Here is a 107,933-nt window from a genome sequence, read left to right as displayed (position 1 = left end):
AGTACACGGACCCCAGCCGAACTGCACCGACGGCACCATGGAAGCCAGCCACGCCAGGTTCGCCCCTGACAGTTCCGTGAAAGCGGCGGCGTCCTGGCAGTTGAGGCCGAAGGAGTACACACCCACCTGGACGAGGCGTCCATCGCCCTGGGCGACCATCATCGGCCCACCTTCGTCCCCGTCGCACATGGAACGCGCGGTCCCTCCCGCGCCGATCAGCAACCGCGGGATCCAGACGTCATCCGCCCACGGCCACGGCCACGGCGTGACGCGGAAGAAAATCTCGTCCATCGCGTCGTCGCTGCGGATCGGCGTGTCGATCGCGCGCAGGGTGCCGAAGTCCGAGGCGTTGTGGGCGGACGCGCCGAACCCCACCAAGGTCGACTGCACGCCCGGCTGATAGTTCTCCGTCCGCCACGGCGAACCCACCTGCGGCATGACCGGAACGCCCGCCGTCGCCGACGCCGGAACGCTCAGAACCGCCAGATCGTAGCTCACCGCGTCCGTCGCGTAGCCCGGCATCGTCGAGTACACCGTGGCGGCCACCGTGACGCCGTTGCTGAACGTCGCCATCCTGGGGCCAGGCGATCGGAGGGCGCAGTACTGCGAGGTGAGCACCGCGGTCCGCGTGATGAGTGTGCCCGAGCAGCCGTCGAGCCGCACCATGTAGGGGTAGGCGGACCACTCGGAGAGGGTGCCCCCTCGGACCGCCTGCGCCGGATTCGGCGCCATCAGGACCACCGCGCCGGCGGCCGCACCCGCGACCGCCAGCCGGATCCATCGTCGTAAGAGAGATTTCACACAATTTCGGCGTTCCGTAATGTTCCGTTACGTTCCGTGAAAGTTCCAGCCAGTTCCATCACAACCTGCGCGAAGCACCACAGGCTCCTGGTCGCACCTCGTCGGCCAGATTCGGCGCACCCCAGCGTTGAGCTAGCCGAGGACGACCACCCGTGCCCATTCGGGCGGTGCGGCCGGCACGTAATCAGGATCGTTCTCCGACCACGATCTGGACGCCCTCCTCCGAGGGAACAGCCCCACCACCGTCCGGCACGGTGGCCGCGCATCCGGCCAGCGGGTTTGACCGTCGGTGAGGATCACGATGACGTCAGGCCGCGGCGTCGCACGCAGCGCCTTGGCGAACCCCCTGCGGAGATCCGTACCGCCACCGCCCACCAGCGGGATACCCTCCGCGCTGCACAGCGGGCGCAGGACCTGGGCCGCCGCATCGCACGACAGTACGCTGACCAGGTCGCGCCGACCGCCCACGACGCGGACGATCGCGGCGACCTCGAGAAGTGCGCTACCCAGTTCGGAGTCGCTGACCGACCCGGACGTGTCGATGACCACGGAGACCCGAGGCGGCCTGCGCCGCAGGCTCGGCAGGATGACGCCGGGCAGGCCGACGGACCGCCGCGACGGCCGGCCGTAGGTGTAGTCCTCACCCGCGCCGGGGCCGGAGGCCGCCGAGCGAACCGCCGCGCCGAGTAGTTCCCGCCACGGCTGCGGCGGGTGAAACGCCTCCTCCGCCCACCGCCGCCACCCCTTCGGGAGCTTCCCGGGGCGGCCGATGATGCCTTCCGCCACCCGGAACCGAACCGCGTCCTGTTCCTGTGGGCTGAGCCCGTTCGCACCGTCCGGTCCGAGGTCCCACTCCCGTTCCATTCCGTCCGCGCCACTGCCACAGTCCAGCCAGACCAGATTCTGCGTGTACGGCCCGAGCCGGAACTGGCGCAAATAGTCCTCCATGAGTTCCCCCTCAGCCAAGCCGAGAGCCTTCGGGTCGACGGCGCCCTCGGGCCGGACCAACCCGTGCCCGAACACGTCGTCGTTGATCTCGCAGTCCGCGGCGATGTTCATCCGCAGTCTCTCCCCCGGTCCCGTCAGTCCCCGCTCCAACGCGACCCGATCGCTACGCCCGTGATGGTCGCGCAGCAGGTGGGAGACCTCGTGTACCCACACCCCTGCCAACTCCTCCACCGGGGTTCGATCAACGAACGCCGGCGAGACGTAGCATCGCCAGTTCCGGTCCACGGCCATCGTCGGCACGAGCCGGGACTCCACCGTGTGCAGAGCGAACAGCGCCGTCGCCAGGTAGGGCCGAGCCCGGACGGCGAGCAGCCGGGCGGCGAAGAGCTTCTCGAGGTCCAGGGTCCCCGCTACGCCGGGCGTCATCGGCTCGGCCCCGCGGCGGCGGCGACCCGCGCCGCGGCCTTGTCCGCCTTCCTGCTCAAGGACACCACGCCGGCGAGCTTCTCCATGGACGCCGGAACGTCCCAGTCCGGGCGGCGCAGCGCGGCGAGCGTGGTCGCGGGGACGACCACCAGGTCCGGGGCTCCGGTCTCCAGCGCTCTGGCCAGCAGTACCCACGCCGCGTCCCAGCGTGTCTTGTCCGGCCGCTTCCTGACAGCCCGTACCACGCCATCGAGTACGGCCTGGCGCAGGTCACCCCGTTCTGGCAGGTCGGCCGCCGCCGGGTCAGCCAGCAGCGCCTCCGGGTCCGGGAGGTCCATCCGGTCCATACTGGCCAGCAGTTCGAGCCCCGGACCGTCCCCCACCGCGCCCCTGACCAGGATGGACAGCGCGTCCCTGGACGTATTCGCCGCGGTGGCGAAGGCGATCAGACACAGGGCCATCTCCCAGCTGCGGGGCGAAGGCCACGGCCCGCCCCGGCGGGCTTCGTTACTCGGCAACTGATGCACGAGGGCAGGGCGGGCGGCGAGGAGCCCGCACACCGCACGTCGGGCGAACGTCACCGCTTCTGACAGCCGATCCGGGTCGAGCCGTGGCAGCGACGCATGCGGCCAGGTGCCGCCAAGGCCGCGTACCACGACCTCGTGGTCATGAAGCCACTGCAGATGAACGAACCGGTTGGCCAGGGGCGCACTCAACTCCCAGCCGTCGGCCGCGGAGGACCGCGGATTGGCGGCCGCCACGATCCGGACGCCGGGGGGAAGTCGCAAGGCGCCGACTCGCCGCTCCAGCACGAGGCGGAGGAGAGCGGCCTGGACGGCCGGCGGTGCGGTGGACAGCTCGTCCAGGAAGAGCAGCCCCCGGCCCGCCTGGACCAGGCGTACGGCCCAGTCCGGCGGGGCCATCGGGATGCCCTGGACTGCGGGGTCGTCACCGACCACGGGCAGGCCGGAGAAGTCAGACGGTTCGTGCACGCTGGCGATCACCGTGGTCAGCGGTAGGTCAAGGGCCGCGGCGAGCTGCTTCAAAGCCGCGGTCTTGCCGATCCCCGGCTCTCCCCACAGCAGCACCGGCAGGTCGGCTGCCACGGCCAGGGTCAGCGCCTCCAACTGCGTGTCGATGCGCGGCTCTGTGGCCGTGTCCTGGAGCAGGGCGAGCAGATCGGCGGCGACGTCCAGCCGGGAGGGATGAGCCGTACCAGAGAGTGCGGTGGCGGTGAACGGAGATTCGGGCAGTACGGATGTGGGCATTAGATCACCTTTGAGGTCGGGGCGAGCCGGGACAGGAACGCGGTGAGATAGTGCGAGGCGGAGCGAGGACCGCGAATCAGCGGGACATCGCGTGGCGCGGATGTGCGCGGTTGCCTTTGGACCTGCGGTCCCGACGGGTGACCGGGCCCTGTCCGAGCTCGGCCAGGCCGGCCCGGAACAGTCCATGGGCGATTCGCCGCAGCGCCGCCGTCTCCAGCTCGTCCCGAAGGGCGCCCCTGGGCAGCGGTGTGCTCGGCCCGAGGAGACCTTCGACGACGGCCAGAGCACCGGCGGCGTCGCCGTGGTCCAGGCGTGCGCGAATGTCCATGAGACGCTCCGGGTCGCGGCGCTCCCCGTTGATAATCTGCAGGCACGGCAGTGGAGTGCCGGTCAGCGCGGCCAGCAGCTTCTCGCGGCGGATCTCGGCCGGGTCGTGGTCCAGCGCGACGAGCACACCGTTCACGACACCGATCCGGTGCTGGGCGCCACGGCACTCGACCAAGCGTTGACGGGCTTCGCCTTCAGGGATCCGCGGAGCGCCGACCGGGCGATGACCTGGAACCAGCGCCGACGCGACGAGCGGGTGCAACTGGTCGGCCTCGATCAGCCCGGCGCGAAGCAACGCCAGGTCAGGTAGCACCCAGGTTGCCACGTCGGGCAGCACCGGCAGCACGGACCCGCCACCCCTCGCGGAGTCCGCCGTAATCCGCAGTGCCGGGAGTCCGGAGGTAGCCCCATCCACTACCAGTTGACGCCGCCCCCCGAGCCGTACGGCGACCGCGCCACCGGCCCGCCCTTCCTCGCGGAGCAGCATCCACGCCTCGGCCGCCCACCGATCCACGGCCCAGTCGCGCTCCAGCGGCACATCCGAATTCGGAGCGGGACGGCCATCGTCGGGCGGCTGGTCCGCCCCGGAGCGAACCCGCAGCTCACCGATCCTGCGGGCGTCCCACAGGTGGCGGTGCAGGTCGAGGCGGAAGCGCCGGTGCGGACGGGGATGCGGATGCAGATTGTTCCCGGACCTGTGCCCGTCCCACAGAGCCAGGCTGATCCGCTGACCGGCGTCTGCCCAAGCCGGCGGAGTCCGGGCCACGAGGTGCACCGTACTGCCGCCCCCATGGTCCGCCGGGCCGTACCGGACCAGAGAGATGGTCAGGCCCGGACGCAACAGTCCGTTTGGTGCGATCCTCGGCATGTGCCAGCGCAGCAGGTCAGGAGCCAGATGGCGAAGATCAGCCCGGACGCTGGCCGCGAACTCCTTACCGTGGGCGTGAGCCGCGGATCGCAGATTCAGATCGACGTCGACATGCGCCGCAACACATGCTCCTGCCCAGTCCCCGACGGCGCGGCGGGCAGTTGCAGACTCGATCATGGAGGGCGGCACGGCGAACTCGCGCACGCGCAGCCAGAAGAGAAGGCGGGAATCCTCGTTCACAGTCCGGGAGCGCATCAGCACTCACCTTGCTGGAACGGGACCCCCAATCTGCTGAAGTAAGCATTCATCTTGATCAGCATATAACTTCCCGCACCAGATCCGCCAGGGCCGATCCAGACGTAGCCCTCCATCCCACGTGACGTGGTAGCCGAAAGCGCGGCGCCTGGCGACTAGTACGCGGAAATCGGACGCTGCAAGACAGCGAGCTGCTCGATGAACTCATCAACAGTGCCGATGGAGTCACTTATCGCTTCATACGAGATGATCCGCCTTCGATATTCGCTGATAATGTTCTCCCACTCGGCCCTATGATCCCCCGGCGCGGATGCCAGCAATGAGTCATGCATCCCCAGGTCAACACCGATCGCAATGTCGACAAATGAATCACCTGGGTTCAGGACATTCTTCATGCCGGGAGCCTCGTCACTTCGAAGCGACTCGACCAGTCGATCCTTCGTTGCGTCGCCACCGATTGCGAATAGATTTATGTTACAGAAGGCATCGCCAAGTGTGACCGTTGCCAGTGCCACCAGATCCCGCAGTTCGGGGACGGCGAACAGAGCCGCCTCACGCCTGTGGGCGCGCTGCCAGTCCGTGGGCGGAATCGGCAGAGAATTACGAGGAACGGAGAATCCCGCATCACGCTGCCCCCATTCGGCCTGCTCGACATCGATAGAATATTCCCAGTTCAGCAGATCAAAGTCATTCCGACCCAATCTTTCAATGACGAAGTCCCGCCCCCACGCCGGGATCGCGTAACGCTTCCGCCGGGCGGTCAACTCCCATGCGATGCCGAGATATACTGCCACCTCTTCACGGTTGTTGTTATTTACCCCGTACAGGAAGAATGGATTACGGTCCCGTGGAACCGAGTGACCCGACTCAAGGCCGGGCCAGTGTCGATTCACCACATTTTCCCCGAACTGTGATACAAGTTTGGCGGTGGTGACTCCCGCCTCGTAATCGATCTCAAAGTCCAGCAGGGTCGATGATGGCATCTATCGTCCGTTCTTGTACCAAGATGCACCTGGCACCCCTCCCGCGAGAAAGTGGCGCCGGCGGGGACGCGCGGAGTGCCCAAGGCGTCTACCCCAGATCGCGCCTGTCCTCAAGCCACTCCGCATCGTTCCACCTCGCGTATTCGGCTCCCAGCGGGCCGAACGCGATGCGGGGATTATCGGATTGCACCAGGCAGAGTATGCGGTGTCCCACCAACAGCGCCGTCGTCGCGTTCGAGGCGATGATGTCCAAGACCGCCTCAGCGACAAGGGGAAAGCGCTCCGCGAAGGTGTCATACCCGGTCATCACCAGAACCAGACCGGTCGCCTCCGGCCGAGCCCCGTAGTCACAGAACGCGACATCGCTCAGGCAGTCATTCAGCGCGGCCAGGACACCTGCGTAGTATTCGGGGAAATCCAAGGCCGCGGCGAATGCCTGATGCATGTCCGTCTCGACCAGCCAGTCCGAGGCCGCCAGACGGACCACCTGGTAGTCGTGAGCAAGCAGCCAATCGGTCGTCTCGTCCAGGATCGAGTGACGCCAGAACAGCGTTACCGGCGAGTCCGCCATCAGACGGTAGTCCAAGGGGTGGGTGTACCGGGCGTCCCGGCCGAAAGGGGCCATGGGACGCAAGGCTGTCACCGCCACCGCCGTATGACCAAGCCTCCGGCGAGGGGCGCTCCGAGCCGGGGTGATCCGTCATCCCCGGCCGTAGATGGCTGAGGTGGTCCTGATCGCAAGCTCATTAGCGCAATTAGCCGACTACTTGCCGATCTGCGGCCGTTCGTGCTCGGGATCATCCACTCCGCTCCCGCACCGACGCCACCCTCAGCCGTCGGCAATCCCTGATCGGGCGGGATTGTTGCGCACGGCCGTTTCACCTGACAGTTCTGAGATCCAGGCGGAGAACATCCCGTATGAGACGTCGACCGCATGCCCACGCGCCTGGCAGCCGATCCTGAGATCGGCTGGGTCGCAGCTTTACCGCGAGGCCAGCGCCCGACGCAGAGCCGTCCCCGCAGTCCCCGGTGAGGACCTCCGGATGGAGTCGCGGACGGCTCACGCCACGCCGGAGGTCCTGACCGTTGTCGCCCGGTGGCTACGTCAGACTGGCGCAGTTCTGGGCGTCCACGTCCTTGGCCGCGTTCGGCACCCAGCGGATGTTCGCGAACGACGCGGAGAACGCCCCTTCGGCGTACACGACGAACGGCATGTTGATGTTCTCCATGTCGAGGCCGACCCCGGCCGTGAAGCAGGCGATCGGGATCTTGACGGTCGTCTTGGTCCCGACCGGCAGGGTCCGGAACAGCGAGGTCGCGGTCACCTCGGAGAAGCACGGGAAGAGGCAGTGCACGCCGAGCATGGTCCGCGCCGCCGGGGGCTGGTGGACGATCGTGTCGAAGACCAGGGCGGCGTCCGCGTTCAGGTAGGCGCGCAGGTCGCTGCCGCCCGCCGGATTCTGCAGGAAGATCTGCCCGGGGCCGGTGCCCGTCCAGGTCACGTTGAGGCCGTCCTGCTGCGCGTTCACGTCGGACGGCACCACGTTGATCTCCGAATGCGCCGCCCGGCGATCGGCGCCGATCTCGGTGTCGGTGTCGGCGGAGCCGATGAAGCTCTTGTACGGCGCGACGTCCATGCCGTTGTAGATTCCGAGATTCTCCGTGGCGGTGCCGCCGCCCGTATTGGCGCAGCCGGACTGCGGGGTGGTCTCGTCGAGGGTTCCGACCGAACCGGTCTGCCCGTGGCGCAGGCCGTACCCGAGGGGGAAGAGCGGGTCGTAACCGGTGTCACCCGGGTTGAGCGGGGGCTGGCACGCGGCCTTCGGCCAGGAGTACGGGAGTTTGCCGGTGTAGCCGGGGCCTCGGTGCGAGACGAGCAGGTCGGCCACGCCGCCGCCCTCCGTGCCCGGGAGCCACGCGACGACGAACGCGTCGGAACGGTTGAGTTCCTTGTTGACCCACAGCGGGCGGCCGGTGACGTACACGGTCACGACCGGCGTGCCCTTTCCGCTGACCTTGTCCAGGACGGCGAGGTCGCCGGGATAGAGCTCGGACGCCGCCAGCGTGCGCCGGCCCAGGTCGCCGAGGAACTCCGCGTACGGAGTCTCGCCGATCACCGCGACGACCGCGTCGTACGCCGAGGGGTCGACGCCGTCGGCTGTCTCGCTGAACGTGACATTGGCGGCGCCCAGCGCCTCCCTGAGGCCGCCGAGGATCGTCGTGCCGTTCGGAAAGTCAGCGTTGCTGTTCTCGGTGCCCTGCCAGGTGAGGGTCCAGCCGCCGGTCTGGTTCTGCATGCTGTCCGCGCTCTTGCCCACGACGAGGACCTGGGAGCCGGGGGCGAGCGGCACGACCCTGTTGTTGTTCTTGAGCAGAACCTGCGACTGCCGTACGGCCTTGCGGGCGAGTTCCCGCGCCTGGAGCGCGCGGGCGGACCCGGCCATGGCGCGCGCCGAGGGCTTGCGCGCGTCGAACACACCGGCGCGCAGTTTCACCCGCAGGATGCGCGTCACCGCGTCGTCGATGCGCGACATCGGGATCTCGCCGTTCTTGACCTGCGCGATGGTGTTGGCGATCAGCGCCTTCCAGGCGTACGGGACCATCACGACGTCGATGCCGGCGTTGATGGCCCTGGCGCAACTGGAGCTGGTGCATCCGGCGACCTGGCCGATGGCGTTCCAGTCGGAGATCACGACGCCGTCGAAGCCCATCTTCTGTTTGAGGATGTCGGTGATGACGCGCTTGCTGCCGTGTATCTTGCCCTCGTTGATCCCGAGGTCCGCGCTGGTCCAGCTGTTGAAGGACGCGATCACGGTCTGCGCGCCCGCCGCGAGTGCGCCGTAGTACCCCTGGCCGTGGATGTTGATCATCTGCGCCTCGGAGGACGGGTTGACTCCCTGGTCCTGCCCCTTGGCGGTGCCGCCGTCCCCGAGGAAGTGCTTCGCGGCCGCGATGATGCCGCCACCGTGCCCGAGCTTGCCCTGCAGACCCTTGACCGCCTCGTACGCGTACGCGCGGGTGATCCGCGGATCCTCGGAATAGCCCTCGTACGTGCGTCCCCACCGGTCGTCCCTGACCACGGCCACCGAGGGCGCGAATGCCCAGTCCTGCCCGGTCGCGCGGACCTGCGCGGCGGTCGCCGCCCCGATGTCACGGATGAGGCAGGGGTCCTGCGCGGCTCCCAGGCCGATGTTGTGCGGGAAGATCGTCGCGCCGTAGACGTTGTTGTTGCCGTGGACGGCGTCGATGCCCCAGATGATCGGGATCTTCGTCCTCGTGTTGACGGACGCCGCCCAGTAGGCGTCGGCGAGGTCGAGCCAGGCCTTGGGCGAGGCGTGCTTGTCGCCGCCGGGCCATGATCCGCCGCCGTTGAGCACCGAGCCGATGTGGTACTGCTTGACCTCCTCCGGAGTGATGGCGCCGATCTCGGGCTGTGTCATCTGCCCGACCTTCTCGGCGAGCGTCATGCCGGCGAGGATCTTCGCCACTCGCTTCTCGTCTGCTCGGTCCCGCTCGACCTGGCTCTTGACCTTCGGCCAGTCGGCGAGCGTGGGCAGGCTCCGCTCGATGCGAGCGCAGCCGTCGTGGTCCAGGGCGGGCTTTCCGATCACCGGCTGGTGGGCGCTTTTGGCGGTCTCGGCGCCGGCGCTGGGGAGTCCGGCGGCACCACTAGTCAGTAACGCGAGCCCGGCCAGCACCGCGACGGTGCGTCGGCGAGCCGGTGGCCGGGCGAGAGATCTGATCATGAAGGGTCCGTTTCTCGATGCGGCGGCGACGGTCGGGACGGTCTGCTGTGGCCGCGCTACGCAGATCGTGAACTGCGGCGGCAGACCGGCTCAACTTCGAAAACGCTCTCTCGCTCACGTTTTGAACCAAGTCGTAAAAAAGCAAGGACTACCCGACCATCGCGCACTGCCTATCGCGCGGCACCGGCAAGTTGGGCGCGCGAAAACGCTCTCTCGACGGCGGAGATGCGTTGCGTGTCTCGCCCGCTGGTGCGCCGACGGCAAGGCCGGAGGGCCGTGGTCGGGACTCGCTGACCAGCGACCCACCGGACTGCGACGACCGGCCAGGTGTGGCATAGGAACGACCCGCACGGGCACAGGACTTGTTCATCGGGGACGTGTCTCCCCAACGCACCGATGCGCGCACGAAACCGAGGTTCTTCGGTTGATCGCCCGGCGATGGCGGAACATGACGCGGTCGTGATCGACGGGCGGCCGGGAACCGCGGCCCTGTCGCAGTGGCGCGCGCCGCCCCGGTCTTCCAAATTCGCTGGCGGCCACATCGACGTCTTTGCGGCACCTCCCCCACCTGCATATTGAGGAGTGGACGCCAAGTGTTCACCGTGTACGTCACCGTCACCGTCGCCACGATTCTGGCCAATTTCGCGATCGTCGTCGCCGACCTCGCGAGAGCCGAATTCGTCCTCGCCAACATGGCCGAAGTGGGGGTCCCATCATCGGCCCTGCCGGTACTGGCTGCGCTCAAAGCCGCTGGTGCGGCCGGGCTTCTCCTCGGCCTGCTCGGTCTCGATGCCATCGGGGTCGCCGCGGCGGCCGGACTCGTGCTCTTCTTCGTCGGCTCCGTCGTCGTTCACGTACGGGCCGGCGTCTTTCACAACATCGCGTACCCAGGCACCTTCCTCATCCTGGCTCTCGCATCCTTAACCCTGGGGATTGCGCGTTAAGCGACGAGCAAGGAGGTAGACCTGCGGGAACCCCCGCTGCGGATCCTCCCCAGGAGCGCCGACCAACCGGGCCACCTCGGCGAGCCCGACCTTGAGCAGCAACTCGGCCACGCGGTCGGGCGAATACCGGTAGGCGAGGAACACCTTGTGGTCGTACGCCTCCGCGAACTCGGCGGGGTCGTCGTACCCCGGGAAGCTGAGCAGCAGGTGCCCGCCGGGCACGAGCACGCGGTGAAACTCGGCGAGCGTCTCGGGAAGCCGCTCAGGCGGAGTGTGAATGATCGAGTAGTTGGCGAGAACCCCGGCGAGGGAGGCGTCCTCGGCATCGAGGGCGCCCATCAGCCCCACCTCGAAGCGGAGTTCTGGATGGCTTCCGCGGGCGAGCGCGATCATCTCCGGCGACAGGTCAATGCCGAAGGCGGTGACGCCAAGGGAGCGGAGATACGCGGTGATATGGCCGGGGCCACACCCCACATCCGCCACCAGGCCGTCACCGGAGGCCCGGACCAACTCGGCGAAGAAGGGGATCATCACGCGGTTGATCGGGTTGGCATGGAAGTGCTCGCCGATGAACTCGGCGTAACGGACAGCGGAGGTGTCGTAGGCAGTACGGGTGGCGGTGAGAAAGTCCGGCTCGGTCACGGGGGGCCATGCTAGGGCCTCAACTGTGATCATGATCGCCGCCAACTGGCATTCGGCCGCGTCAGAAGGGTTGGAAAAGGTGGTCCAGGAAGCCGACGTAGGAGTGCAGGTGCTCTGCGGAACGACCTGAGATCGATCTTTTGATCCGCCGAATGGTCATCGCGTGCAGTTCAGATCTTGATGACTACGACGCGTCCGCCGCACAGGGCGGCGAGGTCCTCAGGGTCGGAGGTGAGAACCGTGACGGGGCCGGGGGCGGCGAGGGCGGTGGCGCTGAGCATGGCATCGATGGCGTGCTTGTGCCCGTGCACGCCGGCATCGGACAGAAGTGTGGCGGCGTGCCGGGCGATCGGTTCTGTGACCGGCTCGACGACCAGGCGGGACAAAGTCCACTCCAGGGCCGGCCGGTTGATGCGGGGATGGACCACTTCGACGAGGGTGGCGGCGGAGGTGATGACGCGGAGGTCGTCGGCGCGGGCGAGGGCGAGCCATGTGGTGACCGTGCGGTCGCGAAGGACGGCTTTAGCCAGTCCTTCGCTGTCGAGGACCAGGGTGCCGCCGGGGGTGGCGGGGGAACGGGTCACGCGGCGTCCGCCCCACCGCGGGCCTGTCCCTGCCGGGCCTGATGGAGTTGGTCGCGCAGTGCCTGGACCTCGTCGTCGGTGACCGGGCCGTGCTCGGCCTCGGCGACCTGGATGAGCTCGCTGAGGTTGTCGCGCTCGATCTGGCGGGCGACAGCGGCGGCGACGTAGGCGGACAGCCCAGAAGGGCCGCTCCGGGACCGGGCGGCCTCCGCGATGTCGCGCGGCATAGTGATCGAGTACTTACCGGTAGCCTCGCTCATACTCTGCATCCTACCTCTTATCCTCCCGCGTCGGATCAGCCGGCGGGGCCGAGCGCGTCGGGTCGGTGTCCGTCGGTGCGGTGGCCGAGTCTGTCTGAGAGGGTGTGGGCGCCGCGGGCGACCAGTTCGCCCCATTCCTCGCGGCGGGCGGAGTCCCAGCGCAGGATCGGCACCGAGACGCTCATGGCCGCGACCATGGTGCCGGTCTGGTCGTACACGGGGGCCGCGACGCAGCACACGGATTCGTTGGATTCGCAGTTGTCGTAGGACAGGCCTCGCGCGCGGATCTCCGTCAGATGGGACCACAGCCGGGCCGGGGAGGTGATGCTGTCGGGGGTCATCGCGGACAGGGTGCGGTCCGCGGGGAAGCGTGCCTCGAAGGCCTCGGGGGTCAGGCCGGCGAGCAGCATTTTGCCCACGCCCGTGCAGTGGGCGGGGAGTCGTCGGCCTACGGCGGAGACCATCCGTACCGGGTGGGTGCTGTCGACCTTGGTGATGTAGACCACGTCGGTGCCGTCGAGGACGGCCACGTGCACGGTCTCGTCGCAGGCGGCGGCGACCTCGCGGGCCACCAGCAGGGCCTCCTGGGAGAGGTCGAGCTGGTCGGCGAAGACGTTGCCGAGCTGGAACAGCCGCATCCCCAGGCGGTAGCGGGTGGGCTGGCCGGGGACGCCGATCAGGTACGACCGTTCGGTGAGGGTGGTCACGAGCTCGTGGACGGTGGTCCTGGGCAGGCCCAGCCGTTCGGCGATCTGCGGCGCCGAGAGCGTCTCCCCACCGAGGAACAGCTCAAGAATGTCCAGCGCCCGGCTGACCGCCGGAACCGTTCTCCCCATCGCCCACCCTCACGCACTGTCCGGAAGCCCTGTTGTTCGAAATATCGAACACAGCCCAAGATTTCGAAACCAGGCCATAAGAATCTATTGACCTGTCCGTTTTGTCGGTTTACTTTGCAGTCATATTTCGGGACGTCGTACGAAATATCGAACAAGGAGGGTTCTGTGCGCAACCCATTGGAACGGCTCGGCGACCCCGCCGTTCCGCACGCCGTCAACGATTCCCCGGTGACTTTTCCCGACGGCGGCACGTGGCGCACCGAACTCCCTTCCTGCGAAGGCCCGGCCGTGCTGGACGCCGTACTCGAGGAAAGCCGCCGCCTGGAGGTTCCGCTGCACCGGATCAGCCAGGGCAGCGGGGTGTGGATGCTCACCGACGGTGAGATCTCCCAGATGGTGGCCGTATGCGAGGAAGCGCGGATCGAGCTGTGCCTGTTTCTGGGACCGCGCGGCACTTGGGCGCCCGGCCCCATCCCGCTAGCCGGACCCCGCGCACGAGGGAGGGACCAGGTCGCCCAGTGCCTGGCCGACGCCGAACGAGCCGCCGCCCTCGGGGTGAGGTGCCTGCTGGTCGCCGACGAGGGCGTGCTGTGGTCGCTGCACCGGATGCGTACCGCCGGGCACCTCCCCGAGGACACCACCCTGAAGGTGTCCTCGCTGGTCGGCCCGGTCAATCCGGTGACCTTCGCCATCTGGGAACGGCTCGGCGCCGACTCGATCAACGTGCCCAGCGACCTGACCCTCGCCGAGATCGCCGAACTGCGGTCGTACGGCTCCGCCCCGATCGACTTCTACGTGGAGGCCCCCGACACCATCGGCGGGCACGTACGGATCCACGACGCCGCCGGGTTGATCCGCGTCGGCGCCCCCATCTATCTGAAGTTCGGCCTGCGCAACGCGCCCGACATCTACCCGGCCGGCCGTCACCTGCTGCCGGTCGCCATCGAGAGCGCCCGCGAGCGCGTACGGCGCGGCCGCCTCGTTCTCGACACCCTCGCCCGGCTGGGAGTCACCGAGGGCATGTCCCCTCTGGGCTCCCGAGAGCCGGGCAAACTCTCCCGTTTCACAACCCCCTGACGGTTGGAGGAGCCGGTGAACCATGACCTGAAACCCCCGCGCCCGAGCCGCCGGGCCGTACTGGGAGCCCTGGGGGCGCTGGGAGCGGTCGCTCTGACCGGCTGCGGCGCCACAGGGCACACCAGAATCCGCTACTGGAACCTGTTCGGCGGCGGTGACGGCGTCCTGATGGTCAAGATGCAGGACGAGTTCAGAGCGGCGCATCCGGACATCGACCTGGAGGCTGTCACGCTCGCCTGGGGCGCGCCGTACTACACCAAGCTCGCCATGGCCTCCGCCGGCGGGCGCGGCCCCGAGGTCGCGATCATGCATCTGGCCCGCCTGCCCGGCTTCGCCCCCGAGAACCTGCTCGACCCCTTCGACGAGAAGCTGATGGCTGAGGTGGGGCTGGCCACGTCGCAGTTCCCGCCGCAGCTCATCGAACGCGCCTCCGTCGGCGGGCGGCTCTACGCGCTGCCGCTCGACACCCACCCCCTGGTCATGTACTACAACACGGACATCGCCGGCAAAGCCGGACTGCTCGGCGCCGACGGCAGGCTCACCCCGATCACCGGCGAAGACCAGTTCATCGACGCCCTCAAGAAGCTCAAGGACGTCACCGGCGTGTACGGCCTGGCCGTGGACAACGCCGACGTCCAGCCCTGGCGCATCTTCTGGAGCCTGTACCGCCAGCAGGACGGCCCGATGGAATTACCCATCGGCGGAACCGTACGCATGGACGACGCCAAAGCGCTGAAGGCCCTGACGTTCATGCGCAGGCTGACCGCCGAGGGCCTGGCGACGGTCGGGGTCGACTACGCGGGCGCGGTCGCGACGTTCAGCGAGCAGCGGGCCGGGATCCACTGGAACGGCGACTGGGAGGTCGCCACCTTCACCACGGCCAAACTGCCCTTCAGCATGACGGGCTTCCCCGCCCTGTACGGCAACGGCCGCGCCGAGGCCGACTCCCACTCCTTCGTGCTGCCCCGCCAGCGCGACCGGGACCCGGCGGCCACCCGGGCGACGTACACCTTCCTGGCGTACCTGCTCAAGAACAGCGTCACCTGGGGCCAGGCCGGCCACATCCCGGCGTACCAGCCGGTCGCCACCAGCCCGGAGTATCTCGCGCTGAAACCCCAGTCGGAGTACCGCGACGTGGTCAACGACGTGCAGCTCGACCCGCCCGCCTGGTTCAGCGGCTCCGGCTCGGAGTTGGAGAACCAGGCCGGCGTCGCCTTCCAGGCGGTGCTCACCGGCGCCCTCACCCCGGAGCAGGGCCTGGCCCAGTTCAAGGGCGCCCTCAACAGGCTGCTGACCACCCCGAGCCCCGCATAGGGAGGAGACGTCTCATGGCCACCATCACGGCCCCGGCACGCCGGGCCGCTCCCGTCACCGAGGTGGTGCCACTCTGGCGGCGCGTCCCGGCGGGCCTGCTGTTCGTCCTGCCGTTCCTGTTCTTCTACGTCGCGTTCCTGCTGTTCCCCACGGTCTGGGCGCTGGTGCTGAGCTTCTTCAACGAGAGCCTCACCGGCACCCGCGGCGAGTTCGTCGGCCTGTCCAACTGGACGGAGATGTTCGGCGACGCGCTCATGTGGAAGGCGATGGGCGCCACGCTCTACTTCACCCTGCTGAGCACGCCGCCGCTGGTGCTCGTCGGGCTGGTCATGGCACTGCTCACCAACCGCGTGATGCCGCTGCGGTGGCTGTGGCGGCCGTCGTACTTCGCGCCTTTCCTGCTGCCGGTCAGCGTCGTCGCGCTCATCTGGGTCTGGCTGTTCCAGCCGGGGTTCGGCCTGGTCAACGCGGCGCTGACCGCCCTCGGCCTGCCCGAGCTGGGCTGGCTGAGCGATCCGGGCGTCGCGATGTGGTCGGTCGTCCTCACCACCCTGTGGTGGACCGCCGGCTTCAACTTCCTGCTCTACCTGGCCGCGCTGCAGGCGATCCCGCAGGACTACCACGACGCGGCGTCGATCGACGGCGCCGGCTGGTGGCAGCGGCTGTGGTCGATCACCCTGCCCATGCTCCGGCGGACCACCGGGCTGGTCATCGTGCTCCAGCTGCTCGCCTCGCTGCGCATCTTCGACCAGGTCTACCTGCTCTGGACGGGCAGCGGCGGGCCGGGCTTCGCGGTCCGGCCGGTGCTGGAGTACGTCTACGACACCAGCTTCACCAACTTCCGCTTCGGCTACGCGTCGGCCATCTCGACCTTCTTCTTCGTCCTGATCGTCACGATCTCCGCCGCACAGTTCAGGATCTTCCAGTCCCGTGAGGAGCGGCCATGACCACGATCCCGCTTCCGCGTCAGGCCCCCCGCCGGGTTCACCGGGCCACCCGTGCCTGGAACACCGTCGGCCTGGTGGCCGCCGCGCTGATCGCCCTGCTCTGGCTGATGCCGCTGCTGTGGGCCGTGGACACCGCCGTCAAGCCGGAGGACGAGACGGCGACGATCCCGATCTCGTGGATCCCGTCCCACTTCACCCTGGAGGCGTTCGAGAAGGTCTTCGCCCAGAGCGACCTGATCGTCTGGTTCGTCAACAGCACGGTGGTCACCGTGTCGGTCACCCTCCTGGTGCTCGTCACGGCCAGCATGGCGGGGTACGGCCTGTCCCGGACCGACTTCCGCGGCAAACGGCTGCTCTACGGCGTGATCATCGCCGGGATCATGGTGCCGCCGCAGATCGTCGTCGTGCCGCTGTTCCGCGAGATGCTGGCGCTCGGCCTCGTTGACACGTACTGGGCGATGATCCTGCCCCAGGTGGCCGTGCCCGCCATGGTGTTCATCCTGAAGAAGTTCTTCGACGGGCTGCCGCGCGAACTGGAGGAGGCCGCCCGCGTCGACGGCGCCTCCCTGTGGCGGATCTACTGGCAGATCGCGGTGCCGCTGTCGCGCCCCGCCCTCGCCGCCGTCGGCATCTTCACCTTCATCATCACCTGGAACAACTTCTTCTGGCCGTTCCTGGCCGTGTCCAACCCCGACCTGATGACCATTCCGGTCGGCCTCGCGACCATCCAGAGCTCGTACGGCCTGCGCTACGCCCAGATCATGGCCTCGGCCGTCCTGGGCGGGTTGCCGCTGCTGGTCGCGTACGTGTTCTTCCAGCGCAACATCATCAGAAGTGTCGCCCACACAGGATTGAGCGGTACATGACCGACGCGTCCCTGACCATCGACCCCGCGTTCTCGATCGGAACCGTCGACCCCCGGCTGTTCGGCTCGTTCGTCGAACACCTCGGCCGCTGCGTCTACACCGGCATCTACGAGCCCGGCCATCCGGCCGCGGACGAGAGCGGGCTGCGGCGGGACGTGCTCGACCTGGTACGCGAACTCGGCGTCACCGTGGTCCGCTATCCCGGCGGCAACTTCGTCTCCGGGTACCGCTGGGAGGACGGCGTCGGCCCCGACCGTCCGGTACGCCTGGACCCGGCCTGGAAGTCGATCGAGACCAACGAGTTCGGCCTCGGCGAGTTCATGACCTGGGCCCGGGCGGCCGGCGTCGCCCCGATGATGGCCGTCAACCTGGGCACCCGGGGCGTACAGGAAGCGTGTGACCTGCTGGAATACGCCAACCATCCGTCGGGTACGACGCTGTCGGACCTGCGCGTGAAGCATGGCGCGGCCGAGCCGTACGACATCAGGATGTGGTGCCTGGGCAACGAGATGGACGGCCCGTGGCAGACCGGCCACAAGACCGCCCGGGAGTACGGCAGGCTGGCCGCCGAGACCGCACGGGCGATGCGGATGATCGATCCCGGCCTGGAGCTGGTGGCCTGCGGCAGCTCCAACGCCGAGATGCCCACCTTCGGCACCTGGGAGGCCACGGTCCTGGAGGAGGCGTACGACCAGGTCGACTACGTCTCGCTGCACTCCTACTACGAGCCGAAGGACGGCGACGTCACCGCGTTCCTGGCGTCGGGGGCGGCGATGGAGGCCTACATCGAGGACACCATCGCCACCTGCGACCATGTCCGCGCCAAGCTCAGGCGGAGCAAGCGCGTCAATCTGTCGTTCGACGAGTGGAACGTCTGGTACCTGTCGAGATTCCAGAACGATCCGCCCACCGAGTGGGCGCACGCCCCGCGGCTGCTCGAAGACCATTACAACGTGATGGACGCGGTCGTCGTCGGCAGCCTGCTGATCGCGCTGCTCCGGCACGCGGACCGGGTGCGGATGGCCTGCCAGGCCCAGCTCGTCAACGTGATCGCGCCGATCGTCGCCCAGCCGGGCGGGCCGGCGTGGCGGCAGACCATCTTCCACCCGTTCTCCCAGGCCGCCCGGTACGGCAGGGGCGAGGTCCTGCGCGTCGAGCCCGTCTCCCCGGCGGCCGGGGAGGTTCCGGCGTTGCACGCGACCGCCGTACGGGGAGAGGACGGCACGGTCACCCTCTTCGCGGTCAACCGATCGCGGAGTGACGCCCTGGACCTGGCCGCCGACGCGCGCGCCCTCGGTGACGTACGGGTGCTGGAGTCGTGGGTCCTCACCGACTCCGACCTCGACGCCCGCAACAGCGCCACCGACCCCGACCGGGTACGCCCTCGTACCGCCGCGAGCACCCTGGAGGACGGCGTTCTCCGCGCGGTGCTCCCGCCGGTGTCCTGGAGCGTCATCCGGCTGGGTTGAGCGCGCTTTCCTGTCAGTGCGGAAACGCCCGCGGCGGGCGTGGGGTGGCCTCCGCCCGGAAGCTCTCGATGATCGAGCTGATCTGACGCATCAGGATGGTGCCTTCGAGCCGGCTCAGATAAAGCGAGCGACGAGCGAGTGCGTCCATGTCCACAGCGAAGTAGACAGCCATAAGGGGGTTGATGAACAGCTCGCTGCCGCTGGTACGGGTAGTGAAGTGGGCGTCGCCGAACTGCCCGTCCAGCGCGGCCGCGATCGAGCCGTTGACGATGCTCGGATGATCCGGTGTGTCGGCGTGCGCGTAAGCGACGGCGTCCAGATAGAGCTCGGACGCCCGGCTGGCACGCGGAATGGAAAAGGCACCCAGATACGCCCCGTCACGATCCAGCGCCGCCAGATTCTCCAGCACCTGAACATGATTGACCCCGTGGTACGCGTCGACACCGAACCCGAGGCAGACGACGACCTTCTCCCCCACATCAAGCCCGTGCACGGCGGCCAGACTGGCCATGTCCTCCTCCGGAGTCCCCAGCCCCGCCTCGTCACCGCGCATCAGAATGTCGGTCCCGCCATCGACCAGAACAATGGCATCGATATCCAGCCGCTCCACCAGCACCCGATAGGCCGCCCGTAGCGGAGCTACTCCAACCCTGGGAAACGCGTACACGGTGGAAGGCAGATCATGGGCCTCAAGCCATCGAGCAAGCGACCGTTCAGGAAAATACGAGTCCCGGCTCTCCGTCTCCGGACCGATCGCGGCCACATCCTGATCCACCCAGACCTCAAGATCCAGCCCATGCAACCGGCTGAACGACAAATTGGCCAGGTGAACCCGCTTACCCGCCTCCCACAACTCCACAGCAATCGGAAGCCCGGCAAACACATCGAACCCCCCGCCAGCACCGGCCACCAGAATCCGACGCGCCTGCTTGAGCCGGGTGAACAGCGGGGGCTCCTGTAACGAGAACATCCCCGGGAACCTACCAGCACCCATTCAAAAGAACGCCGGCCCGCCCTCGTATCTGGCACTCGATCACGTGCCAGAACGGACAGCAGTCAAGTCCCCGTTTCCCGGGTCGCAGAGGGAAAACCATGAGCTGGCAGTGCGGGTTCGAATGCTGCCTTGCCGGAGATGCTGACTCGCCTAGCCGCGCAAGGCCGCAACCGCTTCAACGAGCCCGGCGCGTTCCAAAGCGTCGAGAACGTCATAGACGGTCTGTGGCGGGTTGGTGCGCGAGTCCGCGATCTGCTGCACACAAGCCCAGACAACACGGTCGTCGAGGTCGATTTGATCGAGAACGAAATCGTCGGGACTTCTGACTTCTACGCCCCATGTGGCCAGCGTTTCGGCGGGGAAATCCCGCAGGTTCGACGTCACGATCACCTGGGCGTTCGCCTTGATGGCGGCAGCAAGCACATGCCTGTCGTCAAGGTCCGGCAGTTTGAGACCCTCGATGATCGGCTCGTACCCTTCGACGATGCAGTCGGGGACGGCGTCGATCAACAGCGCGCGCAGCCGTTCCAGCTTGGCGGGAGCGACGTCTGGCAGGTTCGCAGCGAGGTTCCGCTGCATCTCGTCCAGGATCGCGTGCGTCCACTTGGCCTGGACCAAGCCCGACTGCGCCAGCCGGATCAACAGGTCCCTTTGCGTGTTGCCGTACAGAGCATTGGCGTCGTAGATCACGACAAATGGCATGACTACAGTCCCAACTCCTGGCCCAGGTCGCTCAGTTCGTCGGCCGCCGCTCTACGTTTGACCGAGTCTTGGCGCACGTACTCCATGAGGTCGTCATGCCGGATTCGCCGATGTCTGCCGACCAGCCGGAACGGGATGGCGCCCGCCTCCAAAAGACCGATGAGATACGGCCGCGAGACATTCAGCGTGGCCGCTGCCTGCTGCGTCGTCAGCTCCGCGTGCGACGGCATCACCTGCACGCCTCGTCCCTCGGCGATCTGGGCAAGGATGTAGGCCAGCATCGACACGGCTTCGCGCGGCAGAACCAAGGCCTCGTCACCGGCCCGCTCTGCCGCAACCTTGATCGCCTTCTCTTCCGGATGCCGCATCAGGTACTCCTTGATGCGGCGGAGCGCCCGCTCTGATTGCTCTTGGTCAAGGCTGCCCGGTTTGATCGAGCTCGCCAGTTGCGTTCTTGCCATGCCTCTGTCCTTCCCCGCTATAGACGCATTATCCGCAGCCAACGCAACAAACGCAATTGACCAGTCAGCGACTCTGACCTGCATCGATGGCATACTCGACGATCTCGCCACCCGCGCCGACGCGAACGACCTGGTAGGCAAGCACTCATCCCGTAGTGTGCGAGCCATGGACATGGTGCGTCAGGTGATCGTGTTCGACGCGGCCGACCTACACGCCGAGAGCGCGTTCTGGGCCAACATTCTCCGCGGGCACGTCTTCGAAGACGACGCCTGGCACAGCGTCATCGACGCCGCCGGAGAGTGGCGCATCGGCGTGCAACTGGCGCCCAACCACGTACCACCCGACTGGCCGCACGGCACTCCCCAGCAAGTCCACCTCGACCTCCATGTCGACGACCCGCGAGCCGCCCACGAAGAGGCGATCGCCCTCGGCGCCCGGCTACTCCAACCAGCTCCCGACCTCGATGCCGCCGAAGGCCACCAGGTATACGCCGACCCCGCCGGACATCCGTTCTGCATCGGCTGGGGACACCCGTCCCGGGAGACGATCGCAGCATTCGTCGCCAATCGTTTGGAGCGGAAAGAGTCATAGGACCGGGAATCGCTCCTTCACCACCGGCGGCCACGAGGATCCGTTCGGACTTGTCCGCGTTTGAATGGCCGTAGACGCTCACGCGCGGCGGTATGGGCCGGTCCTGTCCTAGTCGGGGCGGCCGAGTCTGCGCATTACGGCGGGGTAGCTCACCTGCCAGTACGCCACGGCCAGCAACCCCACCACGATCCACCAGGCCGCCAGCCCATCCCCGAAGACCGCCAGCAGTACAGGAACGAGGACGGCGGGCAGGGACCAGCCGAGGAGCCAGCGGAGGGGGGCGCGGGCGGCGGCGCCCAGGACGGCGGAGGTTAGGAAGTAGGCGGTCATTCCGCCGCAGATGGTCCAGCGGACTGCGGTCGCGAGGTGGCCGTCGGCGTGTTCGGCGAGGGTGCCCAGGCCGGCGGCGGTGGCGGCGACTCCGGCGGTCATCGCGAAGTGGGCGGGCAGGGTGATCCGGGCCTGGAGGCCGCCGAAGCTGGGGACGGCGGCGGCGCCGTACTCCAGGGTGAGCCACCACAGGCAGACCAGCAGGCCGAAACCGGCGAGGGCGGCGACGCTGAAAGCGGGTGTCCAGCGGGTTTCGCCCGCCGCCACGACGACCTGCATGACGGTTTCGCCGAGGACGATGATCACGAAAAGGCCGAGCCGTTCACCCAGGTAGGGGATGTTGAGCCGCGCTCCAGCCGGGAGCACGAACCGCTGGGGCGCCAGGCCGCGCCGGTAGGAGCGCAGCGCCTGCCGCTGGGCCTCGCCGCGCAGCGCGGCCAGCTTCTGCTCGGGGTGACGGCTCTGCAGGTACGAGATGACGATGTCGGCCGCCACACCGAAGCCCCACAGCCAATACCGGCCGGGCGCCGGCACCCAGATCGAGATCACCCAGGGTGTGAGGCCCGCGCCGTACTGGGCGGCGGGCCAGGCGCCGATGAAGGTGCCGGTCCTGCTCCAGGTGCGGGTGGCGAGGACCCGGCAGGCCACGTACGCGATGGCGAACGCTCGCGCCCGATCCCCGCCGGCCTCCGGGATGGCGGCGGCCATCACCGCGATGCCGAACATGGCGATCAGCATGGACCGGCGGCGGGTACGCTCCCCGGCCACGTTGGCGTAGAGGGTGAAACTGGTCCAGACGCTCCACACCGCGTAGTACAGGACGATGAACAATCCCGCGTCGGCGAGCCCGATCGGGTGGCCGGGGCTGGGGTGGAGCACGTGCGCCAGCTGGGCGACCGCCGCCACGATGATCAGATCGAAGAACAGCTCAAGCCAGCTGGCGTGCCGCTCCGGAACTTCCTGCTCAGCCATGAGCTGCAAGGTAGCGGCATGGGCGGTTCACGCCAATTCGTACTTTCATGGCACGCGTTCCGGGCGGTGTAGCCGATCCACTCGCCCGGAACGCGCTCGATCACGATCTACGGAACGCCCACGATTCCTTCGCAGGTGGCGTCGGCCGTGTCCGCGACCACTTCAGTACCGCCCTCGCAGCGGTCGCGCCCGTTGCCTCCGGACAGCTTGTCGTCGCCCTTGCCGCCCATGACGACGTCGTTGCCCTCACCGCCGCAGATGTAGTCGTCGCCGTCGAGGCCGACGATGTCGTCGTGGCCCGGCCCGCCGTCGATCACGTCCGGACCGTTGGTGCCGATGATGGACTCGTGGGCGGCCGTACCCTGGATGGTGATGACCTGTCCTTGGCAGGTCGCCGCCGCCGCGTACACCGGAGCGGCCGGCACAGCGAGGGCGGCGAGCATGAGGAGCAGCCCGGCCGGTGCCGCGAGGCGGTGGATCCGCCGCCGCGGTGATCTCGTAGGTCGGGGCTGAATTACTGGTGATTGTTCGTGCATCGTGGTCCCCTTCTTTGACAGGAGCGTCCCGAGCCGTTTCCCCCGCTCGGTGACGGTTCCGCGTAGCGCCAAGGTGGCGCTCGTATGCCAATCAGGGTGTCGTTCCACGGCCTTGAGATACATACGGAACAGTGCGTATGCAGGCGCGCTACGGATGTCGAAGCCTGATACTTCTTGGCATGAGCCTGTCCCCTCAGGACTACCGGCGCATGCTGGACCTCTCCGTCGCGCTGATGGACGGAACCGCGCCCGAACTCGACTGGAACGCGCTGAGCACCGAGCTCAATGACGCGCTCCACGGATGTCTGTGCCTGTTCGTCGACCAGTTGTGGCCGAGCGGCGGCGCCGGCCGATGCCGGGCGTGGGCGCCCGAACAGATCGGCGGAATCCTCCTGGACACGCTGGTACGCGAAACCATCAGCGAACATCCGCTGGCTCGCCACTACGTGTCCAACGACCACGACCGTGTTCCGGTCGCCCTGGCGGACGTGATCAGCACAACTGATTGGCGCCGGACGAGGACGTACGGAATTCTCCGGTCCGAATTGGAGATCGACCAGCAGATGGCGGTGCCCATGGGCCTCGCTCGCGCGTTTGTGGTCTGTTTCCCGCCGGGAGAGCGCATCAGCGAGCGCGACCGCGAATATGCCCGCCAGGTCCAGCCTTTGCTGATCGCCGCCGAACGGCACCAGCTGCAACTAAAGGAATCCTTCGGCGCGCCGTCCGACATCGCCCGGGCGACGAGACAAGCGGCCGATCTGGGGATCACGGCCCGCCAGCTGACCGTGCTGACGCTGCTGGCCGAAGGGTTGACCGCGGTCGCCATCGGGCGGCGGATGGGCATCTCCCGGCGTACCGTCACCAAACATCAGGAGCATCTCTACCGCAAATTGGAGGCGAACGATCGCCTCAGCGCCGTCCTGCGCGCCCAGGAGGCGGGCTTGGTTCCTATTCCCATAGCGGGTTCGGCCGGGCCGCCATTCGACCCGGCCGAACGTTCGAAAGCACCAGGCTAGAAGTCGGTCCCGCACAACACCGGGTATTGCGCTGTCGACTTCATGTTCAGCGCGTTGTTCAATTCCACGGTGATGGTGAACCGCTTGCCCGCCGAACAGGTGGTGGAGACATGCTCCTGGTCATTCCAGGAGCTCTTCTGCACCGTGCCGTTCTGGTCCTTCACCCACCAGCGGATGGTGGTGTAGGGGCCGTTTCCGACGTTCTCCACGTCGCAGCTGTAACTGTTCGGATGTGAGTCACAGCTGAGCGACGCGATCGGATGGGGCGGCATGGGATACACGTTGGGTTCGCCATGCTCGTTGAGCCCGCCACCCGCCGTCGGCCGGCAGTCGATACTGACCGGACTTCCATTGTTGTACGCCTGCCGCAAGCAGTTGCGCATGGCCAGCTGCCCCCAGTAATTGGCGTGCCCGCCCTCCTGCAACTCGTAGTCGTCGTAGTCGGGGTTGTCCCAGGGGGCGTCGGGGAACGAGATCAGCTCGCGCAACAGCGGACTGACCCGCATCTGCGTGAACCATTCGGAGGCGTCCGCGGCGCCCGATGCGGTCCAGTGAGCCAGGTTCCTCTCCTCCATCGTGCCCACGTTCAGCTGGCACAGCGCGTGCCGTTCACCGATGCCGTGCATCTCGACGAGCTTGACGTTGGGATGATTCAGCTCCTGTACCGCCTTGCTGACCGCGCGGTTGAGGGCCGGCGCCGCGGTGGAAACGGCCCAGTTCGCGTCCTGGTTCCAGGTGGCGCAGCCGCTTCTGCCGCGGTCCCAGTCCGTCTCGGCGTACCGGAATTGGTTGCCGGTGGGAACAGGCACCCAGTAGGTGTGCACGAAGAGGGTGTATTGCTGGTTGCTGTACCCGGCGAGTTGCATCGCCAGCCGGGTGTTGTTGATGGCCGTCTTGATGTCGGCCTTCAACTGGGCCAATGCCGTCTGCGAGAACCGGCTGGTGATGGACGCATCGTCGTGGCAGTAGTTCGGGGAGAAGTCGGCTGACGAATACCAGTTCTCGATGCACTTCGTGAGGATGGCGGCATAGCCGAGGTTGTTCGCTCCGATCAGCAGCGACACCGCCTTGACGTTGTGCGTCATGGCGAACTCCTGCAAGAGCAGCGCCTGCCCCTTGTGGTTGGACGGCAGGTCCTCCGGAGTGGGGGCGAAGTCGATACCCGGCTTGTAGTTGCCGCCGGGATTCTCGGCCGTCGCGGTCTTCGCGCCCGAGCAGGCGAAGTTCACTCCCCTGATCCCGCCTCCGATGTAGACCGGGGCGCTCCGGGACCGGTGGCATCCCCGGATCTGTTCGTACGAGTTGGGCAGACCGAAGCCCTGCTCGGTGCTGATCGGCCAGTTGTACTCGCACGTCTCGATGCGCAGATGGAAGTCGCCGCCGACCGTGGGGTTGACGCCGAGGCACTTCCCCGACTGCGGGTTGAAGATATGCCTGCCGTCCGGGAATTCCCGCCAGACCTGCGCTCCGGTCCCGTTGCATTCCCACAGCCGAACCCTCGTGAACTGCACCGATGAGCCGTTGGCGACGTCCAGGCACTTCCCGAGGGCTCGAATCGTGCCGTCGACGCCCAAATTCTCACTGGTCGGCCTCGTGCGGACGGTCCAGTTCTGAGCGGCGGAACCATTGCACGCGGCCAACTGCACAGCGGTCCCGTTGGCCGAGGACCCCTGATTGACCTCGACACACCTGTTACCGAACCCCGTGATCGGCCCCGGAAACCCCCCGTCGTGGTAGGCCTTCTCCCCGAGCGCATCACTCTTACTAGACGACTCGTTCGCGTTCCCCGCCCAGCGACCCCCTTCACCGGATATCGCCGAGTCCCCCAGACTCACGATGTACGGCGTCCCGTTCCCCGGCCCATCCGCCACGGCATGTTCGGCGGCCGGCTCCGAGGCCACCATCGCCATAGCCGCTATCAGGCCCCCCGCGAGAGTTATGCCTAACATGCGTCTTCTCATTCGTCCTTCTTCCTGGCTCGTGTTTGCACGGCCGTGATCCCCCGCTTCTTGCGATATCAGGAATCGGTGGAGCAGCACGTGGCTCCGGAATGCCGACCAGCGGCATGACGACCGTGTAAAGGCCCCGCTGACGGCAAGATCCAGGATGTCGGCCAGGCTCGGGCACGCGGTATAAGCACAAGTGCGTACGGGGATCTCTAGAATCCGGCCGAACCAGAGCATCGTCACCGGCGCGGCAACGCCACACGCCGTGAAGTTCTGGCCGTGATCACCGGTGTCGCTTCTAGGGCACAGATCGCAAGACGGGCTTGTGCATGGACGATGATCTCCGCGTGCGACTGTTTTAGGAGCACAGTCCTTAGAAGTGTGCTCCTAAAACAGGTGTATCTGCGGCGGGCCCGGGCCTGTCACTCCTCGCCGGAGAAGCGCTCCCATGCTGCCTGGCGGGTGACTCCGAGAGCTTCGCCGATCTTGGCCCAGGTGACGCCGCGTCGGCGCAGTTCCTGCACCCACGCGCGCAGGTCAGCCTCGGCTTGCTCGATGTGGGCGGCGACGCGCGGAATGTGGTTCAGCATTTCCTCGTCTGTCAGGGACTCCCACACGGGTACGCGCGGTCGTGCAGGGCTTGTGGGGCTTCCTTCGATGATCGATGCGGCCAAGGCCACGCACTCGTTGCAGATGTGTACGCCGGCGCCGGCGACCAGTTTGTCGACCTCGGTGTCCGGCTTGCCGCAGAAGGAACACCGAGCGAGTTCGGTCAGGGTGTCAGGGGATGTCACGGCTCACTCCTAAGGCTCAGGACGTCTACGCGTCAAGATGTCCTTGACACCGTATTTCGTCAAGAGATCCCTGACAACAGTGATCGAGTACATGCTTCGACAGCCCGGTCGTGCTCGCACGGTCGGCGATTCTCGGGAATTGCGCGGCCTCACGGCCTCTCGACTGGCATATGCACAGGTCAGCGGTTTTGCAGGTCAGACCGCATGCCGTGAAGGCTCCCACGCTGATGGCGGTGGGGTCGATCTCCGTGGCCCGCTTCACGTTCCGGGAATCGAATCACAGGAGAGGGGACAACCAAGGTCTTTAGGGCTCGTTCGTCTTCTCTATGGCGTGGCGGGTGTAGCGAGGGTCGGGAGGGTCGAACTCAATCCCGTTCGCGTCCAGGGCGTTGTAGACGGTGATTCGACCGCCTGGGAACACGAAGCTGGGCGCCACCATGCCGTTGGCTATGTCGTCGCCCACATAGTCGAGAAGTTCTACAGCCGTCAGGGCCTGGCCTTCCAGCGAGGCCAAATCCGGGAAGGCATTGTCACGCCATGCGAGTCGGAAGCCCTGCCCTGCCCAATCCATGGGCTGAGCCGGATCGACTGTGTTCCAGGTGATTGACAGATCGTGAAGCTTTCGATGAACGATCTCGATCTGTTCGCCAGCGAAGTCCAGCAAGACGATGCTGTCAGTGAACCATTCGTCTTCGTCCAGGTCCCAGACGACCAGCATGCGCGCGAGTCGCCGGCCCGCAAGCCCAGCCAGTCTGCTTCTCTGAGCAGTCATGATCGCCGATAGGCCGGTCGTCCACTCTGGCCGATAGCCGGACACCCCATAGTTGAACACCTGACGATTCTCCTGCTCGGCATGCCAGGACCCGCTGGTCAGGCTGTGAGGTTTATTCGGTAGCGGAGTTTGGGGGCGGGGAGGCCGCCGTTGCGGTCGACGGTGGTTGTGCCGTCGTGGTGCCAGCCGTTTCGTTCGTAGAAGGAGCGGGCCCGGGTGTTGCCTTCCAGGACCCAGAGGGAGGACTGGGTGTAGCCGGCTGAGGTCATGGCGGTCAGGGAGGCGGTGATCAGGGTTTTGCCGGTGCCGGTGCCCCAGACGTCGGGGAGGGTGTACAGGGAGCCGATCATGCCTACCTGGGTGGGGTCGTCGTCCTCGTCGTCTGTGGGGTAGAAGCGTGAGTAGCCGACGATGAGGTTTGTCTGCTCGGCGATCAGGGTGCCGGCTAGTGGTTCCCGGAAGCGGGTCAGTAGGTCTTCCCAGGTCTTGGTCAGCGCCCCGGGGTCGAGGCTGTCCAGATACTCGTTTGTCAGCAGGCCGCGGAAGGCCGCTTGCTGGGACGCTTTCTGCACTCTGGCCAGGGCCGGAGCGTCTTGCTGCGTCGCGAGTCTGATGCGCTGGGTCAAATGATCTTCTTCCGGGGTGTTGTGTCTCGGCGTGCTTGCGGACGCTAGCCGTTACCGGATGGCGGGCGCAAAGCGATTATGTGAAGCACCGCAGGGTTCCCTGCCGAGTTGGTGGAAATCGGTGGGCGATAGCGTCGCGGGCGTGGCGGATTGGGAGTTTCGGCCGGCTTCGGTGGCGGATGTCGAGGGGGTGGCCGAGTTGCGGGCTGTGGTGCTGAGGTCGGATCTTGAGCGGCTCGGGCGCTACGACGAGCAGCGCGTACGGCAGCGGTTGCGGGACGGGTTCGCGCCGGAGCACACCTGGATGATCGAGGTGGGGGGTGCGTCGGCGGGCTGTGTGGCGTTGCGGCCGGCGAAGGGCGCGTACTGGCTGGAGCACTTCTACCTGGAGCCGGGTTTGCAGGGGAAGGGCATCGGGTCTGCCGTGTTGGGTCGGCTGCTGGAGCGGTGTGACCGTGAAGAGGCCGCGGTTCGGTTGAACGTGCTGCAGGGCAGTTCGGCCCGGCGGCTGTACGAGCGGCACGGGTTCATCGTGGAGGCTGAGGACGAAGTGGACGTGTTCATGGTGCGTGACCCCGCCGCTTCGGAGGAGAACCAACGCCAGACTCGGTGAGCGTCACGTTCGATCACGATGAGCGGGTCGAGTGGCCGCAGGGCCACATGCTTTCGAGTTGGCCGCGCGAATTCGGTTCCCGCCGTCCGTTTTCTATGCGCGAAGGCGTCGCGTTCGGATGCGCCCCCACCTGGGCCTTGGCTCGGTTGACATACTTCTCCGGTGGGGACATCCAAAGCTTCCTGGCGTAATACGACGCACGACTGGGCGAAGGGCGTGGATGTCGATCATCTCGCGCTTATTCGTGAGGATCCGGCTGTGTTCGCGCCCGGTGGTGTTCGGCAGTTGGTTCTTGAAGTCGTCGCGTACGCGGCCGATGAGGCGGAGTGCAACAGCGGTGGGCGTTGTACCGTCACGCTGCATCTGGACGGTTCAGTGTCGGTGGCGGATGACGGGAGGGGCACGGACACCCGCGTCGATGATCGTGATCAGGTGGTGAAGAAGCCGGTCATGGCGTCGAAGGATCTCAGGTTCTTCGATCATCCGGAGGCGCAGGTGCTTCCCGATGGGCATCCGCGCCGGGGCATGTCCGTCGTCGCGGCGCTCAGCGAGTGGCTTGTCCACACCAACCGCCGCCGCAACGGCGCCTGGAGTCAGCGGTACGAGCACGGCGTTCCTGTGACTGGGCTGGAACCGATCGCCGACGACGGCACCACGGGGACGATTGTCCATTTCCTGCCTGGTGAGTCCCTGGCGGCCGGCGTGGTGACGGCCGACGAGGTAGTACGCCTTGCCATGTTGTGGCCACACCTCGCGGTCGAAGTCGACGATCGGCGCAGCGCCTGACCTCAGTTACGCCCGAGTTCTCGCATCATCGCTGGAAACGCGTAGTTCCTTAGCCCGTCCAGGAGGTCGGACACGACCGCTCGATCCAGGGTCGTACCGACATCCCACCAGTGGTCGCTGCCTCCCGGGATCAGCTGCCCGATCCGGCGCTGCCACACCCACTGTCCGTAGAAGGTCGATGGAGCAGGGCGTTCCGGCAGCCATCTTCCAGGTCTCTGCTGTTCCCACAACTCCTTGGACACGACGCTGAGGTTGATCGTGAAGCTGAGCAGTGCCGCCGTGCTGTACGCCGACTTCTGGAACGCCAACTGGGCCCAGTGCTGATCGTCCGGGATTCTGTAGACCTGGCCGGATCCGCCAAGCCGAGCTCTCGAAGGACTGGCGCGATCTCGTCACGGAGCATCGCCCGGAAGGTTTCCTGCGCAGTCGGCACGCGAACATTCAACACCCGGACACGCATCCGGTGGGGCGCTTTGGCCTCGAATGATCCTACTGCCGTGGATGGACCACTGCGGGGCATTTACCTTCTAGATCAACCAGTGGATTCGTTTACCCGAGCCGTCCAATGCTCACCCCATGAATTTAATCGGGAGAGGGTAACGACGTGGGGGAAGATTCAGGGATTGCGTGATTCTTATAACCTGGCCGGTTCTGGGTGGTCGCTTGACCTGATCGAAAGCCTGTACGAGTGGGAAGGCGTCGATGAGGCTCGCGGTGAACAAGACCAGCCAGGATGGCGAGGAACGCGCAGAAAATGATGAGACGAATTCACAAGGACACGCGTCCAGAATTCAAAAAACGGGTCGAGTGAACGCCGCCGAAGCCCGGGACTACTACGAAACAATAGTGGTAGATTTCCGGATTTCCGCAGTGGGGAACCCACAGCCGCCGGTCAGGCCGGGAACGATTTCTGAGTTGGACGGGATTTAGTGCCGTCCCGGATTACGCGCCTTATGGGGCGCATGGCGCCGGAACGGCGTTCACGTTGGGTGCTGGCGCTTTTCAGCGTCGGCTGCGTCGCCGCCACCTGCTTCCACTTCCTCATGACATTCCTGTACGTAGCCCCGTGGAACCACGTCTACGACAGCACTTCATCACTGGTCAACGGATACATGAACCCCTATTTCCGCCAGACCTGGGACCTGTTCGCGCCCGATCCGGTCGACTACAACCCGCACGTGCTGGTCCGGGCGAAGGTGGGTGACCGGGAAACGGCCTGGGTGGATGTCAGCGAAAGGGAGCTGGCGCTTATTCGCGGACATCTGCTGCCCGGCCGGGCCTCACGGCTGGCCGCCGGGGCGAAGCAGATGTTGAACAGGGCGAATGTCGTACCCGTTGAGGGGGCGGCCGAGGAGGGGAAGGGGCAGGACCCTGTGTTGCAGGCGAAGGCGGTCCGGCATATGCGGGCTGTGGCCACGCTGGCTGCGCTGGCTGAGTGGGGGCCGGGGGTCGAGGCCGTACAGGTGAAGACGGAGGATCGGATTTATCCGCGGTTCGCTGATCGGGCGGATGAGGGTGCGGGTGAGGTCGTCCGCAAGGTCTATGCGTGGTGGCCGCCGGCGAATGTGTCGGCGGGGGCGGTCGAGAGATGGAAGGACGCCGTCCGGTGAGCGGGCCGGTCTCGGTGGTGCGGTCCCTGGAGGCGGAGCTTCGAGGGAGGGCGCGGGACGCGCTGGAATGGCTGAGTGGCGAGCGGCACGGTTGTTATGGGCTCGCCCTCGTCCGTATCGGCTACGGGGTCATTCTGCTCGCGATGCTGCTGGTGAACTATGCCGATCGGCGGTTGCTGTGGGGGCCGGAGTCGCCGTGGACGCCGGATCTGTTTCGGGAAACGCTCGCGGTGGACGGGACGTTCTCGGTTTTCGCGTTCTCGGATTCGCCGATCGTGTTCGAGATGCTTTATCACGGGTTCATCGTGGTGGTGATCCTTTTCATTCTCGGCTGGCGAGGACGGTGGATCACTCCTGTTCTCACCGTGATGGTGTGGTCGTGGCATCAACGGGAGCCGTGGGTTCTCGACGGCGGCGACAACCTGATGATGCTGATGATGATCTATTTCGTCCTCACTGACATGTCGGCGCGGTGGTCGCTCGATGCTCGCCGCAGGGACGGGTGGCTCGCCGAGCCGAGTGTCGGGCGGAGCATGGCGACCGTCCTGCACAACTGCGGGCTGATCGCCGCGATGATTCAGGTCTGCGTCGTGTACATGAATGCCGGGCTGCTCAAAGTCCAGGGCGAGGTGTGGCAGCAGGGCATCGCGCTTTACTACACGTTGCGCATCGAGGAGTCCCAGCTTTTCCCGGCTCTCAACGAGTTGCTCTGGCGGAATCCGTGGTTCGTGACCGTGGGGACGTACACGGCGGTCTTCGTGCAGTTGTTGTTTCCGTTTCTCATGCTGAACAAGGTCACTCGGCGTCTCGGCCTGGTCGTGGTGATGAGCATGCACATGGGAATCGCCGTCGTGATGGCCCTGCCGTTCTTCTCCCTCACAATGATCGCCAGTGACCTGCTGTTCATCCGGACGGCCACCTACGTGCGTCTTTCTGGTGTGGTACGCACATGGTGGCAACGGGCCGTCAACTAAGGGCTGTCAATCCGGCTCGTACGGCTTCGGCTTCCTCGTCGAGGAGGGTTCGATCTCTGGTGGCCCAGTCGGCCTCTATTCGGAAGGGGTCGCCCTTGAAGCGGGGGAACACGTGCAGGTGGAAGTGGAAGACCTCCTGGAAGGCGGCTTCGCCGTCGGCCAGGAGAATGGTGATGCCGTCGCAGCGAAGGCCGGAGCGGCGCAGCGCTCGGCCCATACGGTGACCGGTCTTCCACACGTGGGTGCTTGTGGCCTCGTCCAGGTCTTCCAGGCCGACGGCGTGAATGCGGGGAATCACCAGGAGATGGCCGGGCGTGACGGGTGCGATATCCATGAGGACGATCACGTGCTCGTCTTCGTAGGGGATGCTCGCGTCAGCCTCGCCCCTGAGAATGGCGCAGAAGACGCAGTTCGGGCTCATAGGCGGCGGGTGAGGCCGAAGAAGTCGAGAGCGTAACGTTCGATGCCGTCCTCGCTGAATGCGATGCCGTGTGCTCCGTTCGCGACGCTGTACGCCTCGATCACCACGCCGGAGCGGTCGGAGTACCGGGTACGGGTCCAGGTCGGGCGGGGCTGGTCCGTACGCTGCCGGCGGGGGTGGAGAACGTTGGTCCACTGTTTGATTTCTTCGCCGAAGTTGGCGTAGGCGAGGATTTCGTCGGCTGTGCCATGCCACAGCTGTACGCGTGGGCGGGGGCCGGTGTATCCGGGATAAGCCGCGCGGACGAAGTCACCCCATTGGCGGGGAGTGCGGATCGTGCCGCCGTTCTCGCAGTTGGGGTTCCAGCCGCCGTTGTCTGCGGTGTAGCAGCCGACGGGCGTACCGGCCATGACGGAGCCGGCGGCGAAGACGTCGGGGTAGGCGGCGAGCAGGACGTTGACCAGTTCGGCGCCGGAGGAGAAGCCGACGGCGTAGACGCGGTGGCGGTCGGCGTGCAGGTGGCGCTGGACGTGGCGGACCATCGAGATGACGCCGACGGGGTCGCTTCCGCCGTCGCGGCGCAGGGCTTCGGGTGAGGTGACGTCGAAGCAGCCGTCCGCGCGTCCCGCGGTGGGGTAGACGACCACGAAGCCGAGGCGGTCGGCGAGGGTGGCGTACTCGGTGGCGTCGAACATGATCGGGCCGGTGCCGGTGCAGTAGTGGAGTACGACGAGGACTGGGGGGCGGTGGCCGAGCCGCGGTGGGACGTAGAGGTGCATGCGGAGGCCGGTGGGGTTGGGGCCGAAGTCGGTTATTTCCTGTAATTGGGCGGCTGGGGATGTAGCGGGCGGGGTGTCAGCGTGGGAAGGGCCGGACATCAGGACCGCCATGGCGATCGCGGCGAGCACCGCTGTGCTCCTCGCAGCGAGTGAGAAGGCGGCACGAGATGGGGCTCGGCGAATCCAGGCGGGACAGAGTCTGGCCGTTCGAAGGCGGGCGCCTCGGTGCGTGGTTCCGAAGGCTTCGGTCAGCCAGGCCGACATTCTCATGAACATGGCACTCCTCACCCGGTCGCAGCCAGCCAGGAAAGTACCGTGAAGCGCCTATCAGAAGGACCGGACAACGGCTGGTCGTTTGTCAGGGCACTCTCAGCGTGTCACTTCGCGCCAGCGACGCAAGATCTGACCGTAGGTCGCCGCGTGTCCACCAAACGACCGTGAGCACCATCACGACCACCGATTCGCCGCGAACGGCGTGCTCACGCCTCTGGACCCACGCCGGAACACCCCATCGCGTTGTTCAGGCAGGCAACCCCTGAGCTACCGGTAGTTTCTGAATGATGGACTGCGGTCCGGCTATCCGATGTACGGCTGCGCCGCCCCGGCAAGGTAATGCCCGATCCGGAACCGAGTCGCCCGATCCATCGAATAGCCGTCCACGTGGTCGCGCGGCACCCATCGGAACCCGTCCGAACCCTCGGTCAGCCGACCACCCAGCGCGTGCGCGGCGAGCACGATCGAGAACTCCTGGCGGGTCTCTCCGTCGGCGGGGAACAGGGTCACGTGACGTGGGTCGGTGTACGTCCCCACCAGCCTGGTGATCGCGCATTCGATGCCGGTCTCCTCGCGGGTCCGGCGTACGGCGGCCTGCCAGAGGGACTCGCCGAGATCGATGGTTCCACCGGGAAGGACCCAGTTGTGACCGTCCGAGCCGCGGATCATCAGGATGTCGCCCGCGTCGTTGGCGACCACCACGTTCACGGAGGGAACGAGACTGTTGGCCGCGGGTGCGTCCGGTACGTCGTAGTAGTCAATACTCTGCGCCACCCCGCCAACGTAGCGAAATGCCGTTACAGCCTGAAATCGTTTATTGGGGCGAAAAACACGTTGCACGGGAGGCCCGGGGCGCGGAAGGCTCGCCTGCGTGAAGATGCACGCCGACCAGCTGACGGTCTCGCCGCAGACGGTACGCACGTTGGTGGACGAACAGTTCCCAGCGTGGCGAAACCTGTCCATCGCAGGCATCTCCGCACAGGGAACGGTCAACACCATCTTCCGCATCGGCGACCGGTTCACCGCCCGGTTTCCGCTCGTGCCGGGACAGGTCGACACAACGCGGCAGTGGCTGGAGTCCGAGGCGGAGGCGGCCCGCGAACTGGCCGGTCGCACGAGGTTCGCCACGCCTGAACCGGTGGCGCTCGGGGAACCCGGCGCGGGATACCCGCTCCCGTGGTCGGTGCAGACGTGGCTGCCCGGCGATGTGGCCACCGACGAGGATCCGGCCGAATCGGTGGCATTCGCCCACGACTTGGGCGATCTCATCCGTGACCTGCGCGCGATCGACACTCGTGGCCGCACCTTCGGCGGCAAAGGCCGAGGTGGCGACCTCCAGGCCCACGACGAATGGATGGAGACCTGTTTCGAGCACAGCGAGCGACTCCTGGACGTTCCCCGGCTTCGCCGGATGTGGCAACGCTTCCGGGAGCTTCCCCATGAAAGCGCCGACGTGATGACCCACGGGGATCTCATCCCCGGCAACGTGCTCGTCTCCGCCGGTCGGCTGGCCGGAATCCTGGACGTCGGCGGCTTCGGACCGGCCGATCCGGCGCTGGATCTCGTCGGCGCCTGGCACCTGCTTGAGTCCGGCCCGCGGCAGGAACTCCGCCTGGCCCTGGGGTGCGACGACCTCGAATGGGAGCGAGGCAAGGCGTGGGCCTTCATCCAGGCGATGGGCCTGGTCTGGTACTACCAGGCAAGCAATCCCACAATGTGCAGGACTGGCCGTTGCACCCTGACACGGCTCCTGGCGAGCGCCTAACGAAACGACCCAAGGCACCGGCTTCTCGCCGTTATCCGGCGGCATTAACGCAGGTGACGCTTCTCGCCGTACCGGCGCCAAGAGCGACCCGGCTCATTCTGCAAGGACCTAAAGCAGACGATGCAGACGGACCGCCGTCCCGTGCCAGATCCATGCCGCCGCCGTCGAAGAGTGCCCCGCACGAGACCGTGCGGGGCGCTCCGGACAGGTCAGATCGGCTGGCCGCCGTTGGCGACGATCAGGGCGTTGGCGTCGCGGATGAACGTCGCCTTCGCTGCCGAGTCTGAGACGATCTTCGGGTCGTTGACCGCCTCGATGAAGCGGTCAAGCTTCTTGACGATCTTCTTCTTGTCGCGTTCGCGTTCCTTGTCCTCCGACACCATCACCTTGGAGATCTTGTCCTGAAGCTTCGCGGCCCCCGTCGGCGACAACTGACTCGACGCCTGGAACCGCTCGATCAGTGCCGAGATCTCGTCGGTCGAGGTGACCGTCGCGAACGTCACCGACTGCTCGTACGTGCCACCCGACTGGGTCTCGATGGCGACCGTCAGCGTGTGCTCGCCCAACGCCAGCCGGTGCAACGGCTGAACGGTCCCCGACGTGAACGGCTGGCCGTCCAGCGTCCCGGTCACGGTCTTGATGCCGGTGCCCGCGACCTCCCAGGCGATGGTCAGGTCCTGGCTGTCGCCGTATTCCGTGCCCTCCGTGACGCCGGAGATGAGGATGGTCGTCGCCGTGTCAGGGAGCGCGCCGTACACCCGCATTTCGTAGATCGAGTAGCCCCACTGGCCGGACCGCTCGGTGCCCTGCATGCGGATGTAGCGCGTGTCGGTGCCGAGGTCGATGAGGTCCGTTCCTCCGTTCCCGGCGGTTTCGGTGAACTTGTCGGTCCACGTCTGCCCGTCGGGTGAGGTCTGGAGCTTGTACCCCTTCGCGTATGAATCCTCCCAGTCGATGGCGACCTGGTAGACGGTGTAGGTGTCACCCAGGTCGACCTGGAGCCAGTTGTCCGCCGCCTGGCTGGCGCTCCAGCGGGTCGTGCCGTCGCCGTCGAAGGCGGCGACGGCCGTCTGCTGGGCGTTGGACGCGGAGGACGCGGTGGCCGTCTTGCCGAGGGCGATGTTCGGCGCGGCCTGGCCGTACACCTCCATCTCGTAGAGGGAATAGCCCCACGGGCCGGACTTTTCGATGCCCTGCATGCGCACGTGGCGGCCGAGCGCGTTGACGGGAATCTTCTCGGTGCCGCCGCGGGAGGCGGACTGGGTGTGGATGTCCTTCCAGCTGGTGCCGTCCATGGACACCTGCAGTTTGTAGCGTTTCGCGTAGGACGCCTCCCACTGCAGGTCGATCTCGTTGAGGGCGTAGATGCCGCCCAGGTCCACCTGGAGCCAGTTGTCGGCGTTCTCGCCGGCGCTCCAGCGGCTGGCCGGGTCGCCGTCGAACGCCTTGGCGGCGGTCTGGTCGGCGTTGGACTGCGAGGAGGCGCCGGCGGTCTTGCCCAGGGCCAGGTTGACCCGGGTGGTGTCCTTCAGCGTCAGCTCGACCGTGACCTTCTGGTCCTTCTTCAGCGGGAGGACGCGGGCGATGGAGCCGAGCGGCGAGTTCTGGATCTGGAGGTCGCCGCTGGTGATCTCTTCGATGCCGGCGCGCTGGATCAGGGTGAGGTTCTGGTCGATGTCCGACGTCAGGGTCACCTTCACCTTGCGGGTGTCGGTGTTCCAGTCGAGGTCGTCGATGGTGAACCGGCTCTTGCCCAGCATGCCGGAGATGGAGCCCTGCTTCAGGCCCTTCGGCAGCGCGGGAAGCAGCTCCAGCGTGCCGGGGTCGCTCGTGGCCAGCATCTCCATCATGATCGTCGGCACGGAGTTGACGACGTCCGTGGCGAACACGCCGTGGTTGTTGTAGTGCGAGGTGGACAGGCCGCTGTAGTAGTAGTCGTCCTTCGCGAACCGCATCAGCTTGGCGTTGACGGATTCGGCGTTGTTCAGGTTGGCGGCGATCAGCGCTCCGTGCAGCAGGCCGTGGCCAGCGTTCTCGTAGTTGCCGCCGTCCTTCTTCTGCAGGAACACCTTGGCCGCGTCGTACAGGGTCTTGTTCTTCTCGGGGGTGACCTCGCGGTAGGGCCAGACGGGCATCAGGCCGCTGGAGTGCCGGTGCTGGTAGGCGTTCTTGTTCGCCAGGTCGGGCCAGGCCCACTCGGCCAGCGCGCCGTCGTCGTTGACCAGGTACGGCGGCAGGTTGTCCAGCTTCTCCTGCCAGAGCGCGAGCTTGTCCTGGTCCCTGCCGAGCGTCCTGCTGGTCTCGATCAGGGTGGACAGCGCGAACCTGGCGCCGGAGATGTCGTACACCGAGTTGACGGAGAGCGGCACGCCGCCGGCGGGCCGGTTCTCCGGGGAGATGGACCCGGCGAAAATGTACTTGCCGTTGGCGTCCTTCTGGACGAGGAAGTCCTCGTAGAAGTCGCCCATGTCCCTGATCAGCGGGTAGTACTGCTGCTCCAGGAACGTCCTGTCACCGGTGACCTGGTAGTACTCCCAGAACGGGTAGAGCAGCCACGACTCGCCGCCCGTGACGTACTGGTACGGATAGTCGAAGTTGATGTTGGAGATCAGGCCTTCGCCGTTGGGCGTGTTGCCGCCCGTCAGCATGCCCCTGGTGCCGAGCAGCTTCCGCGCGTTGGTACGGAAGTCCTGCTGCCACTGCTTGTTGATCCACCAGTACCCCCGCATCACCTCGGGCAGGTTGCCGAGGGTGCCGCCGGAGATCTGCAGGTTGAGGTTGGCGTCCAGGTGGTAGTAGCCGTCCCAGCCGACGTTGCTGTCACCGGTCCAGTTGCCGAGCAGGTCGGGCGGGGCCGTCTCGCTGCTCGAACCGATCAGGTGGTAGCGGCCGGAGTTGAACATGCGCTCGAACAGCGCCAGGTTGGGCGCCGTCGCGGTCTTCTGCGCCGCGAGCAGTTCCTCGTTGGACTTCGAGCGGTCCTCCGGGCTCGCGCCGAAGTCGACGGAGACGCGGGTGAACATCTCGCTGTGCCTGGCGGTGTGGCGGGCGAGCAGCGTCGGGTAGTCGCCGGTGAGCGCCGCCAGCCTGGCCTGCAGGAGCTGCTTGTCCCAGTCCTGCTCGGCCGGCACGCCGCCTTCGTAGGTGCCGTCGTAGCGCTGGGTCAGCGACAGCAGGGTCACGTACGTCGCGCCGGTGACCTGCACGTCGGTGCCGGACATGGTCTTGACGCCGTCGGTGACGATCCGCGTGACGCCCTCGTACCCGGCGTTGTAGCTGCCGTTGGGATATTTCACCCGCAGGTTGAGGAAGTCGGTGGTCGAGGCGTTGACGGCCGTCATGCCCTTGTTGAGCAGGTTCATTCCGGGGTCGATGGAGAGGCCGAGCTTGACGTCGAGCCGCTGCCCGGCCGGGGCCGGGAGGTGCTGGACGGTGACGCCGTCGGTCTGCGACACGAAAGCGTCGCGCTTCCAGTCGCCCTTGTCGTCGGTCCAGTTCACCGAGACGACGCCCGCCGCGTAGTCGGTGGCGCGGACGTAGTTGGTGACCTCGCCGGCGGCCGGCAGCTGGAGGGTCATCTTGAAGCCGGGGTGCTTGCTGCCCTCGCCGCCGCCCTGGTAGCCCTGCACGTCGGCCGCGAGCTGGTTGGCCTCCTGGTACTCGCCCGCGATCAGCAGGTCCCTGATCTTCTTGATGTTCTCCTGGGTGACCGTGTTGAACGTCCGGTGCGGGCGGGACTCCGTCCGGGCCATGAAGAAGTCGCGGTCGTTGAAGACGACCGTCTCGTCACGCGGGTTGCCGAAGACGATGACGCCCTGTTTGCCGTCGCCGGCCAGCAGGCCCTCCTCCCAGTCGGCGTAGGCGCGCGGGTAGCTGGTGGACAGCGCCTTCGTGGCCGGGTTGCCGGGCGTGGTGAACGTCCTGGTCAGGCCCTGACTCTCGGCGCCGTTCGCGTCGAGCGCGGTCACCTTGACCGTGTAGGTGCGCCCGGGGGCGAGCCCGGTCAGGCCGTGGCTGCGCGCGTCGGCGCCCAGGGTGGCCTTCAGCTCCTGGCCGAGGTGGACCTTGTAGCCGGTGACGGCCTGGTTGTCGGTGGCGGCCGGCCAGGTGGCGGTGACCGAGGTGTCCGTCACCGCGCTCAGCTGGAGCTGCGCCGTGGCGGGCCACTGCGGGGCGGTGTCGGCCGGCTTCTCCTTGCCGTACACCTCGAACTCCCAGAGGGACAGGCCCCACTGGGTGGCCGCCTTGGTGCCCTGCACGCGGACGAAGCGTCCTTCAACCGGCGGGTCAAGGGCGATCTCGTCGATGTGGTCGCCGGTGTGCGAGGAGTCGCTGTGCGTGTGCACGTCCGTCCACTGGGCGCCGTCCGCCGAGGTCTGGATCTTGTACGCGCTGGCGTAGGCCGCCTCCCACTTGAGCACGACCTTGTCGATGACGTGCGTCTTGCCGGTGTCGACCTGGATCCACTGGGTGTCCCCGCCGTTGGAGCCCCAGCGCGTGGCGGTGTTGCCGTCGAACGCGCGGAACGCCGAGCGGTCGTTCTGCGGCTGGCTGTTGGTCTCCCCGCTGCCGTCGTTGGACTGCGACGACGCCGTGTACGCCGACGGCGGCCGGTTCAACGCGATGTTGACCGGCACCTCCGGCTGGACGGGCGTGCCGTAGATCTCGAACTCGTACAGCGAGTAGCCGTACTGCGTCTGCGGGAGGACGCCCTGCATGCGGACGTAGCGGGTGTTCTTCCTGATCGTCACGGTTTCGACGCCGCCACCGCCGGTCGTGGTCGAGTAGACGTCCGTCCACTCCTCCGCGTCGTCCGAGATCTGAATCTTGTACGCCTTCGCGTACGCGGCCTCCCACGACAGCACGGTCCTGGACACGTCGTACACGTCACCGAGGTCGACGTAGATCCACGCGTTGGGGTCGTTGCTGTGGTCGCTGGACCAGCGCGAGGAGCCGTTGCCGTCGATCGCGTTCTTCGCGAGCAGGTTGCCGTCCTCGTACGAGGCGACGACCTTCGCGTCGGGGTTGAGCGACAGGTTGACCGGCACGTCGGTCGGCGGGGCCGGGGGCTCCGGCACGGTCTGGCCGGCCGGGGGCCACAGGGTGAAGGAGTTGGCGCCGTTCTTCGCCTCGGCGAAGGGGCCCGCCATGACGTTCTGGGCGGCGACGGGCTTGCCGAAGAAGTCGGTGGTGACGTCGGCGGCGATGCTCTCGCCGGCCAGCGGGATGGTCCCGACCCGGGCCCGCGTCACGGGGGTGAGCCCGGTGATGCCGGAGGCGTCGAGGGTGAAGTCGAGCTTCATCTCGCGGTTGCTCGCCGTGACCCGCGCGCCGGACAGGACGCCGGTGGCGTTGCCCTCCTTGACGTGGACCTTGCTGGCCGCGTCGTTGGGCAGGGTCGAGCCCTGGACGACGTTGTTGTACCAGAAGAACTTCTGGTTCGAGGTGGGCGCGGTGGTCTCGTTCATCGTGCCCGGCTGGAAGTAGTACGCGTCCCGGCCGCCGCCGTCCACCGCGAAGCGGCCGTTGTCGAGGAACAGATTGTTGGCGTACACGACGCCGGTGGCGTCCAGCATGCGGATGTCCGCGTTGCCGATGAAGACGTTGTTGTCCACGAGGATGGGCCCGTGGACGGCCTCCGCGTAGTAGCCCCACGGGCTGTTCATGACGATGTTGCCGGTCACGCGGACGTTCTGGTTCCCCCAGTCCGTCCAGATGCCGGCGGAGTTGCCGCCCTTGGAGTTCTTGAGGTAGTTGCCCTTGATGAGCCCCTCGTTCATGTAGTGAACCTTGATCGGGGCCGTCTCCGCGCCGCTGAACTCGCCGCGGTAGTTGGTGTCCTCGATGAGGTTGTACAGAATCTCGGAGTTCCAGGAGAAGACGCCGGCGATGCCGGACTGGCCGGACTTGGCGATGTAGTTGTTGCGCACGATGTGCGAGCCGTACTCGTCGGTGTCGCGGAAGTTCGTACGGGTCTGGCCGGGCCGGTTGCCCGCCCACTCGTCACAGCCGAGGCCGATGTCGATGGCGATCGTGCGGGCGTTGACGACGATGTTGTTCTCGATGATCCACTTCAGGCCGCCGTTGACGCTGATCGCGCCCGCCTGCCGCCGGGAGGGACTGCTCGGGAAGTCGGAGTAGGTGCCGGCCGCGTGCTTGACGGTGAACCCGTGGACGGTGATGTAGCCCAGGCCCCACACGTCCGGCGCGAACACCTGCCGGCGCACGTTGATCTCCGCCAGCTTGGCGTTCGGGTCGGCGCCGTCGAAGTTGGCGTAGATGGTGGTGGTGCCGCCGGCCACCTCGGAGAACCAGGTGCCGGCCGAGCTCTCCACGCTGGCCAGCGACGCCTTCTCGTAGTACGCCTGCTCGTTCAGGTAGACGTCACCGGCGGTGTAGCCCGGGAAGAAGCCGCCTTCGCCGCCCTGGGGCTGGCGTGTGGCGTACGGGTTGTAGTCGCCGAAGTAGCTGGCCGGCAGCGTGACCTTCCACACGTCGCCGCTGTGCGGCGCCCAGGTGTTGATCTCCTCCGAGCCCTTGACGACCACCTCGCCGTCGCCCGCGTCGGTGTAGGTGATCCGGGTGTCCTCGCCGGCGCCGCCGCGCGCCGGCCTGACCGTCTCGCGGTACAACCCGGCGTGTACGACCACCGTGTCGCCGGGCTGCGCCTCCTGCGCCGCCTTGCCGATCGTCCGGTACGGCTGCGCCGCCGTACCGGCGCCGGCGTCGTTTCCGGTGGTGGCCACGTGGAGCCGGCGGCCGGCCTGGGCCGCGTGCGCCGTCGGCGGCGCGGCTGCCGCGATGACCATGACGGCGCTGAGGATCGCGCCGATGAGGGTCCTTCGGTGTTTCATGGGGTTCCTTTGCAGAGCGAATTCCCATTTGGGCCGGTGACCTCGCCGAAGGACCGGACCGCCAGGTCGAGCAGGGGGGTCGGGAGCGCGGCGGCGCCGTCCGGGGGGATCGCGTGGCCGTCTCGGCGGGTGATGCGGAAAACGTGGCTCTCGCCCGGCAGGAGTGTGACGAGGGCGTCGTCCACGGCCAGCGCGGGCGGTTCCAGGCCGAGTGGCGCGGCGAGCCGGTCGGCGGCCACGCACACGTCGCGCAGGATGGTCACGGCGGTGACCGTGACGTGCAGCTCGCCGTCGGCGACGGTGACGCCGACGGCCCGCTCGGGACGCGGAGCGGTCAGCTCCCGCTCGGGGCGGTAGGTCCAGGTGGTCCGCGCTGCCCCGGCGTCGATGACGAGCATCTCGGCCGCGGGGTCGGCGGGCTGGGCGATCGAGGGGTCCAGGGGCAGGCGGACGAGGCCGCCGGCGGGGCAGGCGGGCCGTACCCGCGTCCGGGCGTGTTCCCGGCCGTCCAGCCCGACGCGGCGGATGAGGACGTCGGGCTGCCAGGCGGTGGCGGAGTCGTTCACGAGCACGAGTTCCAGGCCCGCGTCGCCGGTCGGGTCGTGGGTCGGGCCCGGCCGTACGGGCTGGACCGTGGCCAGGCGGGGGGCGAACGAGCGGCGCAGCGCGTGCCACAAGGGCTTCTCGACGCCCGCGCTGTCCACGGCCGACCAGCTGATCACCGGCCAGCAGTCGTTGAGCTGCCAGACCACGACCCCGGCGCAGCGCTCGCGGGAGCGCAGCCACTCCACGCCGGCCGCGACGGCGCGGGCCTGCACCACCTGGGTGGCGAAGTGCCAGTCGGCGTCGCCGCGCGGAGTGGGCACGTGCGGCTGGAGACCGCGGGTCAGCTTGTGCATGCCGTCGATCGCCCGCAGGTGGTGGCGGGTCAGCGGCGAGTCGGGGCCGGGCGTCTCGCCGTCCACGACCCGCCCGAGCGTGGTCCACGCGGGCGGGCCGCACCAGCCCATCTCCGCGACGAACGCCGGGTCGTGATAGCGGTAGTGGGCGTAGTCGCGCTCGTTCCAGGCGTCCCACAGGTGGCTCAGGCCGTGCGTGTCGGCCGCCGGGTCGCGGTCGATCGCGCCCGACCAGGGCGAGTTCGGCACGTACGGCCGGGTCGGATCGAGGCGGGCCAGGACGGCGGGCAGCACGTCCAGGTAGTAGCGCGCGCCCCAGCCGCGCACCCCCATCTGGTCGGCCCACCCCCAGTAGTGCCAGCCGAGGACGGTCTCGTTGCCGCCGCACCAGAGCACCAGGCTCGGGTGGGACGACATGCGCGCCACGGCCTGCTCCGCCTCGGCGGTCACCAGCGCGACCATCTCCTCGTCCTCGCAGTAGGCGGCGCAGGCGAAGAGGAAGTCATGCCAGACCAGGACACCGCGTTCGTCGCAGGCGTCCAGGAACTCCTCCGTCGCGAAGTGCCCGCCGCCCCAGACGCGGAGCAGGTTGGCGTTCCCGGCGACGGCCTGGTCGATCCGCTCCGCCACTCGCTCCGGGGTGACGCGGCTGGCGAAGGTGTCGTCGGGGATCCAGTTGTACCCGCGCACCCGTACGGGCCGGCCGTTGACGACGAGCGTCCAGCGGGTGCCCACCTCGTCCGGGGGCTCTTCGACCGCGACGCTGCGCAGGCCCACCCGTACGGCGGCGGTGTCCACCACCACACCCAGGTGCTCCAGCTCCACGTGCAGGCCGTACAGCGGCTGCCCGCCGAAGCCGACCGGCCACCAGAGCGCCGGGGCGTCCACGCGCAGGACGACGGTGACCTCGTCACCGGTGACCGTGCCGGAGGCCGACCCGGCCCGCCGACCGGCCGGGTCGGTCAGTTCGACGAGCACCCGCGCGCCCTCGGGCGCGTCCACCCGCACGTGCGCGCTCACGTGGGCGACGGTGTGACCGGGGTCGAGCCGGACGAGCGGCCGGACGTGGTCGATCCGGGCGGTGTACGTCTCCAGGCGGATGTCCCGCCAGATGCCGGCGGTGACGTAGTGCGGTCCCCAGTCCCAGCCGAAGTTGGCCGCCGCCTTGCGCACGTGCGCGTAGGGCTCGTCGTACGGGCTCGGCAGCGGGCCGTGCGCGTGCTCGTGCTCGCGGGCGGCCTCCCAGGCCGAGGCGAACCGCACCTCGACCAGGTTCTCCCCCGGCACCAGGGCATCGTCCACCGGCCACCGGTACGCGAGGTGCTGGTCACGCCCCGCCCCGACCAGCCGCCCGTTGACGTAGACGTCGGCGATCGTGTCCAGTCCGTCGGCCACCAGGTCGGTACGCGTCCCGGGCACCGGCGACCAGTGCACGCGACGCCGGTAGACCCATGTCGAGTGTCCGACCCACCGTTGCGCCAGCTCGCCCCACCCGACGTCCGGGTCGGCGATGAGCCCGGCTGCCAGGAGGGCCGTGTGCACCTCGCCGGGCACCCGCGCGGGCACGGCCGCCGTACGGACGGTCTCGGGGACCTCGTCCGGCCCTCCCGCCCAGGTCAGTTCCCATTCCCCGCCCAGGTCCAGCCGGGCGGTGGTGGAGACGGTGGCCTGTGTGATCTGTGTCATTCTTTGACCGCCCCCGCGGTGAGTGCTTCCTGCATTCGACGATTCATGAGCGAGTACGCGACGTAGACCGGCAGCACGGTGAGCACGGTGCCGGCGGCGAGCACGCCGAGGTTGGTCGCGTCGGAGATGAGTGTGGGCAGAGCGACCTGGACCGTGCGCACGTCCGGCGCGGTGCCGGTGATGGTCAGCGAGAACAGGTATTCGTTCCAGAACGTGAGCAGCTGGAGGATCGTCACGCTGGCCACGCCGGGCCGCGCGATGGGCACGTACACGCTGACCAGCAGCCGCCAGTGCCCGGCGCCGTCGAGGGCGGCCGACTCCACCAGGGCCGGCGGCACGGTCCGCATGAACTGCGTGAGCAGCAGTACGGACAGCGGCAGCGCGCTCGCGGGCAGGAAGAGCATCTGGAACTCGCGCGTGCCGAAGAGCCCCAGCTGGATGGCGAGCACGACGGTGGGGATCAGCGCGGCGAACGGCGGAATGAGGAACCCGGCGGAGAACGTGCCCGTGATCACGCGGGCGAGCCGGTTGTCGTGCCGGGCCAGCGCGTACGCCGCCGGAATGGCCAGCCCCAGCGTCAGCACGATGGCGACGACCGAGACCAGCACGGAGTTGAGCAGCGCTCCCCCGAGGTCGGCGGTCAGCCAGGCGGTGCCGAAGTTCTCCCACAGCCACGTCGCCGGCAGCGCGAACGGCCGCGTGAAGATCTCGATGTTGGACTTGAGGGCGCTGACCGCGAGGTAGTACAGCGGGGCCGCCAGCAGCAGCGCGTACCCCCAGGAGAGGAGCGTCGCGAGGAGGCCGGTGCGGCGCGGAGCCTTCATCGGGTGTCCTCCTCGCGGCTGCGCAGCAGCGCGCGGATGAGGAACATCCCGGCGATGCCGAACAGGAGCAGCACGACGCCGACCACCTGGCTGTAGCCGAGGTCCCGCTGGGCGAAGGCCTTGGCGTAGACGAGGTAGGACAGCGTGGTCGAGGAGGTGCCGGGACCACCCTTGGTGAGCAGCAGGATCAGGGCGGCCGAGGTGAACAGCGTCCAGAGGAACTGCAGCATGGTCAGCGTGCGCACGTAGTCCTTGACCATCGGGAAGGCGACCTGCCACATGGTGCGCAGCCGTCCCGCACCGTCGATCTGGGCCGCCTCGATCACCTCCGCCGGCAGGCTGGCCAGGCGGGCGGCGAACAACACCGCCGTCCAGCCGACGCCGCGCCAGAGGTCGATGGCGATGAGGGTCGCCAGCGCGGTATCCGGGTCGGCCAGCCAGGCGGTGGCCCAGGAGTCGAGGCCGAGGGTGCCGAGCAGGCCGTTGACGCCGCCGTTCGGGGACAGCACCCCGTAGAAGATCATCCCGGTGGTGGAGATCGAGATGAGGCCGGGCGAGAAGTAGAGCACCGACAGGACGCGGTAGCCGCGGGGCTTGGTGTAGAGGTGGTAGCCGAGCATGAAGGCCAGCGGGATCATCACCGGGATCGCAACGGCGACCTGGATCACGCTGTTGCGGATCGCCGCGTGGAATGTCGGGTCCGCGAAGACCTTCGTGATGTTCTCGACGCCGATGTACGTCGGTTCGTACAGCAGGCTCTTCCACCGCAGGGTGGCGATCACGAACATGGCGGCGAGCGGGCCGACCGAGAAGACGGCGAACCAGACGAGGGACGGGACGGTCAGCCAGAGGACCCCGCGCCGTCGGGCGCCGGCGCGGATGCTGGTCGATGACACTTCTGTGGGATTCCTTAGGGCAGGGTGAGGCCGCCGGGTTGCGGCGGCCTCACCTCGGCGAGCGGGGTCTCAGCCCTTGGTGGCGGTGTCGAGCGCCGCGCAGATCTCCTGCGGGGTGGACTCGCCGTAGGCCCCGGTCAGGACCTGGGTGATCGGGTCGGACGCGGAGCCGATCCAGACGTCGGGCAGGACCGCGTAGTCGACGGCGGCTTCGAGGCCGAGCGACTTGGCCAGCAGCGGGTCGGTCGCGTACGAGGCGAAGTCGCCGCTGATCGGAGGCAGGATGCTGGCGTCCTTGACGAAGTCGCCGACGGCCGCCTCGGCGTAGAACTTGGTCACGAGCTGGCGGACCTTGTCGATCCGGTCGGGCTGCGCGCCCTGCTTGGTGATCATGAAGCCGACGCCGGTGAAGCCCTGGTAGGCGGTCGGCTTGGGGTAGGCCGAGCCGCTCGGCACGGGGAAGCCGCCGAGCGTCGTGTGCTTCTCGATCCCGGTGCCGGAGGCCGCCGATTCGGTGTACGCCCATGAGCCGGCGGACATGATCGCGGCCTTGCCGGAGTAGAAGGAGGCGTACATGTCGTCGGCGCTGAGACCGGCGACGTTGTCCACGAAGACCTTCGCGTCGCGCAGGTCGGTGAAGAGCTTGATGCCGTTGAGGACGGTCGGGGTCGCGCAGTAGCCGCCTTCCCGCATGACCTTCTTCATGGTCGCGGCGTCGGTGAACGACTGCGCGATCTGGTAGAAGAGCTTCTGGCCGCTCCAGTCGTTGCCGCCGACCGTGACCGGCCCGATCCCGGCTTCGCGCAGCTTCTCGGCCGCGTCGATCAGCTCGTCGGTGGTCTTCGGGACGGCCGTGACGCCGGCCTTGGCCAGCAGTTCGTCGTTGTACCAGAGCGGCCAGCTGAACCCGGAGAACGGCAGGCCCTGCAGTTCGCCGCCGGCGACGCCGCCGACCCGCCACTCGTCGAGGGCCTCCGGCTTCATCTTGCCGGCCAGGCCCCAGTCCTTGACGTACTGGTCGACGGGGACGGTGACGCCCGCCTCCAGCCAGCCCACCGTCTTGTCGAACAGGTTGACGATCACCAGGTCGGGCGACTTGCCCGCCGCCACGGCGTTCTCCACCTGGTCGTCGATGGCTTCGAGACCCTCGGTGGAGTTGATCTTTATGCCGGTCTCCGCGGTGAACGCGTCGAAGACGCGCTTCTGGGCCGCGGCCGCCGAGTTGCCCGACGACCAGCGGGTGACGACGTCGATGGAGCCGCCTTGCGCCGCTCCGGCCGTGGCGGCGGGAGCGGCCGGTTCATCGGAGCCGCAGGCGGCGAGGGAGAGGGTGAGCGCTCCGACGGCGAACGCGGCCACGGCTCGTACGGCCCGTGGCGTGGTGCGGTGCATGGGGCTTCCTTTGCTTGTGTCCCGGGGGTTACTGGTGGGTTGCGAGGACATTGCTGAGGCGTACGAACCACAGCGTGCAGGACGGAAGCCCTGGCGTCAATAAGAAAGATTAGTAATCTATTAAATGCTCGAGCCTCGGACGACCAGCGTCGCCGGCGCGGCCGTGATCACCCGCGGCGCGGCTCCCGACAGGACCTCGGCCAGGGTCTCGCCCACCAGCTCCCCCAAGGCCTGCACGTCATGGCTGACCGCGCTGAGCGGCGGCTGCGCCAGCTGGCAGAGCGCCGAGTCGTCCCACGCCACCAGGGAGAGGTCGGCCGGGACCGCCAGCTCCAGGCGGCTCGCCTCGTGGAGCGCGCCCAGCGCCATCACGTCGTTGTCGAAGACCAGCGCCGTCGGCCGGTCCTCGATCTCCATCAGGGTGGCCACGGCACGCACCCCGGCCGCCTCCGAGTAGTCGCCGTCGAACGTCGTCGTCCGTACGCCGTGCTCCGCCGCGACCGCGTCGAACGTCCGGCGGCGGATGATCGTGTGGGCCATCTCCGCAGGTCCCGCGACATGGCCGAGATGCTGGTGACCGCCCGCGACCAGCGCGGCCACGACGTCGCGCATGGCCACCTCGTCCTGCGTCCACACCGTCGGCAGCCCGCCGGCCGTGACCGGGTCGCCGATGACCACGGTCGGCATGCCCAGGTCGCGGACCAGCGCCACCCGCTCGTCGCCGGGCAGCAGGTCGATCAGGATCATGCCCTGCACCTGGCCTTCCGCCGCCCAGGCGCGCATGCGGTCGCTCGCCTGCCGTACGGTCGCGACCACCTGGAGGAGGACCGGCACGCCCAGCGGGACGAGGACGCGTTCCATGCCCGCGATGAACTCGTGGAAGAACGGCTCCGCCCCGAGCACCTCGGCGTCGCGTACGAGGGCGAGCCCCACCGGCGTGCCCGCCCGCAGGCATGTCGCCGTGCCCGTCGATACCGCGACCATCGGTGCCCTCCCTCGTGAACTAACCTCGTGCCCCGTAACGTAGTGGTGCCGTACCCACGGCGGGGGCGAGAGGCGGTTTGAGCGTGGCCCGACGAGAGTCCACGGTCGCGGGGCCCGGGAGCCGTGCGCTCGTCGTCGATCTGATCCGGTCCTCGGGGCCGATCAGCCGGGTGGAGCTCGTGGAGGCGACCGGGCTGACCCAGCCGACGATCTCCAACATCGTCCGCCGGCTGCTCGACGACGGCGTCGTGCGGGAGACCGGTGACACGGTCGCGACCGGTGGCAAGCCCCGGACCCTGCTCGTGATCAACTCCCGCTCAGCATACGGCGTCGGAATCCGCGTCGGAGCCGACACACTCACCTGCGTCGTGACCGACACCCGCGGCGGCACGGTCGGCCGCGAACTCGTCTCCGCACCGCCCGCCGAGGACCCGGACGACGTCGTCGCCCAACTGGCCGGGCTCTACCGCGACGTCACGCAGGGGCTCGGCCTGGCGGCGCAGAGCGTGGCCGGTCTGGCCGTCGTCGCCCCCGGCCCGGTGGACGTGGCCCGGGGCAGGTTCCTCGCGCTGCCCGGACTCGAACGGTGGGCCGGCCTCGACCTCGGCCAGGCCCTCACCGCCGAGCTTGGCGTTCCCGTGCTCATCGACAGCGACGCCGCGGCCGCCGCCGTCGGCGAGTTCTGGGGACGGCAGGTCTCGCGGGAGCGCACCTTCGGCTGCCTGTACATGAACTCGGGCATCGGCTCCGGAGTCGTCCTCGACGGCGCGCTCCACCGCGGCGCCAGCTCCAACGCGGGCGAGATCGGCCACGTCTCGGTGGTCCGCGACGGCGCCCCCTGCCGCTGCGGCAACCGCGGCTGCCTCGAACTGTACGCCGCGCCCGCCGCCCTGGTCGGCCGCGCCCGCACCATCCCCGGCCTGGCCGACCGCCTGCGCATCCGCCCGGACGACCCGGACGCGCGCGCCTTCGACGTCCTCGCCCGGGCGGCCATCTACGGCGACGGCCAGGCCCGCGCCCTCATCGACGAATCCGCCCTCCTGCTCGCCGACGGCGCCCTCACCCTCGCCAACCTCTGGGACCTCGACACCCTCGTGCTCGCCGGGCCGGGCTTCGCCATCGCCGGTTCCCTGTACGTCAGCGAGATCCGCCGGCACCTCGCGAAACGGGCCTTCTCCCGCGATATCCACAAGATCCAGGTGGACCTGTCGAGCAACCCCCGCGACTCCGCCGCCATCGGCGGCGCCGCCCTGGTCCTCCAAGGTTCCGTCGCCCCAGGCCACGGCCCCCAGGTGACCGCCCCGCAGTCGTAGCCGAACGTTCCGTGATGACCGTATTACGTTCTGCGTTGTACGGGAAATATATCGGACAATGTGACTCTCGTTATCGACAGAGTGGCCGGCAGAGGTCGGCTACACGGGATTTGGCATTCCGATCACGCCCTGGCGGAACCAGACCCGGTCATATCGAGAGGGTGAGCCCATGCGCAAAGTCATGCGAATCCTCAGCGCCCTGACATTGGGGCTCGCGTTGCTGTTCGTCTTCCCGACTCCGGCATCGGCGGATTCCGTCACGTGGGGCTGGGGCGACAACCATCGCCTCTGCCGTACGGATCCTTCCTGTGTCCGGGTGGGCAATGTGGTCAGGCTCTGGCAGGCCATCGCCGTCAACGCGCTGGCCCTCCCGTACGAATTCATCGACGGCGATTACGGACCGGCGACGGAGCAGGCGACCAGCCGCATGTTCAACGGCAGGACGACCGTCGAACCATCGATGTGGCAGCACATCGAAGCCGGCATCAGGTACCACTCCGGAGATTGCCCTGGCAGCACCGAATACTATAAGTGGACGGTGCGAACCGAATACGGCTACGACAACACCCTGGACCTGCGTATGGCCTGTACGGGAGTCTGGTCGTTCTTCAACCCACGCACATGGGCATGGACCGGAACAGGCCACTGAAACTGCTCAGAATCAAGCCGCCAACAAAACAGGCCCACCTGGCCGCCAACCCAACTTGGCGCCGGTACGGCGAGAAGCGTCACCTACGCTAACGGCGCCGGATAACGGCGAGAACCCCGGCCATTCCGATATTCGGAGAAACCCGGTAGGACAGCAAATCGACTGCTGTCCTACCGGTCGAAGACGGCTACCAGTCGCCGCCTTCGTCCTCGTCTCCTTCGAAGACCTCCTCAAGGACTTCACCCACGACCATGCCACCGACGAATCCGGCGGCACCGGCCGCGACCGCACCACCCAACCCAGACCCGTGGTGACCGTGGTGACCGTGGTGCCCGTAGTGGGCGTTGCCGTACTGGGCGAGGCTGGAGAGCCAGCGGTCGAGTTCGGCCGGCCAGTCGGTACGCAGAGCGTCGTCGTGGCTGAGCTGGAACCGGCCGATGGCGTCACCGGAGAACCGCCCGGCGCCCTTGTCGGCCTCCAGGATCACGTCGAGCGAGTGCGGGCCGGCGATGAAGGTGAGTTCGAGTTCGCCGACGAGACCCGAGTACCGGGGCGACGGGCGGAACTCGATCTCCTGGTAGAAGGGCAGGTCCTGGTGGACGCCGTAGACGTGGCCCGCCTCCAGATCCGCGGACTTGAACTGGAAGCCCAGATCCAGCAGCGCCTGCAGCACCCGCAACTGCGACGGCAGCGGCTCGACCGCGATCATGTCCAGATCGCCCTTGTCGACGGCCTTGGCGATGGCCAGCTCGGTGCTGACGCCGACGGCCATCCCCCTCAGCGGCTGCCCGCCGATCTGGCTGACCGGGGTCTCCCACGGCACCGGGATCTGGAAGTCGAGGGCGCGCTGCTCGCCGCTGGCCAGCGTGAACGGACCGCTCACGCGGACGCTGAAGAACTCCCGCACTCCGGCGTGCTCGCCGTCGCCGTGCTCGATCTCGATCCGGGCCACCAGATGCAGGGTGACGTGCTCGATCTCGGCGTCGAAGTCGCCGCCGGAAAGCCGCACCTGCCCCGCGAGTGTCTGGCCGGGCTGGACGCGTGCGACGGACAGCACGGTGTCCACCGAGGGCGCGCCGACTCCGAAGGCACCCAGCAAGCGTTTGAAGACCACGGTCTGTTTCTCCCTGTCGAAGGAATCTGCCGCATCGCTAACGCCCGGCGGAGGACGCGGGTTCCGCGCGCGGGACGGGGATTCGGCGCAGGGGCGGACGGCTGGCCCAGGTGGCCCACCGCCAGAGCCACTCGAGCGGGCCTTGGCGGTAGCGGCGCAGCCAGAGCGTGGAGATCAGCCACTGGGGGACGAGGATGGCCGCGGAGATCAGGACCACCGTCGTGGAGGACCAGTGCTCCGGTGGGCTGCCGATCAGGCGGGCGGCCAGCAGGACGGGCAGCGTTGCGGACAGGTAGTTGGTCAGCGCCATCCGGCCCAGCGGCGCGAATACCGATCGCAGCGCCGAGCGAAGCGGCGTCCTGAGCAGAAGCAGCAGAGCACACACGTACGTGCCCGCCATCAGCAGCCCGGCGAGGCCGAACCAGGTGGCGACGGCCGTCCCTCGAACCTGCAACCACACAGCCGGCACCGCGCACACCGCGAAGCCCAGACCCAGGACGGCCGGGACGCGGACAGAACTCTCGATCCGATCGATCACGCCGTACCGAGTGAGCGCCGAACCCAGCAGGAACAATCCGGGCACCAGCGGCACGCCGTTGCTACCGAGGACCAGAGGCGTCGCGATGAGGACGGCGGCGAGCACCGCGACGGCCTGGCGCGGCAGCCAGGTCGAAGGCAGCAGCACCACCAGCCCGACGACGGCGTAGATGCTCAGGATGTCGCCCCGCCACAGCAGGAACATGTGCGCCAGGCCGATGGCGAGCAGCACCAGGAGCCGACGCAGCAAGAGCACCCGCGGGCGCGCGACCTTCCGCTCCGCCGACTCCAGCAGCAGCGAGAAGCCGATGCCGAACAGCAACGAGAAGATCGGGAAGAACCGCTGGTCGACGAAGAGTCCCAACCCCAGCCAGTCCCCGCCCTCACCCGCCGCCACCATGGGCTCCGTGACCTGTCCGGCATAGACCATGTGGGCGATCGGCTTGACGTTGGCCAGCAGAATCCCGCACAGCGCGAACCCCCGCAGCACGTCAAGCGCGTCGATACGAGGTCGTTTCATCTCAGGGGGCATGGTCCCTCATTCTGCGAGGCCCCATTTCGATGCCGTATCGGTCGAAAGTAGGTTCCCGAACGGGAAGATCATACTTTCGGCCCCGCTTCGCGTCATGGGCGCGATCAACACCGACCGGGCGTACCTGATGAGCATCGCCGACGCGGCTCTGAGCTGCCTCGACTAGCCCTCCAGCGCCACCGGCTGATCGACTCGACCGAACACGGGAACACCAGACCCTTTCCTAGGGCTTCTGGTGCACCGACAGCCAGGACAGGCCGTCGCTGGGACCGTCCGGCCGCCAGGCGATGGGCAACTGGACCAACACCGACAGACCCATCCCAGGGCGAGGCGAAGGTTCGATCTCCACCCGGCCGCCGTGCAGGACGACCTGCTGGTGGATCAGGGTCAGGCCGAGGCCCGATCCGGGACTGCCGGCCCGGCGGCTGAAACGGTTGAACGCCTCCTGGTGGAGCTCCACCGGCATGCCGGGCCCGTCGTCGGCCACCCGCAGCAGGGCGAAGGTGCCCTCCACCCTCACCGTCAGGTCGATGCGTACGGTCCCCCGCGGCCCGACCCCGTGCACGGCCGCGTTGTCCAGCAGATTGTCGACGATCATGCGCAGGCCCTCGGCCCAGCCGCGGACCATCGCCTCGTCGGGCAGGTGGGCGACGATCCGCGCGTGCGGGTGGCGGCGGACGGCCTCGTCCACGGCCACGCCGCTCAGTCCAGCCAGATCGACGTCCTTCAGGGAGTCGGGTTCCATCAGCTCGCCCCTGGCCAGCTGCCGCAGCATCGTGATCAGGCGTTCCACCCGGGCCTGCTCGCCGGCCAGGTCGCGGATGACCTCCACGCGGTCCTCCGGCGGCAGGTTCGGATAGCCCAGCAGGGCGATGTTGGCGCCCATGCTCGTCAGCGGGGTGCGCAGTTCGTGCGCGGCCGTCGCGGCGAACGCCCGGGCCGTCTCCAGCGCGTCACCGGTCCGGTGCACGGCCTCGTCGCGGCGGTCGAGGAGGCCGTTGACCAGCCCCGCCAGCTCGTCGATCTCCGGCACGCGCGAACGCCGGGTCAGCCGCCCTTCCCCGGCGCGTACGTCCACGAGCGCGGCGTCCTTCGTCAGCCGGGTGAGCGGGCGCAACGCGTACCGCCCGAGGAGCAGGCCCGCCACCGCGCCGACCACGAGAGCGACCAGCGTCACGATCAGATGCCGGTAGTACATCCCCGAGATCTGACCCGCCAGCGGGGCCTCCCGCTCGAAGACCCAGACCCGCCCCCTGGCTCCCAGCGAACCGCTCGCGTAGCGCCAGACGCCGTCCGCCGAGGTCGCGGGCCCGTCCGCCGCCGGAGGCAGGGCCGCCGGGACGGTGCCCATCACCAGCGGCTCACCCCTGGCGGGCGCCACGTAGACACCCTCCGTCGTCTGGCCGGTCTGAGTCGCCTGGACACGAATCCTCGCCAGCCGGCTCCGGCTCGCGGGCAGCGCCTCACGCTGGGCGTACGTCACAGCGAGCGGTTTGAGCGACTGCACCCGCTGGGTCAGCCGCAGATCGCGTACGGACCGGAGATCGTCGGCCGCCAGCCGGACGACCAGCAGGCCGGACAGCCCGACCAGCAGCGGAACCACCACCGCCACACACAGCGCGAACCGGGTCGACAACCTCATGACGGACGGCTCCGCAGGACGTAACCGACTCCCCTGACCGTCTCCAGGACGCGCGGCTCACCCCCGGCCTCCAGTTTCCGGCGCAGGTAGCCGATGAAGGTCTCGACGGCGTTGTGGGTGACCGCGAAGTCGTACCCCCAGACACGTTCCAGCAGAACCTCGCGGGACAGCACGATGCCGGCGTTGATGGCCAGCACCTCGAGCAGGTCGAACTCGCGCCTGGTCAGAGCCAGCTGCCGGCCGCCCACAACGGCGTTCCTGCCGGCCGTGTCCAGGACCAGATCGCCGACCCGGACGGCCCCCGCGATCCCGGGCCCCGCCGCGCCGGACCGGCGCAGCAGGGCCCGCAGCCGCAGCGCCAGCTCGACCAGGTCGAACGGTTTGACCATGTAGTCGTCGGCTCCAGCCGTCAGACCGGCCACCCGGTCGGCCACCTCGTCCAGCGCCGACAACATCAGGATCGGCACCTCGGAACCGCGGCGGCGCAGTTCGGCGCACACCTCGATGCCCGACATGCCGGGCATCGAGACATCCAGGACGATGGCGTCGACCCGATCGGCGATCTCCACCGCGTTATGGCCGCTGCCGGCCGCCTCCACCGTGAAACCTTCCAGGGTGAGACCGCGCCGGAGCACGCGCAGGATCGCCGGGTCGTCGTCCACCGCCAGAATCCGGTGTGCGCCCATCTGCTTCCTCCTCCGGCCGTGGCCCGTCATCGTACGGGGGCCTGGCCGGACGTCCCACGTCAGGCCTTACGGTGCACCGTGAACGGGATCGTGGCGGGGTGCTTGCGGTACTTGCCCAGGTAGACCTTGCCGCGCGGCAGCGGCTGGCCGTTGATCGTCAGGCCGGAGACCGTGAGGGTGTCGGCGCAGGAGGTCTTGAAGTCGAAGCCGTCCATCAGGCCGTGGTTCACCACGGTGAAGTTGATCGTGAGCTTGTCGGCCGACAGCTCGATCTTGTCCTGCTTCTCCAGCTTGACCCACTTGAAGCCCACGATCGGGGTGTTCGAGGTGATCGTGCCCGAGTAGGTCTGGGCCTTGCTGCGCTTCTGGGTGACGCGCAGGTGGAAGCCGTTCTTGTCGTGCCAGAAGTAGTCGCCGCTGCGGGAGTGGACTCCGAGGCCGGCCGGCCTGCCCTGGACCTGGCCGATCCAGGCGGCCTTCTCGCAGGTGCCGGTCGTGGCGGAGGCCGTCGTGGCGGAGGCGGGAGCAGCGCTGATCAGCGTCGCGCCGATCAGAGTCGCGCCCAGAGCAGCGGGGATGAGGGTGCTTCGCCGCATGGGTTAACGCCTTTCGTGTGAGCGAATGTGGCGCGCAGGACGATAGGGATGCTTCTTGGCAAGAACCTGAGATTCCGCAGATTCCGGGTCATCGCCCCTCCCCAGCGCTTCCTCGTGGGGAAGATGTGTCATGATAATGACAACGGTTTTCATTTCACTCGGGAGGTAGCCGTGCCCACCCCTGTCGTCCTGGTCGCCGGACTCCACACCCCGGCCCGCAGCGCCACCGTCAACCGGCTCCTCGCCGCCCATCCCGGGGCCATCGCCGTCCACCACGACCTGCGCGAAGTCACCTCAGGCCGCATCGAACGCGAGGTACGCGACTCCTCCGGCATCCACGACCTCACCCAGGTACGGCTGGCGCACGCCTGCGTCACCTGCACGATCCGCGAAGACCTGCTCCCCCAGCTGATCCGCCATGCCGACACCGCGTCGCTGCTGATCGTGGACCTGTGGGACTCGGTCGAACCCCGCTCCGTGGCCGAAGCACTCGACGAGGCTCCCGAGATCCTGCGTCTCACCGGCGTACTGACCGCCCTGCACACCGAGCATCTGCCCATCGACATCGCCCGCGGCGAACGCCTCGCGGAGACCGGCCAGGCCGGAGCCGCCGGCGACCGTCGCTACCTGGCCGAAGTCCTGGCCCGCCAGATCGAGTACGCCACCGCCCTGATCCTCCACAACGGCGACCGGGAGGACATCGAACTGGCCCGCGCCCTGCTCTCCCACCTCGCGCCCGTCACCCCCGTCTTCACCGACTCCCTGCCCGCCGTGACCGGCCCCGCCCTCCACACCCGCGAACTCGCGGAACGCGTCGACCCCGCCACCGCCCAACTCCCCTGCGACGCGCGTACGGGCGAGGTCACCACCGTCGTCTGGCACCGCCTGCGCCCGCTCCACCCCGCCCGCCTCTTCGCGGCCATGGGCGACCTGATCGCCGGATCCGTCCGCTCCCGCGGCCGCTTCTGGCTCGCCACCCGGCACGACCGCCTGCTCGCCTGGGACTCCGTCGCGGGCGCCATGTCCGTCGCCGACGCCGGCCCCTGGCTCGCCGCCCTACCCGAGACCTCCTGGGACCAGATCTCCCCCGCCCGCCGCGTCGCCGCCGCCCTCGACTGGACCGACCCCCTCGGCGACCGCGTCCAGCACCTCGTCTTCACCGGCCCCGACCTCGACCGCGACCGCATCCACACCCTCCTCGACTCCTGCCTCCTCACCCCCGCCGAAGCCGTCTCCGGCTCCCACACCTGGTCCCACTACGAGGACCCGTTCTCCGCCCTACTCACATGAAGCGGAGTGCGTGCTCAGGAACCTTGCTCCAGCGGAGAAACCGGGTATTGGGCCCTGATCTGGGTTGGGCGGATGGCATATTTTCATCCCTTGTGTGTGGGTGAAGGGGTGAGTTGATGACATCGACCGGGGCGCGGTTGCGGCTGTGGACGTCTGTGGGTGCTCAGGGGCGGGTGACGCCGATGGAGCTCTTCTTCGATCTGGTCTTCGTCTTTGTGGTCACGCGGGTCACGCACGTGGTGGAGGGGCATCCGGGGTGGGAAGGGCTGTTGCAGGGTCTGCTGCCGATGGTCGTTGTGTGGTGGATGTTCAGCGCGTTCGGGTGGCTGACCAATGCGGTGCGGCCCGATGTGGTGCCGGTGCGGCTGCTGCTGGTTGTCGCGATGACGGCTTTCTTCATCATGGGGCTGTCTGTGCCTTACGCCTTCGAGCCCGAGGGGTGGGCTTTTCCGGTGGCGTACCTGGTGGTGGTGGGGATTCACTGCGTGGTTTATCTCACTGCGAGTGTTGACTCGGCGCGGCGGGCGATCTTGCGGAATGTGCCGTTCAATGCGGCGGCGGGGGTGTTGGTGCTGGTTGCGCCGCATCTGCCTGAGGGGTGGGGCTGGGCTTGCTGGGCGGTTGCCGTACCGGTGCTGTATTTGTCGCCGTTTCTGGGGCATATTCGGGGGTTTGTTATTGAGCCCCATCATTTTGTGGAGCGGCATGCGCTGCTTCTGATCGTGGTGCTGGGTGAGTCGGTGGTCGCTATCGGCATCGGGGCCGAGGGGCCGGGGAGTCATGCGGTGGATCTGCCGCTGGCGGTCGGGGTGGTGCTGGGCATCGCGGTCGCGACGGGCTTGTGGTGGGTGTACTTCGATGGGGACGAGGTCAGGGCGGAGGCGGAGTTCGAGCGGGCCGACGAACGCCGGAGGCAGCATCTGGCCTACTACGCGTTCACCGGGGCTCACCTGGCGATGATCGTGGGCGTCATCCTGGTCGCGGCCGGCATCACCGACGCCATCCGGCATTTCGACGATCATGTGAATCCCTGGTGGCTTGGCTGCGGGACCGCGGTCTTTCTCGTCGGGCACGCGCTGCATCGGGCCATGCTGAAGAGCGGGCGGATCGTCGATCGTGTCGTCGGCGCGGTCTGCGTGGTGCCGCTGGGAGCGGCGGCGTCGGTCACCGGCTGGGCCGCCATGGCCGCCGTCGTGGTCGTGTTGACGGTCATCGCCACCCTCGACCACCGGCGCGGGCTCGGTGGCGGCGAAGCTCATCAGGATCACGGTCCCGGTGAGCAAGTGGGCCCTGGCGACGACCATCAAGACCACCAGCAGCCGAACCCTGAGGTCGGCGTTCCCGGAAAGTAGACCCAGCCGCGCCGACCGCCAGGTCACTGGCGTGCCGCCTCAGCCATCGGCACCCTGAGGTCGGCGTTGCCGGAAAGTAGACCCAGCCGCGCCGACGGCCAGGTCAGCTGGCCGTGCCGCCGCAGCCATCGGCTTGATCTGCTGTCCGCTCCCGGGACACTTCCAGAGATAGTGGTAGATCTCCTACTGTGACTCCTGATCATTCGCCGAGGCGGGAGACGACGTGGGCGTTCTTTACGACTACTACCGGGCTGCTGGCCGGGACGCGGCCATCGCCGATCCGGAGAACCCTCGGGCGGTCGATGAGCCCGAGCGCCCGGTGTTCGACGCCGTGGACGCCAAGTCGATCGACCCGCATGTGGCGTTCGGCCAGCTTGTCGCTCTGGCCGCCGGTGTGCCCTACTCCATCGATCTCATCGACAGCGTGATGCTGTACCCGCCTCCGGAGGGCGCTCCCCAGAGCGACGAGGAGTGGGAGTCGCTCCCAGAGGACTCGCCGTACCTGGACGGGTCGTGGATCGCGGAGTTGCCCGTGATGGCGCGCGACGCGCTCGCCGACCTTGACGACTCGCGAGTGCCCGAGGTCGCGGGGCGGTGGTCGGAGGCCGAGGAGTTCAAAAGCTGGAGCCCCGAGGACAGACGCCACCTCTTCGCCTTGACCGAACAGTTCGTCGGCCTCGCCCGCCGCGCCAAAGCCGACGACCAGCTGCTCTACTGCTGGAGCTGCACGTAACGGCGCCTACTCGCTGGGATCCCGGTCTGTTCCCCGCGATGCGGGCAGTCCGCTACGGGAATCCAGCACCACCCGCGTGCCGAGAGGCTCGTCGAGCCGCACGCCGATCTGGTCCGTGAGCATTATCGCGGTGCAGACCTGGACATAGTCCTCCCGCACATCGACATCGACCACGACCACCTGCGCGGTCTCATAGACCCTCGCGCCGAACGTCGAATCGCATGCGCCGTGCCCGTAGCTTAGCTTCAGCTCTTGTGGCGTCACCGTTTCGTAGGTGAACACCTCCTGCAACCCCGCCCAGCCCTCCTCTGAGCCCTCCCGGCGCTCGGCGACCTCCTTCGCGCGGACGATGAAGTCGTCCGTGGCCGTGGGCGTCGAGGCCAGTATCGATCCGCAGGACGTCAGCACGATCAGCGTCGCCGCAAATCTCCCCGCTTGAAGGATCCGCATGCCGTTAAGACGTTTCCCCGATCAGTGAGGTTCGTGGGGTGAAATGGGCAGGTCGCGTACGCGTAGGTAGGTGGAGAAGTCCTCTGGGGAGCGGACGGAGTGGTGCAGGACGGCGTCGTAGATGTCGGTGCCGCCGATCCGGTACGGGTAGTGCGGGCTGCGGTGCCAGAGGTCTTTCAAGCGCAGGATGGTCAGACGCTGTTCGGAGGTCACGTGCGCGGCCAGGTGTTCGGCTTCGGCGAGGGTTGGGCGTTCGACCGCGTGCAGCCACACGGTGATGTCCACTTTCCACAGACCGCCCGCGCCCTCGTAGCGGCACACGAGGTAGTGGCGCTCGTCCTCGATCCGGTCGGTGGGCCGGCGTTGTTCGCGCTCGTCGCGGTAGTCCACGGCGATCAGCCCGGGTACGGTCGCCAGCCGGGCCAGCGCCGTGAACACGTCGACGGCGGTGGCGTGGGGGGCGGTGAACACCACGTCCAGGTCGCGCCAGACCATCAGCCCGGACACCATGCTGCCGACCACCTGCGCCGGCCCGAACCCGGCGAAGGCGTCCTCCAGCCGCAGGACCCGCAGCACGTGAGCGCCCTCCGCCTGCAGCGTGCCCGCCCTCGCCAGGAGCGCAGCGTCACTGATCTCCGTTTCGCGCACCTGATCCTCCAAGGTCCAAAAAGCTACGGTACAGGAGGGACCCGTGGGTTCTGAGTGGTGCCACATTGGACAGCGGCGAAGATCGCTGCATAGCGTGGACGTGGGGAAATGGAATCTGGGGGGACACCATGGCCTCATATGACCTGTCTGGGAAGAACGCGCTGGTAACAGGTTCGACGAGTGGGATCGGCAAGGCCACGGCGATGATGCTGGCGGACAACGGCGCCCGCGTGGTCGTCGCCGGGCGGGACAAGGAACGCGGCATGGCCGTCGTGGACGCCATCCGCTCCCGGGGCGGCGAAGCCGAGTTCATCCCGGCCGACCTGCACGACGCCGCCAGCGCCAAGGAGCTGGCCCACCGGGCGGAGGAGACCGTCGGGCCCATCGACATTCTGGTGAACAACGCCGGAATCGCCGCGTTCGGCCCTACCGAGGACTTCCCGGAGGAGACCTTCGACGCGATCATGGCCACGGACGTGAAGGCGCCGTTCTACCTGGTCAGCGAGCTCGCTCCGGCCATGGCGGCCCGCGGTTCCGGCGCCGTCGTGAACGTCAGCAGCGTGGCCGGCAGCATCGCCCTGGCCAACTCGGCCGTGTACGGCGCCAGCAAGTCCGCGCTCAACCAGCTCACCCGCAACTGGGCCGCGGAGTACGGCCGCCGCGGCGTGCGCGTCAACGCGGTCTCACCTGGCCCGGTGCGTACGCCCATGTCGGCGGAGGCCGGCGAGAGCGTGAACGAGCTGGTGGAGCAGACCCCGGCCGGATACATGGCCGCGCCCGAGCAGATCGCCGCCGCGATCACCTACCTCGCCTCCGACGAGTCCAGCTACACCCAGGGCACCATCCTGGACGTGGACGGCGGACGCCGCGCGGTGTAGTGGTGGTCTAGTGCGGGTGCATGTACTCCGCGCGCCGCAGGAACATCGCGCCGAGCATGAGCGGGAACATGGCCACATGCGACGCGATCATCAGCGTGTCGCCGTCGATGACGTCCAGCCAGAGCAAGGGAAATAACGGAACCGCAGGCAGGAACATGGCGGAGCACATCTCCAGGATGGGCCGCCAGGCGTGCTTACGGAACCGCATCCAGAGGGCCATCCCGACGCACATGTTGAAGGCCATCAGCAGATAGCCGAGGTCGGGACGGCCGCCGTGGCCGCTGTGGGAGCCGATGCCGACGGCCGACTGGAGGAATCCCAGCGCGAACATGCCCACGAACATGGCGACGATCATCTCGATGTAGTGGATGGCGAACCGCAGCCATCCGTTCTGCGCTCGCGGAGCTGTCTCAGTCATGGTTCGACAATGTAGCCAGCGCGTCCGTCACCCAAGGAAAGCGGTCAGGCTGGTCCGGAATCTTGGGCTGCCCGTCCTTCCGGCCTAGAGTCGGAGCATGAGCGAGCGGCATTTCGTGGTCGTCGGGTACGACGCCGCGGAACTCCTGGACATCGCCTGCGTGGTCTCCACCCTCGAGACCGCGAACCTGTACGGCGCGGACCCCTACTACCGCGTCCGCCTCGTCACCCCCGGAGCCCGTCCGATCGACTGCGGCCCCACCGTCGCCCTGCACACCAACGAGACCCTCGAACGGGTCACCGGGCCGATCGACACCCTGCTCGTGTCGGGCGGCGTGGGCAGCCAGGACGCGGCGGACAACCGGCTGATTCTCGCGCATGTGCGCAGGCTGGCGCGGGAGAGCCGCCGGATCGCGGCGGTCTGCACCGGCACGCGGATTCTGGCCGCCTCCGGCCTCCTCGACGACCGCAGGGCCACCACGCACTGGCACTGGGCGGACGAAGTAGCCGCAAGCCATCCGAAGGTACGCATAGACCCCGACCCCATCTTCATCCGGGACGGAAACGTCTACACCTCGGCGGGCGTCACCAGCGCCCTGGATCTGACGCTCGCGCTCATCGAGGAGGACAACGGCGTCGACCTGGCGAGGACGGTGGCCAGGCATCTCGTGACGTACCTCCAGCGGCCGGGCAACCAGGCGCAGATGAGCATGTTCACCGCCGCTCCGGCGCCCTCCAACAGGCTGGTCAAACGGGTGGCCGACTACATCACCGCGCATCCGGAGGCCGATCTGACCGCCGCGACGCTGGCCGCCGACGCGGGGGTGAGCGAGCGGCATCTGACCCGGCTGTTCGTCAGGCACCTGGGCCGGACGCCGGGCAAGTTCGTCCGGCAGACGCGTACCGAGGCGGCCGCCCACCTGCTGACCTCCACCTCGCTGCCGTTGCCCGCCGTGGCCGCCCGCTGCGGGTTCGGCACGGCCGAGACGCTTCGCCAGGCCTTCGTCGACTGTTACGGCGTGCCGCCCTCGCACTACCGGCTCACCCAGTCACGACCTCAGACGAAGTTGAGTACATGAGCGGTGTCCCGCGACGGCATCCCGGAAGATCATTGTTTTCATGAAATGGTGGATTTTTCTGGTGTCGCTAGCGTTCGCGGTCTTCGCGGCCTGGCTGACCTTTCATACGGGCGTCGCGCCCAGCACGCTGCTCGCCGTACTCGTCGGCGCGATCAGCCTGATCTGGCTGCTCGTCCTGCTGACCGTGCCGTGGAACCTGTACTTCTCCGCCCGGAGGGTCGTCCACGAGACGCACCTGTCCCGGGAGCGCGGCATCGAGGTGCCGCAGGCGCGTGAGGACGAGGCGGCGGAGATCGCCCGCCGGATGCTGCGCTTCGCCGTCGCCGGGCACCTGCTCTCCGCGGCGGTCATCGCGGTCATCACGTACTTCTCCGGCGCTCAGGTGGGGTACTACTTCGCGGGGTTCTACCTGCTGGCGACGGCGTTCAGGCCGGCCGGGTCGTACATGTCCCACCTGCGGGAGCGGGTCAGCAGCCTGATGGAGGAGCTGCACTACCCGCGCCAGGACGTGGCCACGCTCCGCGGCGAGGTCGCCGCGCTCACCGAGGCGCGTACCAAGCTGGAGGAGTCGGTTCGCGACCTGGACGAGAAGCTCGGCCAGACCCGCGCGGAGCTGGCCGCGCTGCGGGCGGACGCGGAGACCGGCGACCACGACCTGAACCGGCGCATCACGCAGATGACCCGGCGATTCGACGAAACCGTCGACGGCTTGAGCGACAACCAGGAGCTCATCAGCGGGCTGAAAGCCTTCCTCCGCCTGGTACGCGCCGAGTCCAGCCCTTCTTGACGCGAAATCCCTTGAAGCGTTTTGAGGGAACCCCGCCGGGGCCTAATCCACCGCGACCTGGGCGATTTCCGTGATGTCGGCGGGACGCACCCGGCAGCACCCGCCGACGATGCGCGCCCCGGCGGCCACCCACTGCCGGGCCTCCCCGGCCACGTACCGGGACGCGCCTTCCCACGACCGCCGCTGCGCGTCCCAGCCCTCGCCGCTGTTCGGGTAGACGATCACCGGCTTTCCGGTGATCTCGCGTGCGACGGCGATCGCGCGCGGCACGTCCGACGGCGCGCAGCAGTTCACGCCCACCGCCACGACCTCCGGCACGTCCCTGGCCACCGCGAACGCCTCAGCCAAGGGCTGCCCGGCCCGCGTGCGCTCCCCGTCGATGCTGTACGTCAACCACGCCGGAACCCCCATCCCGGACACCACCGTCATCAAGGCCTCCGCCTCATCGATGTCCGGCACCGTCTCCAGCGCCAGCACATCCGGCGCCGCGTCCACCAGCACCTCGACCCGGGGCCGATGCCACGCCACCAGTTCGCCCACGCTCAGCCCGTACCGCCCCCGATACTCGGACCCGTCCGCCAACGCCGCCCCGTACGGCCCGACCGAAGCGGCCACCCACCGCTCCCGCCCGTCACCGGCCATCTCGGCACGCGCGGCCTGCGCCAGTTCGACGCTTTTCCGCATCAACCGCTCGGCGTCCGCCCGGTCGATCCCCCGTGCCGCGAACCCGTCGAAGGACGCCTGGTAACTCGCCGTCGTGGCGATCACGGCGCCCGCGCGGAAGAACGACAGGTGCGCCGCCGTGATCTCCTCCGGCGCGTCCATCAGCAACCGCGCCGACCACAACGGATCCGAAAGATCATGCCCGCGCGCCTCAAGCTCGGTCGCCAGACCCCCATCGGCGACCAACACATTCCCATTCACCCCGAAAACACCCATAACGCCACCCTAGGTCCGCGTAGCGCCCGACAAACCATGACCTACAACACGGACAGGCGGCGATAATGTGCCCGTGGCCTGGGAGACAGCCGCCCTGGGATTGGGCAAGGTGGTGGGCGACCGCGCCCTGCGTACGTGGCTCACCTCCCGGTCGGCCGCGGAGAGCCGCGGCAAGGACCTCGTCGAGCTGATGCGGGCTCGCTTCCCGGATCAGCTGGTGCGCCGCAAGGCCGAACGGCAGATCGAGGACATCGCCGACGCGGTCACCGCCCGCGTGCTCAAGGTCTGCGCGCACGAGTTCCCCGGCCTCGAGGATGACGACCGCCTCACCGTACTCGCCGAGGTCACACAGGTCCTGCACCGCGCGGACCTCTCCGACCGCGCCCTGCTGACCGCCGACGCCGACCCGGTACGGCTGGCGCAAGCCGTACGAGCGGGACTGCCCGGTCCGAAGGACCTCGGTGAAGCGGCGTCCCGCCTGTACGAGGTCGTGCTCGACGAATGCTGCGACTGCCTGGTACGGATCGTGCGGCACCTGCCCGAGTTCCAGCCGCGGGCGGCCACCGAGACGCTCACGCGCCTGTCGGGGCTGGGCGAGCAGATCGCCACCGTGCTGGAACGGCTTCCCGTACGCACACTGGAGGCCCCGGAGGGCACCGACCGGGACACCGGGTTCCGCCGTCGCTACCTGGAGCATGTGTCGCAGACGCTCGACGTGCTCGAACTGCTGGGCGTACGGATCGAGCGGTTCCGGCCGCGGACGTCGTTGAGTGTGGCGTACATCAGTCTTTCGGTTTCGGCCATGCCCGGCCGGGCCGATCCCGTGTCCTGGCACGCCGCGGCGGCCGAGCCCGCGACCATGCGGGTGGAGAGCGCGCTCGGTCAGGGGCGCAGGATGCTGCTCAGGGGCGAGGCCGGGGGCGGCAAGAGCACGCTGCTGCGGTGGCTGGCCATCACCGCCGCGCGGGGCGGGTTCGAGGGGGAACTGGCCGAGTGGAACGGGTGTGTGCCGTTCCTGGTGAAGTTGCGCAGCTACGCCGACCGGGATCTGCCCAGGCCGGAGCAGTTCCTCGACCTCGCCGCCGGGGCGCTGGCCGGTCTCATGCCCGCCGGGTGGGTGCATCGGCAGCTGTGGTCGGGGCGTGCGCTGCTGCTGGTCGACGGCGTGGACGAGCTCACCGGGAATCAGCGGAAGGCGATCAAGCCGTGGTTGCGCGGGCTGCTGGCCGAGTTCCCCGCGATGCGGGTGGTGGTCACCACCCGGCCGGCGGCGGCGCGGTCGTCGTGGCTGGACGAGGAGGGATTCGCGCCCGCGTTCCTGGAGCGGATGACGCCCTCGGACACGCGGGCGCTGGTCGAACACTGGCACGAAGCGATCAGGAACAGCCCCGACCTGCCTTGTCCGGTCGAGCATCTGCCTGTCGTCCAGGCGAGGCTGCTGTCGCATCTCGACGGCGCGGCTCATCTGCGCGGGCTCGCGGCCACGCCTTTGCTGGCGGCCATGTTGTGTGCGCTCAACCTCGATCGTGCGTCGGAGTTGCCGCCGGATCGTATGGGGTTGTACGCGGCGGCGTTGGAGATGCTGCTGGAGCGGCGGGACGCGGAACGGACCATTCCCAGTTATGGGCAGGTGCATCTGGATCGGGCTCAGAAGATCCAGATCTTGCAGGAGCTGGCTTGGCAGCTGTCGATGACCAACCGGGTCGAGTTGCCGAAATCCGCCACGTTGGCGCGGGTGGAGAAGGTCGTGTCGGCCATGCCGCGGGTGCAGGCGACCGGGGTTCAGGTGCTGGGCTATCTGCTCGATCGCAGTGGCGTAATTCGCGAGCCGGTGGACGGTCGTATCGACTTCGTGCATCGCACGGTTCAGGAGTATCTGACCGCGCGGGCTGCCGCTGAGGATGGGGATATCGAGCCGCTGGTGCACAACGCGCATCGCGATCAGTGGCGTGAAGTGGTGGTGATGGCGGCCGGGCACGCGAACGCGCCGCTGCGGGAGGAACTGCTTACGGGGTTGCTGGGGCGGATGGAGAGTGAGCCGCGGTATGCGCGGCGGCTCAAAGTTCTCGTGTGTGCGTGTTTGGAGACGCTGCCGTCGGTGCCCGAGCGGTTACGGGAGGCGGTGAACGGATGTCTACGCGACCTCATCCCGCCCCGGGACGTGGGCTCGGCCCGGTCCCTGGCGAACGCCGGCCAGATCGTTCTTCACCAACTGCCCACCGATCTAAGTGGGCTCTCCCCGGCCGTTGCCCGCGCCTGCGTCAGAACAGTCTGTTTGATCAACGGCCCCCATGCTCTCAACGTGCTGTCCGGCTACGCGTCCGATGGCCGAAGCGAAGTCATACGCGAGTTGATCACAGACTGGCGCTATTTCGAGCCCGAACTGTACGCCAAGCGCGTGCTTTCCTGCGCGAACATCACGGACGAGAGGCTTCGGGTAGATACCGTCGGACAGCTCAAGGCATTACGTCATCTCCCACCGCAAAACAACGTGATTATCCACACCCCTGTGATAGACGACTTGAGCCCGTTGCTCCCTCATCGCGAGTCACTCACTTCCCTGACCATGTCCGGAAGGCCGACCGAGACGGCACTGCGGACAGTTCGCCAGCTCGATTCTTTGACAAGTCTTGATATATGGAATACGAAAGACATCGGCTTTATTTCCAACCTTCACAACTTAATCGCACTTCAGCTTTATCAAATGTCAGACGTAACAGACTTCGAGCCTCTCCGCGGCTTATCCAAGTTGACGCGCCTCCATCTCATGGACGCAATCAATTTGACCCGCTGGCATTGGCTGCCGGCACCCGACCGTCTTACGTCGCTAGGTCTCTCCGGCGCACCGATAGTGGGATCCATGCGCGAAGTCGTCTCACAAGCGCCATCCCTTGAGAGTCTGTTCCTCCATGGCTACCAGCGGCTTACCCATCTCGAAGCGCTCTCCCAGCTCAGTCTTGACCACCTCGGCCTCGCTGGGATCAAGGAACTTGACGACATCTCCCCCCTCTCGGGGTGTGTCTCGCTCACCTCTCTAACCCTGGATAGAACTCCAGTGCACGACCTGCGCCCTCTTGTCGCCCTGGAGAATCTGAATTACCTCAGCCTGGGCAACTGCGGTCTACTACAAGACCTTTCACCGCTCGCACATGTGAGCCGACTCCGCACTCTGTGGCTAGACAATGCCACCCCAGGACTCGACCTCGCGCCGTTGGCCGAGAACTCACGATTGAGAGTAATAATCGCGAATGAACAAAAGGTCGGTAACGGCCATTTGTTCGGCAAGCGGCTCACTCGAGTCTGGACATGACTATCTTCCACATATTTATGGCCTCCAGAGTGGCTACGCGTGCAGTCGGCCGTCGGAGAGTCGTAGCCAGCGGTTGACGTTGATCTGCGCCAGGAATCGTTCGTCGTGGCTGACCACCACGAATGCGCCTTCGTAGGCGGTGAGCGCGCTTTCCAGTTGGCCCACGCTGACCAGGTCGAGATTGTTGGTCGGTTCGTCGAGGAGGAGCAGTTGGGGAGCCGGTTCGGCGTACAGGACGCAGGCGAGGGTGGCGCGCAGGCGTTCTCCGCCGGAGAGGACGCCGACCGGGAGGTGGATGCGGGAGCCCCGGAACAGGAAGCGGGCGAGCAGGTTCATTCGCTGTGACTCGGGCATCGTGGGCGCGGAATCGGCCAGGTTCTCCGCCACCGTACGGTCGAGGTCGAGCAGGTCGAGCCGCTGAGAGAGGTAGGCGACGCGGCCGTCCGCCCGCTTGGCGGTGCCGCTCTCCGGCTCCAGGTCGCCGTTGATCAGCCGGAGCAGGGTGGATTTTCCGACGCCGTTGGGACCGGTCAGCGCGATCCGCTCCGGACCCCGGATCTCCAGGTCGGCGCCCTCGCCCGCGAAGAGCGCGCGTTCCCCGTAGTAGACCTGCATCCGTTCTCCGAAGAAGACCGTACGTCCGGCCGGGACGTTGGTGCCGGGGAGTTCCAGCGCGATCCGTTTCTCGTCGCGCAGGGCACGGCCTGCCTCGTCGAGCCTGGCCTTGGCGTCGCTGACCCGAGCGGCGTGCATCTCGTTGGCTTTCCCCGCCGACTCCTGGGCGTCGCGTTTCATCGTCCCCGCGAAGATCTTCGGCAGCCCGGCGTCCTTGAGGTTGCGCGCCGCGTTCCCGGCCCGCCGCGCGGCCCGCTCCCGGGCCTGCTGCATCTCCCGCTTCTCCCGCTTCAACTCGGTCTCCGCGTTGCGGACATTCTTCTCCGCGACCTCCCGCGCGGCACGTACGGCCTCCTCGTACGCGCTGAAGTTCCCGCCATACGAGCGCAACTCGCCCCGATCGAGTTCGGCGATGCGATCCATACGATCGAGCAGCGCCCGGTCATGGCTCACCAGCAGCAGACACCCGTTCCAGTCCTCAAGCACGCCGTAGAGCTTCCGCCGCGCATCCAGATCGAGGTTGTTGGTCGGTTCGTCCAGAATCAGCACATCCGGCCGCTTCAACAGCTGCGCCGCCAGCCCGATGGACACAACCTGGCCCCCGCTGAGAGTGCCCAACCGCCGCGTGAGCGCGACATCCCCCAGCCCAAGCCGATCCAACTGGGCACGAGTGCGCTCCTCGATGTCCCAGTCGTTGCCGATCGTTGCGAAGTGCTCCTCGCTCGCGTCACCGGCCTCGATGGCGTCGATCGCCCTGATCACCGGCGCGATTCCCAGCACCTCCGCCACCGTCAGGTCACCGGCGAACGGCAGACTCTGCGGGAGGTACCCGAGCACGCCCTTCACAGACGCGCTCCCCCCGGTTGGCCGGTACTCGCCGGCGATCAGCTTGAGCAGGGTGCTCTTCCCCGCACCGTTCGGCGCGACAAGCCCGGTACGACCCGCGCCGACAGTGAAGGAAAGATCCTGGAAGACGGGGGTGTCGTCAGGCCAGGAGAAGGACAGGTTCGAGCAGATGACGAATGCATCGGACATGAGAGACCTCGCGTGGGATGCCAGGCGCGACAGAACCGCCCAGCAGGGAGAAAAGGATTCATGGGAACGACGACACAGCCACGGCGACGGCACTCCTAGGCGCCCGCCGACGGCCGATCACTCCCGGGTATCACCCGGAGATGTCGTCGTCACCTGCCACGTCTGATCTCCCTGTTCTCGTCACTCGCAAATCACCCTAGCAGGGACGAAGGGATGCGAACCCGCCCTGCGAACGGTCACCGGCAAGCGGGGCGGGCGGCTGACGTCATCCCCTCAACCCCACGCGACATCCCCTCAACCCCACGCGACGTACACAAATCTCCTGGCGGCTCGCTCACGCTCGGAGGTCGTCAAGGTGGGCGGGTTCGCGATGTCGGATCTTCCCCGTGGTGAGTCCTGGTGTGAGTCAGTTCCATCGCCGTTCGTGGCCCGATTTCCGCCGCTCAGCGCCTGAGCCCTCGATCTCTGTCCTGGGTTCTTGATCTCCGGGGTAGCCCTGGGCGTTTTGGGGGGTTAGCCCGGGGGCGGACGTCCGGAGGGCCGGTTTAGCCTGAGCGTGCTGCGCAACCGAGCCCTGCTCGAAGGCGACAATTTCGCAATATCGCGAAATATCCCCCTCGGCTTCGGCGACGGAATTTAGGTGGCCCGAGCGGCCTGCCGACTCCCCATCGAGGGAGCTTCGGAATCATTTCCGTCCATGCGCATGCCTTTTTTGGAGCATTTTCCACGCGTGCCATATATTTCCAGCATAGCTGCTCTGACCTGCCAATACATCACATCATGGTGTCGTCGATAACGCGGCCAGAAAATGCAAGCGGCTTGAAAGTCGTGGTAGCCGGAATGAAAGTGGAGCCTCGTACAAAGGGGGTGCGAAGAAACGAAAGACACACCGAAAGGAACACTCCGATGAACCGCACCGCTCGCGCCCTGCTCGGTCTCGCCGCCACCGTCACCGCCGCCGCTGCCATCGTGGCCGCCCCCTCGTCGGCCCAGGCCACCACCGCCGCCTGCGACCCCGCTCTGATCGCCCCCAACGGCAGCCTCATCGGCGGCCTCTGGCGCTCCAACGGCGGCGAGAACAGCGTCTACCGCTGCCCGGTCACCAAGGAGTTCGGCTACCCGGACAAGGCCGGCTCCTGGCAGCGCTTCCAGAACGGCAAGATCGTCTGGTCGCCGAACCTCGGTAACGGGACGCTCATCCGGGTCTTCCAGAAGGACGGCAAGATCGTCCTCAAGTGGAGCGGCCTGGGCCGGGACTGGGACTTCTTCAACGTCCGGTACAGCCAGGACGGCGGGCGCGCCGTACAGGTCAAGCAGGCCCGGCTGACCCCGTGGAGCGGCCAGTTCTCGTTGACGCCCTTCGTGCACAACGGCGTCGGCTCCACCACGAACGGCCACTCGTCCAGCACTTTCGCCTTCATCGTCCAGGGCTGCGACCGCGGCACCTTCAGCTCCGACTGCGGCCCGTGGAGCATCGCCAACTCGATCAAAGTCGCCCACTGACCGCGTTCAACCCCCCGACTGAGGAGTTCTCCCATGTCCATCACCCGCAACCTGCTGGCGGCCGCCGCGCTCGCCACCGGACTCGCCCTGATCTCCCCCACCGCGGCCCACGCCGCCACCAGCTCCTGCGATCCCGCTCTGGTCGCGCCGAACGGCAGCCTCATCGGCGGCCTCTGGCGCTCCAACGGCGGCGAGAACAGCGTCTACGGCTGTCCCGTCACCAAGGAGTTCGGCTATCCGGACAAGGCCGGCTCCTGGCAGCGCTTCGAGTCCGGCAAGATCGTCTGGTCTCCCAATCTGGGCAACGGGACGCTGCTGCGCGTCTTCGAGAAGGGCCCGAACATGGTCTTCAAGTGGAGCGGCCTGGGCCGGGACTGGGACTTCTTCAACGTCCGCTGGAGCAAGGACGCCCAGCTGGGCAACAAGACCTACCAGGTCAAGGTCAAGCGCCTGACGCCGTGGAGCGGCCAGTTCATCATCACCAAGAACCCCGCCGTCGACTACGAGAGCTCCGTCAGCCACGGCCGTACGACCGACACCTGGCGCTTCGTCGTCCAGGGCTGCGACCGAGGGACGTTCAGCTCGGACTGCGGCCCGTGGAGCATCACCAACGTGTACGAGTACTAGGCCCGCCGGATGGGCCTCCCAACCGAACGACAACGCACCGGAAGCGGCCATGCAGGGGGCATGACCGCTTCCTCGCGTCCGCCGCGGACGACCACCGTGCGAAAGGTGTCCGCCTTCGGCTGGGAACCCAGGACCTCCGACCCCGGCCCGACCAGCGCAGGCCCCATGAGCCACCGCACCCAGCAGCGCGCCGTGCGACGTAGCCGCGTTCTAGGCGATCCGCAGGCGGAGGTTGGCTTGGACGGTCCCGTGTTCGTCGACGGCAACGATCCGGCCGCCGGAGTCGAAGAGCGTCGTGATCCCCGCGTGCGATCGCAGACCCAACGTGTCGCCGTCGGGGAAGGCGGCCCTGAACATCACCTCTCCCTGGGCCGCGCGCACTTCGGCGACGCCGTCGTCCACGGTCGCGTGGACGTCCCCGGCCGAGAGCGTGGGGCTGAGGGCCTTTCCGCAGGCCAGGACGTGTAGCGACTCGTCAGATCTCACGCGGGTGCGCCCGCGCAACGTCCAGCCGGGCAGTTCCCAGCGCCAGGCTTCCAGCTGGGGCCGACCGTTCACGGACACCAGGCCGATCGCGGAGATACTCGTGGCCGTGCGATTGACGGAAAGGATCTTGGCCGCCTCCGTCATCTCCCGCCAGACCATTCGGGGGCTGTCCGCGAGGACGTCGAAGACCACGATGCCCTCATCGCTGACCGCGGTGAGCAGTCCTCCGTCGTAGGACGGCAGGATCGCCTTGACGCGTAGGGCCGTCCAACGGCGGACTTTACGAGTGGCCAGGTCAAGCCGGTGTACGTCCCGGACGGATTCCCGGCGGTTCACCAGCAGGGCGGCACCCCCGTGGTCGGCGATGACGAGTTGGTGCGCGGGAATGTCCCAGCGTGCCCGTACCCGGCCGTCGCGGGTGAGCAGGAACGTGCCCGCGTCTCCGCACGCGGCCAGCACGCCCCCATTGCCGAGCACGGCGGCGTCGAAGAGCGCGATCGTCCCCGGCGGGCCGGAAGCCGTGACGAACGGCGCCTCGGCGGCCGATCGTGGAGCGCGTGGTACGTCGGCCAGGTCGGCCACGGCGAGAGGATCCGCGCGACTCGACAGGGCCTTCGTGACGCGGCCGAGGGTCTTGCGGTCGAGCGTCCAGCCGCCGTCGCGGACGAGTGCCCGCAGCCCGGCGGTGGCCAGGGCGCGGTCGGCTACCGGGTCGTCGCACCTGAGCTCGGCGAATGTCGTACCGAATCGAGCTCTGGCGAGCAGGGTCGCCGGGTCGTCGCTGTCCACCAGGGCTTGTACGGCACTGCGGGCGGCCTCGCCTGGCTGGTACGCGGCGAGGTAGGCGAACAGGTGGCCGGCGTCGGCTCCGCCCAGGGCGATTCCGGTCTGGATGCTGGAGACGACCATCGGGCGCAGTTTCGCCTCCGGCCAAGCGGCTTCGACCGCACCGATGTGGTCTACGGCGGCCTGCCGGTCGTGGACCCAGGCATGGCGCAACTCCAGAGCCGCGGCGGCGTCGACGGTCGCCAGGCGGAGGATGCCGGTGGCGAACGCCCCCCGGGATCGGGCGAGGTCCACCGCCCGGCCGCGGTCGCCCGCGCGCCACCACAGGCGTACGACGAGATCGGCGGACAGGTCGCGGCCTTCGGCGAGTTCGGCGGCCAGGCGCCAGTGCCGGTGGCGTTCGAGGAGGTCCACGGCCTCGGCCGGGCTGTCGAGGAGATCGGCCAGGACGAACGCGGCCTCGATCACCTCGCCTGCGCGTTCCAGTGCTTCGGCGGCGCTTCGGTACAGGTCTTGGAGGTGCTCGTAGACCGTCGGGCCGTACGACAAGGAGGCGCTTGACGAGGCGGTGGTCAGGGAAGGGCGGAGCGAACCGCGACGGCGGGGGAGCCGGAGCGTTCGCAGGGCGGTCTCGGAGCCGCCGAGGGCGATCGCCTCCCGGAGCGCGTCGTCCCAGCGTCGTTGTTCGAAGGCGCGGGTGAGGTCGCGCAGGTAGCGCTGGTGGCGGCGGCGTACCAGCGAGAAGGCGGGACTCTTGACGGCCAGCCAGACCAGTGCGCTGCGGACATGTGACCAGAGTCGTGCCGCGTGGCTTCCGCCAGAACTTCTGGCATGCGGGAGACGTGCGCGTAGTTCGCTTGTGGCGCGGTCGGTGAGCGGGGATGATCGGCCGATCTTGGCTGCCGCGCGTAGGTCCGGTGCCGGCTTGTGCATCCGTTCGATCGACGGGACCGGAGGCTCTGGGGGTTCCAACGGTTTGAGGTGGGCGATGCGGAGGGTTGTGGAGTTCAGCCAGTCCGCCGGGTTGAGGGTGGGGAGTGCCGAAAGTCGTTCCACCCGGGTGCTGCCGGCGTGCTTCCAGGCGATCTCGTCCGCACCGGGCTCGGCGAGCAGGCCGGGGGCCAGTTCCGCTCGTACGGAGGTCGGTTCGGCGAGATGGAGGAGCCAGTGCCCATGGGGGAGGACGCGGAGCTCGGCGCCGTGCCGCCAGAATGCGATCACTCGTCGGCGGGCTTCGTGCTCCCCGATCAGCGGGACGTCGAGGATGAAGGCGGTTGCGGTGGCTCGGCCGCGGTAGGTGGTCATTCGCCTACCGCCGTCCGGAGCATGATGTCACCGGTGAAGAGGTGGCCCGCGAGGAGTCCGCCGTTGGCGTCGACGCCTGCGATCAACGGCAGGGTGGGGTGGACGATCGGGGTGGTCGGAAGGCCTGACCAGGTGGTCAGGACGCGGGTCTCCCAGGGGCGTACAAGGCGGACCAGGACTCCTGCCTTGGAGCAGGTCACCAAGGTCGGGCCCATGCCGTCGAACATCAGCCGGAGCACTTTGGAGTTCGGCTCCACGGTGACGGTGCTCTCTGTGCCGTGCGGGTCGAAGGTCTGCCAGCGGGAGCCGTCCGTCGATCGGGCGTGGCCTCCGTCGCCCAGGATGATCTCGGCTTTCGGATCGGCTGGCCTGGTGATGAACTGCGGCTGATCGAACTGGCTGCCCGATCGGGGCGTTAAGGCGAGGTAGTTCGTTTTCAGGGCGGTGCCGTCGGTGGTGAGCCGCCACCAGTCGCCGCCGGAAGGGCAGATGACGTCTCCGCCGAGGTAGTAGAGCGGGAGGAGCCCTGCCGAGCAGATCGCGTCCGGGTCGAGGGCGAGTGTCTCGACGGGTACGCGCAGGTCGGCGACGTTGCCGAGGGAGCTACCGATCACCTCGATGCGGATCGTCCCGTCGCGCACGATCATCGCGATGAGGCGCCTGCCGAGCACGGACGCGGCGAGGACCGGCCCTGTCAGACGGTGCAGGACCGGCTTGCGTACGGACGCGCCGCGCGACGGGGGCACGTAGATGGAGACGAGTTCGTCGGCCGCGCCGCCTCGGGCGAGAATCCGGCGGGACGAGCTGGGGAAGAAGGGGAATCGGAATGTCGCAGCAGGTTCCTCGGGCGTCGCCGCGCGGGTGAGACCCTGGCCCCGCAAGGCGCGTACGGCGACCGGTCCGGTGGGCAGAGCCAATTCGGCGCTGCTGTCCCGGAACGCGACCCGCACATGGGTGACGCCCTCCGCGCCCCACTGCGACTCCCGGCTGCTGATCACCTGCCGACGCCCGGTCAGCCGCGCGGCCAGCCGAGGACCGGTCAACACCCAGACGTCGTCATCCGCGTCCGTCCACGCTGAGACGTCGTCCGCATCGGGTTCGGTTGTACGTCGCGCGCGCAACCAGTCCCTGAGCAGCGCAGACAGGTCACCGGTCCGCCAGCTGCCGGGCTCCTGGCCGAGAACGCCGACGGCCAGATCGGTCCCGAGAGCGGCGGCGCGCCGATGCAGCACGAGCATGGATGCGAGCTGCACCAGCCGTCCCGCACCGGCCTGCCCAGGGCCGGTGTCGGCGAGCACCGCCACCCGTCCACGTCGCCGCGGGCGCCGTACCGCAGGGGCCAGATGCAGGAGTTCCCGTTGCGCCGCCCTGCGCAGGAACTCGACCGGCGCTTCGTCGGCGAGCAGCCATTCGGAGACGAGCATGAGCTCCGGATGCCCCCGCCTGGAGAGCCCTTCGAAGCCGTCCGTGCTCCCCTGCTCGACGCCCGGCCGATCGTGGCCGGACACCAGATGGTCGATGCCCCGGACCAGCGGTCCGAGCGCGACCGCCAGATCGGGAGCGAGGAACGCCAGCGAATCCGACCAGGGAGCCAGCGCGGCCGGCAGTCTCATGGCCCGGCGAGCGTCATGGCATCCACCGGCCGCGACGGGGTGTCGGTCACCAGAGCCTGTCCCGGCATCAGCACCGCCAGCCGCCCCGATTCACCGGCCAGCAGATGGTCACGCCAGAGCGCGGCGGACGGCGCCGGAACCTGCGTGGTCGGCACCAACAGTCCGTCGTCGAGCCCCAGATAGCACTTCGCGCAGCCGCCGCAGGTCGACCGGCCCGAACACCTCGTTGGGCTCGGTGAACCGTCCCAGCAGGTACTCGAAGTAGCTGCCGCCCAGACCGGCGGCGACCCGGCGTACGGCTTCCGACTTGGCCGTCCCGGGAGCGCCGATCACCAGCAGGTGCTCCCCCGCCACCGCGCACAGCGCGACGAGTTCGGCGACCAGCTCCCGGTCGACCAGGCCGGCTCGCGCCGCGGCCACCGCCGTACGGACGGCGTCCGCGTCTTCCAGGTGATCGATCTTCACCGCCCGAATTGTAGGGAATCAGGCAAGATCGTTACCCCACCATATCCAGCGAGACCTCCCACAGGCGGGTGGCGGCCTCAGGGTCGAGCGCGTACGTGCGGACGCCCTCGCCGGCGGTGGGGTCGGCCGTGGCCGCGGCCTCGTCGCAGTCCTCGAAGTACCGCCCGGTGACGCCGTCGAGCAGCGGGGACGCCGCCAGGAGGACAGAGGTCGCCGCTCCCTGCTCGGGGGTCTTCCAGTCGTAGGTGTCGAAGAGTTCCTGAAGGTCGGGCGGCAGCGTGTCCCCGAGGTGCCGCTGCAGTCCGGTCCGGATTCCTCCGGGCATCAATGAGTTGGCGGTGATTCCGTCACCCGCCCACCGCCGGCCCGCCTCCACGGCGAAGAGCACGTTGGCGGTCTTCGACTGACCGTAGGCCGACCATCCGTCGTACGGCCGGTGCGCGAAGTGGATGTCGTCGAAGACGACCGGTGACATGCGGTGCGCGCTGGAGCTGACCGAGACGATGCGCGCGCCACCCGCGGCGGCCAGCGCGTCGTGCAACCCGAGCGCGAGCCGGAAATGTCCCAGGTGGTTGGTGGCGAACTGGAGCTCCCACCCTTCCGGGGTCCGGCGCGGCTCAGGCAGCGCCATGATCCCGGCGTTGTTCACGAGGATGTGCAGCGGCCCTTCCCAGCCGCCGGTGAACGCGTCGATCGAGCCCCGATCGGTGAGCTCCAGGGACGCCACCGCGACGGCGCCGCCCGTCTGGCCGGCGATCTCCTTGGCCACTCGCCGTCCGGCTTCCTGGTCGCGTACGGCGAGAGTGACGTCCGCTCCGGCGGCGGAGAGGGCGCGTGCGGTCTCGATACCGATGCCCGACGCGCCACCGGTGACGATCGCGCGCCGGCCGGTGAGGTCGACGCCGTCGAGGACGTCAGCGGCAGTCGATTTGGCGTCAAAAGGCGTGGTGATACGTGACATGGTCGACCTGATCATTCTGTGGCCTCGCGGCCACGACGAGGTAAGCTAAAGCGGAGCGAACTCCGGATTCAACATATGCGGAGTGCGCTCCGTTTGCAAACACTCGAACAGGAGACCCTTCATGACCGGCACACCACCGCGGGCGCGCCGTGCCGACGCCCTGCGGAACCGCGACCGGGTGCTGGCGGCGGCCGTACGGGCCTTCACCGAGCACGGTCCGGACGCCAGCGTGAACCTCATCGCCAAGGAGGCGGGGGTCGGGATCGGCACGTTGTACCGGCATTTCCCCACCCGGGAGGCGCTGATCGAGGCCGCGTACCGCAACGAGCTGGCGGCCGTCTGCGACGCGGCCGCCGACCTGCTCGCCGAGGAGCCGCCGGTCGAGGCCCTCCGCGCCTGGATGCACCGGTTCATCGACTACATGGCCACCAAGCTCGGCATGGCCGAGGCGCTGCGCACGGTCATCGCCTCCGGCGGCGACCCGTACGCGCAGAGCCGTAACCTCCTCACCGGCGCGATCGCGCGCCTCCTCGACGCCGCCACCGCGGCCGGCGAGATCCGGGACGACGCCAACGCCGACGACCTGCTGATCGGGCTGAGCGGCATCGCCATGGCGGCGGGCGACCCCGAGCGGCGCGACCAGGCGGGCCGTCTCATCGAATTCATGATCGACGCACTGCGCTACCGTCCGGACAGATCCGGCCAATAGACCGCGCGTTCAACCGCGTCCAGGCCGCGGCGTTTCCGGACGCCGAGACCTGTCCCGCGGGCTACTCGACCTCGATCGGCAGTTCGTAGATCTCGGTCGTGGGGTGGCCGGCCTTGTCGTGGACGCGGAGGACCGCCTCCTTGGACGGGCCCGAGGACAGGCAGAAGACCTTGCCGGACTCCGGGTCGAGCCAGGCGCGTTCGAAGTGCACGCCCTCGCTCTCCTCGATGGCCAGGTCGCGCTCGTGCGCCTCGCGCAGCTGGTCCTCGGTGACGCCGACGAATCCGCTGTGCACATCCATGAACTTCGCCATTTCCGGCTCCTCTCGTTTGTTCGGAATACGCGTAAGCGTGCTCGCCGGGCGGGGGGCCCTTCATCGGTCAGGTGACCTATTGCGCGGGAGGCGGATACTGAGAATTGAGAGGGGGTGTACCGATGCCGGGCGTGATCCAGTCGCCCGTCCTGGTCGGCAGGGACGAGTTCGTGGCGCTGGCCGGGCGCCGTCTCGCCGAGGTCGCGGACGGAGCCGGTCAGCTGCTGCTCGTCGCCGGTGAGGCGGGGATCGGCAAGACCCGCCTGCTGGGCGCGATCGAGCGGCGCGCCCGCGCCAAGGGCTTCATGGTGGTGCGCGCGGCGGCGTTCCCGGGCGACATGCAGTCGTTCGCGGGATTGCTGCTGGATCTGGCCGGGGATCTGGCGGCGGCTCCGGAACCGGAGCTGAGCGACCTCGGGCACGCGATCGCGTCCCGGGTGCGGGCGATCTCCACCGCCGAGGGGGACGCGCATCACCGGCGCCGGCTGCTGGTGCGGGACCTGGTGGATCTGCTGATCACCGCGGAACCGGGCCGGCCGCTGCTGATGATCCTGGAGGACCTGCACTGGGCCGACCAGCTCAGCCTCGACGTGGTCGGCCACCTGCCGCCCCGGCTGGGGACGAGGCCGATGCTGGTCGCCTGCGCGTACCGGAGCGACGAGCTGTATCCGAAGTTGCCGATGCGCGACCTGCGGGCGCGGCTGCTGACGCAGCGGCTCGCGGAGGAGATCCGGCTGCCGCGCCTCAGGCCCGAGCAGATCGCCACCATGGCCGGGACCGTGCTCGGCCGGCCGGCCCCGGCGCAGGTGGTGGCGGCCATCCACAGCCGCAGCGACGGCATCCCGCTGCACGTCGAGGAGCTGCTGGCCGCCGTCGACCAGGACCTGCTCACCCCGCAGTCCGGCGCGGCCGTGCTGGCCGCAGCGGTGCCGGACACGCTGGCCGAGGCGGTGCTGAGCCGCGCGCACGGCCTGGCCGCGCGTACCCGCCAGGTCGCCTCCGCGGCGGCCGTCATCGGCCGCTCCTTCGACTTCGATCTGCTCTGTACGGTCACCGAAGCCGACCCGTCCGACGTCGCCACCGCCTTACGCGAACTCCGGGACGCCCTCCTGGTCCTGCCCGGCACCGACGCCGCCACCTTCGACTTCCGGCACGCGCTGATCCGCGACACCCTCTACGCCGACACCGACCTGCCCGTACGCCGCCGCCTGCACGAGAGCGTGGCCCGCACGGCGGCCGAGCGCGGCTACCGCGACGAGTTCGTCTCCGCCCATTTCGAGCACGCGCAACGCACCGAGGACGCCCACCGCCACGCGCTCGCCGCCGCCAGGGAGGCCGCGTCCATCTCCGCCCACCGGGAGTCGCTCGACCTGTACCGCCGGGCCGTGCGCAACCTGCCCGCCGGGCTTCCCGTCATGGACCGGGTCCGCCTGTTCGCCGCGCTGGGCGACGAAGCGGCGGCCACCGACGACAACGAGGCCGCGGCCGCGGCGTACCGGACGGCGCACGAGCTGGCCGTCGGCGTCGGGGAGGTGCGGGCGGCGGCGGACCTGGCGCCGCGCATGGTCGCGGTCGCGCACCTGCTCGGCGCCGACCTCGACACCCGGGTACGGACGCTGCGCACCGCCCTGGACAGCCTGGAAGGTGTGGCCGGCGCGGACCGGGAACGGACCAGGCTGTGGTCGGCGATGGCCGCCGCGTACATGCTGGACCGGCGGCTCGACGAGGCCATCGAGCAGGGGGAGCGCGCCCGCGCGGAGAGCCTGCGCATCGACGACGAGGAGGCGGCGCTCAACGCCGAGGCGACACTGGGTTCTGTGCTGGTGTTCGCGGGGCGGATGCAGCCGGGCTGGCCGTACCTGGAGGAGGCGGTGCGCCGGGCCTGCCGCGCCGACCGGGAGGCGGAGGTGGCGCGCGGCTACCGGATGGTCGGGACGAGCGCGTCGGTGCTGGTCGAGTACGACCGCGCGCAGGCCTGGCTGGAGGAGGGCGTGCAGTACGCGGAGCAGGTCGAACTCTGGAACCACCGGCACTACATGGCCGCGCATCTGGCGCACGTGCACTGGGCGGTCGGCGATTGGGACACGGCCACCCGGACCGCGGAGCACGCCCTCGCCGACGGGCGCGGCGGCATCACCACGCGGATCACCGCGCAGTACGTGCTCGGCTATCTCGCGATGGGGCGCGGCGACTGGACCGCCGCCGCCGGCCTGCTGGGCGAGGCCTCCGCGCAGGGCGAGGCGATGGCCGAGCTCCAGCGCCTGTCGCCACCGCTGTGGGGTCTGGCCGAAGCCGCCCGCTGCCAGGGCGACCACGCGACCGCCGTCACGTTGTGCGAACGCGGCCACCAGGCCTCCGCCAACGTCACCGACGCCGCCTACCTGTTCCCCTACCTGCTCACCGGCGTGCGCGCGCACCTGGCGCTGGGCGACACCGACGCCGCCGAAGCCTGGGCGGAGAAGGTGTCCGCCGTGCTCACCGCCCGCGCCATCCCCGGCACGCTGCCCGCCGTCGAGCACGCCCGCGGACTCCTCCTGTTCGCGCGCGGCGACCTGCCCGCGGCCCAGCTCGCCCTCCAGTCGGCCCAGCTCTCCTGGCAGACCAGACGCCGGTTCTGGGAAGGCGCCTGGTGCCTGCTGGACCTCGCGGCCGTCGCCGTCAAGTCGCGCCAGCACGCCGAAGCCGCCCGTCTCCTCACCCGGCTCCGCGCCGACGCGACCAAGGCCGGCGCCATCCCCGTCCTGACCGCCGCCGACGCCCTCCCCCTCACCTCGCCGCGCGCCACCGTCCCCTGGCATCCCCTGACCGCCCGCGAATTCGAGGTCTCCCAGTTCGTCGCCGCCGGTCTCACCAACCGCCAGATCGCCGAACGCCTCGTCCTCTCCCCCAAGACGATCTCCGCCCATGTCGAGCACATCCTCACCAAGCTGGGCGCGTCCCGCCGTACCGAGATAGCCGCCTGGTATGCCACCGTGCAACGCGACCTGACCCCGAAGTGAGCCGGGTTCAGCGGACGGAGGCGTCGGTGAGCTGCTCTGATCGCGCCCAGAGCTGAGCGTTGACCGTGGGGTTCAGGGCCCGGCGGGTGATGGTGGCCGTGGTGGTGGGACCGACCAGGCCGAACCAGCGGCTGGGGCCGTAGTAGCCGGCGGGAGTGACGTCGGGGCTGGTGGCGGCGTGGAGGAGGGGTTCCGTGCCGGGTTCGACCGCTTGGGAGGGAAGGGGGTTGACGCGGAGGAAGAAGGAGATCCGGCGGGAGGGAGCGGGACGGCCGAGGTTCGGGCCGGCGGTCTGGAGGTTGGTACGGGTGTAGCCGGGGTGGGCGGCCGTACTGAGCAGGTTCCAGCCGCGTTGGGCGGCAAGGACGGCCAGGTGCTGGGTCAGCATGAGGTCGGCCAGCTTGGACTGGGCGTACGCGAGACCGGCACGGTACCGGCGGCGTTCCCACTGGAGGTCCTCGAAGTCGATGCGGCCGAAGTTGGCGACGCCGCTGCTCATGGTGGTGACGCGGGGCGCGGGAGCGGCGAGCAGGAGCGGCAGGAGCCGTACGGTGAGGGCGAACGGGCCGAGGTAGTTGCTGCCGAACTGCAGCTCGAAGCCGTCGGCGGTGGTCATGCGGGTGGGCACGGCCATCACCCCCGCGTTGTTGACCAGCAGGTCGAGCGGGACGCCGTCGGCGGTGAGGCGGTCGGCGAACGCCGCGACGGAGGCGAGGTCGGCCAGGTCGAGGCGGCGCACCTCCAGCTGGGCGTGCGGGTGGCGGGCGAGGATCTCGTCGCGGGCGCGCTCGCCCTTGGCGGGCGTGCGCACGGCCATGACGACGCGGGCGCCAGCGGCGGCCAGGCGGCGGACGGCCTCCTTGCCCGTGCCGCTGTTGGCGCCGGTGACGACGACGAGTTTGCCGGTCTGGTCGGGGACGGTGTACATGGCGACTCCCGCAGATTAAAGACTGTCGGTCTGTTATAGTCGCAACGTACCAGACCTTCGGTCTGTTAACAATAGACCGCAGGTCTGTAGAATGGGCGGCATGACGTTCCAGCGGGCGCGCAGCGAGGAACAGCGCGCGGTGCGCAGGCGGGTGATCCTGGACACCGCGGCGGCGATGCTGACCGAGATGCCGGTGGCGCAGGTGACCCTCAACGAGCTGAGCCGCCGCGTCGGGCTGGCCAAGTCGAACGTGCTGCGGTACTTCGAGTCGCGCGAGGCGGTGCTGCTGGAACTGCTCGACGTGGCGGTCCGGGAGTGGCTGGAGCAGCTCGATCACACGCTCTCGGAAGCGGTGGACGCGAGCGGGACGCCGGTCGAGCGCGCCGACCAGGTGGCGGCGGTCGTCGCGGCGTCGCTGGCGGCGCGGCCGGTGCTGTGCGACCTGGTCGGCGCGCAGGCGGCGGTCCTCGAACACAACGTGTCGCCGCGCATCGCCGCGGAGTTCAAGCGCGCCGCGATCGCGAACGCCGAGGTCCTGATCTCGCTCCTGCGCCCACGCCTGCCGGAGCTGGACGAACACGCGGCGTTCAAATTCACCGCGGCCGCCTTCATGGTCACCGGCGCGATCTGGACGCATTGCCGGCCCTCGGCCGCGATGCTGGCCGCGTACGAGGCCGACCCCGAGCTGGCGGCCATGCGGATGGACTTCACCGCCACGCTCAGGGAGACCCTGGAAGTCTTCCTCTCGGGATTGCTCGCCCGCGCTACCCGGTGATGTTGAAGTTGTCGCGGAAGACGTTGTCGGGGTCGTAACGGCGCTTCAGCGCGCGCAGCCGGGCGAGGGTGCCGGGCGGGTAGGCGTCGTCGAGGCGCTCGGGGCGCAGGTCGGTCTCGAAGTTGATGTACAGGCCGGACATGTGGTGGCTCATGGCGTCCCAGGCTCGGTCCAGCCGGGAGCGGCTCGCGCCGAGCGCGGTCACCTGGAAGTTGGCCGAGCGGTGGGCGTACGCGGTGGCCTCGGGCGGGACGTCGGAGACGGCGCCGCCGACCGAGCGGATCTGGAAGAAATAGGTGTCACCACCCATGATCAGGTCCGCCGCCGCCGCGGCGAACTCGGGCGTGAGGTGCCCCACCAGCCCGGACCGGCTCACCGGTTCGCCCTGGCCGTTGTGGCCGCCGGGCGGCACCTCCATGATCTGCGCGTACGGCACCCGCTGGATGACATGGTCCAGCAGCGGAGCGACGTCGGCCAGCGGCTGGATCCTGTCGATGATCGTGTCCGGGTCGTCGCTGTCCACCACGACCATGACCTGGGCGACGACGGGCTGGCCGGGGCGGGGCGGGCCCATGATGAGGAAGCTGGTGAGGTCCCGTGGCGCGGCCTCGACCGCGGCCCCCCAGCCCCGCAGGAACGCGGCGGTGTCGCTCGCGTCGAAGAACAGCCGGCCGAACCCGACGTCGCCGACCTCGTCGGCCTCGAACTCGAACGCGGTGACGATGCCGAAGTTGGCGCCCGCGCCGCGTACCGCCCAGAACAGGCCGGGGTTGTGGGTCTCGTCGGCGCGGGTGAGGGTCCCGTCGGCCAGGACCAGTTCGACGGCGCGGAGGTGGTCGATGGTCAGGCCGTGCCTGCGGGCCAGCCAGCCGATGCCGCCCGAGGTGGCCAGGCCGCCGACGCCGACGCCGCCGTAGTCACCCGAACTGAGCGCCCACCCGTACGGCGCGAGCGCCGCCGCCACCTGCCCCCACCGGGCCCCGGGCCCGATCCGTACCCGCCGGGTCTCCTTGTCCACGACCTCGATCTGATCGAGCTGCCCCAGGTCGATGATGATGCCGCCCCGGTTGGTGGACCGGCCGCTGATGCCGTGCCCGCCGCTGCGGATGGACAGTTTCACGGGCTGCCGCCGCGCGAAGGCCACCGCGTCGGCCACCTCCCGCGCCGTACGGGGACGCAGGACCAGACCGGGCGAGCCGCCCCGCATGTACGTGGACCGTACGGCCGCGTACCCCGCGTCGCCCGGTTCGACCGCCAGGTCCGCCAGCGAGGCCGGGATGGCGTCGTAGTCGATGCCCGGATGGCGGCGGGCGCGGACGAAGGCGCTGGGCACGGTCCGTACCGCGGTTCCCTGGCTGGAACGGCCGGCGGCGACGGCCCCGCACACGGCCGGCGCGACCTCGTCGGCGAACCGCCGCAGCGCGCCGGGATCGTCGGTGCGGAGGAGGATGGTGCTGACGCCTTCGTCCAGGACCAGCGGGAGCAACGCCTCCACCCACCGCCCGCCCGGCCCGTCGAACTCCGGGATGACGGCGAAGCGGCGGATCTCGCGGGGGTCGCGCCCCGCCTCCGCGGCGGCTTCGTCGATCAGCGCCTGCGCCGCCCGTACGTCGCCGGGCTCCATCGGGTCGATGGAGGCCATCCAGCCGTCGGCCTGCCGGCCGATCAGCCGCAGGGTCCCCGGGTCGTGGCCGCCGACCCAGATCGGGATGTTGTGCGCGGGGGCGGGACCGCGTTCCGCTCCGTCGAGCCGGTAGTGCTCGCCGGCGACGCGCAGCGGCGTACGGTCGGACGACCAGATCCCCCGGACGACGTCGATCGCCTCGCCGAGCGCGCCGGGGCTGATCGGGACCGCGCCCGACGCGGCCATCTCGTCCCGGTCGTCGCCCGCCCCGAGCGCCAGGCCGAGGCGGCCCCCGGAGAGCAGGTCCAGGCTCGCCGCCGCCCGCGCGAGCACGGCGGGCGGCCGCATCGGCACGTTCAGCGCGCCGGCGGACAGGTGGATCGTCCTGGTCCGCGCGGCGACCCAGGCGAGCAGCGTCCAGGTGTCGAGCAGGTCAGGCCGGTACGGCTGGTCCTGGAAGGCGATCAGCCCGAACCCGAGCTCCTCACTGAGCCGGGCCAGCTTCACAGCGTGCTCCGGCGTGCCGCTCGCCGCCGCGACGAGGGTGCCGAACCGCAGGGGATGTCCGTAGTCCATGACCTACCTGCCCGCCTCGGAGCCGACCGGGGAGCGGCGTTCGGCGGCGACCAGTTCGCGCAGCGCGGGGGCCACCTCCTGGCCGAAGATCTGCAGGGCGGCCGGGTCGTCGCCCATGAGGATGTAGCCGGAGAATCCGTACTCCAGGGTCAGCACCGCGAGCTGCTCGACCCACTGCTCGGGTGGCCCGGACAGGAACCGCTCGCTCCCGGGCCCGAACCGGCCGCCGATGTTGAGCAGGCGGCGGACCGCCGCCGGGTCGCGTCCCGCCTCCTCGGCGGCCGCGTCGATGATCGCGTTGCTCTCGGTGATCTCCCGCAGCCCACCCGGCATGTACGGCAACGACGGCAGCCACCCATCGGCCTTGGCCCCGGTCAGCCGGAGCATCTTCGGCTTGTACGCCCCCAGCCAGATCCCGATCCCATGCGCCGGCGCGGGACCCCTCTTGGCCCCGTTGACCTGGTAGTACGTGCCGTCCACCTGGAACCTCGCGGGATTGTCCACGTCCCAGATCCCGCGAATGACGTCGATCGCCTCACTGAGCGCCCGCACGCCCTGCCCGGGGGTCAGCCGCCGCCCGCCCATCGCGCCGATGGCGTCCCAGAACCCGCCCGCGCCCAGGCCCAGCTCGAACCGCCCGCCGGACAGCAGGTCCAGGCTCGCCGCCGCGCGGGCCAGCACGGCCGGCGGGCGCAGCGGCAGGTTGAGCACGTTGGCCGAGACGTGGATGCGCTCGGTCTGCGAGGCCACGTACGACAGCAGCGTCCAGGTGTCCAAAAACGCCGCCTGGTACGGGTGGTCCTGGAAGGTCGCCAGGTCGAGACCCGCGGCCTCCGTCGCCCGCGCCAGGCCGACGACCTGCTGCGGCGCGGCGGCCGCCGGGGTGATGAAGGACCCGAAGATCAGGTCGTGGCCGTAGTCCGGCATCTGTTCGCCCTCTCCCGCCGAGCAATGCGCTCTGCATCCCAGATGAGTTGTCGCACAAACTATATGCACGACAGATGTTTTGTCGAACAGCGCTTGTGCGGCTAATATTTCGGCCATGAGCGGCACGGGATCGCGGCAGCGGGCGGACGCGGGAGTGCGGACCGAGGGCGACTTCGGCTGGCACCTGGGTGTGCTCCTGGCCGCCTACCACGGCTCGGTCTCCCCCCTGCTCGGGGAGCTGCCGCACACCACGCGCGGCTACCAGATCCTGTCCGCGGTGGTCCACGGCGACCAGCCCACCCAGGCGGCGCTGGCCGCCCACCTGAGCATCGACCGCACCGTGATGACCTACCTGATCGACGACCTGGCCAAGGCCGGGCTGGTCGAACGGCAGCTCAATCCGGCCGACCGCAGAGCCCGCAAGATCGTCGTCACCGAACTGGGCGCCCGAACCCTCGCCGACCTGGAAGACCGCGTACGGGAAGCCGAGGAGACCCTGCTGGCCGGGCTCGACGAGGAGCGCCGGGCGACCTTCCGCGACCTGCTGCGCCACGTGGCCTGCGGCATCCGCCGGATCGAACCGGTCGACGCCTGCACGGCCGCCGAACACCTGCTCCCAGGCTGAGCATCTTCGCCCTAATTTGCCCAGATACGGGGTATTCGTAGAGGTATGTCGGGAACCAGAGGAGAGGAGGTAATCCAGGCCGTCGATCATGAACGAATGGGGGACGGATCATGCAAGCCCTGGTGTACAACGGCGCTCGCGACGTGATCGTGACGGAGGTGCCCGACGCTCGCATCGAACGCCCCACCGACGTCCTGATCCGCGTCACCTCGACCAACATCTGCGGCTCCGACCTGCACATGTACGAAGGACGCACCACCATGGAGCCCGGCCGCGTGCTCGGCCACGAGAACCTCGGCGAAGTCATCGAGATCGGCTCCGCCGTCGACCGCGTCCGGGTGGGCGACATGGTCTGCATGCCGTTCAACATCTCCTGCGGCCACTGCAAGAACTGCGAAGCGGGCCTCACCGCCTTCTGCCTCACCCTCAACCCCGGAACCGCCGGCGCCGCCTACGGCTACGCGGGCATGGGCCCGTACGAGGGCGGCCAGGCGGAGTTCCTGCGGGTGCCGTACGGCGACTTCAACTGCCTGCGCCTGCCCAGGGACGCGAGGGAGAAGGAGAACGACTACGTCATGCTGTCGGACATCTTCCCCACCGGCTGGCACTGCACCGAACTGGCCGGCATGCGCCCGGGCGAGTCCGTGGTCGTGTACGGCGCCGGCCCGGTCGGCCTGATGGCCGCGTACTCCGCGATGCTCAGGGGAGCCAGCAAGGTGATGGTGGTGGACCGCCACCCCGACCGGCTGCGGCTGGCCGAGCAGATCGGCGCCATCCCCATCGACGACACCAAGGGCTCCCCGGTCGAGCAGGTGCTGGACCTGACCGCCGGCGAGGGAGCCGACCGGGGCTGCGAGTGCGTCGGCTACCAGGCGCACGACGCGCAGGGCCGCGAACAGCCCGCCATGACCCTGAACAACCTGATCAGGTGCGTACGGCCCACGGGCGGGATCGGCGTGGTCGGCCTCTTCACACCGGAGGACCCCGGCGAGATCCCCTTCGACATGGGCACGTTCTGGAACAAGGGCCAGAAGATGGGCACCGGCCAGGCGAACGTCAAGGCGTACAACCGGCAGCTGCGCAACCTCATCCACACGGGCAGGGCCAAGCCGTCCTTCGTCATCTCGCACGAGCTGCCGCTGGCGCAGGCCCCGGAGGGCTACGAGCACTTCGACGCCCGCGACGAGGGCTGGACCAAGGTCGTCCTGCACCCCGACGGCCACCGTTAGGGGTACTTGTACGCACTGAGGATTCCGCCATCCTCATTCCCGTCGTACCAGCTCAGAGTTGCCCTTCTCAGCGAGAGGGGCGATGGAGATGGCGACGGCGACCGAAGTCAGGACGACGGGGACCCGCGCGGCGTGGGCTGACGTCGCCAAGGGCGCGTGCATTCTGCTGGTGGTGCTCTGGCACACGGTGAACAAGCACTACTTACAGGTGGACTGGCAGGCCGGCGGGCCCATCCCGGCCGCGTGGGGCTTCTTCGGCGACCAGCTCATGACGCTGCGCATGCCGCTGTTCTTCACCATCTCCGGCATGTTCGCGCTCGGCGCCTTCCACCGGCCGTGGCGGGTGGTCGCCCGCTCCCGCGTCGCCAAGTTCCTCTACCTGTACCTGGTCTGGATGCTCGTGCACACCGCGATCCTGTGGTTCACGCCCAGCTTCGACACCCTCAGCGCGCGCACCCTCGGCCAGTTCGCCGAGCAGCTCACCATCACCCCGCCCAACCTCTGGTACCTGTACGCGCTGGCGCTCTACTTCGCGGCCGCCAAGGCGCTCGCCCGGGTGCCGGCGCCGGTGGTGCTCGGCCTGGCGGCCCTGCTGGCGGTCGTGGCCGCGGCCGACCTGATCGCCACGCCGGGCAACCGCGGCTCGCTGCTCCAGAACTTCGTCTTCTTCCTGCTCGGCCTGCACCTGCGCCCGCACATCGAGCGGCTGGTGCGGGACACCAACTGGCGGCGGACCGGGGTGCTCGCGGCGGTGTACGCGGTGGCGGCGCTGGCCATGGCCGTCACCGCCGCCCAGCGGATTCCGACGATCTGGCCGATGGTGTCCCTGGTGGCGACCGTGTTCGGGCTCAGCGCCGCGCCGCTGGTGGCCCGCTGGGCGCACGTGGGCGCGGCGCTGTCGTGGCTGGGCCGCCGTACGCTTCCGATCTACGTCATCCACATGCCGCTGCTGGCGCTGCTGCACGTGGCGGTGGCCGGACGGCTCTCGCAGGCGGCGCCGGCCGTGCAGACCGTGCTCGCGGTGGGCTACCCGGTGCTCGTGACGGCGCTCCTCGTGGGCGCGTGCCTGCTGGCCGAGCGGGGGCTGAAGGCGGCGCGCACAACGTGGCTGTTCGAGCTGCCCGTCCGCCGTAATCGGGCCGATTCCCTCAGTTAACGCAGGTCCGGACATGCGGGATTTGGACCGTGAAACCCGGTTTCAGGCCGGGAACATTACGGACATTTTGGTGTAACTGATCGTCTATACGGTCGCGTGCATTACCAGGTTCCACAAGGAGCTCCGTGGTGCACAGATTCCGCCTCACCCTCACCGGTTTCCTCACCCTCTCCCTGGGCTTAGCCCTCACCCCGGCGACCGCGGTCGCCAGACCCAAACCGCCCGTCCTCGACCTGGAGACCCTCACCGGCACCCAGGCCCTGGAGATGATGGCCAAAGGGCAGCTCACCTCGGTGCAGCTCACCCAGATGTACATCGACAGGATCGAGGCGCTGAACAAGCGCGGGCCCGGCCTGAACGCCGTGACCCAGCTGAACGAGAACGCGCTGAAGGACGCCGAACTGGCCGACAAGCAGCGGAAGAAGGGGCAGCTCCTCGGCCCCGCGCACGGTCTGCCGATCCTGCTGAAGGACCTCATCGACGTCACCGGCATGTACACCTCGGCGGGCAACTACTCGCTGCGCGAGTCGTACCCGGCGACGGACGCGGGGATCACCAAGAAGCTGCGGGAGCGCGGCGTGGTCATCCTCGGCAAGCTGGGCCTGTCCGAGTTCGCCAACAGCTTCGGCAGCCAGCCGTCCGGCTTCAGCAACCTCACCGGCCAGGTGCTCCACGGGCTCGACACCGACCAGAACCCCAGCGGCTCCTCCTCGGGCACCGGCACGGCCATGGCCGCGGCGATGTCCACACTGGGCATCGGCACGGAGACCAGCGGCTCCATCATCAGCCCGTCCAACGCGCAGAGCCTCGTCGGGCTCCGCCCGACCGTCGGCCTCGTCCCGGGGTACGGCATCGCGCCCATCAGCGCCTCCCAGGACATCGCCGGGCCGATGGTCCGCAACGTGCCGGACGCGGCCCTGACGCTCGCCTCCATCGCCGGGCCCGACCCGGAGGCCGACGCCGGCTACGCCGCGATGTTCGGCGCCGACTACCTCGAGAAGGGCATCATCCCCGCCCTGCCGGCGCAGCTGCCCGACTACATGAAGGCGCTGGACCCGGAATTCGTCCGGGGCAAGAAGATCGGCTACAACGGCACCCTCACCGAGGGCAGCCCGCTCAAGCTCGCCTTCGACGCGCTGACCGCCGCGGGCGCGATCATGGTGCCGCGGCCGAGCGTGTCGATCCCGGCGCTGCCGGGCCTGCCCAGCGGGTACGAGCAGCACAAGAGCATCGACGAGTACTACAAGCGGCTCGGCCCGCAGGCGCCCATCAAGTCGCTGGTCGACGAGGTGGCCGACAACCAGGCCAACGCCCACCAGGCGCTGAAGTTCGGCAACAACAACCACCTGAACTCCTCGCTCTCCGACGTCACCCCCGGCGGAGCCAACGAGGCCGCGTACCGGACGAACCTGGCCATCCGGAAGGCCGCCTGGCACAAGGCCATCGACGACATGGTGACCTACCCCAACTCGGACCCGGCCCAGCCCGCCGACCCGGTGCTCGCGATCCTCGGCAGCGTGCCGAACGGCCCCCAGGCCGGCTACCCGACGATCACGATCCCGATGGGGTACTCGGCCACGCACCGCCGCGCGGTGGCCGTGCAGGTCCACGGCAACGCCTACTCCGAGTACAACCTGCTCGGCGTCGGCTACGTCATCGAGCAGGCGACCAAGCTGCGCCAGCCGGCCAGCGTGGTCAACCCGAGCATGTACCGCTGCGCCAGGACGGTTCCGGCGCCGCCGTACAGCGAGCGCGGGCACTGCAACCCCGACTACAAGACGATCATGGACTTGCTCGGGTACGAGCCCAGGCCGCTGCCGTTCTCGCTGGAGACGGAGTCGGCGCGGAGCCTCAACGCCCGGCTCAGGGCCGACGAGATCAGCTCGGAGAACCTGGTCAGGTCCTACCTCTACCGGATCGCGCTGACCAACGCCGAAGGTCCGGCCACCCAGGCCGTACGTTCCGTCAACGAGGACGCCATCAAGCAGGCCCGCCGCCTCGACTGGGACCGCGACAAGTACAAGAAGGACGACAACCCCAAGGACAAGCGGCCCCTCCGCCCGCCGCTGTACGGCATCCCCGTGCTGGTCAACGACGGTTTCGCCGTGGACGGCCTGGCCACCACGGGCGGCTCCGTCGCGCTCCAGGACTTCGAGCCGAAGGACGACTCAACCGTGGTGGCCAAGCTCAAGGCGGCCGGCGCGATCATCCTCGGCACGACCAACATCACCGAGCTGAACGGCGTGTTCGACGCGAACCTGCCGAAGGGGTACTCCTCGCTCGCCGGCCAGGTGCTCCTGCCGTCGGACACGGACAAGACCCCGGCCGGCTCCTCCGCCGGTTCCGCGGCGGCGACGGCCTCCGGTCTGGCGGCGTTCACCGTCGGCCTGGAGACCTCTCCCGACACGGCCCAGCTGGTGGCGCCCGCGGACGCGGCCGGCGTCGTCGGCTTGAAGCCGACCGTGGGGCTGGTCAGCCGTACCGGCGTGCTGCCGGTCGCCCGCTCGCAGGACGCACCCGGGCCGATCACCCGGACCGTGTACGACTCGGCCAGCGCGCTCACCGTGATGGCCGGACCCGACGCGGGCGACCCGGCCACGGCGGGCGCGCCCGTCAAGGACTACACGGCGGGCCTGTCCACGACCGCCCTGCAGGGCAAGAAGATCGCCGTCGTGTCCAGCTCGGCGGAGCCGTACGCGACGATGGTGGGCAGGTTGCAGGCGCTCGGGGCCACCACCGCGCAGGTGACAGTGGGCGCGCCCAACCCCGACCCGGCGAGCGTCGTCGGCCGGGAGTTCAAGCGCGACCTGAACGGCTACCTGGCGGGCGCCAAGAAGGCGGCCGGGTCGTTGCAGGAGATCATCGACTACAACGCGGCCAACCCCGTCGAGGGACTCAAGTACCAGCAGGGGCAGCTGCTCGCCGCCCAGGCGGTCGACCTGTCCGACCCGGCCACCAGTGCGGCGTACACGGCCGACCTGGAGGCGGGGCGGGCGTCCAACCGGGCGCTCATCGACGGCATCCTCAGCAACGGCACCCCCGGCGACGAGTCCGACGACTTCGACGCCGTCATGGTGCCCACCGGCAACGCGCTGGTCGGGTACGCCGACCGTGCGGGCTACCCGGTGCTGACCCTCCCCGCCGGGTACGGCGCCCAGGCCAGCTCCGCGGGCCGCAACCCGATCGGCGTCACCCTCGTCGGCACGGCCTTCAGCGAGGCGACCCTGCTCGCCGACGGCTACGCCCTCGAACAGTCGGCCAACGTCCGCCAGGCGCCCAGCTACACCAACCCCAGCATGTGGCGATGCGTGCCCGGCAGCACCTTCTTCACCGGCGAGTTCTGCCACCCCGGCGACCGCCTGCTGGCGGACTGACCCATCCACCCCCGGGGCCCGCGCCGATCCACCGGCGCGGGCCCTCCGCAGGTCAGCACGCCTTGGCGACCACGTTGATGTCCTTACGGTTGTTGTCCTCCTTCGTCTCCACCAGCCGTTCGCCGGGGTCGACGATGAAGGTGATGGTGTGGGTTCCCTGGGGGATGCCGTGGTAGTGGAGTTCGGCGTGGCCGGTTCCGCCCTCGGGGATCGACGGAAGGTAGTGGTCGAGGGGGTCGCCGTCGACGATCCAGCGGATGTCGTACGTGCCGCTGTCGAGTTTGCCCTTGTTCTTGATTTCCAGCTGGACGGCCGGGTTGCTGCCCGCGCAGACGGGTTTCGGGGTCAGGTACTTGTAGCCGGTTACCGCGAGGTCGGTGTTGAGAAGGATTCCGGAAAGCCAGTCGGCTGCCTCGTCCGCGTTGGATTCGTAGGTGTGGTGCGCCTCGGTGCATGCGGCCCAGGCGTCATTCCACTTCTGCGGGGCATCGAGCGGGGTCGCGTTCATGGCGTCGAGCACCTTCAGCGTGCAGGTGTTCGACACCTTGCCGCAAACGCTGTCCCCGGGGTTGCAATGAATTTTGTGGCGTATTGCCGAAGGGAACTCGGTGGGGGCGAGGCTGAACAACTTGGGGAACACCCCGCGCACGACCCCGTTCTTGATGTTGGGCAGCGGATCCGAGTAGAGGACGACCGCCTTAATGCGTTTGGCCATCGGGCCGGTCGGGTTCAGTCCGTTGAGCGCGTTCTTGATGACCATCGCGCCCTGGGAGTAGCCGGCCAACACGAACTGCTGGTCCGGGCAGGTCTCGGTTATTTCATTGAGCTTGGCGAGCAGCGCGATCTGCCCGCTGACCACGCTGTCCGCCGTTCCCGGTGTCTCCCGGAATTGTTCCCCCAGTTCCTGGACCGTCACGGCCGGGTAGTCGATGCCCGGATAGAACTCGACCCACAGGTTCTCGCCGAGCCGCTCGGCCAGCACCTCGGCGAGCCGGTGTACGGGAGCGCCCATATTACGGTGCGCATTGTCTTCCGGATCGGGATCCTCGCCGGAGCCCTTGACGCCGATGAAACCCACGCGCGCGCATTCCTCGGCCGCCGCTCCGGTCGCGGGAAGGCCCGCCAGCAGAACGGATAACACCCCCACGAGCGGAACGATTAGGCGGATCTTCATATTCGTGCTCCTGAGGGAATGTCTCGATCGGGCTTCAATCATGAGGAGCGGGCCCGGCGAGAAGAAGTGCGATTTGTATCGTTATTTCGGCGGAATGTACCGGCGACGATGAAGCGGTGAGGCCGTGGAGGCAAGCCGAAATGTTTCTGATCTGACGCGGCTGGATCCGGTGTGGATAGCGATGTCGCGGTTCGCCGCCATGATGCGGGGGTCGGTGGCGGTCGTCGTGGTTCCCGGTGCGCTGCTCATGTCAGGGCCGGGCGTCTCGCCGATCTGGCTGGCCGCCGCGCTCACCCTGTTCTGCGCGTGGACCGCCGGGTACGTCCGGATCTGCTGGACGCGCGGCCTGGCCGCCTGGGTGATCGCCGTGGACGTCGCCACCGGCTGCGCGCTCTGCCTGCTGCTCCCCCGCCTGGTCACACCGTCGCTGATCGTCGACGGCGCGAGCTGGGTGGCCGCAGTCGCCAGCCTGGTGGCCATCTGCGCCCAGCTGGCCGGACGGCCTCTGCTGTCCATCCCCGCCGGCCTGCTGGTGACCGCCGCTTACCTGACCGGCGCCGGTCTGACCGACACTCCCGGCGGTGGCGTTCCGCACGCGCTCACTCTCACCATCCAGACCTTCGTCGCCGCCGCCGCGATGATCGTGGCCACCCGTACGGGGGTGGCGGCCTCGCACGCCTTCACCGCGCTGCAACGCGAGGAACGCGAGGCCGAGATCGAGGCCGCGGAACGCGCCGACGCGCTCACCCAGCTCCGCCTGGTCCACAACGGCCCGCTCACCACACTCACCATGGCCCTGCACGCCGAGGCCGCCCGCCCCAGCGAGGTGCTGCGCCGCCACGCCACCGCCAACCTCACCGAGCTGCCGCGGCTGGCGGCGGCCCCGCGCGACCGCGCCCAGGACGTGCGCCTGGACGAACGCCTGGCCCAGGTGGCCGTCTGGCACGAACCCCAGCTCAGGGTCACCGCCACCACCCGCCCGTGCCTGGTGCCCGAACCCGTCGCCGACTCCTTCGGCGCCGCCGTCCGGGAATGCCTGGAGAACGTCGTACGGCACGCCCGCGTGACCGAGGCCGGCGTCACCCTGGCCGAACACGACGGCGAGGTCGTGGTCACCGTGACCGACCAGGGCGTCGGCTTCGTGCCCGGCCAGGTGCCCGCCTCGACGTTCGGCCTGCGCGGCGCGGTGGTCGCCGCGATGGCCCAGGCCGGCGGCGGGGCGGCCATCGAGTCCGCCCCGGGCGCGGGCACCCGCGTCGAGCTGAGGTGGCGGCGTGGCTAGCGTCACCACGGTCAGGAACCGCTTCGACCTGGGCGCGCTGCTGGCGGCGCTGCTGATCGTGTTCACCTGGCATCTGGCCAACGACCTTCCGGCCTCGCTGCGTTTCGGCCGGCCCGAGGCGGGACTGCTGCTGTGGCTGGCGTACACGGTCCTGGCCGTGATCGCGGCCTGGGTGATCCTGCGGGGCGGCGGCCAGGGGCCGCTCATGCCGGCCGTCATGGTGCCGCTGCTGCTGGCGGGCGTGGTGGCCAACGCCCTGGTCGCGCCGCCGTCCGAGAGCCACGTGCTCGCGGCCAACTGGTGGTTCGCCTCCAGCAGCTGGGTCGCGCTGATCGCGCTGTGGCGGCGCAGCCTGCCGGAGATCGTCGGGTTCGGCGTGGTCAACACCCTGGTCGCGTTCGGGCTGGTCGTCGCGTACGGACAGGTGGACGCGGCCGAGCTGGGCAGGCTGCTGGTGCTCGGGCACGGGGTCTGCATCATCCCGATCGCCCTGTTCGTGGGCTGCCGGATGCTGGTGGACGTGGGCCGGGGCACCGCCAGCGACCAGGCGGCCCAGGCCAGGACGGCCACCCTGCGCCTGGCCGCCGAGTCGGTCCGTACGGCCAGGGCCCGCCGTTACCAGATGGTCCAGGAGACGGTCTCCGAACTGCTCGGCGAGATCGCCGCGGGCCGGATCGACCTGCGCGAGCCGGAGCCGCAGCAGCGCATCAGGATCGCGGTGGCGCGGCTGCGCCGCCTCATGGTGGAGACCGACGACGTGCCCGAGGCGCTCATCCACGAGCTGCGCGCCTGCGCGGACGCGGCCGAGCGGCGGGGCGTCGAGGTGGACCTGCAGGCGCCCGTCGGCTCCGTACCCGGGCTGCTGCTGGCCGAGCGGCGCGCCCTCACCGAGCCGATCATCACGGTGCTGGCCGCCACCGAGACGCACGCCCGGGTGACGACCGTGTCCAGCCGGGCCGAGGTGGTGGTCGCGGTGATCGCCGACGCCGGTATCCCGCCGCCCGGGGCGGCCGACCACGGGACCGTCCAGGTGAGTTACGACACGGAAGGGGACCTGCTGTGGGCGCAGGCCAGGTGGACCGCACCGTCACCGCCGCCATCGTCGAGGACCTCGACGTGGTGGTGGAGGGCGTACGCTCCTGGGTCGCCGCCGACCCGGGCCGGCGGGTGAGCATCACGGCCGTGGTGGACTCGGTGGACGCCCTGCTCGCGGGGCCGGGCCGGGAGGCCGACGTGGTCGTCCTCGACCTGGACCTCGGGCGGGACATGGTGACCGATCGGGTGCCGGAGCTGAGCGATCTCGGGCTGCGGGTGGTGGTGTTCTCGGTGCACGTCAAGCCGCTGGTGGTGCAGGCGGTGATGGACGCGGGAGCCTGCGCGTTCCTCGACAAGCGCACCGGCAAGCACCATTTCGTGGACACGCTCGCCGCGGTGGCCGGGGACGAGCCGTACGTGACGCCGTCCATGGCGGGCGGGCTGCTCCAGGCGGCCCGGCTCTCGGAGCGGGAGCGGGAGGCGCTGGTCTACCTGTTCCAGGGCATGAGCCACGAGTCGATCGCCAGGCGGATGAAGAAGCCGGGGGGCGCGGCCATCAGCCCGGCCACGGTGAAGCAGTACATCGGCAGGGCCCGCGCCAAGTTCGCGGCCATGGGACGCCCGTGCGCGTCCAACTTCGCGCTGCTCGCCCGCTGCATCGAGGACGGCCTGATCCGGCCCGACCAGGTGGAGGACTACCGGTCCGCCGGCCGGTGATCCCCCGCGGGTGACCTCTCCGGGGAGGTCTTTCGCCGGGCCCGGCGGCTGGCCACCCTGAGTGCTGTGAGGCAGCGAGGGGAGGCGACGATGGTGCCAGGCGGTGAGGAGGACGGCGACCTCGGCTGACGGGCTCAGCCGAGGTCGGTGAGACGGGGCAGGAGCGCGTCGGGGTCGGTTTCGAGCGCGGTCTGCCAGCCGCGCAGCCTGCCGGAGAGAAAGTTGTCCCTGGTGTCTTTGGTGTCCTTGGCGTCTACGGCCAGCCAGCGGAGTGCCGTCCAGGCGACCCGGACGGTCTGGTCCATGACCTCGCCGGGGAGTTCCGGCAGGTGCGGCGGCAGTTCCCGGGCGGGGGCCGGGAGCCGCAGCAGCAGATCACGGCCCGCGATGCGATCGGCCAGATGGTGTTCCAGCTCGGCGTACCGCTGCTGGACCCGCCCGGCCCAGGCGGCTCCGTCGTACTCGCCGGGGCGGTGGTCGCCCTCGATCCGCGCGCCCCACCAGTGGAGGTACTCGGCGGGAGGCCGGGCGTAGACCACCCGGGCCGGGGTGTCCCGGAGCGCGGCCACCGCCTCGGGGGTGCCGAACACGGCGGGGCGCACCAGCACCACGGCCGGCCAGGGCGTCCCGGCCGCGTACGACTCGGCGATGTGCGACGCCACCGCCTGCCAGCTGCGGGCCCGTGGCCGGGTGGCGCCCGCGGGCACCGCCAGGACGTGGCCTTTCCTGGTCACGTCGAGGTTGGGCCGTACCAGCACGAATCGCCAGCCGAGGGCTTCGGCGAGCAGGGCGGCGGCGGGACCGGTGCCGTGCCGCCCGCCGATCATCACGATGGTGGCGGGGCCGGCCCAGGTGGCCGGGCGTGCCCCGGCGGGCAGCTGGCGTCCGCCGATGGCGTCCTGGACCAGCAGGTGGGTGGGCCAGCGCTGGGCCGCGCTGCGCCAGGTACGGTGGCCGGGGTCGCCCTGCCAGCTGTACTCCTGCCCGTCGTTGAGCGCGGCCCTGATCCTGGCGCGCAGCTCCAGCCGGACCCGGTCGTGCTCGGCGCGGTCGCCGTGCTCGGCGGAGATCCCGGCGACGGCGGCCAGGCGCTCCACCTCGGCGGCCGGCAGCGGCTCCTGCCCGGGCCGCAGGCTGAACTCGGCCAGCGTCGCCGTCGTGGTCCGGTACCGGCCCGGCGAGACCACCTGGGCGAGCCTGACGTCGAAGCGCTCCGCGCCCGCCGGGTCGCCGAGCAGCACCTGCGCCGCGGTGAACGGCGCGGCCGGCACCGGAACCGTCAGCCCCGCCAGGTACGGCTGCGCGTCCTCGAACGCCCGCAACGCCGCCCCGAGCCCGTCGGCCAGGCCACTGATGGCCCGCGGCAGCACCTCGTCCTCCGGCAGCCACCCCAGCGTCTGGAACAGCTCCGCGACGGGCACCCCCGCCAGCACCCCCAGGTCCCGGACGAACTCCGGCCGCAACGGCCGCTCCCCGTTGAGCACCTTCCGGACCAGTCCTTCGTCCCGTCCCAGCCGCCGCGCCACAGCGGACGCCGACACCGACGCCCCCTGCCCCTCCAGCGCGCCGAGACAGCGCCCCAGCACCTCCCGCGCCTGCTCCCCCCGCCCCGGGAACGCTCCAGCGGCCACGCCATGCCTCCAGTCAGGATGTCGAGATCGTAGCGGGGGTCACAGCTCTGGTGTGACGACGTGGAGGCGTGGGCCGTTGTCCAGGGCGACGACGCAGGGGAAGGCGTCCATGACGAACGCGGACTTGCCCGCGGTGACCGCGTCCACGGGGAAGACGGGGTCCCAGCGGGACCAGGGGCCGCCCGCGGAGGAGGTCACCCAGATCTGCTGGTCGTTGCCGATGACCCAGGCGAGGCAGGACGCGGGGTCGGCGGGGTCGCGGGCGGTGCCCACGGCGGCGCGGATGCGGGCGTCCAGCGGGCGGCCGTGGGGGATCCACGCCCCGGTGGCCTGGGGGGACCAGCGGCGGCTCCAGACCTGGCCGCTGGGGGAGCCCGCGACCACGATGTCGAGGCCCTGGGCGACCACCTCGACGCCGACGGTGGCGACGACGCGTTCGCTCGGCGTCGGGGTGCCCAGGTCGACCCAGCGGAATCCGTCCGCGGCGGGCACGCTGAGCCAGAGGTGGCCGTCACCGGCGGCGACGGCGGCGACCGGCAGCGGTCCGGTGGCGGCCGGGAGGACGGCCGCGCCCAGGACGGCGAAGATCAGCTGACCGTCGGGGGTGCCGCGGTCGGTCCAGCGCCACTCTCCGCCGGAGATCGAACGCATCCAGAGCCGTCCGTCGTCGGCGAGCACGTGGACGGCCGGCGTGCCTCCGACCGCGACCGGCGCCACCCCCTTCTTGATCACCCTGCTGGTGGGGGCGCCGTGCTCGACCCAGGTCCAGCCGGTGGCGTCCGACGTGCTCGCCCACAGGCGGCCGTCGCTGCCGACCACGAACACCCAGCTGGGCTGGGGAGAACCGGTGGGGGCGGCGAAGACGCCCACCCCGTCGGCGGCCGTGACGCCGGGCGCGGGCGGGCCGAGGTAGGCCCAGAAGTTGGAGGAGCCGAAGAAGCCCTGGTCCGGGATGCCCCACACCTGGCAGTTCCAGACCGCGCCGTGCCCGTCGATGACGGCCGCCTCAACGGCGCGGTCGGGGATGTCGGGTTCTGGCGCGTCGGTGTACGCGCCGATGACCGCGACCAACCCGCCCGGCTGGCCGTGGCCCTCCCACCGGATGCCGGTCGCGCCGGTCGTGCCGGTGTCGAAGGTCCACAGGTCGAAGTCCCAGGACACGCCGGCCGTCCACACGGAATCGGCGCGTTCGATGGACTGGCTCGGGACCACGGCCGCGACGTCCCCGGGCGTGCCCCCGTGGTCGGTCCAGGCAGTGGTGGGCGTACGGGTCCAGATGTTGTGGCTGCTGCGGGCCACGACGACGGGCTCCCCGCCGGAGTCCGGGCCCTTGGCCGCGACCACCGCGGAACCGAGGGAGCTTTCGGCGGGCGGCCGCCCGAGGTCGGTCCACCGCCAGTCGCGGCCCGAGCCGGTGAGCATGCTGACCACGGCCGGTTCGCCCGTGCACACCACGGCGCACGCCTGGAGTCGGCCCGAGGCGTCGCGGAAGGAGGTGGCGGTGAGGCCGGCGTGCTGGCCGTTGGGCGTCGGGCCCGCCGGATCGATCCAGGTCCAGACGGCGTTCTCGTGCACGGCCACCCGTACGCCGGACTGGGAGGTCTGCCGGTCGCGGACCACGGCGAAGATGTGCAGCTGCGGCTCAGATCCGGACACGGGCGCGAACGCGACCGCCAGCTGCTCGGTGATCCAGTCCTCGTCCGCCGCGATCCGGAACCAGGTGCCGTCGGGGTCCACGCCCTGGCGCATCCACGGCCGCCCGGCGGGGCTGCTCATCACGAGCGTGTGCCGCGTCCCTCTGCTCGCCACGACGAGGTCGCCGGAGTCCGCGAAGAACGGCAGGCCCACGTCAGGGGCGGGACCGGCCAGCGCGGTCCACGGCTCGGCCCCGGTCTGGCGCAGCCAGACCTTCAGGTCGGTGTCGACGACGACAGGCGTGAGCGAGCCTTCCAGCAGGACCGCGCCGATGACGCCGTCCCCGCCCGGCGGGCGGCCGAGGTGCTCCCACCGCCATCCGGCGTCCACCCGTCTGCGCAGGTAGAGATGGCCGCCCACGGTGCCGGCCGCGATGACGTCGGCGGCCGGCCCGGCGTACGCCGAGGCGACCTCACCGGGACTTCCGAGGGCTGTCCACGCGACGGACGGCATCATCATCCTCCAGTTCGTCAGCGAATCGTGTACCGGACGATGAGATGCGGATCCGCGTTCCCGTCCCGCCGGACCACGTCGGGGTCGGCGGGCACGGTCAGCGTGAAGCCGCCCTCGGCGTCGAACGCCGGCGGCGCGGCCACCGGCGAAGGGCCGCGAACGAGTTCGTCGCCGGCGATGCCGTACAGCTCCACGGCGCGGGGGGTGATCTCGGCGGACTGCGCGAAGTACGGGAACCAGCTCTTTTCGATCCGCGGCGACAGTCCGGAGCCGCCCGCCAGGAAGGCCGCCCACTCGGCCGGGAAGTCGTGGCGCAGGCTGAACGAGCGGGCCAGGACCTGGTCCGAGGCTGCCGCGAACCTGGCTCGCAGGTCCCCGGCCACGGCGTCGGCCCGTACGCCGGGGCGGGCCGTGTAGCCGATGTGCAGGACCGCGTCCGAGATGCTGGCGTAGTCGAACAGGCGCAGGTCGGCGGGGAGGTTGAGGGCCCACGTGCTGATCGCCCCCGCGCCCTCGAACGGCAGGTAGCGCTCGTCGCGGGCCGCCGTGTCGAACATCCCGGTGTCCCGTACGCCCGAGCTGGTCACCATCGACTCCAGCCCGCCGGGATAGTCCAGGAACCGGGAGTCCTCCCCGGCCAGGCGCGCGTACCGGTTGTCGACCAGGCCGGGGTCGCGGCGGATGGAGCTGCGCTGGAGCGACAGGGTGGCCGCCACCGACGTGTACGGCCCGGTCACCGCCGGCAGGCTGAGCGCCACCGTACGGATCCTGCGCAGGTAGTGGCCGGGCGCGGTCAGGTCGTACAGCCATTCCGGGACGGTGAACTGGCAGGTGCCGCGGGAGCGGAGTTCGAGCAGGGCCAGCGGGTCGAGCATGCGCAGCGAGACGTGCGCGGTCAGCTCGAACTCGCGCTTGTTGTGCTCCAGGTAGGCCAGCTGGAGGCGGGTGAGGTCGTGGTGGAGGCGCTCCCCCGCCTGGAGGCCGCGCCGGCCGGTCTCCCAGTGCGAGTAGCCGACGAAGGTGGTGGCGTCCAGTTCGGGGCGCATCAGCTCCCGCTTGACGGCCTGCTCGGCGGAGCGGGCGACGTCGACGGCCATCCGGTAGTGCTCGGCGAAGCCGCGGGCGACCTCGCCGCGCAGCCACGTGTACAGCTCGGTATTGGTGTCCTTGGAGGCCAGGTAGACGTCCACCTGGCGGGCTCGTTTGATCTCCTCGCCGCTGTTGTCGTACTCGTTCCTGGCGACCTGTTCGTGCACGAGGGAGGCGATGAGCTGGCGGCCGTTCTGCATGAGTTCCAGGGCGGCCTGGTTGCTCTGCTGGACGAAGTCGAGGTCCCTGCGCTGGTAGCCGGCGATCTTGGCGGCCCGGCCGCCGTCGTAGACGTCCTGCTCGGCGTCGCCGCGGATGGCGGCGGAGATGGTGCGGCCGACGGAGGAGAGCAGCGGGCCGCCGAACTCCACATGGCCGCCGATGCCGAACGGCTCGATGTCGATGCCCAGGTTGGGCAGCATGCCGAGCACGCCGAAGATGGTGTCGACCGTGGTGGCGTCCCGCTGCTTGTCCCTGGCCTTGGGGAGGTGGATGTTGAGCTCGGCGTACTCGGTGGAGATCAGGTCGAGGGAGCCCTGGCTCTCCGCGCCGGACTGGACCTGGGGGTCGCCGTCGCGGGCCAGTCGGGGGGCGGGGCGGGTCTCCTGGGCGATGGCGACCGCGTATCTGCCGATCAGCTCCTGGTGGATTTCGGCGAAGTTGGCCCTGGTCACGGGCTTGCGCACGAGCGGGAGTTCGCGGAGCCTGTCGACGTCGGCGGCGGGGCGGCCGAGCAGCAGCTGGAAGTGGCGGTAGCGGGCGAAGGTGGCGGCGCGGGTGCGCAGCAGGGCCTCGGTGTTGGCCTCGGCCTCCTTCCAGGACAGGTAGCGCACGTCGCGGGTGAGCTTGGCCATGCCGATCTCGTGGCCCTGCCGCAGCCGGGCGAGTTCCTCGCCGTCGCGTTTCTCCATGGCGGCCAGGAGCGCGGCCCCGGTCGACTTGACCTCCGCCGTGATCTCCAGGGCTTTCTGGATCAGCAGGGCGGCCCGTACGGGCGAGGCCGGCGCGCGCGTCCCGGCCACCGCGCCCGCGATGTCCACCCCGGCGGCGGTGGCGGCGGCCAGCAGGCCGGGATCGAGCGGCGGCGCGAACAGGGACAGCTGCCGCACGACACCGCTGATGTCCTGGCAGTTGCGGATCTTGAACAGCCGGTCGGCGACCGTGTCCCAGTAGCCCACCAGCTGGTCGTTGCGGGGCACGCAGAAGTAGAGACTGCGCCCGATGCCCAGCAGCGCGGTGCCGCCCGCCCCCGCCCCGGGCGCCCCGGGAGCGGGGGTACGCGCGAACGGCAGCTGGTTCTCCAGCTCCACCAGCACGTTCCCGAACGCCCCGAGACCGGCGTCCTTGAGCTGGCGGTAGCTCATCCGCGGCGCGGCCCGGTGCCGGGGCACCTCCTGGGGGCGCGGCCCGAGGATGTTCCCGGCCAGCACGTACAGCTGGGTGGCCTCGTTGATGGACTCGGCGGTGTCCAGCCGGAACAGGCTGTCCCCCCACGCGATCAGGTTCTCCAGGTACTTCATCACCACGTAGTACTGGTAGGCGACCACCCGGGTCCTGGCCACCCGGTGCGGCCGGAACGGCTCCCGCCGCAGCCCTTCGTAGCTGAGCGCGGCCGAGGCCAGCAGGATGCGCTCCTCGGGGCCGAGCTCGGAGGGCGGCCGGCTCAGCACGGCCACCAGCTCGTCCACCCGCGGCATGTCGCCGGGCCGCGGGTTGCGGAACCGGACGAACTTCCAGAACCGGTCGGGCACGGGGGTGCTCGGGTCGGTCTCCGTCGGGTCGAAGATGTGGTGGAACCAGCGCTGCGCCTCGGCGAACCGCTGGTTCTTGCTCAGGTGCACCGCGATGGTCACCGGCGCGTGGAAGAACAGCTCCCAGTTGTAGACCGAGTACGGCCCCGCCTCGCTGACGTCGATGTTCTTCGGCGACGACTTGACCCGGAAACTGGGGTCCTCCCCGGGCGCGGCCGGATCGTTCGGGTCGTAGACGCGCTCGAAGAACGGCTCGGAGACCTGCTGCACCGACAGGTCCAGCAGCCCGTCCACCGACTGCTGGTTGAGCCGTTCGACCAGCATCCCGACGTACGGATGGAAGTGGTTCTCGAACACGAAGGACGTGGTGTCGGCCATGGCGGGTCCGTTCAGAGCTCGGGGAAGTTCGGGGGTGCGGCGATCGGGCCGGGGAAGACCCCGAAGGTGACGCTGACGGCGTCGGTCGGGTCGGGGTGCACGTAGAAGACGTGCCTGCTGTCCTGGAAGAAGAACGGCGCCCGGTGCGGGTCCTTGAGCCGGTGCATCGGCCCCACCCCCCGGTACGGCAGGTGGCTGGCCCGCAGCACGGTCAGCTCGTGGAACGGGTCGTCGCGGAAGCTGACCGTGAAGGGCCCCACGGTGGAGAACTGCCGGTCGGCGGGGAAGCCGGGCGCGCCGCCGGTGTCGTCCTGTTTGCGGACCGGCAGGCTGTGCGTCGTGAAGAGCCGGAAATGGGAGTTGCCGGTGCCGCCCGGACTGGGATTGAGCACGACGATGCCGAGGCTGTCCCGTACGCCGAGGGTGTCGGTCTCGATGTCGGAGGCCAGCCGCAGCGACAGCGGGTCGCCGATCACGCTGAACTGCGCGCCCAGGTCGATCGGCCGGTCCGGGTCGGAGGTGCGCGGCGACTGCCAGCGCCCGTTGTAGTACTCGCTCCAGAACAGGCTCACGGTCAGCGTGGCCGTGGCCTTCAGGTTGAAGTCCCGCAGCGGCAGGTCGCCCACCCGGGCGTCCTGGCTGGCGCTCGCGGCGAACGGGCCCGGCTGCCGCCGGTCGGGCTGTTTGGACACCGTCAGCCAGAACAGCAGGAACCTGCCCTTCCAGATGACGGGCAGCACCGGGTCGTCCGGCACGTCCACGTTGACCCGCTCCCACGGCCGCCACGTGCCGTCCAGGGTGCGGTGGAAGTAGCCGCGTTTGGCCCCGGACGTACGCCCGATGACGTGGACGAGCGGGTCGGGCACGCCGGTTCCGGCGGCGTCGCGCTCCTGCACGTGCATGCCGGCGATCTCCAGGTTGGCCACCTCGTCGAGGCGTTCCAGGTAGTGGCCGAGCGCGGTGGCGGCGGCCTGGTCGGTGATGTCGGACTGGAGCAGCTCGGACTCCACCTCGCGGAAGAACGGCGACTTGTCGTCGCGTAGCTCGGGGTCGAGCCAGTTCTCCGGGAACAGGAACACCCGGCGGTTGGCCTCCCAGACGCGGTAGCGCTTCATGGCCTCCCAGCGCTGCGGGTCGATGGCGCGCGGCGACACCTCCGGCTCCAGGTTGAGCAGGAAGCGCGCCACGAACAGCTGCACGGTCGAGATCGCCTGGGCGATCCTGGACGTGGTCATGCAGGGGTCCATCTGCACGTCGACCAGGAGTTTCTCGAAGAGCTGGTCGGGGGTGGCGAAGCCGCCGGTGACCGCGTCCACGGACAGGTCGGGGTCGGGGTTCTCCATGTGCAGGACCCGCCCGACCAGGGCGTCGCGGGCGGCCTTGCGCAGTTCGTTGTGGATCGGGCGGGCCACGTCGGCCCAGGCGGCGTCGTCGTACCGGGAGCGGAGGGCGTCGCGGACGTCCCTGACGTCCTGGGCGGTGGGGGTGGTTCTGAGGACCCGGGCGAGGGCGGGGACGGGCAGCACGACCGTACGGGACAGGTCCAGGAGGTCGGCGACCCGCCAGAGGCCGTCGAGGCTGCGCAGGTCGGCTGCCAGGTGGGTGGCGGCCTCGGCGACGGCGGCCGGGGTGACTCCGGTGAGGGCGGCGATGGACGCGGGGTCGGGTTGCGCGCGGTCGAGCGCCTCGACGATGGCGGTGCCGGTGACCGACCAGCGTTCGCGTAGCCGCCGGTAGCGGGCGAGGGCGGCGACCGCGTGCACCAGCGCCGACCGCGCGGCGGCGTTCGCGGGGACGGGTACGGCGGACAGCCAGCCGGAGCGGGCGAAACTGAGCAGTTCGCGGATGGAGAGGCCGAGCGCGCCGGCCAGTTCGAGCGCGGCCTGTAACCGCCGGTACGCGCCGGTGAAGGCGGCGACGATGTCGGCGGGGCAGCACGCGGCACCGGGCAGGATCTCCGGCGCGAGGCCGGCCGCCTGCCAGCGCAGCCGCAGCCGCGCGGTCAGGCCGGTGGCGGTGAGTTCGAGCCGCGTCCCGGGAGCGAGTTCGGCCGGGTCGGCCGTCCAGGTGGTGCCCTCGCGCCGCAGCGTGACCGGGCGGCCGTCCAACTGGAGGGTGACGGCGGTCCCGTCCGCCTCGACGGTCAGCACGTACGCGCCGGGGACGGGCGGGTCGACGGCGGCGGCCCAGACGCCGCTGATCGGCCCGTTGGCGACCCCGGCGGCCTGGCGCAGGTCGGCTCCGCCGGGCGCGTAGTCGGCGGCGGGGGCGATCGCGGTCCTGACCGGCGGCCCGGTCACCGGGCCCGCCCAGAAGCGCGCGGTCAGGCCGGTCGCGGTGACGGCGGCCAGGTCCTCGCCCGCCGCCCGGCCCGGAGCCGAACCGGGCATCGCGGCGGCGTCCCCGACCAGGGCGGCGATGCTGTCGGGGGCGATGCTCGTGGCGGCGCCGAGCGCCTCGGCCAGCTGGCGTCGGCGCAGGCTGGGCCGCAGCTCCTCCAGGAGCGCCGTGCCGAGGGCGGCCCGCTTGGCCTCGCCCGCCGGGTCGGCGGGGTCGGCCGGGGTGGCCGCCCAGACGCGCCAGCGCTGCTCCAGCGCGGGGTGGGCGCGGAAGAGCGGCAGGTATTCGGCCTGCCCGGCGTTGGCCAGGCCGGTCACGGCCTCGGCCAGCCGGGCGGGCAGGCCGGGCAGGGCCGCGACCGCGGCGGCGGCCTCCGGGGTCAGCACGCCCCGGTGGATCAACAGCCCGCGGGTGGCGTCGTACGACAGGCCGGGCGCGACCGCCAGAACCGGCGCGGGCAGCGCCGCTTGATCCTGCCGGTAAACCGTCGTGTACGTGGACGCCCCCGCGAGCAGCCCGAGGAAGGCGTCGCTCACGTCCGGCGGGAACACCGACGTCAGGACCGTACGCAGCGCGGACTCGCTCCACTGCGCGCCGGCCGGGGCGCGGCGGTCGGCGAGCCCGGCGCGGACCGCGCGCAGCACGGTCATGACCGCCGCGTCGGGGACGGCGTCCGTGCCGTGGGCCAGGGCCACGAGGCGGGCGACCGGCAGGCCGGAGTCGCGGACCGACTGGGCGAGCCGGACCAGTTTGAGGAAGTCGGGGTCGGGGCCGTCGAGGGGGGCGAAGGGCTGCCAGCCGGTGGCGTCGATGAGGCCGACGAGTTCGGTCACGCCGAGGCGCAGGGCGCGGGCGAGGTAGCCGTACCGGAACAGGAGGCTGATGGAGGCGACGGTGAGCGGCGTGGCCGGGCCGACGGCGGCGGCGCGGGCGACGACGGCGAACTCCTCGGCCGTGAGTTTGAGCGCCGCCTGCAGGGCCGGGCCGTGGTCGAGCAGGCGCGCGTCCGGCGGCAGCGGTCCCGGGCCGAACGCCGGGTCGTTGCCGAGCAGGGCCGAGCTGGGGAAGAGCCTCCGGTAGGGCGCGTCGGGCCCGCGGTCGCCCAGCGGCGCGAAGCAGCCGAGCAGCCAGGGCAGGTCGTCCTGGACGTCCAGCCCGAGCAGGTCCGCGGCGGTCAGCAGGTGGCCGAGCCGGACCAGGACGGTGTCGAAGCCGGTGTCCAGGGCGCGCCGCGCGTCGGCCGGGGTTCCGGTGACCGGCACGGGCGCGGGCCACAAGGCGGAGACGACCTCGTCGGTGCGTTCGATGCTCCAGCCGAGCCGGGCGCGCAGGCGGACGAAGCGGGCGATGCCCAGCAGGTCCACCGCCCGGAGCCGGTTGCGGGCGGTGTCGGGCAGCGCCCGACGCAGCTCCATCCGGGCGAAGGCGCCGGTGGAGTCCCCGGCCGGGGGTTCCTGCCCGGTGGGGTCGGTGAGCACCACGATGTTCATGATCCGGTCGTGGCGGGCGGCCAGCCAGGCGACGACGTCCCCGCCGAACGGCGTGGTGTCCAGGTTCGGCCGCAGCGCCGCCTTGAACGCCGCCGGCGTCATGGTCCCGTCGCGCAGGCGCTGGATGGCGGACAGGTTCACGCCGAGGGTGCTCAGCGGGTCCAGCAGGTCGGCGTCGGGGTTGACGAACCTGGTCCGGATCAGGCTGACCAGCTCCGCGGGGGTGAGACCGAGGCGGCGGGCCAGGCGGCGGGCGT

Annotated in this window: 87 protein-coding genes and 1 pseudogene (1 of these 88 running past the window's edge); 35 read left to right on the top strand and 53 right to left on the bottom strand. The window is 69.1% G+C overall.

The window, feature by feature from the left end:
- The 7 genes from Aph01nite_RS03150 to Aph01nite_RS03120 all read right to left on the bottom strand — a co-directional run.
- Positions 1-801, bottom strand: an 801-nt coding sequence (locus tag Aph01nite_RS03150) for a trypsin-like serine protease (RefSeq protein WP_204039178.1), incomplete at its 3' end; no start/stop codon positions are given.
- Positions 802-933: 132 nt separating this feature from the next.
- Positions 934-2,175 carry a vWA domain-containing protein gene (locus tag Aph01nite_RS03145; protein ID WP_204039177.1) on the bottom strand — a complete coding sequence of 414 codons (1,242 nt, stop codon included), beginning with the start codon at positions 2,173-2,175 and terminating at the stop codon, positions 934-936.
- The gene (locus Aph01nite_RS03140; RefSeq protein WP_239161359.1) at positions 2,172-3,443 is read right to left on the bottom strand and encodes an AAA family ATPase; all 1,272 of its coding nucleotides are present in this window, start codon (positions 3,441-3,443) and stop codon (positions 2,172-2,174) included. The genes Aph01nite_RS03145 and Aph01nite_RS03140 overlap by 4 nt, the downstream gene beginning before the upstream one ends.
- A 76-nt stretch (positions 3,444-3,519) precedes the next feature.
- Positions 3,520-4,893 (bottom strand): hypothetical protein, encoded by a 1,374-nt coding sequence (locus Aph01nite_RS03135; RefSeq protein WP_204039176.1) that lies wholly within the window; start codon positions 4,891-4,893, stop codon positions 3,520-3,522.
- 155 nt (positions 4,894-5,048) lie between these two features.
- The gene (locus Aph01nite_RS03130; protein ID WP_204039175.1) at positions 5,049-5,876 is read right to left on the bottom strand and encodes a hypothetical protein; all 828 of its coding nucleotides are present in this window, start codon (positions 5,874-5,876) and stop codon (positions 5,049-5,051) included.
- An 88-nt stretch (positions 5,877-5,964) separates the two neighbouring features.
- Positions 5,965-6,462, bottom strand: a complete 498-nt coding sequence (locus tag Aph01nite_RS03125; RefSeq protein WP_204039174.1) for a barstar family protein — start codon at positions 6,460-6,462, stop codon at positions 5,965-5,967.
- Positions 6,463-6,976: 514 nt separating this feature from the next.
- Entirely contained in the window at positions 6,977-9,622 is a 2,646-nt protein-coding gene (locus Aph01nite_RS03120; protein ID WP_204039173.1) for a glycoside hydrolase family 3 protein, read from the bottom strand.
- 593 nt (positions 9,623-10,215) lie between these two features.
- Between Aph01nite_RS03120 and Aph01nite_RS03115 the strand changes: the two genes are divergently transcribed.
- The gene (locus Aph01nite_RS03115) at positions 10,216-10,566 is read left to right on the top strand and encodes a DoxX family protein (RefSeq protein WP_204039172.1); all 351 of its coding nucleotides are present in this window, start codon (positions 10,216-10,218) and stop codon (positions 10,564-10,566) included.
- Here the strand turns inward: Aph01nite_RS03115 and Aph01nite_RS03110 are convergent.
- From Aph01nite_RS03110 to Aph01nite_RS03095, 4 genes are all read right to left on the bottom strand, one after another.
- Positions 10,543-11,208 carry a class I SAM-dependent methyltransferase gene (locus Aph01nite_RS03110; protein WP_239161358.1) on the bottom strand — a complete coding sequence of 222 codons (666 nt, stop codon included), beginning with the start codon at positions 11,206-11,208 and terminating at the stop codon, positions 10,543-10,545. The two genes, Aph01nite_RS03115 and Aph01nite_RS03110, sit on opposite strands and share 24 nt — an antisense overlap.
- Positions 11,209-11,378: 170 nt before the next feature.
- On the bottom strand, positions 11,379-11,792 hold the full coding sequence (locus tag Aph01nite_RS03105) for a type II toxin-antitoxin system VapC family toxin (protein ID WP_204039170.1): 414 nt from the start codon (positions 11,790-11,792) through the stop codon (positions 11,379-11,381).
- Positions 11,789-12,052, bottom strand: coding sequence for a CopG family transcriptional regulator (locus Aph01nite_RS03100; protein WP_204039169.1), 264 nt, complete (start codon positions 12,050-12,052; stop codon positions 11,789-11,791). Before Aph01nite_RS03100 ends, Aph01nite_RS03105 begins: the two co-directional genes overlap by 4 nt.
- A 35-nt stretch (positions 12,053-12,087) precedes the next feature.
- The gene (locus tag Aph01nite_RS03095) at positions 12,088-12,888 is read right to left on the bottom strand and encodes an IclR family transcriptional regulator (protein WP_204039168.1); all 801 of its coding nucleotides are present in this window, start codon (positions 12,886-12,888) and stop codon (positions 12,088-12,090) included.
- A 165-nt stretch (positions 12,889-13,053) separates the two neighbouring features.
- Between Aph01nite_RS03095 and Aph01nite_RS03090 the strand changes: the two genes are divergently transcribed.
- Genes Aph01nite_RS03090 through arfA form a run of 5 tightly spaced genes read left to right on the top strand, consistent with a single transcriptional unit; the run spans position 13,054 to position 18,561 of the window.
- Entirely contained in the window at positions 13,054-13,965 is a 912-nt protein-coding gene (locus tag Aph01nite_RS03090) for a hypothetical protein (protein WP_204039167.1), read from the top strand.
- A gap of 15 nt (positions 13,966-13,980) precedes the next feature.
- Positions 13,981-15,279: an extracellular solute-binding protein gene (locus Aph01nite_RS03085; protein ID WP_204039166.1), complete on the top strand. Its 1,299-nt coding sequence runs from the start codon at positions 13,981-13,983 to the stop codon at positions 15,277-15,279.
- A gap of 14 nt (positions 15,280-15,293) precedes the next feature.
- Positions 15,294-16,226: a carbohydrate ABC transporter permease gene (locus Aph01nite_RS03080; RefSeq protein WP_204039165.1), complete on the top strand. Its 933-nt coding sequence runs from the start codon at positions 15,294-15,296 to the stop codon at positions 16,224-16,226.
- Positions 16,223-17,092, top strand: a complete 870-nt coding sequence (locus Aph01nite_RS03075; RefSeq protein WP_204039164.1) for a carbohydrate ABC transporter permease — start codon at positions 16,223-16,225, stop codon at positions 17,090-17,092. Before Aph01nite_RS03080 ends, Aph01nite_RS03075 begins: the two co-directional genes overlap by 4 nt.
- A complete protein-coding gene (gene arfA / locus Aph01nite_RS03070) occupies positions 17,089-18,561 on the top strand; it encodes an arabinosylfuranosidase ArfA (protein WP_204039163.1) in 1,473 nt (490 codons plus the stop codon). The genes Aph01nite_RS03075 and arfA overlap by 4 nt, the downstream gene beginning before the upstream one ends.
- A 13-nt stretch (positions 18,562-18,574) precedes the next feature.
- On the opposite strand, the gene Aph01nite_RS03065 is transcribed toward arfA, so the two are convergent.
- The 3 genes from Aph01nite_RS03065 to Aph01nite_RS03055 all read right to left on the bottom strand — a co-directional run bounded on the left by Aph01nite_RS03065 (position 18,575) and on the right by Aph01nite_RS03055 (position 20,718).
- Positions 18,575-19,531 (bottom strand): DUF1152 domain-containing protein, encoded by a 957-nt coding sequence (locus Aph01nite_RS03065; RefSeq protein WP_204039162.1) that lies wholly within the window; start codon positions 19,529-19,531, stop codon positions 18,575-18,577.
- A gap of 174 nt (positions 19,532-19,705) precedes the next feature.
- Positions 19,706-20,245, bottom strand: a complete 540-nt coding sequence (locus tag Aph01nite_RS03060; protein WP_239161357.1) for a PIN domain-containing protein — start codon at positions 20,243-20,245, stop codon at positions 19,706-19,708.
- A 14-nt stretch (positions 20,246-20,259) separates the two neighbouring features.
- Complete coding sequence (locus Aph01nite_RS03055; protein ID WP_204039160.1) at positions 20,260-20,718, bottom strand: excisionase family DNA-binding protein; 459 nt, start codon at positions 20,716-20,718, stop codon at positions 20,260-20,262.
- Between the two features lie 166 nt (positions 20,719-20,884).
- On the opposite strand from Aph01nite_RS03055, the gene Aph01nite_RS03050 reads away from it, so the two are divergent.
- Entirely contained in the window at positions 20,885-21,310 is a 426-nt protein-coding gene (locus Aph01nite_RS03050) for a VOC family protein (RefSeq protein WP_204039159.1), read from the top strand.
- Positions 21,311-21,418: 108 nt separating this feature from the next.
- Here the strand turns inward: Aph01nite_RS03050 and Aph01nite_RS03045 are convergent, their stop codons facing one another.
- Together Aph01nite_RS03045 and Aph01nite_RS42005 are read right to left on the bottom strand one after the other, a co-directional pair.
- Positions 21,419-22,612 (bottom strand): low temperature requirement protein A, encoded by a 1,194-nt coding sequence (locus Aph01nite_RS03045; RefSeq protein WP_204039158.1) that lies wholly within the window; start codon positions 22,610-22,612, stop codon positions 21,419-21,421.
- A gap of 107 nt (positions 22,613-22,719) precedes the next feature.
- Positions 22,720-23,055: a hypothetical protein gene (locus Aph01nite_RS42005; RefSeq protein ID WP_275418354.1), complete on the bottom strand. Its 336-nt coding sequence runs from the start codon at positions 23,053-23,055 to the stop codon at positions 22,720-22,722.
- Between the two features lie 302 nt (positions 23,056-23,357).
- On the opposite strand from Aph01nite_RS42005, the gene Aph01nite_RS03035 reads away from it, so the two are divergent.
- Positions 23,358-24,164, top strand: a complete 807-nt coding sequence (locus Aph01nite_RS03035; protein ID WP_204039156.1) for a helix-turn-helix transcriptional regulator — start codon at positions 23,358-23,360, stop codon at positions 24,162-24,164.
- Here the strand turns inward: Aph01nite_RS03035 and Aph01nite_RS03030 are convergent.
- The 4 genes from Aph01nite_RS03030 to Aph01nite_RS03015 all read right to left on the bottom strand — a co-directional run bounded on the left by Aph01nite_RS03030 (position 24,161) and on the right by Aph01nite_RS03015 (position 28,302).
- Positions 24,161-26,074: a ricin-type beta-trefoil lectin domain protein gene (locus Aph01nite_RS03030; protein WP_204039155.1), complete on the bottom strand. Its 1,914-nt coding sequence runs from the start codon at positions 26,072-26,074 to the stop codon at positions 24,161-24,163. The two genes, Aph01nite_RS03035 and Aph01nite_RS03030, sit on opposite strands and share 4 nt — an antisense overlap.
- A gap of 458 nt (positions 26,075-26,532) precedes the next feature.
- Complete coding sequence (locus Aph01nite_RS42000) at positions 26,533-26,904, bottom strand: ClpX C4-type zinc finger protein (protein ID WP_204039154.1); 372 nt, start codon at positions 26,902-26,904, stop codon at positions 26,533-26,535.
- A 304-nt stretch (positions 26,905-27,208) separates the two neighbouring features.
- Complete coding sequence (locus Aph01nite_RS03020) at positions 27,209-27,622, bottom strand: hypothetical protein (protein WP_204039153.1); 414 nt, start codon at positions 27,620-27,622, stop codon at positions 27,209-27,211.
- A 152-nt stretch (positions 27,623-27,774) separates the two neighbouring features.
- Positions 27,775-28,302, bottom strand: a complete 528-nt coding sequence (locus tag Aph01nite_RS03015; protein WP_204039152.1) for a GNAT family N-acetyltransferase — start codon at positions 28,300-28,302, stop codon at positions 27,775-27,777.
- Positions 28,303-28,444: 142 nt separating this feature from the next.
- On the opposite strand from Aph01nite_RS03015, the gene Aph01nite_RS03010 reads away from it, so the two are divergent.
- Together Aph01nite_RS03010 and Aph01nite_RS03005 are read left to right on the top strand one after the other, a co-directional pair.
- Complete coding sequence (locus Aph01nite_RS03010) at positions 28,445-28,915, top strand: GNAT family N-acetyltransferase (protein WP_204039151.1); 471 nt, start codon at positions 28,445-28,447, stop codon at positions 28,913-28,915.
- Positions 28,916-29,077: 162 nt separating this feature from the next.
- Positions 29,078-29,701: a hypothetical protein gene (locus Aph01nite_RS03005; RefSeq protein WP_204039150.1), complete on the top strand. Its 624-nt coding sequence runs from the start codon at positions 29,078-29,080 to the stop codon at positions 29,699-29,701.
- Between the two features lie 2 nt (positions 29,702-29,703).
- Here the strand turns inward: Aph01nite_RS03005 and Aph01nite_RS42535 are convergent, their stop codons facing one another.
- On the bottom strand, positions 29,704-30,009 hold the full coding sequence (locus Aph01nite_RS42535) for a DUF4304 domain-containing protein (protein WP_373872255.1): 306 nt from the start codon (positions 30,007-30,009) through the stop codon (positions 29,704-29,706).
- 406 nt (positions 30,010-30,415) lie between these two features.
- On the opposite strand from Aph01nite_RS42535, the gene Aph01nite_RS02995 reads away from it, so the two are divergent.
- The 3 genes from Aph01nite_RS02995 to Aph01nite_RS02985 are packed head-to-tail and all read left to right on the top strand — an operon-like array spanning position 30,416 to position 32,285.
- Positions 30,416-30,631, top strand: a complete 216-nt coding sequence (locus tag Aph01nite_RS02995; protein ID WP_204039149.1) for a hypothetical protein — start codon at positions 30,416-30,418, stop codon at positions 30,629-30,631.
- Positions 30,632-30,663: 32 nt separating this feature from the next.
- Positions 30,664-31,311 (top strand): DUF5819 family protein, encoded by a 648-nt coding sequence (locus Aph01nite_RS02990; RefSeq protein WP_204039148.1) that lies wholly within the window; start codon positions 30,664-30,666, stop codon positions 31,309-31,311.
- Positions 31,308-32,285, top strand: coding sequence for an HTTM domain-containing protein (locus tag Aph01nite_RS02985; protein ID WP_204039147.1), 978 nt, complete (start codon positions 31,308-31,310; stop codon positions 32,283-32,285). Before Aph01nite_RS02990 ends, Aph01nite_RS02985 begins: the two co-directional genes overlap by 4 nt.
- Here Aph01nite_RS02985 and Aph01nite_RS02980 read toward each other — a convergent pair.
- The 3 genes from Aph01nite_RS02980 to Aph01nite_RS02970 form a co-directional block, all read right to left on the bottom strand.
- Positions 32,278-32,706, bottom strand: coding sequence for an HIT family protein (locus Aph01nite_RS02980; RefSeq protein ID WP_204039146.1), 429 nt, complete (start codon positions 32,704-32,706; stop codon positions 32,278-32,280). The genes Aph01nite_RS02985 and Aph01nite_RS02980 overlap by 8 nt on opposite strands.
- Positions 32,703-33,614: an extracellular catalytic domain type 1 short-chain-length polyhydroxyalkanoate depolymerase gene (locus Aph01nite_RS02975; protein WP_239161356.1), complete on the bottom strand. Its 912-nt coding sequence runs from the start codon at positions 33,612-33,614 to the stop codon at positions 32,703-32,705. The genes Aph01nite_RS02980 and Aph01nite_RS02975 overlap by 4 nt, the downstream gene beginning before the upstream one ends.
- A gap of 447 nt (positions 33,615-34,061) precedes the next feature.
- The gene (locus tag Aph01nite_RS02970) at positions 34,062-34,532 is read right to left on the bottom strand and encodes an NUDIX hydrolase (protein WP_204039145.1); all 471 of its coding nucleotides are present in this window, start codon (positions 34,530-34,532) and stop codon (positions 34,062-34,064) included.
- Positions 34,533-34,635: 103 nt separating this feature from the next.
- On the opposite strand from Aph01nite_RS02970, the gene Aph01nite_RS02965 reads away from it, so the two are divergent.
- The gene (locus tag Aph01nite_RS02965) at positions 34,636-35,523 is read left to right on the top strand and encodes an aminoglycoside phosphotransferase family protein (RefSeq protein ID WP_239161364.1); all 888 of its coding nucleotides are present in this window, start codon (positions 34,636-34,638) and stop codon (positions 35,521-35,523) included.
- Between the two features lie 209 nt (positions 35,524-35,732).
- Here Aph01nite_RS02965 and Aph01nite_RS02960 read toward each other — a convergent pair whose 3' ends face one another.
- From Aph01nite_RS02960 to Aph01nite_RS02935, 6 genes are all read right to left on the bottom strand, one after another.
- Entirely contained in the window at positions 35,733-42,377 is a 6,645-nt protein-coding gene (locus Aph01nite_RS02960; protein WP_204039143.1) for a discoidin domain-containing protein, read from the bottom strand.
- Positions 42,374-44,962, bottom strand: coding sequence for a glycosyl hydrolase 2 galactose-binding domain-containing protein (locus Aph01nite_RS02955; RefSeq protein ID WP_204039142.1), 2,589 nt, complete (start codon positions 44,960-44,962; stop codon positions 42,374-42,376). Before Aph01nite_RS02955 ends, Aph01nite_RS02960 begins: the two co-directional genes overlap by 4 nt.
- Positions 44,959-45,786, bottom strand: coding sequence for a carbohydrate ABC transporter permease (locus Aph01nite_RS02950; protein ID WP_204039141.1), 828 nt, complete (start codon positions 45,784-45,786; stop codon positions 44,959-44,961). The genes Aph01nite_RS02955 and Aph01nite_RS02950 overlap by 4 nt, the downstream gene beginning before the upstream one ends.
- A complete protein-coding gene (locus tag Aph01nite_RS02945) occupies positions 45,783-46,682 on the bottom strand; it encodes a carbohydrate ABC transporter permease (protein WP_204039140.1) in 900 nt (299 codons plus the stop codon). The genes Aph01nite_RS02950 and Aph01nite_RS02945 overlap by 4 nt, the downstream gene beginning before the upstream one ends.
- Before the next feature lie 69 nt (positions 46,683-46,751).
- Positions 46,752-48,074 carry an ABC transporter substrate-binding protein gene (locus Aph01nite_RS02940; RefSeq protein WP_204039139.1) on the bottom strand — a complete coding sequence of 441 codons (1,323 nt, stop codon included), beginning with the start codon at positions 48,072-48,074 and terminating at the stop codon, positions 46,752-46,754.
- Positions 48,075-48,194: 120 nt separating this feature from the next.
- On the bottom strand, positions 48,195-49,058 hold the full coding sequence (locus tag Aph01nite_RS02935; protein ID WP_204039138.1) for a LacI family DNA-binding transcriptional regulator: 864 nt from the start codon (positions 49,056-49,058) through the stop codon (positions 48,195-48,197).
- A gap of 83 nt (positions 49,059-49,141) precedes the next feature.
- Between Aph01nite_RS02935 and Aph01nite_RS02930 the strand changes: the two genes are divergently transcribed.
- The gene (locus tag Aph01nite_RS02930) at positions 49,142-50,371 is read left to right on the top strand and encodes an ROK family transcriptional regulator (RefSeq protein ID WP_204039137.1); all 1,230 of its coding nucleotides are present in this window, start codon (positions 49,142-49,144) and stop codon (positions 50,369-50,371) included.
- Between the two features lie 169 nt (positions 50,372-50,540).
- Complete coding sequence (locus Aph01nite_RS02925; RefSeq protein WP_204039136.1) at positions 50,541-51,020, top strand: hypothetical protein; 480 nt, start codon at positions 50,541-50,543, stop codon at positions 51,018-51,020.
- A gap of 187 nt (positions 51,021-51,207) precedes the next feature.
- Here the strand turns inward: Aph01nite_RS02925 and Aph01nite_RS02920 are convergent, their stop codons facing one another.
- The 5 genes from Aph01nite_RS02920 to Aph01nite_RS02900 all read right to left on the bottom strand — a co-directional run bounded on the left by Aph01nite_RS02920 (position 51,208) and on the right by Aph01nite_RS02900 (position 56,127).
- Entirely contained in the window at positions 51,208-52,134 is a 927-nt protein-coding gene (locus Aph01nite_RS02920) for a sporulation protein (RefSeq protein ID WP_204039135.1), read from the bottom strand.
- Between the two features lie 37 nt (positions 52,135-52,171).
- Positions 52,172-53,191 carry a DUF418 domain-containing protein gene (locus Aph01nite_RS02915; protein WP_204039134.1) on the bottom strand — a complete coding sequence of 340 codons (1,020 nt, stop codon included), beginning with the start codon at positions 53,189-53,191 and terminating at the stop codon, positions 52,172-52,174.
- A 235-nt stretch (positions 53,192-53,426) separates the two neighbouring features.
- Positions 53,427-54,845, bottom strand: a complete 1,419-nt coding sequence (locus tag Aph01nite_RS02910; protein WP_204039133.1) for a sensor histidine kinase — start codon at positions 54,843-54,845, stop codon at positions 53,427-53,429.
- Positions 54,842-55,531, bottom strand: a complete 690-nt coding sequence (locus Aph01nite_RS02905; protein ID WP_204039132.1) for a response regulator transcription factor — start codon at positions 55,529-55,531, stop codon at positions 54,842-54,844. Before Aph01nite_RS02905 ends, Aph01nite_RS02910 begins: the two co-directional genes overlap by 4 nt.
- 59 nt (positions 55,532-55,590) lie before the next feature.
- Positions 55,591-56,127, bottom strand: a complete 537-nt coding sequence (locus tag Aph01nite_RS02900; RefSeq protein ID WP_204039131.1) for a hypothetical protein — start codon at positions 56,125-56,127, stop codon at positions 55,591-55,593.
- Positions 56,128-56,298: 171 nt separating this feature from the next.
- On the opposite strand from Aph01nite_RS02900, the gene Aph01nite_RS02895 reads away from it, so the two are divergent.
- From Aph01nite_RS02895 to Aph01nite_RS02885, 3 genes are all read left to right on the top strand, one after another.
- Positions 56,299-57,417, top strand: coding sequence for a CobW family GTP-binding protein (locus Aph01nite_RS02895; protein WP_204039130.1), 1,119 nt, complete (start codon positions 56,299-56,301; stop codon positions 57,415-57,417).
- Between the two features lie 182 nt (positions 57,418-57,599).
- Positions 57,600-58,769, top strand: coding sequence for a low temperature requirement protein A (locus Aph01nite_RS02890; RefSeq protein ID WP_204039129.1), 1,170 nt, complete (start codon positions 57,600-57,602; stop codon positions 58,767-58,769).
- A 223-nt stretch (positions 58,770-58,992) separates the two neighbouring features.
- Entirely contained in the window at positions 58,993-59,502 is a 510-nt protein-coding gene (locus Aph01nite_RS02885) for a hypothetical protein (RefSeq protein ID WP_204039128.1), read from the top strand.
- 6 nt (positions 59,503-59,508) lie between these two features.
- Here the strand turns inward: Aph01nite_RS02885 and Aph01nite_RS02880 are convergent, their stop codons facing one another.
- Both Aph01nite_RS02880 and Aph01nite_RS02875 read right to left on the bottom strand, forming a co-directional pair.
- Positions 59,509-59,952, bottom strand: coding sequence for a hypothetical protein (locus Aph01nite_RS02880; protein WP_204039127.1), 444 nt, complete (start codon positions 59,950-59,952; stop codon positions 59,509-59,511).
- 21 nt (positions 59,953-59,973) lie between these two features.
- The gene (locus Aph01nite_RS02875; protein ID WP_204039126.1) at positions 59,974-60,600 is read right to left on the bottom strand and encodes a hypothetical protein; all 627 of its coding nucleotides are present in this window, start codon (positions 60,598-60,600) and stop codon (positions 59,974-59,976) included.
- A gap of 128 nt (positions 60,601-60,728) precedes the next feature.
- Here Aph01nite_RS02875 and Aph01nite_RS02870 point away from each other — a divergent pair, with 128 nt between their 5' ends.
- The gene (locus tag Aph01nite_RS02870) at positions 60,729-61,478 is read left to right on the top strand and encodes an SDR family NAD(P)-dependent oxidoreductase (protein WP_204039125.1); all 750 of its coding nucleotides are present in this window, start codon (positions 60,729-60,731) and stop codon (positions 61,476-61,478) included.
- Between the two features lie 7 nt (positions 61,479-61,485).
- Here the strand turns inward: Aph01nite_RS02870 and Aph01nite_RS02865 are convergent, their stop codons facing one another.
- Complete coding sequence (locus tag Aph01nite_RS02865; protein ID WP_204039124.1) at positions 61,486-61,896, bottom strand: hypothetical protein; 411 nt, start codon at positions 61,894-61,896, stop codon at positions 61,486-61,488.
- Positions 61,897-61,993: 97 nt separating this feature from the next.
- Here Aph01nite_RS02865 and Aph01nite_RS02860 point away from each other — a divergent pair, with 97 nt between their 5' ends.
- Positions 61,994-62,974 (top strand): GlxA family transcriptional regulator, encoded by a 981-nt coding sequence (locus tag Aph01nite_RS02860; protein ID WP_204039123.1) that lies wholly within the window; start codon positions 61,994-61,996, stop codon positions 62,972-62,974.
- Positions 62,975-63,035: 61 nt separating this feature from the next.
- On the top strand, positions 63,036-63,761 hold the full coding sequence (locus tag Aph01nite_RS02855; protein ID WP_204039122.1) for a hypothetical protein: 726 nt from the start codon (positions 63,036-63,038) through the stop codon (positions 63,759-63,761).
- A gap of 42 nt (positions 63,762-63,803) precedes the next feature.
- Here Aph01nite_RS02855 and mmuM read toward each other — a convergent pair whose 3' ends face one another.
- Positions 63,804-64,673 (bottom strand): homocysteine S-methyltransferase, encoded by an 870-nt coding sequence (gene mmuM, locus Aph01nite_RS02850; protein WP_239161355.1) that lies wholly within the window; start codon positions 64,671-64,673, stop codon positions 63,804-63,806.
- A gap of 100 nt (positions 64,674-64,773) precedes the next feature.
- On the opposite strand from mmuM, the gene Aph01nite_RS02845 reads away from it, so the two are divergent.
- Entirely contained in the window at positions 64,774-68,010 is a 3,237-nt protein-coding gene (locus tag Aph01nite_RS02845; protein WP_204039120.1) for an NACHT domain-containing protein, read from the top strand.
- A gap of 33 nt (positions 68,011-68,043) precedes the next feature.
- On the opposite strand, the gene abc-f is transcribed toward Aph01nite_RS02845, so the two are convergent.
- Positions 68,044-69,660 carry a ribosomal protection-like ABC-F family protein gene (abc-f, locus tag Aph01nite_RS02840; RefSeq protein ID WP_204039119.1) on the bottom strand — a complete coding sequence of 539 codons (1,617 nt, stop codon included), beginning with the start codon at positions 69,658-69,660 and terminating at the stop codon, positions 68,044-68,046.
- A gap of 906 nt (positions 69,661-70,566) precedes the next feature.
- Here abc-f and Aph01nite_RS02835 point away from each other — a divergent pair.
- Together Aph01nite_RS02835 and Aph01nite_RS02830 are read left to right on the top strand one after the other, a co-directional pair.
- A complete protein-coding gene (locus Aph01nite_RS02835; protein ID WP_204039118.1) occupies positions 70,567-71,163 on the top strand; it encodes an LGFP repeat-containing protein in 597 nt (198 codons plus the stop codon).
- Between the two features lie 33 nt (positions 71,164-71,196).
- A complete protein-coding gene (locus Aph01nite_RS02830) occupies positions 71,197-71,790 on the top strand; it encodes an LGFP repeat-containing protein (RefSeq protein ID WP_204039117.1) in 594 nt (197 codons plus the stop codon).
- Between the two features lie 210 nt (positions 71,791-72,000).
- On the opposite strand, the gene Aph01nite_RS02825 is transcribed toward Aph01nite_RS02830, so the two are convergent.
- The 4 genes from Aph01nite_RS02825 to Aph01nite_RS02810 form a co-directional block, all read right to left on the bottom strand.
- Positions 72,001-74,367 carry a bpX6 domain-containing protein gene (locus Aph01nite_RS02825; RefSeq protein ID WP_204039116.1) on the bottom strand — a complete coding sequence of 789 codons (2,367 nt, stop codon included), beginning with the start codon at positions 74,365-74,367 and terminating at the stop codon, positions 72,001-72,003.
- A complete protein-coding gene (locus Aph01nite_RS02820) occupies positions 74,364-75,980 on the bottom strand; it encodes a hypothetical protein (RefSeq protein WP_204039115.1) in 1,617 nt (538 codons plus the stop codon). The genes Aph01nite_RS02825 and Aph01nite_RS02820 overlap by 4 nt, the downstream gene beginning before the upstream one ends.
- Before the next feature lie 108 nt (positions 75,981-76,088).
- Positions 76,089-76,445, bottom strand: a complete 357-nt coding sequence (locus tag Aph01nite_RS02815) for an AAA family ATPase (protein WP_204039114.1) — start codon at positions 76,443-76,445, stop codon at positions 76,089-76,091.
- Between the two features lie 31 nt (positions 76,446-76,476).
- Entirely contained in the window at positions 76,477-77,406 is a 930-nt protein-coding gene (locus tag Aph01nite_RS02810) for an SDR family NAD(P)-dependent oxidoreductase (RefSeq protein ID WP_204039113.1), read from the bottom strand.
- Positions 77,407-77,527: 121 nt separating this feature from the next.
- Between Aph01nite_RS02810 and Aph01nite_RS02805 the strand changes: the two genes are divergently transcribed.
- Positions 77,528-78,115: a TetR/AcrR family transcriptional regulator gene (locus Aph01nite_RS02805; RefSeq protein ID WP_204039112.1), complete on the top strand. Its 588-nt coding sequence runs from the start codon at positions 77,528-77,530 to the stop codon at positions 78,113-78,115.
- A gap of 61 nt (positions 78,116-78,176) precedes the next feature.
- Here the strand turns inward: Aph01nite_RS02805 and Aph01nite_RS02800 are convergent, their stop codons facing one another.
- Complete coding sequence (locus Aph01nite_RS02800; protein WP_204039111.1) at positions 78,177-78,428, bottom strand: SCO4226 family nickel-binding protein; 252 nt, start codon at positions 78,426-78,428, stop codon at positions 78,177-78,179.
- 104 nt (positions 78,429-78,532) lie between these two features.
- Here Aph01nite_RS02800 and Aph01nite_RS02795 point away from each other — a divergent pair, with 104 nt between their 5' ends.
- Positions 78,533-81,427 carry a helix-turn-helix transcriptional regulator gene (locus Aph01nite_RS02795; protein WP_275418339.1) on the top strand — a complete coding sequence of 965 codons (2,895 nt, stop codon included), beginning with the start codon at positions 78,533-78,535 and terminating at the stop codon, positions 81,425-81,427.
- Between the two features lie 7 nt (positions 81,428-81,434).
- On the opposite strand, the gene Aph01nite_RS02790 is transcribed toward Aph01nite_RS02795, so the two are convergent.
- Entirely contained in the window at positions 81,435-82,355 is a 921-nt protein-coding gene (locus Aph01nite_RS02790; RefSeq protein WP_204039109.1) for an SDR family oxidoreductase, read from the bottom strand.
- Between the two features lie 100 nt (positions 82,356-82,455).
- On the opposite strand from Aph01nite_RS02790, the gene Aph01nite_RS02785 reads away from it, so the two are divergent.
- Entirely contained in the window at positions 82,456-83,130 is a 675-nt protein-coding gene (locus Aph01nite_RS02785) for a TetR/AcrR family transcriptional regulator (RefSeq protein WP_204039108.1), read from the top strand.
- Here Aph01nite_RS02785 and Aph01nite_RS02780 read toward each other — a convergent pair.
- Together Aph01nite_RS02780 and Aph01nite_RS02775 are read right to left on the bottom strand one after the other, a co-directional pair.
- Positions 83,120-85,330 (bottom strand): LLM class flavin-dependent oxidoreductase, encoded by a 2,211-nt coding sequence (locus Aph01nite_RS02780; RefSeq protein WP_204039107.1) that lies wholly within the window; start codon positions 85,328-85,330, stop codon positions 83,120-83,122. The two genes, Aph01nite_RS02785 and Aph01nite_RS02780, sit on opposite strands and share 11 nt — an antisense overlap.
- 30 nt (positions 85,331-85,360) lie before the next feature.
- A pseudogene (locus Aph01nite_RS02775) lies at positions 85,361-86,257 on the bottom strand (LLM class flavin-dependent oxidoreductase); the annotation flags it as partial.
- Between the two features lie 115 nt (positions 86,258-86,372).
- Here Aph01nite_RS02775 and Aph01nite_RS02770 point away from each other — a divergent pair.
- The 4 genes from Aph01nite_RS02770 to Aph01nite_RS02755 all read left to right on the top strand — a co-directional run bounded on the left by Aph01nite_RS02770 (position 86,373) and on the right by Aph01nite_RS02755 (position 92,641).
- Entirely contained in the window at positions 86,373-86,882 is a 510-nt protein-coding gene (locus tag Aph01nite_RS02770) for a MarR family winged helix-turn-helix transcriptional regulator (RefSeq protein ID WP_204039105.1), read from the top strand.
- A gap of 110 nt (positions 86,883-86,992) precedes the next feature.
- Positions 86,993-88,111, top strand: coding sequence for a glutathione-independent formaldehyde dehydrogenase (locus Aph01nite_RS02765; protein ID WP_204039104.1), 1,119 nt, complete (start codon positions 86,993-86,995; stop codon positions 88,109-88,111).
- Between the two features lie 88 nt (positions 88,112-88,199).
- Positions 88,200-89,267 (top strand): acyltransferase family protein, encoded by a 1,068-nt coding sequence (locus tag Aph01nite_RS02760; RefSeq protein WP_204039103.1) that lies wholly within the window; start codon positions 88,200-88,202, stop codon positions 89,265-89,267.
- Positions 89,268-89,395: 128 nt separating this feature from the next.
- The gene (locus tag Aph01nite_RS02755) at positions 89,396-92,641 is read left to right on the top strand and encodes an amidase family protein (RefSeq protein ID WP_204039102.1); all 3,246 of its coding nucleotides are present in this window, start codon (positions 89,396-89,398) and stop codon (positions 92,639-92,641) included.
- A 52-nt stretch (positions 92,642-92,693) separates the two neighbouring features.
- On the opposite strand, the gene Aph01nite_RS02750 is transcribed toward Aph01nite_RS02755, so the two are convergent.
- Entirely contained in the window at positions 92,694-93,857 is a 1,164-nt protein-coding gene (locus Aph01nite_RS02750) for a cutinase family protein (protein WP_204039101.1), read from the bottom strand.
- Between the two features lie 139 nt (positions 93,858-93,996).
- Here Aph01nite_RS02750 and Aph01nite_RS02745 point away from each other — a divergent pair, with 139 nt between their 5' ends.
- From Aph01nite_RS02745 to Aph01nite_RS02735, 3 genes are read left to right on the top strand one after another with little or no spacing between them, the layout of a single operon-like run.
- Positions 93,997-95,097 carry a sensor histidine kinase gene (locus tag Aph01nite_RS02745; protein ID WP_204039100.1) on the top strand — a complete coding sequence of 367 codons (1,101 nt, stop codon included), beginning with the start codon at positions 93,997-93,999 and terminating at the stop codon, positions 95,095-95,097.
- Complete coding sequence (locus tag Aph01nite_RS02740; RefSeq protein WP_204039099.1) at positions 95,090-96,268, top strand: hypothetical protein; 1,179 nt, start codon at positions 95,090-95,092, stop codon at positions 96,266-96,268. Before Aph01nite_RS02745 ends, Aph01nite_RS02740 begins: the two co-directional genes overlap by 8 nt.
- Positions 96,157-96,849 (top strand): sigma factor-like helix-turn-helix DNA-binding protein, encoded by a 693-nt coding sequence (locus Aph01nite_RS02735; RefSeq protein ID WP_239161354.1) that lies wholly within the window; start codon positions 96,157-96,159, stop codon positions 96,847-96,849. The genes Aph01nite_RS02740 and Aph01nite_RS02735 overlap by 112 nt, the downstream gene beginning before the upstream one ends.
- Before the next feature lie 134 nt (positions 96,850-96,983).
- Here Aph01nite_RS02735 and Aph01nite_RS02730 read toward each other — a convergent pair whose 3' ends face one another.
- The 4 genes in view from Aph01nite_RS02730 to Aph01nite_RS41995 are tightly spaced (at most 39 nt apart) and all read right to left on the bottom strand, a layout consistent with a single transcriptional unit that may run on beyond the window.
- The gene (locus tag Aph01nite_RS02730) at positions 96,984-98,480 is read right to left on the bottom strand and encodes a hypothetical protein (RefSeq protein WP_204039098.1); all 1,497 of its coding nucleotides are present in this window, start codon (positions 98,478-98,480) and stop codon (positions 96,984-96,986) included.
- Between the two features lie 39 nt (positions 98,481-98,519).
- Positions 98,520-100,628: a hypothetical protein gene (locus Aph01nite_RS02725; protein ID WP_204039097.1), complete on the bottom strand. Its 2,109-nt coding sequence runs from the start codon at positions 100,626-100,628 to the stop codon at positions 98,520-98,522.
- A 17-nt stretch (positions 100,629-100,645) separates the two neighbouring features.
- Positions 100,646-103,846 carry a Tc toxin subunit A-related protein gene (locus Aph01nite_RS02720; RefSeq protein ID WP_204039096.1) on the bottom strand — a complete coding sequence of 1,067 codons (3,201 nt, stop codon included), beginning with the start codon at positions 103,844-103,846 and terminating at the stop codon, positions 100,646-100,648.
- Positions 103,847-103,857: 11 nt separating this feature from the next.
- Positions 103,858-107,933, bottom strand: partial view of a neuraminidase-like domain-containing protein gene (locus tag Aph01nite_RS41995; protein ID WP_204039095.1) — the 3' portion only. It continues 2,311 nt past the right edge of the window; 4,076 of the gene's 6,387 nt are visible here — the last part of the coding sequence; its start codon lies off the right edge, out of view — the gene reads right to left on this strand; it ends in the stop codon at positions 103,858-103,860.

This window comes from Acrocarpospora phusangensis (assembly GCF_016862995.1).
GTDB lineage: Bacteria > Actinomycetota > Actinomycetes > Streptosporangiales > Streptosporangiaceae > Acrocarpospora > Acrocarpospora phusangensis.
The sequence above is the reverse complement of the archived record's forward strand: the minus strand, read 5'-3'. Positions and strand labels throughout refer to the sequence as shown.

Bases quoted from the DNA above. Each gene is read 5' to 3' on its own strand.
- Aph01nite_RS03145 (WP_204039177.1), bottom strand. From the start codon at position 2,175: ATGACGCCCGGCGTAGCGGGGACCCTGGACCTCGAGAAGCTCTTCGCC.
- Aph01nite_RS03140 (WP_239161359.1), bottom strand. From the start codon at position 3,443: ATGCCCACATCCGTACTGCCCGAATCTCCGTTCACCGCCACCGCACTC.
- Aph01nite_RS03135 (WP_204039176.1), bottom strand. From the start codon at position 4,893: ATGCGCTCCCGGACTGTGAACGAGGATTCCCGCCTTCTCTTCTGGCTG.
- Aph01nite_RS03130 (WP_204039175.1), bottom strand. From the start codon at position 5,876: ATGCCATCATCGACCCTGCTGGACTTTGAGATCGATTACGAGGCGGGA.
- Aph01nite_RS03120 (WP_204039173.1), bottom strand. From the start codon at position 9,622: ATGATCAGATCTCTCGCCCGGCCACCGGCTCGCCGACGCACCGTCGCG.
- Aph01nite_RS03100 (WP_204039169.1), bottom strand. From the start codon at position 12,052: ATGAGCGAGGCTACCGGTAAGTACTCGATCACTATGCCGCGCGACATC.
- Aph01nite_RS03095 (WP_204039168.1), bottom strand. From the start codon at position 12,888: ATGGGGAGAACGGTTCCGGCGGTCAGCCGGGCGCTGGACATTCTTGAG.
- Aph01nite_RS03080 (WP_204039165.1), top strand. From the start codon at position 15,294: ATGGCCACCATCACGGCCCCGGCACGCCGGGCCGCTCCCGTCACCGAG.
- Aph01nite_RS03075 (WP_204039164.1), top strand. From the start codon at position 16,223: ATGACCACGATCCCGCTTCCGCGTCAGGCCCCCCGCCGGGTTCACCGG.
- arfA (WP_204039163.1), top strand. From the start codon at position 17,089: ATGACCGACGCGTCCCTGACCATCGACCCCGCGTTCTCGATCGGAACC.
- Aph01nite_RS03065 (WP_204039162.1), bottom strand. From the start codon at position 19,531: ATGTTCTCGTTACAGGAGCCCCCGCTGTTCACCCGGCTCAAGCAGGCG.
- Aph01nite_RS03055 (WP_204039160.1), bottom strand. From the start codon at position 20,718: ATGGCAAGAACGCAACTGGCGAGCTCGATCAAACCGGGCAGCCTTGAC.
- Aph01nite_RS03050 (WP_204039159.1), top strand. From the start codon at position 20,885: ATGGACATGGTGCGTCAGGTGATCGTGTTCGACGCGGCCGACCTACAC.
- Aph01nite_RS03045 (WP_204039158.1), bottom strand. From the start codon at position 22,612: ATGGCTGAGCAGGAAGTTCCGGAGCGGCACGCCAGCTGGCTTGAGCTG.
- Aph01nite_RS42005 (WP_275418354.1), bottom strand. From the start codon at position 23,055: ATGCTCGCCGCCCTCGCTGTGCCGGCCGCTCCGGTGTACGCGGCGGCG.
- Aph01nite_RS03035 (WP_204039156.1), top strand. From the start codon at position 23,358: ATGCTGGACCTCTCCGTCGCGCTGATGGACGGAACCGCGCCCGAACTC.
- Aph01nite_RS03030 (WP_204039155.1), bottom strand. From the start codon at position 26,074: ATGGCGATGGTGGCCTCGGAGCCGGCCGCCGAACATGCCGTGGCGGAT.
- Aph01nite_RS03020 (WP_204039153.1), bottom strand. From the start codon at position 27,622: ATGCTGGTCGTCTGGGACCTGGACGAAGACGAATGGTTCACTGACAGC.
- Aph01nite_RS02990 (WP_204039148.1), top strand. From the start codon at position 30,664: ATGGCGCCGGAACGGCGTTCACGTTGGGTGCTGGCGCTTTTCAGCGTC.
- Aph01nite_RS02980 (WP_204039146.1), bottom strand. From the start codon at position 32,706: ATGAGCCCGAACTGCGTCTTCTGCGCCATTCTCAGGGGCGAGGCTGAC.
- Aph01nite_RS02965 (WP_239161364.1), top strand. From the start codon at position 34,636: ATGCACGCCGACCAGCTGACGGTCTCGCCGCAGACGGTACGCACGTTG.
- Aph01nite_RS02960 (WP_204039143.1), bottom strand. From the start codon at position 42,377: ATGAAACACCGAAGGACCCTCATCGGCGCGATCCTCAGCGCCGTCATG.
- Aph01nite_RS02955 (WP_204039142.1), bottom strand. From the start codon at position 44,962: ATGACACAGATCACACAGGCCACCGTCTCCACCACCGCCCGGCTGGAC.
- Aph01nite_RS02950 (WP_204039141.1), bottom strand. From the start codon at position 45,786: ATGAAGGCTCCGCGCCGCACCGGCCTCCTCGCGACGCTCCTCTCCTGG.
- Aph01nite_RS02940 (WP_204039139.1), bottom strand. From the start codon at position 48,074: ATGCACCGCACCACGCCACGGGCCGTACGAGCCGTGGCCGCGTTCGCC.
- Aph01nite_RS02935 (WP_204039138.1), bottom strand. From the start codon at position 49,058: ATGGTCGCGGTATCGACGGGCACGGCGACATGCCTGCGGGCGGGCACG.
- Aph01nite_RS02925 (WP_204039136.1), top strand. From the start codon at position 50,541: ATGCGCAAAGTCATGCGAATCCTCAGCGCCCTGACATTGGGGCTCGCG.
- Aph01nite_RS02915 (WP_204039134.1), bottom strand. From the start codon at position 53,191: ATGAAACGACCTCGTATCGACGCGCTTGACGTGCTGCGGGGGTTCGCG.
- Aph01nite_RS02910 (WP_204039133.1), bottom strand. From the start codon at position 54,845: ATGAGGTTGTCGACCCGGTTCGCGCTGTGTGTGGCGGTGGTGGTTCCG.
- Aph01nite_RS02905 (WP_204039132.1), bottom strand. From the start codon at position 55,531: ATGGGCGCACACCGGATTCTGGCGGTGGACGACGACCCGGCGATCCTG.
- Aph01nite_RS02900 (WP_204039131.1), bottom strand. From the start codon at position 56,127: ATGCGGCGAAGCACCCTCATCCCCGCTGCTCTGGGCGCGACTCTGATC.
- Aph01nite_RS02890 (WP_204039129.1), top strand. From the start codon at position 57,600: ATGGAGCTCTTCTTCGATCTGGTCTTCGTCTTTGTGGTCACGCGGGTC.
- Aph01nite_RS02880 (WP_204039127.1), bottom strand. From the start codon at position 59,952: ATGCGGATCCTTCAAGCGGGGAGATTTGCGGCGACGCTGATCGTGCTG.
- Aph01nite_RS02870 (WP_204039125.1), top strand. From the start codon at position 60,729: ATGGCCTCATATGACCTGTCTGGGAAGAACGCGCTGGTAACAGGTTCG.
- Aph01nite_RS02865 (WP_204039124.1), bottom strand. From the start codon at position 61,896: ATGACTGAGACAGCTCCGCGAGCGCAGAACGGATGGCTGCGGTTCGCC.
- Aph01nite_RS02860 (WP_204039123.1), top strand. From the start codon at position 61,994: ATGAGCGAGCGGCATTTCGTGGTCGTCGGGTACGACGCCGCGGAACTC.
- abc-f (WP_204039119.1), bottom strand. From the start codon at position 69,660: ATGTCCGATGCATTCGTCATCTGCTCGAACCTGTCCTTCTCCTGGCCT.
- Aph01nite_RS02835 (WP_204039118.1), top strand. From the start codon at position 70,567: ATGAACCGCACCGCTCGCGCCCTGCTCGGTCTCGCCGCCACCGTCACC.
- Aph01nite_RS02830 (WP_204039117.1), top strand. From the start codon at position 71,197: ATGTCCATCACCCGCAACCTGCTGGCGGCCGCCGCGCTCGCCACCGGA.
- Aph01nite_RS02825 (WP_204039116.1), bottom strand. From the start codon at position 74,367: ATGACCACCTACCGCGGCCGAGCCACCGCAACCGCCTTCATCCTCGAC.
- Aph01nite_RS02820 (WP_204039115.1), bottom strand. From the start codon at position 75,980: ATGAGACTGCCGGCCGCGCTGGCTCCCTGGTCGGATTCGCTGGCGTTC.
- Aph01nite_RS02810 (WP_204039113.1), bottom strand. From the start codon at position 77,406: ATGTCACGTATCACCACGCCTTTTGACGCCAAATCGACTGCCGCTGAC.
- Aph01nite_RS02805 (WP_204039112.1), top strand. From the start codon at position 77,528: ATGACCGGCACACCACCGCGGGCGCGCCGTGCCGACGCCCTGCGGAAC.
- Aph01nite_RS02800 (WP_204039111.1), bottom strand. From the start codon at position 78,428: ATGGCGAAGTTCATGGATGTGCACAGCGGATTCGTCGGCGTCACCGAG.
- Aph01nite_RS02790 (WP_204039109.1), bottom strand. From the start codon at position 82,355: ATGTACACCGTCCCCGACCAGACCGGCAAACTCGTCGTCGTCACCGGC.
- Aph01nite_RS02785 (WP_204039108.1), top strand. From the start codon at position 82,456: ATGACGTTCCAGCGGGCGCGCAGCGAGGAACAGCGCGCGGTGCGCAGG.
- Aph01nite_RS02780 (WP_204039107.1), bottom strand. From the start codon at position 85,330: ATGGACTACGGACATCCCCTGCGGTTCGGCACCCTCGTCGCGGCGGCG.
- Aph01nite_RS02770 (WP_204039105.1), top strand. From the start codon at position 86,373: ATGAGCGGCACGGGATCGCGGCAGCGGGCGGACGCGGGAGTGCGGACC.
- Aph01nite_RS02765 (WP_204039104.1), top strand. From the start codon at position 86,993: ATGCAAGCCCTGGTGTACAACGGCGCTCGCGACGTGATCGTGACGGAG.
- Aph01nite_RS02760 (WP_204039103.1), top strand. From the start codon at position 88,200: ATGGCGACGGCGACCGAAGTCAGGACGACGGGGACCCGCGCGGCGTGG.
- Aph01nite_RS02750 (WP_204039101.1), bottom strand. From the start codon at position 93,857: ATGATTGAAGCCCGATCGAGACATTCCCTCAGGAGCACGAATATGAAG.
- Aph01nite_RS02745 (WP_204039100.1), top strand. From the start codon at position 93,997: ATGTCGCGGTTCGCCGCCATGATGCGGGGGTCGGTGGCGGTCGTCGTG.
- Aph01nite_RS02725 (WP_204039097.1), bottom strand. From the start codon at position 100,628: ATGCCGTCCGTCGCGTGGACAGCCCTCGGAAGTCCCGGTGAGGTCGCC.
- Aph01nite_RS02720 (WP_204039096.1), bottom strand. From the start codon at position 103,846: ATGGCCGACACCACGTCCTTCGTGTTCGAGAACCACTTCCATCCGTAC.